The organism is Streptomyces sp. NPDC050528 (genome assembly GCF_044457795.1).
Taxonomy (GTDB): Bacteria; Actinomycetota; Actinomycetes; order Streptomycetales; family Streptomycetaceae; genus Streptomyces.
The window spans coordinates 112,206-225,960 of record NZ_JBITHH010000004.1; the positions used below are offsets into that span (position 1 = coordinate 112,206).

Sequence of the window (113,755 nt, forward strand, 5' to 3'; positions counted from 1 at the left end):
CGACTCGCGGGCGCCGGTGCCGTCGCCGCAGCCGGCGAGCGGAGCGAGCGCGGTGCAGACGGCCAGGGTCACTGCGGCGATACGGGGCTTCACCCGTCCCACTCTTACATCGCGCGTCCCGTGCGAACCAGGGGAGCCGTGCGGTTGTTGCACGTTCGTTGATCGACTCCGGTTCCCGGCATCAACTCGCCGAAGCGGGATATCCGTTGAGGGCGAGGCAACCGGACTCGACCCTTGCCCGCCCCAGTCTTCGGAGGACACATGGCATTGGTCAACGCTAGCTTCGTGGTGCTCGACGCGGTCGAGCCGGAGAAACTCGCCGTGTTCTACACGGAGTTGCTGGACGGCGAGCAGACGGACATCACCCTCGACCAGGTGGAGATCCGGGGCGCCGACGGGACCCGGCTGGCGTTCCGCAGGGACCTCAGCGCCACCCCGCCGAGCTGGCCCCGCTCCGAGAACAACCAGCAGGTCCACCTGGACTTCCTGGTGGAGGACCTGGACGAGGCCGAGCGCCGGATCATCGGCCTCGGCGGACGTCCGCTGGAGACCAAGGACATGCCGGGCCCGCACGAGGAGCGCGTGTACGCGGACCCGGCCGGCCACTCCTTCACGCTCCGCCCGGTGCCGCCCACGGCCGCCGACCAGGGCTGAGCGGGCTCGCTCCCGGCCGGCCAGGTCCCAACTGCCCTACTCCCGGCCGCTCTTGTCCTTCGCCGGCCAGATTCCGGTCGAGCGTTCGATGGCCTTCGCGCCGGTGCGGTCCGCCGCGCTGCGCGCCACCGCGAAGAGGGCGCCCTGGAGCGCGGCGGCGAGCAGGATCTCGGCCCAGCCGCGGTCCCGGTCCAGCGGGTCGGGGGCGTTGTCCTCGTGCCGTACCGCCTTCCACGTGGCGCGGAAGGCACGGCCGGCGAGGGCACCGCTCACCAGGCCCAGGACGAGGCCGACGGGCTGGTAGACGAGGGGGAGTTTCTTCTTCTTGATCTTGGCCACGGGGGTCTCCTTCTGCGGACGAACAGGCGGGTCGGCATGGTCGGCACCCCGACGGTGTCATCGAAACCGGTCCTTCGGTAGAGGGTGTGAGCAGCACCTTCAGGGGCAGTCGGCGTAGATGAGCGACACAGCTGCCGACCATCAGTCCGACCACCCGAAGGATCACGGAACCGACGGCGGGACGGACCGGGAATCCGATGCTGCGACGGACCAGGATTCCGATGGCGCGACGGACCGCAAGACCCGCGTCACCGTCCTCGTCGCCCTCGCCGCCAACCTGGTGATCGCGGCCGCCAAGGCCGTCGGCGGTCTCGTCGCCGGGTCGCCCGCGCTGCTCTCGGAGGCCGCGCACTCGGTGGCCGACAGCCTCAACGAGGTCTTCCTCCTCGCCGCCCTGCGCCGCAGCCGCCGCCCCGCCGACAGCCGGCACCCCTTCGGCTACGGCAAGGAGCGCTTCTTCTGGTCGTTGCTCGCGGCCGTCGGGATCTTCGTGATGGGCGCCTGCTTCTCCGTGTTCCAGGGGGTCGAGGCGCTGCGCAACGGCGCGGAGGAGACGTCCACGGGCTATGTGGTGGGCCTGATCGTGCTCGGCGTCGCGCTGGTCGTGGAGGGCGTCTCCCTGCTGCGGGCCCTGCACCAGGTGCGTGCCCAGGGCGGTGGCATGGACGCGCTGCGCGACCCCGCGCTGCGGACCGTCGTCGCCGAGGACGGCACGGCCGTGGTCGGTGTGACCCTGGCCATCGTCGGCATGGCGCTGCACATGATCACCGGGCAGGTGGTGTGGGAGGCGTCCGCGTCGATCGCGATCGGTGTGCTGCTCGGCTATGTCGCCTACCGGCTGGGCCGCGATGCCCGCGACCAGCTCATCGGCGAGGCCGTGGACCCCGAACTGAGCGACAGGATTCGGGAGTTGCTGGCGGCCGAGCCCGAGATCGACAGCGTGGAAGCGCTGTTCACGATGCGGATGGGGCTCGACTCGACGATGGTCGCCGCCCGGATCGACCTGGTCCCCGGCATGGACAGCGAGCGGGTCGAGGAGGTCTCCGTGCGCATCAAGCGGTCGCTCGGCGAGGCCGTGTCCGAGGCCGGCGAGATCTTCCTGGACATCACCGACCGGCCGATGGAGGAGGCACGGGAAAGCCCCGCCGCGACGGGGGAGCGCGGCGGGGCCTGAGGCTCGGGTGCCCGACGGGCACCGGGTCATGCACCCGGGAACGAGAAATTTTCTCCGGGCCCGGACCGGCCTCCGGGACTCAGCTGCCGTCCGCCGGTTCGAGGACGAACACGGGGATCTGCCGGTCCGTCTTCGTCTGGTACTCGGCGTACGGGGGGTACGCGGCGACCGCCCGCTCCCACCACTCGGCCTTCTCGTCGCCGGTGACCTCGCGGGCCGTGAGGTCCCACTTCCGCGGTCCGTCCTGGAGCTCGACGTGCGGGTCGGCCTGGACGTTGAAGTACCAGACAGGGTGCTTGGGAGCGCCGCCCTGCGAGGCGACCACGGCATAGGTGCCGTCGTGTTCGACCCGCATCAGCGGGGTCTTGCGGAGCTTCCCGCTCTTGGCGCCCACCGTCGTCAGCAGGATCACGGGCAGACCCGTGTCCATCAACGTCGTCCCCTTGGTGCCGCCGGAGCTCTCGTACAGCTCGACCTGGTCGCGTACCCACTGCGCCGGGCTGGGTTCGTACTCACCCTCAAGAGGCATGTCATTCGTCCCATCTCGCGTTCTACGGCTGTCTCGCACCGGAATTCAACACCAGCCGGTGCGTGATTCATCCATACCGCCACGATCTTCGGCCACGCCTCTTCCACCGGGTGACGACCTCGGAGGTAATCGCATCCCGTCGGCCGCTCCGGCACAGTCGACACCCCGCACGACAACCGTCCGGAACCGTCCGGGAGAGGGGCGCCCATGTCCGCGACACCGACCACCCGCACCGTCGTAGAAGACCTGTTGCACCGGATCGCCAACGCCGGGCCCGAGCACATCGCGGAGCTGTACGCCGAGGACGCCGACTGGAGGCTCGACTGGCCCGAGGACGAGCACGGCAGCCCCGCCACTCCGTGGATACGGCACCGCGCCACCCGTGCCGACGCAGCCGACCACTTCCGGCAGCTCGCCGCCCACCATGTGCCGGGCAAGGTGGGCACGGAGATCGAGCGGGTCCTCGTCGACGGCGAGGACGCGGTCGTGTTCGGCGAGATCCGGCTGGCCGCCAGGCCCACCGGGCGGTCGTATCGCGCCAGGTTCGCCCTGCATCTCACCGTCCGGGGCGGGCTGATCGTCCGTCATCACGTGTACGAGGACAGCCTCGCCGTGTACCGGGCCTTCGCAGGGGAGGACGCTGGGATTCCGCTCGCGGGCGGGTCGCGGGCGTGCGATGGCCGCGCGGCGGGGTGAGCCGGGACCATCAGGTTCGGCCAGATTGTAGGTACCACCGATCTGGCCGAACTTCAGGTGGCCTCATAGGTGCCTGGGGCATCTAATGAAGATCGGCAAGACGCACCTCTTCGTCTGCGAGGTCTTCCATGACGGATCTGACGGATCTGACGGAACCGAAGGACCGAACCGAACCCGTAGCCTTCCCCCAGGACCGCACCTGCCCCTACCAGCCGCCCGCCGGTTACGACCCCTTGCGCGCCGCCCGCCCGCTGACCCGCATCACGCTGTACGACGGCCGCACGGCATGGCTGGTCACCGGCCACGCCGCCGCCCGCGCACTGCTCGCCGACCAGCGCCTGTCCACCGACCGCTCCCACCCGGACTTCCCCGTGACCAACGAACGGTTCGCGGCGGTCCGCAGGCGGCGGGTCGCCCTGCTCGGCGAGAACGACCCCAAGCACCGCACCCAGCGGCGGATGATGATCCCCGCCTTCACCGTCAAGCGCGCCACGGCGATGCGGCCCGACATCCAGCGGATCGTCGACGGACTGCTCGACGCGATGATCGCCCAGGGCCCGACCGCCGACCTGGTGTCGGCGTTCGCGCTGCCCGTACCCTCGACCGTGATCTGCGCGCTGCTCGGTGTGCCGTACGCCGACCACGAGTTCTTCGAGGCCCAGTCCCGGCGCCTGCTGCGCGGCCCGAAGCCCGAGGACAGCCAGGACGCGCGCGATCAACTCGACGTGTATCTCGGGGAGTTGATCGACCGCAAGCAGCGGGAACCGGGCGAGGGGCTGCTGGACGACCTGGTCCGGGAGCAGCTGGCCCAAGGGGCGCTGGACCGCGAGGAGTTGATCTCCCTCGCGGTGATCCTCCTCGTCGCGGGCCACGAGACGACCGCCAACATGATCTCCCTGGGCACCTTCACGCTGCTGCGCCACCCCGAGCGACTGGCCGAACTCCGGGCCGATCCAACGCTGTTGCCGGACGTGGTCGAGGAACTCATGCGGTCGCTCTCCATCGTCGACGGGCTGATGCGGCTCGCCGCCGAGGACATCGAGCTGGACGGTACGACCATCCGGGCCGGCGACGGCGTGATCTTCTCGACCGCGGTCATCAACCGGGACGAGGACGTCTACACCGCCCCGGACGCCCTGGACTGGCACCGCCCCACCCGGCACCACGTCTCGTTCGGCTTCGGCATCCACCAGTGCCTCGGCCAGAACCTGGCCCGCGCCGAACTGGAGATCGCCCTGCACAGTCTCTTCGACCGGCTGCCCACCCTGCGCCTGGCCGTCCCCGCGGAGGAGATCCCCTTCAAACCCGGCGACACGATCCAGGGGATGCTGGAACTCCCCGTGACCTGGTAAGAGGCTGCGCTCCATGCACACGGAAATCCACATCGACAAGGACATCTGCATCGGGGCGGGCCAGTGCGCCCTGGCCGCCCCGAGCGTCTTCACCCAGGACGACGACGGCTACAGCACGGTGCTGCCGGGCAAGGAGAACAGCGACGACCCGATGCTCAGGGAGGCGGCCCGGGCCTGCCCGGTGAGCGCGATCACGGTGTCGGACACGGTGGGCTGAGCGGGTCCGTGGTGGGGGCGGCCGGATCGGTCGGCCACCCCCACCACCCGATCCGATCAACCCATCCCCTGCACCCCCACATCGACCTCGCGCCCCCGACCGCCTCGTCGCCGCCCGACCTCAGTCGGCCCGCGCCAGCGCAAGCGCCGCCGCACGCGCCTCCGCCGCCGGTTCCGTGGTCCCGGTGATGCCCGCCGTGACCATGGCGCCCTCGGCCAGCAGGAAGAGCTGCCCGGTGAGTACGTCGGGCAGCCCCGCGTCCGCCACCAGGCCGGCGAGGTACGAGCGGAACGCCCGCTTGTGCGCCCGGACTTGGGCCACCACGCGCTCCGAGGTCGCGCCCAGTTCCCCGTACGAGTTGATCCACGCGCAGCCGCGGAAATCGGCCTCGCCGAACCACTCCTCCAGCCAGTCGAAGACGGCCGGAACGCGGTCCCGCGGATCATCGTGCAGCGCGACGTGCTCGGCGAGGCGTCCGCGCCAGCGCAGGTCACGGCGTTCGAGGTACGCCTCCACCAACTCCTCCTTCGCGGGGAAGAGTTGATAGAGCCGCTTGAGGGAGAGCCCGGAGGCGGAGCGGACGGCGTCCATACCGACGGCCTGGACTCCCCGTCCGTAGAACAGCTTCTCGGCGGCGTCCAGCGCCTGCTCCCGGGCGACCGCGCTGTCCATCGAACCGACCCCTTCTTGACCTGAGAACGTGCGTTCTCTACGTTAGCAGCCATCGGGAGAACGCACGTTCTCCGCATCGCGCCGCTCTGGAGACGACCATGGCCGACCGCCCTCCCCTCCCGCCCTTCACCCGCGAGACCGCCGCCCGGAAGGTCCAGGCCGCCGAGGACGCCTGGAACACCCGCGACCCGCAGCGGGTGGCGCTCGCCTACTCGGAGGACTCCGTCTGGCGCAACCGCGACACCTTCGTCACCGGCCGCGCCGAGATCGTCGCGTTCCTCACCGCGAAGTGGGCCCGCGAACACGAGTACGCGCTGCGCAAGGACCTGTGGGCCTTCGACGGCAACCGCATCGCGGTCCGCTTCCAGTACGAGTGCCGGGACGCCGACGAACAGTGGTGGCGGTCGTACGGCAACGAGCTGTGGGAGTTCGACGAGCACGGGCTGATGACCCGGCGCGAGGCGAGCATCAACGACCTGGCCATCGAGGAGAAGGAACGGCGCGTGTTCGGGACGCGGCCCGAGGAGGAGCGCGGGCGCTCGTTCCCGCTTCAGTAGGCTCCCCGGGTGACCGAACAGGACTCGAAGCCCTTCCTCTACGTCGTCGTCTGCGCCGCCGGGATCGCCGCGGGCGTCAGCAAGTTGATCACCGCCGCGCAGGAGCGGGACTGGGAGGTCGGGGTCATCGCGACCCCGGTCGCGATGGGCGGTTTCTTCGACACGGCCGCCGTCGAGGCGCAGACCGGCCGCCCGATACGTTCGGCGTGGCGCACCCCCAGCGATCCGCGCCCGTTCCCGCCCCCGGACGCCGTGCTCGTCGCGCCCGCCACCTTCAACACGATCAACAAGTGGGCGGCCGGCACGGCGGACACCCTCGCGCTCGGCACCCTGTGCGAGGCGTACGGCCTCGGTGTCCCGATCGCCGTACTCCCTTGCGTGGCCCGGGCGTTGGCCGTTCATCCGGCCTACCGGGCCAGCCTGGTACGGCTCCGCGAGATGGGCGTCCGGTTCGGGGAGCCGTACTCCGGCGAGGTCCAAGAGGGCGGCGGGCGGGCGGAGTTCGGGTGGGAGCGCGCCTTCGACCTGCTCTAGGCGCAGGTCACCGTCGGCCCGGCCAGCATGCCCCCGGTGTAGAGCGTCTGACCCTGCGGCATCCAGTACCCCAGCTTCGAAACCACCGTGGAACAGCGGGACTTGAGCGCGACGTGGACCACCACGGTGTCCGGGTGCCCCGGCTGGAGATCGGTCAGCGCGCAGTCCAGGGCGTGCGGCAGCCGGTCCTTCGACGGGTGCCGGCCGACCAGCGGATTGACGCAACGGGCGTCGGTCGTGGTCAGCTCCGCCCCCGTGCCCTCCTCCGCGATCAGCCCGAACCGCGCGCTGCCGTCACCCTCGTCACTGTCCCGCCGGACCGTGTACGTCAGCGTGGTCACCGAGTCCGGCCGCAGCGTGCTCCGGTCCACCTCGATGCCGTGCGTGACCTTCGGCCTCGGTGCGGTCAGGGCCAGCGTGGCGTGGACGGTACCCGTCAGGTCCACGCCCTCCGGCGCCGAGCGGACGCGCACGGTGGCCGTGAAGTCGTACGTCCCCGGCCCCGGGTACTCGCCCGATCCCGGGAGCTTGCCGGACGCCACCGTCTCGCCGGCGCGCTCGGCGGTCCAGGAGCCCGAGGTGCGGCACGCGTACCGGACGGCCGACCTGAGCTGTCCGCAGGTCGCGGGAGCCGAGACCGCCATGGTCGGGGTGCCGCTGCCCGCACAGAGGCTGACGACGGCATGCTGGCCCTGCGCGCCGCGCAGGGTGCCCGCGGGCGCGCACAGGGTCGACGGCGGCTCGGGCGGGGACGGTGCCGGGTCCGTGCCACCCCACGCGGGCGACACCAGGGCCAGCGGCAGCACGGCCGCCCCCATCAGCAGAGTCCTGAATCTGGTCGAACGTCTCGGCACCGCGTTCCTCCCGTACGGCCACGACCGGCCGGGTGCCGGTCGCCTGCGCCGAGGATGCGGGACCGGGGCCGCCGCCCGGCCGCTCCCACGCCGGGCGGGCGGGGCGGTCACACCAACGCCGGACGGCCCTCAGTGCCCCAGACGGACCCGCAGCTCCGGCGGCAGCAGCTCTCCATGCGCCTCTACGAGGTCGTCGCACAGGTCCCAGATCCGCTCGACCGGCAGGGCCGCCGCCGTCGCGGGGTCGGCCATCGCGGCATGCCGGATGTGGCGCGGGTCGCCGTCCGTGGCCGCGCGGACCACCAGGTCGGTGACGGAGACGTACGCGCTGTTGAGGGCCGCGCACTGCGGGGGCAGCGCGCCGATCCGGGTCGGCTGGACGCCCAACGCGTCGACCAGGCAAGGGACTTCGACCACCGAGTCGGCGGGGAGGTTGTCGATCAGGCCCCGGTTGGGCACGTTGCCGTAGATCGTGCGGGGCGTGCCGGTGACGATGCTGTGGATGATCTGCGGGGCGTACTCCAGCGTGCCCTCGACGGGGAGTGGGATGCCGGAGGCGAGGGCGTCGCGGGTGCGTTCGTAGCTCGCGGTGTTCTCCTCGATGATCTCCAAGTAGGCGCCGACCGGGAGCCGTAGCCGCTCGATCTCGCTGTCGTGGTGGAGATACCACGGCACGTACTCGGCGGAGTGCTCGCTGGTCTCGGTGGGGTAGTGGCCGAGGCGGCGGTACATGTCGACGCGGACCCGGCGCAGGAGTTCGGGGTCCTTCGCGATCGTGTCGTCGAGGAGCGGGTAGAGGTTCTGCCCGGCCTGCTCGAAACGCAGCACCCACGCCTGGTGGTTGACGCCTGCGGCCAGGTACGTGACCTCCTCGAAGGGGACGCCGATCAGCTGGGACAGGTCGTGCATCGTCCAGTACACCGAGTGGCACAGGCCGGTCGCCTTGAGGGCGGGGGCGATGCGGCTCAGGTAGAGGAGGTTCATCGCCATGGGGTTGGTGTAGTTCAACAGGTGGGCGTCCGGGCAGAGTTGGGTCATGTCCTGGGCGAGTGACTTGAGCAGCGGGAAGGTGCGCAGGGCGCGGAAGATGCCGCCGATGCCGAGGGTGTCGGCGATCGTCTGGCGCAGGCCGTAGCGGGCCGGGATATCGAAGTCGGTGCGGGTGGCCTCGTTCATGCCGACCTGGACGATGTTGACGACGAAGTCGGCGTCCGCGAGGGCCGATCGGCGGTCGAGGTGCGCGGTGATCTCCGGTGTGGCGCCGCGTACTTGGGCGATGTGCCGGGCCGCGCCCTCCGCCGTCGCGAGCCGTTCCGGGTCGATGTCGTGCAACGCGATCCGGGCGCGGGCGAGTTCGGGGAACGCGAACAGGTCGGCGAGCAGGCCCTGCGTGAACACCACACTGCCGGCGCCGATGAAGGCCACCTTCACAGCGCTGCCGTCTGTCATCAAAGTCCTTTCGGAGAAGCGGAGTTGGAGGTGTGCGGGTCAGCCTTTGAGTCCGCTCGACGTCAGCGACTGGATGAAGGTCTTCTGCGCCAGCAGGAACGCCACCAGTACCGGCACCACGGTGATGACGTTGCCCGCCATCACCGCCGACCACTTCGTGTGGTGCTGTCCCTGGAAGGTCGTCAGGCCCAACTGGAGCGTGTACTGGGTGTCGTGGTTGATCGCGATCAGCGGCCACGACAGGTCGTTCCAGGTGGACAGGAAGGTGAGGACGGCGACCGTGGCGAGCGCCGGCCGGGCCAGCGGCATGACGATCGAGAACAGCACCCGCAGCCGCGAACACCCGTCGATCCAGGCGGCCTCCTCCATCTCCCTAGGCAGCGCGAGGAAGAACTGCCGGAACAGGAACACCGCGAACGGCGTCACCAGCGACGGCAGGATCAACGCGCCCAGCGTGTCGATCAGCCCGAACCACTTCATCACCAGGAACGTCGGGATCATCGTCAGCTGGAACGGCACGACCATCGTCGCCAGCATCAGCCCCAGCAGCACCCGCGACCCGGCGAACCGCATCCGCGCGAACGCGTACCCGGCGAGCGACCCCAGCAGCAGATTCGACACCACCGCCACCGACGCCAAGATCAGCGAGTTGGCGAACCAGCGCGGGAACATCGCGTTGCCCAGCACATAGCGGTAGCCGCCGAGGTCGATTCCCTTGGGCCACAAGGCGGGTGGGAAGCGGTTGATCTCCGCGTTCGTCATCACCGAGCTGAGCAGCAGCCACACGAACGGCAACGCGAAGCACAACGCCAGCGGCGCCAGCACCAGATGCCACGCACTCACCCGCCGCGCACTCATCGCACACCCCCGTCCGTACGGCCCTGCCGCCGCCGTACGACCCGTAGCGCGCCGCCCGCGACCAGCAGCGCCACCGCGAGGACGTACGCGGACGCGGCGCCGTAGCCCGCGGTGAACATCTGGAAGGCCTGCTGCCAGACGAAGTACACGATCACCGTGGTCGAGCCGAGAGGGCCACCCTTCGTCGTCACGTAGATCAGGTCGAACACCTGGAGCGAGGTGATGAACTGCCACAGCACCAGGAACACCGTCACCGGCGTGAGCGCGGGCAGCGTCACATGGCGCAGTACCTGGGTACGGTTCGCGCCGTCTATCCGGGCCGCCTCGACGAGTTCGGGCGGCACGTCCTGGAGCGCGGCCAGGTAGACGACGACGCAGAAGCCGACCCCGCTCCACAGCGAGATCAGCACCAGCAGATACAGCGCCTGGTCGGGGTCGGCGAGGAACCCCTGTGCGGAGATGCCGAGATGGTGCAGCAGCGCGTTCGCGACGCCGAACTCCGGGTCGAGGATGAACGAGAACAGCACGCCCTGCGCGGTCGCCGACACCACGAACGGGATGAACACCAGCGTGCGGTACAGGCCGATGAGCCGGATCCGGCGGTTGAGGGCCAGCGCCAGCGCCAGTCCGCCGACCAGGCTGAGCGGGACGTACAGCGCCGCGTACAGCAGCGTATTGCTCACCGCCGTACGGAAGTTGGGGTCCTGGGCGAGGGCGCGGTAGTTGTCGAGGCCGACCCAGCGGCCGGGCGTGACCAGGTCGTCGGCGCGGAACGACAGCAGCAGCGACCAGACGACGGGCACGACGCTCAGCCCGAGGATCACCACGACCGACGGACCGATGAACGCCCAGGCGGTGGACCGCTCTTGGCGGGCGCGACGGCGGGCGGCGCGACGCGCGGCCTGAGCGGTGGCCGCTGGTTGCGCGGGAAGGGTGAGGGCGCGGGGCAGTGTGGACATCGGGGTCTCCCGGAAGAGGGAAGTCACCTGGGGATCAGCAGGGCCGCGTCGGCCTTGTCGGCGCACGAACGGAGCGCCTTCTCGGGGGAGTCCCGGCCGAGCAGCACGGAGACGATCGCCTCGCCCAACGCCTGCGAGATCTGCGGATACGCGGCATGGACCGGCCGGACGCGGGCCGAGCGCAGAGCGTCGGTGAAGACGTCGAGACCGACCGTACGGGCACTGTGCTGCCGCCACTCCGGCCGCGCGGCGGTACCCGTGCTCAACGGCAGCCCGCCCGCCGAGATGTCCCAACGGACGTCGTGCACAGGCGAGTTCATCCACTGCACGAACTCCACGGCCGCCCGGGACCGGGCCGAACCGTTGTCGAAGACCGTCCAGGTGTCGGGCCCGGAGATGGTGACCGCGTGCCCGCTGTACGTCGGCAGCGGCACGACCCCGTAGTCGATCTTCGCGGTGATGATGTCGGGCAACTGCCAGGGGCCGGTGGCGACCATGGCCATCCGGCTGTTGAGGAACACCTGGTAGAGCTGCTCGCTGCCGGGCTTGGTGTCGAGGTACGCGCTTTTGTCGTGGCCGAGTTGGGCGAGGGTCCGGAGTGCTCGTACGCCCTGGTCGGCGAAGCCGATGTGCTTGCCGTCCGGAGCGACGACCTCGCCGCCGAGATCCCACAGCATCGGCCACAGCCGCCAGACCGTGTCCTCGTCGCCGACGGCCGGCCAGCCGGTGCCGAAGACGCCCCGGTCGTGGTCGGTCAACCGCCGTGCGGTGTCGGTGAATTGCTCCCAACTCCAGCCGGCCTTCGGGTAGTCGAGCCCGGCCTGCCGGAACAGCTTCTTGTTGTAGACGACGGCCAGCGAGTCGAGCACCGCGGGCGCGGCACGCACCCGTCCGTTGACGGTGACCGCGTCCCGTACCGGCTTCCAGAAGGTCTTCCAGGGTGTCGGCCCGTTGTGCATCGCGGAGGTCAGGTCGACGACGCGCGGGCTGCGCGCCACGCTCGCCAGGTCGGAGCCGAAGATGTAGGCGATGTCCGGGTAGGAGCCGGCGGCCAGCGCGGCGGTCACCTTCTGGAGCATCGCGTCGGCCAACACCCCACCGCCGCCCGGGTCCACGCGGATCGTGGGGTGGGTCCGGTTGAACTCGGCGACCAGCGCCTCCACCGCCTTGCGGCCCGTGTCGACCTGCCCGTGCCACAGCTCCACGGTCACCCGGCCGTCCGCACCGACTCCGTCCGAGGCACCGCCCGCACATCCGCTCGCGGCGCCGATCGCGGCCGCCCCGAGCAGCAGCCCACGGCGTGACATCCCGTTCCTCATCACGGCCTCCTCACCGCACCTTGCGGACGTAGTCGGCGCTGCCGGGCGTCGACACGTCCACGTCCCGGCGCACGATGCTGAGCCGCCCGGCGAAGCCCGAACGGGCCTTGCGCAGACCCGAGTCGGAGTACTCGATGACGATGACCCGGTCGGCGAAGGCCTTCGCGTACTCCCCGCACTCGTCGTACTCCGCGCACTCCTCGGCGATCGCGAAGTCGAGCCCGAGCTTCTTCCTCAGCCCCGCCAACTCCACGGTGTTCTTCTGGGCGATGGCCAGGTGCCGGGCGTGCGCGTGCCGGGAGAGCAGGGCGATGAAGGCGGTGGCGTCGTTCGCGGTCAGCAGGTCGTCGGAGCGGGTGTAGCTGTCGTAGTTGTCCGGCTCAACCGCGTCGAAGCCTTTCGCCGCGCAGCCGTCGATCCACCGGTTCGCCCGCGCCGCCACCCGCTGTCGCTTGGCCGCGGTACGGATGTCGAGCAGCGCCTCGCCCCAGTCCTCGTCGACGACCACCTCGCCGTCCGCGTCCCGCAGCAGCAGGTCGGCGGGCCAGGAGGCGCGCTCGTCCGGCTGGGCCTGGAAGGCGTTGACGTAGCAGATGTTGTAGAGGCCGGGCGCGGGCGACGCCGTACGGTCGCGGCTGACGATCCGGACACCGGCCGGCGGGGGATAGGCGCCGCCGATCTGGTAGTCGAAGTCGGCGTGGAGGGGCGGGAGTTGGAATTTTCCGGGTGCCGGAAGCGAGGCGCTCACCGACGGGGCGGGGCGTTTCGACGGCGTGGCGCTCTTCGACGGAGTGGTGGAGCTTCTCGACGGTGCCGCGTGGGACGGGCTCGCCGAAGGCGCCGGGCGCGACGGCTGGTCCGGTGCCGAGCTGTTCGAGGTTCCGCACGAGGTCAGTACCACGGCGGTCGCGACGGTGCCGCTCAGGACCGCGGCCGTCCCGAGACCTCCGACGCGGGAGACACCCTTGACGGGCATGTCCGCTCCATCAATCGCGGGTACGACCCCGCCTCGGACCGGATGGAGCCGCGGTCCTGGCGACTGTGGCCGGGCTTGGAACCTGTCCGCTACCGGCTGGGCGCACCTCTGCGTACCGCGCCGCACGCGCGGGCACGTCCAGGATCAAAGCGCCCGGCCGTGCCGCCCGTCAAGGGTGCGCACATATCCGCGACTTCGAGTACCCACGAAGTCGTACGCTCCCCAAGGCACCGAACTCGAAGGCAGGAGCAGCAACGATGCAGTACGTGAAGCTCGGTTCGACCGGCCTGGACGTCTCGCGGATCTCCCTTGGCTGCATGACCTACGGCCTCCCGGACCGCGGCACCCACGAGTGGACCCTCGACGAGGACGCGTCACGCCCGCTGATCCGGCAGGCGCTGGAGGCCGGGATCAACTTCCTCGACACGGCGAACGTCTACTCCGACGGCACCAGCGAGGAGATCACCGGCCGGGCGCTGAAGGACTTCGCCCGCCGCGACGAGGTCGTCCTCGCCACGAAGGTGCACGGCAGGACGCGCCCCGGCCCCAACGGCGCCGGACTCTCCCGCAAGGCGATCATGACCGAGATCGACCACAGCCTCGAACGGCTCGGCACCGACTACGTCGACCTCTACCAGATCCACCGCGCCGACCCGCACACCCCCGTCGAGGAGACGATGGAGGCGCTGCACGACCTGGTGAAGGCGGGCAAGGTCCGCTACATCGGGGCGAGTTCGATGTACGCGTGGCAGTTCGCCAAGCACCAGCACGTCGCCGAGCGGCACGGCTGGACCAAGTTCGTCTCCATGCAGAACCACTACAACCTCCTCTACCGCGAGGAGGAGCGCGAGATGCTGCCGCTCTGCGCGGACCAGGGGGTGGGCGTGCTGCCCTGGAGCCCGCTGGCGCGCGGCCGGCTCACCCGGGACTGGGGCACCACCACCGAGCGCAGCAGCACCGACAACTTCGGCAACCGTCTCTACCCGGACGGCGACCGCACCATCGTCGAGGCGGTCACCCGGATCGCCGGCGACCGGGGCGTCCCGCGTGCCCAGGTCGCCCTGGCCTGGCTGCTGCACCAGGGCACGGTGGCCGCGCCGATCGTCGGCGCGGCCAAGCCGCAGCACATCGAGGACGCCGTGGCCGCCGTCGAACTGGAGCTGAGCGACAAGGAGTTGGAGGAGCTGGAGCAGCCCTACACTCCGCACGCGATCAGCGGACACTCCTGACGCAAGTCGACAAGGCCTGCTCCAGGCTCTCTTGGTGCATCTCAACAGAGCTTGTTCGAGGCCTTTTTGACGGTTCGTCAGTGCGGGCCGTGCGGTGCGAATTCCGTGCCGCACGGCCCCGCCCCGGCGCTCTCCGCCAGCGGCACCCGCTCGCCGCTCATCGAGAGCGTGCGGTAGAACCTCCCGATGCGGTCCGTCGAGCGGCCCACGTAGTGCCCGATGAACGAACGGCGGAAGCGGTCCGCGCTGCGATTGGGCTGCGAGCCGTGCACCAGGCTGCCGTTGAAGAACAGGACGTCGCCGGGCGCCATGTCGACCGGCACGGCCGCGAGACCCGGCGGCGGTGGCACGTACTCGCGCGCGAACGACACGCCGGCGTCCGCCTCCTCAGGGCAGAACAGGTCCATGCGATGGGTGCCGGGGACGACCTCCAGGCCGCCGTTGTCGCGGTCGATCTCGTCGCAGGCGATCCACGCGGCCACGCAGGTGCCCGGTTCGGTCCGCAGATAGAAGTTGTCCTGGTGCAGCGCCTGGCCGCGCGCTCCCGGCGGCTTGAAGTAGAACATGCTCTGCGCGGCCAGTACCTCCTCGCCGAACAGGGTCTCCAGGACACTCCGCAGGCGAGCGTCCAGGAGGAAACGCAGGGCGAGTTCGCTGATCTCGTGCGGGTGCATCACCCTCGGGTGGGTGCGCAGGGGATCGTCGGAAACGCGCGGTTCGAAGTGTCCGGGCACCGGTCCGGCCGCGTGCAGTGCCGTGAACTCCGCACAGAGCCGGTCGATTTCGTCGTACCCGAACAATCCGCGCGTGACCGTGAACCCGTCCTCCTCGAACGCGGCGATGTCCGTGGCCGTCATACGGGACCTCCTCGGTGTGATGTCACCACCACAGTGTCAGGAGGCTCGGCGCACGCCTATTGGTTGGTCGTGAACTTCCTCGTCGATGGCGGCGCGGAAGTCGTCAACTCCCGTGACGCCACCGGCTCGTCCGGCAATCGGCCGGGTGGCCGGAACATGACCTGGGAAAACCGGAAGAAGGGCCGCCTCTCGTCCGGCGCGCGGGGTGGGCCGGGTCGACCCCGGCCAATGGTTTGGGGATTTCCCGTGCGGATACGGCGGCAATCCCATAACGGACCCGATTGACGAATCGTCAAATTGCGGGGACCCGACCGCAATGCACAAAACGAAGGCAGACCTTGTTCCGCCTCGCTGACCTGTGCAAAGGTGTGCCTGTCGACGCGCGGGCACATAGATGATTCCCCTCCGCGCGTTCGAGGCCGTTCCCGTACGTACCCCCCTTGCTTCAAAAGAGCTGCCCCAGGCGGACGTTCGGGATGCCATCAATCGGACGGGTGGACTTTGTCGACCTGTCGACGGGGTCGCATACCCGCCGGTATGGACCGAATTCCGCGTTTCACCTGGAGGAATGCAGCCGTGAAGGACCCAGGTCCCTCGAATTCCCCGACTTCCGCTCACCACTTCGAAGTGACCGACGAGCAGCTCAGCGCCGAGCTGAAGAAGTGGACGGGGACGACACCAGCGCTGCAACCGGTCGGCGAACTGCTGGACCGGCACTGGGAAGCGGCCTTCGCCTATGCGGGGCTGTGCACCGACGGACCGCACCACGCCGGAATGCTCACCACGGCCGCTTTCACCCGCCTCTTCGGGGAATCCCTGCGCCAGTCAGGACCCAGCGCGGCCTGGCGCCCGCAGGTGCTGGTCACCGTGCGCCGTATCGCCGCGGAATGGGTCGTCGACCACCGGCAGGAAATGCTCCACCCCGATCTGCGCTGGGCGAGCGGCGACGGCGACCGCGGTGCGGCCCGGATGCTGCCCGTGCCCGAACGGCGCTTGCTCTCCCGGGCGTTCCAGCGGCTGCCCCAGTCGGCCCGCACCCTGCTCTGGCACATCGAGGTCGAGTCCGAACCCTTCTCGATACCCGCCGGGCTGCTGGGCCTGGACGAAGAGGGCGCCGACATCGAACTCGGGCGCGCCCGCGGCCGGTTGCGCGAGGAGTGCCTCCAGGTCCACCGCGAACTCGCCCAGGACGACGAGTGCCAGCGCTACATCCGGCTGCTGGACGTCACCTTCCGGCGCGGCGGCGCGGAGGTCGACCCGGACCTCGCGATGCACCTCAGCGTCTGCAAGCACTGCCGGTACACCGCCGACCAGTTGAACCAGTTCAACGCCGGACTCGGCATCGCGCTCGCCGAGGCGGTCCTCGGCTGGGGCGCACGGGCCTATCTCGAAGTCAGGGCCGGCAGCCGCCCGTTGCCCGCCGAGATGCCGTCCGCCTCGACCGAACTCGCGGTGCACCCCGGCCCGCGGCGCGGCGAACTCAGATCGGCGCACAAGGCGGCCCGGCGCGTCCGTCGCCGCAACCTCGCCGTGGCCGTGCTGACGGTGAGCGGACTCGTCGTCCTCCCGCTCGTCCTGTGGTCCAGCGGTGGCTCCGGCGGCGACAAGACCACCACCGAGAGCCAGGCCGCGGGCGCCGCCGGCACCGGCAAGGAATCCGCCAACCCCTCCTGGGTCGGCAAGAACGACACCACCCAGGGCACGCTCAGCGGCCGGCTGCACAACGTCGAGTCCGGCCTGTGCATCGGCGTCGCCGGCAACAAGCCCCTCAAGGGCACCGAGGCCGAACTACAGACCTGCTCCTCGGCGGCCGGCCAGCAGTGGTCGTACGAGACCGACGGCCAGCTGCGCAGCACCGCCGACCCCGGCCTCTGCCTCGACTCGCACCTCGCCTTCGAGGTACAGCTCGCCCCCTGCACGGGCACGTCCTCGGCGACCGCGAAGAACATCCGCTACGACTTCACGCTCCAGGGCATCCTCGTCCCGCGCTGGAACCAGGACCTGGCCCTGACCCCCGCCTCCACCGACGGCGGCGGCGCGCTCGTCCTGAAGAGCCGGGCGGACGGCTCGGCGCAGCGCTGGGTCTTCGACACGTCGAAGGCCGACCCGCAGATGCAGGTCGTCAACTGGGACACCGACAGCACCAGTTCGCCGGCCCCGACGACGAAGAAGGCCGCCCCGACGCCCTCGAAGACCCCGACGGCCACGCCCACCCCGACGCCGACCGCGTCGACCCCACAGTCCACGCCGACGACCTCGGCCCCGACCATGGACTACTGCGACTACTACCCGTCGTACTGCGAGGGGAACGGTCAGGGCGGCGGTGGCTGGTCCGGTGGCGGCGGTTACGGCGGTGGCGGGTACGGCGGCGGCTACCACGGCGGCCGCTGAACCTCAGTGGTGCGGTGGTGGCGGAGGCGGCAGGGTCGCGATGCCCGGCGCCGCCTCCGGCCACACCAGCAGCACCGGACAGGGCGCGTGATCGACGGCGAACCGTACGGCGGGCCCGAGGCTGTGCGGGCCGAGCCGGGCCCGGTCGCCGTCGCGGGCCAGGATCAGCAGATCGGCGTCCCCGGCGGCCGCCACCACCTCCCGCTCCACCCGCCCGGCCCGCTCCATCCGCGTACAGGGCCGCCCCAGCCGCTCGGCCGCCGCGTCCAGCAGCTCGGCCGCCGACGTACTGCCCAGGTCCTCCAGCCGGGTACCGGGATCCCGCCGCGGACCACCCCGGCCGAGCAGCCCGGCGAACGCCCCGTGCGCGACCTCGGGCACGTCCGGCCCGCTCACATGCAGCAGCACCACCTCGTCCGGCTCCGGCGCATGCGTCCGTACGGCGTCCACGCAGGCGGGCCAGGTGCCCTCGACCAGCCAGGCGATCACACGCATTCGGTCTCCCTCGGTGTCAGAGAACCTGGAGCGACACCCACAGTGCCAGCACCGCCGGGACGAGCGCGGACGGCACGGCGAGCAGCCCCAGCTTCGTGAACTCCTTGAGATCCACGCCGTGTTCGTGCTGATGCACGATCCGCCGCCACAGCAGCGTCGCGAGCGACCCGGCGTAGGTCAGGTTCGGTCCGATGTTCACCCCGAGCAGCACGGCGAGCACGGCCCCGGGTCCGGACTGCGCGGTCAGCGGCAGCAGGACCAGGACCGCCGGCAGGTTGTTGATGAGGTTCGCGAGTACGGCGGCCAGGGCGGCGATCCCGAGCAGGGCCGCGATGCCGGTGCCGCCGGGCAGGAGGTGTCCGAGCGCGTCGGAGAGGCCGTTGTCCACCACGGCCCGCACGACGATCCCGAGCGCCAGCACGAACGCGAGGAAGGACGGTGCGGCCGCCCGCACGATCGTCAGCGGGGTCGCCTGCCGACGTAGGAGCGCCCGGCCGGCGAGGACGAGGGCGCCGGCCAGCGCGGCCCACGCGGGATCGATGCCGATCGCGGAGGTCAGCACGAACCCGGCGAGGGTGCAGGCGACGGTCGCCAGTGCGAACACCGGCAGCTCGGGCTTGTCGCCGGAGGTCGGGGAGGGCGCCGCCGCCGCGAGGTCGCGGGCGAAGAAGCGCCGGAACACCAGGTACTCGGCGCCGATCGCCACCAGCCAGGGCAGCACCATCAGGCCCGCGAAGCGGGTGAAGCTCAGGCCGCTCGCCGCGAAGGCGAGGAGGTTCGTGAGGTTCGAGACCGGCAGGAGCAGGGAGGCGGTGTTCGAGAGGTGCGTGCACGCGTAGACGTGCGGCTTGGGACGTACGCCCATCCGGGACGCCGTCGCGAACACGACCGGCGTCAGGAGCACGATGGTGGCGTCCAGGCTCAGGACCGCTGTGATCAGCGAGGCCAGCGCGAACACCGCCGTCAGCAGCCGGCTCGGACTGCCCTTCGCCCACTCCGCCATCCACGCCCCGCAGGCCCGGAACAGGCCCTCCACATCGCAGAAGTGGGCCAGCACGAGCACCGCCGCGAGGAACCCGACCACCGGCCCGAGCTGCTCGGCCTCCGCCCGCGCGTGGTCGAGCGAGATCGCCCCGGTGGCCACCGCGATCCCGGCGGCCGGGACCGCCATCACCGCCTCCGGCCAGCCGAAGGGACGGACGACGGCCCACACGAGGACGGCGACGAGCAGGACGACGGACAGGGTTTCGGCGAGCGGGGTGTTCAGGGGACGGTCCTCCGGGACGCGGGACGTGGTGCCCGCCCCATGTAACCAGGCCGCGGCGCGCAACCCGTGATCAGGAACCCGTACCCGCGCTCAGCACGGTCAGGCGTACCGAGGACGAATTGCCCGACAGGGGCACCGCGCCGGCCGTCCACTTCACGTGCAGCGCGTCCTGCTCGTCGGGCGGGGTCACCGCCAGCCAGCTCGCGGTCGCCGTCTTCGCGCCGCTGACCTCCGGGTTGGAGAAGGACAGGCCCGCCCAGGCGCTCTGCCCCGGCTTCAGCGTGACCGTGGTGGCGCTGCCGGACTCGCGCTGCGGGTCGTCGCCCAGCTGCGTGCCGGACGCGTTCAGGAACGCGGCGCCGGGATAGCCGCGGACCGTGCAGGTACGGCCCGACGCGTTGGTGAGGACGATCGGGAAGTTCTCCTGCCCGGCGCCCGGGTCGTTCGCGCCGACCTTGGCCTTCAGCTCGGAGGTGTGGCACCGGCTGCTGCTCGCGGTGCCGGTGTTGGTGCTCGTGCCGCCGGAGCCCGAGGACGTGGAGGAATTCGACGAGGTCGAGTTCGAACCGGTCGCGGTGTCGCTGCCGCTCGACGTGGAGGCCGGCGTGCCGGAACCGTCGGCCGAGGCGTCGCCGCCCGCGGGCGCGGCCGTACCCGACTGGGTCTGCGGGCTGCTCGCCGTGCCGCTCCCGTCGTTGCAGGCTGTCGTCAGGCCCAGTACGGCGATCGCGCTCACGAGCAGGGCCGCTCGGCGCAGGGACTGGGACGTGTTCGCCATCTTCAACACTCCTGGTGGTTCACGGCACGCTCTTCGGCGTGCCGACCGCGCCTCATGCGCCGTCACACTGGTCCGATACGGATGGGCGCCGAAAAGTTCGTGAGTCCGCGGGGATCTTTTCCCGGACTTGGGATTCGACAGTGGTCAGGTGACCCGCAGCGAGCGGAGTATGCGCGAGGTCGCGTCACCGCTGTGCTGCCGTATCTGCACGTAGACCTGCGGCTGCGCCGCGCCGCCGACCATGCGGAGCGCGGTCTCCGAGAGGGTGCCCGCGCTGCCCGAGCAGCCGCTCCAGGTGCGGATCGTGCCGCGCCAGGTGGCGCTGGAGTAGGCGTGGCTGCCGTCGTAGTGACAGGCGGAGTGGGCGATGCCGTCCACCTCGGTCGTCACGCTGCCGTGCTCGCTCAGGCCGATGAACACGCCGTTCACGTCCGCCGAGAGGTCGTTCCACTTCGACAGGTCGTCGGCGACGGCCAGCCCCGGCTCCTGCCCGGCCTGCAGACCGAGCGCGTGCGGATTCCAGCCCGAGTCGCGCAGCTGACGGCCCCACGCGGCGGGCACCGCGGCCACGATCCGGCCGGTGCTGTCCTTGACCCGCAGGTCGGAACTCTTGGACGACGACGGCAGGTTCAACACGACGGCGCCCGTGCCGGCCGCCACCACGACGAACAGACCGGCCATCAGTGCGACGCTCCGGTGCCGACTGCGCGGCCTGTGCTGCTTGCGCGTGGGGGCGGCCTCGGCGGCCAGCCGCTCCAGCTCCTCCGCGAACTCCCGCGCCGTCGGCCAGCGCCGCTCGCGGTCCGGTTCCAGCGCGCGGAGCAGGGCCCGCTGGACGTCGGGGGACACGTCCGGCCGCAGCCGGTCCGGCCGTACGACCTGGCCGGGCGCCCCGGGGACGGTGCCGGTGAGCAGCTCGTAGCCGACCGCGCCCAGGCTGTACACGTCGGCGCGCTCGTCGATGCCGTAGCCGGGCTGCGCCTGCTCCGGCGGCTGGTAGCCCGCCGAACCGGCGGCCAGGGTGAGGCCCGACCCCTGCGCCAGGCTCTTGGCCAGGCCCAGGTCGGCGAGCAGCACGCGGTGGCTGCCGTCCGGGGCGCTGCGCAGCAGCACGTTGGTCGGCTTGATGTCGCGGTGGACGATGCCCGCCTTGTGCAGCGCGGCGGCGCCCCGGGCGGCCAGCGCGGTCAGCCGCAGCGCCTCCGGGACGGGCAGCGGACCCGCGGTGAGCAGATCGGCGAGGGTGCCGGCGTCGGCGTACTCCATGACGAAGTACGGCCGTCCGTCGGGCAGCTCACCGATGTCGTAGACCTGCACGACCCTGTTCGAGTCGGCCCTGCGCAGCAGGCGGGCCTCGGAGAGGAAGCGGTCGACGATGTCGAGGCGGTGCGCCCAGTTGTCGGCGAGGACCTTCACGGCCACCGGGGCTTCGAGCACGTCGTCGTGCGCGAGCCAGACCGTGCCGAACGCGCCGGTGCCCAGGCGGCGTTCGAGTCTGTAGCGGCCGATCTGTTCGACGAAGTGCATGCGACTATCATGCCTGCTCGTAGACCGAGGCGGAGGAGTGGATCCAGTGCGGGACACGGTACGGACCGAGGAGCTGGCGCGGCGGGCCGCGGCCGGTGACACGGGTGCCCTGGACGAGCTCCTGCGGTCGATCGGACCCGAGGTCCTGAGGCGGTGCGCGCGCTTCCTGCCGTGCCGCGAGGACGCCGAGGAAGCGGCGCAGGACGTACTGATGCAGGTCGCCCGAAAGATCGGCACGTTCGAGGGCCGCAGCCTCTTCAGCACCTGGCTCTACACGGTCGTCGCCAACGGCTCCCGGCAGAAGTACCGCGAGCTGAAGCGCCGGGCCGCCGAGCAGCCCGCCGAGATCGACGTGTCACAGCACGTCGACCCGCGCACCACGAGCGTGATCGCCGGTTCGAAGATTGACCTCCTGGAGGCGCTGGAGCGCCTGGAGCGGGAGCAGCCGCACCTGGTCGCGCCGCTGGTCTACCGGGACATCTGCAACCTGGAGTACGCCGACATCGCCGAGCGCCTCGGCATCCCGCTCGGCACCCTCAAGTCCCGGCTGCACGAGGCCCGCCGCCAGGTCAGGCCCTGGCTGACCGACCTCTCCTGAGCCGACCGGCCCCTTCAGGTACGGCTCAGATCTCGTCGAAGAGGGACAGCTCCGCCCAGATGGTCTTGCCGTCGGCCGTGTGCCGGCTGCCCCAGCGCTGGGTGAGCTGCGCGACCAGCAGCAGCCCGCGCCCGCCCTCGTCCCAGGTCTTGGCGCGGCGCAGGTGCGGGGCCGTGTGGTTGGTGTCGGAGACCTCGCAGATCAGCGTGGTCGCGTCATGGATCAGCCGGAGCCGGATGGGGTGCGCGCCGTAGCGGATCGCGTTGGTGACCAGCTCGCTCACCACCAGCTCGGCCGTGAAGCCGGCCTCGCTCAGGTTCCACTGGTCGAGCTGCTCGACGACCTGCTTGCGGATCGGCGCGACGAGCGAGGGGTCGGCGGGGATGTCCCAGGTCGCGACCTGCTCGGCGGGCAGCCCCTGGGTACGGGCCAGCAGCAGCGCCACGTCGTCGGCGGCACCCCCCGGCGGGAGCACGGCGTGCAGGATCCGGTCGCAGGTCTCGTCCAGGGAGTCCGAGGGCGCGTACAGGGCGTCGAACAGCAGCCGCTGACTGTCGTCGAGGTCCCGGTCGCGGTTCTCGATCAGCCCGTCGGTGTACAGCGCGAGCACGGTGCCCTCGGGCAGCTCCAACTCGGTTGATTCGAAGGGGAGTCCGCCCAGACCGAGCGGCGGTCCCGCGGGCAGGTCGACGGGCTCGGGCGGGCCGCCCGGCCGGATCATGACCGGCGGCGGATGACCGGCGCGGGCCAGCGTGCAGCGCCGGGACACGGGGTCGTACACCGCGTACAGACAGGTCGCGCCGACCTCGCCCGGGCTGCCCTCGCCACCGGCCTCCGCGGACAGCCGTACGACGAGGTCGTCGAGGTGGGTCAGCAGCTCGTCCGGGGCCAGGTCGATGTCGGCGAGGGTGCGGACGGCCGTGCGCAGCCGGCCCATCGTGGCGGAGGCCTGGATGCCGTGGCCGACGACGTCCCCGACGACCATCGCGACCCGCATCCCGGACAGCGGGATCACGTCGAACCAGTCGCCGCCGACCCCGGCACGCGCCGCCGGCAGATAGCGCGAGGCCGCTTCCAGGGCGGCCGTGCGCGGCAACTTGCGGGGCAGCAGGCTGCGTTGGAGGGCGAGCGCGGTCTCGCGTTCGCGGGAGAAGCGGCGGGCGTTGTCGATGCAGACGGCGGCGCGGGCCGTGACCTCCTCGGCCAGCAGCACGTCGTCGTCGGCGAACGGGTCGAGACGCCGGTACCGGGTGAGGACCGCCACGCCGAGGGTGACCCCGCGAGCCTGGATCGGTACGGCCATCGAGGAGTGGATGCCGTACTCCTCGACACGCCTGGTGCGGGTGCGGTCCCAGGCGAGCCAGAGTTCCAGGTCCCGGCCCGAGGCGACGAGCGTGCGGCCCGCGACCAGCGCGTCGGCCTGCGGGGACTGCTCCGGGTATAGGTTCAGCTGGCCCGGCTTCGCGACGGCCTCGGGGCTGCCCTGCTGCACCGACTGGTGCGCGGCCCGGCGCAGTCGCATCGGCGCGGTGATCGCCGTCGGGGGCTCGCCGCCGTGCTCCTGCGGGTCCACCAGATCGATGCTGACGAAGTCGGCGAGCGCCGGCACACAGACGTCCGCGAGCTCCTGGGCCGTACGGGTGACGTCGAGGGTGGTGCCGATGCGGACGCTCGCCTCGTTGACGAGCTGCAGCCGCTCCCGCGCCAGGTAGTTCTCGGTGAAGTCGTGCGCGGCCAGACACACGCCCCGCACGCGCCCCTCGGCGTCGGTGATCGGCGCCATCCGTGCCAGCCAGGCGTGTGCCGTGTCCTCGCCGCCGGTGCGCATGTAGATCTGGAAGTCCTGGGCGGTGCCGGAGGTGAGCACGCGCAGCATGTACTGCTCCAGCTCCGAACTCTGCGTCTTCCCGCCGATCTCGGTGATCCGCAGCCCCTGGATGCGCTCCTCTGGCAGCCCGATCACGTCGGCCATCGCGTCGTTGACCCGGCTCAGCCGCAGCCGCTCGTCGTAGACCGCGATGGCACACGGCGACTGGGTCAGCGCGGCGGTCGCGAGCGGGTCCTCGGAGGCGCGGGGTCCGCCGCCCTCCAGCGGGGTCACGACGAGCCAGTCGCCCCGGCCGCCGTCCCGGGGCCGCCGGTGGTGGGCCAGCAGCCACACGGGCACCGCGTGGCCGTCGCGGTGGCGCAACGCGACCGTGCCGTCCCAGCGGGCACCCGTGATCGTGGGCAGCGCCTCGGCGCCGTCGGCCAGCAGCCGCACGGCCGGGCGTCCCACCACCTCGTCCGCGGTGTGGCCGAGGAGCCGCCTGGCCCCGTCGTTCCACTCCACCAGAGTGCCCGCGTCGTCGATGACAACCCGCGCGGTCGCGGCATCGTCGAACGGGTAGACCGGTCTCATCGTCGCCACTCCATTGCGCACACTCACAGTGAACAGGCGCGTCACTTGTGTTCCAGCCTAGTGCGTCACAGTCCCGCGCGGACGAGAACCCCCAGGGCCGACGCTCGCGACGGTCAAGGGGGAAAACCGGTCGAAGTCGCCCGCTGGACAGCTGTCTGCCGCCGCACCCTTGACGTCCCGGCGTGGCACCCCGTCAGAATCTGTTCGGTCACGATCAGTTGTGAGTACTTCTGGGCCCTGATGAGGGAGAGCCGCCATGACGGTCACTCGCAGATCGGTTTTGATCGCTTCCACGGCCGCGCCGACGGCCGCTTCACTCCTGTCCGCCCCGGCCGCGCACGCCGCCCCGACGGGCGCGTCCGGCCGCCACACGGTCCCCCTCCGGGACGGCTGGCGCTTCGCGCTGGTCAACCCCGGCGGGATCACCGACCCGACCGGCGCCTACGCCACGGCCGCCGCCCCCGACTACGACGACTCGGCCTGGCGCCAGGTCGCCGTCCCCCACGACTGGAGCATCGAGCAGACCCCCACCACGGCGAACGGCACCACCAGCGGCACCGGGTTCTTCCCCGGCGGCCTCGGCTGGTACCGGATCGCCTTGACCCTGCCGCCGGCCTTCGCGGGCAAGCGGATCTCGGTGGAGTTCGACGGCGTCTACATGGACTCGTACGTCTACTGCAACGGCACCGAGGCCGGCCGCCACCCCTACGGCTACACCGGCTTCGCCTTCGACCTCACCGCCCTGCTGCACACCGACGGCACCACGGAGAACGTCGTCGCGGTGAAGGTGCAGAACCAGCTCCCCAGCAGCCGCTGGTACTCGGGCAGCGGCATCTACCGCGAGGCCCGCCTCGTCGTCACCGAGCCGGTGCACGTCGAACGCTGGGGCACGTACGTCACGACCCCGGACATCACCGCCGAGCGGGCCGTCGTACGGGTGCGGACAGCCGTGGCGAACGAGTCGGGCACCGCGAGCGAGATCGAGGTGAGATCGCGGGTCGTCGACCCCGGCGGCCGGACGGTGGTCCGCGCCGCCTCCACGGTCACGGTCGCCGACCGGAGCACGGAGGACCATGAACTCGCCGTCCCCAAGCCCAAGTTGTGGGGAATCGAGACCCCGGACCACCGCTACACCCTGGAGACGGAACTACGGGTGGCGGGCAGGGCGGTCGACACGTACAGCACCCCCTTCGGCATCCGCGCCTACCGCTTCGACCCGGACGAGGGCTTCTCCCTCAACGGCGCCCACGCCAAGATCAAGGGCGTCGACCTCCACCACGACCAGGGCGCCCTCGGTTCCGCGATCAGCCTCGACGCCGTACGCAGGCAGTTGAGCATCATGAAGTCGATGGGCGTCAACGCCTTCCGCACCTCGCACAACCCGCCCTCGCCCCAAATCGTGCGGGCCTGCGAGGAGTTGGGCATCGTGATGATGGTCGAGGCCTTCGACTGCTGGCACACCGGCAAGACGACCTACGACTACCACCGGTTCTTCGACGACTGGTGCGAGCGGGACGCCACCGAGATGGTCCTCGCCGCCCGCAACTCGCCCGCCGTGGTGCTGTGGTCCATCGGCAACGAGATCCCCGACTCCACCTCCACCGCGGGCCTCGCGATGGCCGACCGCATCATCGGCGCGATCAAGGCGGCGGACGACACCCGGCCTGTCGTCATCGGTTCGAACAAGTACCACAGCGTCCCCGCCAAGGGTTCCGCGGCCGACCTCATGCTCGCCAAGCTCGACGGGCTGGGCCTCAACTACAACACCGCCAAGTCGGTCGACGGCCTGCACGCGGCCTATCCGAACCTGTTCCTCTTCGAGTCCGAGTCCTCCTCGGAGACCTCGACACGCGGCGCCTACCAGGAGCCGGAGCACCTCAACACCGGCGAGAACTACACCCCGGGCCGACGCGACACCTCGTCGTACGACAACAACCTCGCCTCCTGGACGATGAGCGGCGAGTACGGCCACAAGAAGGACCGGGACCGGAGGTGGTTCGCGGGCCAGTTCCTCTGGTCCGGCATCGACTACATCGGGGAGCCGACGCCGTACGACGTCTTCCCGGTCAAGGCGTCCTTCTTCGGCGCGGTCGACACGGCAGGCTTCCCGAAGGACATGTACCACCTCTTCCGCAGCCAGTGGGTCGGCGAGCCCATGGTCCATCTGGTGCCGATGAGCTGGAACCACGAACCGGGCGACACGGTCGAGGTCTGGGCCTACGCCAACGTCGACACCGTCGAGCTGTTCCTCAACGGAAAGTCCCTCGGGACAAGGGAGTTCGACATCAAGACGACCACCGACGGCCGCACCTACCTGGAGACCACCGAGCCCACCGGCGACGACAAGACCTTCACCACCGGCCCCTATCCGGGCAGCTACACCAGCCCGAACGGCAGCGCGGGCAAGCTCCACCTGATGTGGAAAGTCCCGTACGAGCCGGGCGAGTTGAAGGCGGTAGCGAGCAGCGGCGGAAAGATGGTCGCCACGGACGTGCTGCGCACGGCGGGAGCCGCACACGCCGTCCGCCTCACGGCCGACCGCAAGTCCCTTGCCGCCGACGGCCGTTCACTGGTCTTCGTGACCGCGGAGGTCGTCGACGCCCATGGTGTCGTGCTGCCCGACGCCGAGGACCTGATCGCGTTCGAGGTGAGGGGTGGGTCACTGGCCGGGCTCGACAACGGGCGGGAGGAGAGCGCCGAGCGATATCAGGCGAGCACCCGAACCGCCTTCCACGGCAAGGCACTTGCGATCGTGCGGTCCGGTACGGCGGCGGGTTCGCTGAAGGTGACGGCGCGCGTGGCAGGGCTGCGGTCCGGCGCGGTCACGGTACGGACGACACCCGCGCGGGATGCGGCGATCACTCCGGCACCGCACTTCGAGGCGGACTATCCGACCCCGCCCAACTACCCCTACGCCGACGCGAGTTACTCGGGGCGCCCCGACACGCTCCCGGCCGCCATGCTCGACGGTGACAGTGCCACCGGGTGGTCCAACGCGTTCGCGAAGTCGGCCACGGCTCTGCTGCCGGCGTTCAGTGGGGCGCGTGCCGAGGACTGGGTGTCGGTGGACTGGGGGAGGGGGCGGTCCTTCGACCGGGTGGAGGTGTCGTTCACGCTGGACGCGACGCACAGTCTGCCCTCGGCGGTGGCGGTCACGGTGTGGGACGGGCGCGGGTGGGTGCCGGTCGAGGGGGCCGTGGTCGACTGGGCCACCGTGTCGGACGCTCCGACCGTCGTCACCTTCGGTGCCGTGCGTGGATCGCGGGTGCGGCTGACGATGACGAGCAGTCGCCCGGGGACGGCCCAAGGGGCCCTGCGCATCAGCAAGTTGGAGGCGCCGGCCGGATAGGGACCCGTAACCCGTCGACGGTCCGGGCGGGAACGCGTGGGCGGCCCGGACACGAACCAGTCGACGGTCCGGACAGGAATCCGGCCTGTCCGGACCGTTGACGGGATGTCATGTCTCGAACAGCATGGCCTGCGTCCGCACTGAATGGGAGCGCTCCCGCGTCCGTGAGGGGCTCAGACGTGAAACGACGCAGAACCACCTTGCTCGCCGCCACCGCCCTCCTCGCGGCGGCGCTCACCGCCCTCCCGGCCGGCCCGGCCGGGGCCGACGAGGTCGAGCAGGTCAGGAACGGCACCTTCGACACCACCACCGAACCCTGGTGGACGACGAGCAACGTCACCGCGGGCCTGTCCGACGGGCAGCTCTGCGCGGACGTGCCGGGCGGCACGACGAACCGCTGGGACGCGGCCGTCGGCCAGAACGACATCACGCTGGTGAAGGGCGAGTCGTACAAGTTCGCCTTCACGGCGTCCGGTTCGCCCGAAGGGCAGGTGGCGCGGGCGATCGTCGGGCTGTCGGTGGCGCCGTACGACACCTACTACGAGGTCAGTCCCGAGCTGAGCGGGGCGGGCAACTCCTATGTGTACACGTTCACTTCACCCGTCGACACGACACAGGGGCAGGTCGCCTTCCAGCTCGGCGGCGGTACGGACGCCTGGCACTTCTGCATGGACGACGTGTCGCTGTTGGGCGGGGTGCCGCCGGAGGTGTACGAGCCGGACACCGGGCCGCGCGTGCGGGTGAACCAGGTCGCCTATCTGCCCGGTGGACCGAAGAACGCGACGCTGGTGACCGCGTCGACGGGCGTGCTGCCTTGGGAGTTGAAGAGCGCGGCGGGTGCGGTGGTCGCGCACGGGCGGACCGTACCGCGCGGCACCGACGTGGCCTCCGGGCAGAACGTCCAGTCGATCGACTTCGGTTCGTACCGGGGGCGCGGCGAGGGCTTCACGCTGGTGGCGGACGGCGAGGCGAGCCGTCCCTTCGACATCGGTACGCGCGACTACGAACAACTGCGCCTCGACTCGCTGAAGTACTACTACACCCAGCGCAGCGGCATCGCGATACGCGACGACCTGCGCCCCGGCTACGCCCGTCCCGCCGGTCACCTGAACGTCGCCCCCAACCAGGGCGACGCGAACGTCCCCTGCCAACCCGGCCTGTGCGACTACACACTTGACGTGACCGGCGGCTGGTACGACGCGGGGGACCACGGCAAGTACGTCGTCAACGGCGGTATCTCCACCTGGGAGTTGCTGAGCACCTACGAGCGCGCACGCCTGGCCCGCACCGGACAGCCGGCCAAGCTGCGCGACGGGACGCTCGCCATCCCGGAGAGCGGCAACAAGGTGCCGGACGTGCTCGACGAGGCCCGCTGGGAGCTGGAGTTCCTGCTGAAGATGCAGGTACCGGACGGCCGGCCGCTGGCCGGCATGGCGCACGACAAGGTTCACGACGAACAGTGGACGGGGCTGCCCCTGCTGCCGAGCCAGGACCCCCAGAAGCGCGAACTGCACGCACCGACCACCCAGGCGACGCTCAACCTCGCGGCGGCAGCGGCACAGGCGGCGCGCCTGTACCGGCCCTACGACCGGGAGTTCGCGGCGAGGTCACTGGCCGCGGCGAGGAAGGCATGGTCGGCGGCGGTCGCGCACCCCGCCGTGTACCCCGACCCGAACGACGGCATCGGCGGTGGCGCGTACCCCGACGACAACGCGACCGACGAGTTCTACTGGGCGGCCGCGGAGCTGTATCTCACCACGGGAGAACGGCAGTTCGCGGACTACGTCGTCAACTCCCCCCTCAACACGGCCGACATCTTCGGCAGCCTCGGCTTCGACTGGGCGCGCACGGCGGCGCTGGGCCGACTCGACCTCGCGACGGTCCCCAGCCGCCTGCCCGGCCGGGACGCGGTGCGCCGCTCGGTGATCGAGGGCGCGAACACCTACCTGACCACGCTACGGACCCAGCCGTACGGCATGCCGTACGCGCCGCCCGGCAACCTCTACGACTGGGGATCCAACAGCCAGATCCTCAACAACGCGCATGTCATCGCCACCGCCTACGACCTCACCGGTGCCGCGAAATACCGTGATGGCGCGCTCCAGAGCATGGACTACATCCTGGGCCGCAACGCCCTCAACATGTCGTACGTCACCGGCTACGGCGAGGCCAACTCCCACAACGAGCACAGCCGTTGGTACGCCCACGAGCTCGACCCGAACCTCCCCAACCCGCCGAAGGGAACGCTGGCCGGAGGCGCGAACTCCTCCATCCAGGACCCGTACGCACAGAGCAAACTCACGGGCTGTGTAGGGCAGTTCTGCTACATCGACGACATCCAGTCGTGGTCGACCAACGAGACGGCGGTGAACTGGAACGCGGCGTTGGCGTGGATGGCCTCGTTCGCGGCGGATCAGGGCTGACGTTCACGCTCGACCAGTTCCTTCGGTCGCCGGTGCGCGGTGAGTGTGTGGAGTTCGGCCTGGTCGAGCGGGCGGTGCACCTCCACGTACTCGCCGTGCGGCAGGCGCTTGACGATGCCTGTCTCGCGGCCGTGCAACACCAGCTCGGCGTCCCGGAGTTGGAGCCCCAGGCAGACGCGGCGAGTCACGACGAAGGCGAGTGCCGGTACGACGAACACGGCCACCCGTACCGCCCACGTCACCGTGTTGATCGACAGGTGGAGACGGGTCGCCACGATGTCGTTGCCGCCGCCGGCGAGGAGGATCAGGTAGAGGCTGATCCAGGCGACGCCGATGCCGGTGCGGGTGGGGCGGTTGCGGGGGCGGTCCAGGAGATGGTGCTCGCGTTTGTCGCCGGTCCGCCGGGACTCCAGGAACGGGTACACGCCGATGAAGACCAGGAGGAGCGGGAAGACAACGATCGGGATCAGTACGCCCAGCACCAACGTGTGGCCCCACAAGGTGACTTCCCAGCCCGGCATCACGCGGACCAGGCCCTCCGCGAAGCCCAGGTACCAGTCCGGCTGGGCGCCCGTCGAGACCTGGTCGGCGCGGTAAGGGCCGTAGGACCAGACCGGGTTGATGGAGGCCACCGCCGCCAGGACGGTGAGGGCGCCGAAGACCAGGAAGAAGAAGCCGCCCGCCTTCGCGAGGTAGACCGGCATGAACGGGGCGCCCACCACGTTGCGTTCGGTGCGGCCGGGGCCCGCGAACTGGGTGTGCTTGTGGTAGACGACCAGGAGGAGGTGGACCACCACGAGCGCGGCCATGATGCCCGGGATCAGCAGGATGTGGAGGGAGTAGAAGCGGGACACGATGTCGTGACCCGGGTACTCGCCGCCGAAGAGGAACATCGACAAGTACGTCCCGACGATCGGCACCGACAGCAGTGCGCCGTCGACGAACCGCATGCCCGTGCCCGACAGCAGGTCGTCCGGGAGCGAGTAGCCGAAGAGGCCCTCGAACAGGCCGAGGAACAACAGGGTCCAGCCGAACAGCCAGTTGAGCTCGCGCGGCTTGCGGAACGAACCCGTGAAGAAGTGCCGCATCATGTGCGTCAGCATCGCGCCGATGAACACCAGCGCCGCCCAGTGGTGCAACTGCCGGACCAGCAGCCCGCCGCGTACGTCGAAGCTGAGGTGCAGCGTCGAGGCGTAGGCGTCGGACATGCGGATGCCGTTGAGGGGGACGTAACTCCCGTGGTACGTCACCTCGTTCATCGACGGGTGGAAGAACAGGGTGAGGTAGATGCCCGTCAGGATCAGCACCACGAAGCTGTACAGGCAGATCTCGCCCAGCAGGAACGACCAGTGGTCCGGGAACACCTTGCGCAGATACTGCTTGGCGAGGGTGTGGATGCCGAGGCGGCCGTCGAACCAGTCGGCGACGCGTTCGCCCCGCGAGGGGGCGGGAGTGGTGGTCACTGGTCCTCCTCCTCGTCCCTGTGCACGTGCGTGAGCTTCTCGGGGTTGGTGACGATGTAGACCCCGGAGACCTGGTCGCCCTCGGGCGTGAGGTCCATGACCATCACCGCGTACGGGGAGTCGCCGTCGAACAGCACGGCCGCGTCGTCGCCGTTGACGCGGCGGTAGCGCAGCTCCAGGTCCTGCGGGCCGCGGCGGCGGCTCGCGAAGGAGTTGATGAGGCGGACGGCCTTGTCCCGCCCGTGCACCGGGCGCAGTCCGGCCGGTTTGCGGTTGCCGCCGCTGTCGGTCCAGACGGTCACGTCCGGCGCGAGGATCTCCATCAGCGAGGCGATGTCCCCGCCGATCGCGGCCCGCACGAACCGCTCGGTCGCCTCCCGCCGAACCCGGGGATGCGCCTCGTACAGCGGCCGCCGCGCGTGCACATGCGCCCGCGCCCGGTGCGCGAGCTGTCGTACGGCGGCCGGGGTGCGGTCGATGATGTCCGCGATCTCGGTGTGGGCGTAGCCGAACACCTCGTTGAGGACGAAGACCGCGCGCTCCAGCGGGGACAGCGACTCCAGGACGACCAGCATGGCCAGCGACACGGACTCGGCGCGCAGGGCGGGGTCCACGGGATCGTCGTCGGCGGGCTGGTCGACCAACGGCTCCGGGAGCCAGGGGCCTACGTACGTCTCGCGGCGGCGGGTGATCGTGGCGCGGCGCTGGAGCGCGTGGTTGACGGCGATGCGGACGAGATAGGCGCGCTGGTTGGTGATCGTGTCGAGCGGGGAGCGCCGGGCGCGTGACGTCCAGGAGAGCCAGGTCTCCTGGAGGACGTCGTCGGTGTCGGCGACGCTGCCCAGCATGTTGTAGACGAGGCCGAACAGCAGCTCCCGATGGTCCATGAAGACAGTGGTCGCCTCGTCGGTGACAGCGATCCCGGAAATCTCGGACATGTATGCGCCTCCCCAGTGGCGTGCTCACTACTGCGAGGGCCGGCGGGGGTCGGAATGTGACAGCCGAGGGTGTGAATGTGACGTACGTCTCGGGAAACGGGCGCCGTGTCACACCTGTTGGGCGGTCGGCCTCTTGAACGCGAGTCCGGCGTGCGGTCGGACGCGTAGCCGGATGTTCGGCAGTTCGGATGTAAGGAGTCGGCATCGTGTTCAAGAAGTGGCACGGCAATCCCTGGGCGATCCTCATCACGCTCTCGCTCGGGTTCTTCATGACCCTCCTCGACCTGACGATCGTGAACATCGCGATCCCTCAGCTCGGCGAGGACCTCGGCGCGTCCCTGGACGAGATCCTGTGGATCGTCAACGCCTACACGCTGGCGCTGGCCGTCCTGTTGATCACCGGCGGGCGCCTCGGTGATCTGCGCGGCAAACGGAACCTGTTCGCCGCCGGAGTCACCGTCTTCACCCTGGCCAGCCTCGCCTGCGGGCTTGCGCAGGATCCCGCCCAACTCATCGGGTTCCGTGCGGTGCAGGGGTTGGGTGCGGCCCTGCTCATGCCGCAGACCCTGTCGATCATCGCCGAGGTGTTCCCGGCCGACCGGCGTGGTGTCGCGATGGGGATCTGGGGTGCGGTGGCGGGGGTGTCCGGTGCGCTCGGGCCGATCCTCGGCGGGGTGCTGATCACCCATCTGTCCTGGCGCTGGATCTTCTTCGTCAACCTGCCGATCGGGGCGCTGGTGCTCGTGCTCACCATGGCGATCATCCCGGGTGCCGGGCGTACGGTACGGCGCCGCTTCGACACCCTCGGCGTCGGTCTTGCCTCAACTGCCCTGTTCTGCCTGGCGTTTGGGCTGACCGAGGGACAGCGGTACGACTGGAACGCGTGGATCTGGAGCCTGTTCGGCGCGGCCGTCGTGCTCTTCGCCGGGTTCCTGGTCCATGAGCGCGGCCAGCAGAACGGTGAGCCGTTGGTCCCGTTCTCGCTCTTCCGGGACCGGAACTTCAGCCTCATCAACTTCGTCGGCGTCACCGTGTCGTTCGGCGTGGTCGGGATGTTCCTGACGCTGACGATCTATCTGCAGTCCGTGCTCGGGTTCAGTGCGCAGAAGGCGGGGCTTGTGCTGTTGCCGGTGGCGCTCGGGTCGTTCGTCATGGCCGGGCCTGCGGGGGCGCTCGCGGACAAGGTCGGGGGCAAGTTCATTCTGATGGGCGGGCTGTCGGCCTGGGCGGGTGGGCTGGTCTGGGTCGTCGGTGTCGCGGATGTCGGTACGGGGTGGTTGACCATCGCGTTTCCGTTGTTCCTCACGGGGTTGGGGGTCGGCTGTACGTTCGCGCCGATGGCCACGGAGGTCATGCGGAATGTTCCGCCTCGGCTTGCCGGGGCCGCGTCCGGTGTCACCAATGCGCTTCGGCAGGTCGGGTCGGTGTTGGCCGGGGCGGTGATCGGGGCGGTGCTTCAGGCTCAGCTGGCGTCTTCTTTGACCTCGCAGGCGCGGGGTCGGGCTGGTCAACTCCCTTCTGCTTACCGGGAGTCCTTCGTTGCCGGGTTCTCCAAGGCGGAGTCTGGCGTCGGTGCGGGGCCGCGAGGGGGTGCGCCGGGTGGGGTTCCGCGTGGTGTTGCCGAGCGGATGCGGGTGTTGGGTGGGGAGGTGTTCGGGCATGGGTTCGTCCATGCGATGGGGCCCGCCGTCTATGTTGCCGTTGCTGTGCTGTTGGGTGGTGCGGTTGCTTGTCTTGGCGTGCGGCGACACCACGGGCCGTCCGGTAATCCGCATGCCTTGCCCATGTCTGAGCTGGAGTTGGAGGAAGCCGCGGGGTGAGTTGGGGCCGGTCGTTGGCTGCGGGTCGGTGGGGGCTGGTCGCGCAGTTCCCCGCGCCCCTAAGGTGTTGAGCCTCCCCAGGTTTTCAGGCGGCGTCGTGGAACACCAAGCCCAACGCGTGTCGCCTGCCGGAGCGTACGGTGCTCACCCCGTGTCGCATGGGGCCGGACGACCAGCCGCGCTTCGATCGGACCGGTCGGTCGCGAGTTGTGAACACCAGGCCGTGGCCCTGCTGGAGTGGGGTCGCGGTGGCTCGGGACTGGGCGCGAGGGCGTTGTTCGACCATCAGGAACTCGCCGCCCGTGTAGTCGGTGCCGTATTCATCCAGGCCGATCACCACCTGGAGTGGGAAGACCAACTCGCCGAAGACGTCGCGGTGGAGGGCGTTCCAGTCGCCCTCGCCGTAGCGGAGCAGGATCTGGGCCGAACGGTCCTGGCCGGAGGCGTGGCAGAGGGCCAGCCACTCGTCCAGGTCGTCCGGCCAGGGGGCCGGGCGGCCGAGGCGGGCCGCCCAGTCCCGGGCGATCGGCAGCAGGCGTGGGTAGAGCGCGGCGCGCAGGGCGGCGATCGGTGCGGGGAGGTCGTGCGTGAAGTAGCGGTACTCGCCGGAGCCGAAGCGGTGGCGGGCCATGTCCACCGTGGTGCGGAACAGTTCCGGCTTCTCGTACAGCGCGGTCAGGTCGCGGCACTCTGCGGGTGTGAGCAGTTGGGCGGTCGGTGCGCTGCCGTAGAGGTCCAACTCCTCTGCCAGAGCTGACCAGTTGGTGCTGTCCATGATTGCCCCTCCCTCCTTGTTCTCGTCGTTCGTCAGCCGAGCATCGGCTGCAACGCGCCCTCGTGGGTGAGGAGTTGTACCTTGCGTTCGACCCCGCCGGCATAACCGCGCATCGAGCCGTCCGCCCCGATCACTCGATGACACGGGCGCACCAGGAGTAGTGGGTTGGCGCCCAGGGCCGCGCCCAGTGCCCTGATTTCGGCGCGCGGTACGTCCAGGCGCTCGGCGAGGGCGCCGTAGGTCGTCGTGGTGCCGTACGGGATCTCGTCCAGGGCCTGCCAGATCCGCTGCTGGAACTCCGTTCCCTCGACGGCGAGGGGGAGTTCGAAGCGGGTCAGGTGTCCGGCGAAGTACGCGGACAGTTGGCGGGTGGCCTCGGTGAAGGCCTCGTCGTCGCGTTGCCGGTCGGCGGGGACGGTCGGGTGGTCCGGCATGGTCAGGGACGTGAGAGTGGTGCCGGCCGGTGACTTCTCGCCGGTCAGGAGCAGCTTGCCCAGGGGGCTGTCGGTGAGGGTGTAGATGGTGTTCATGGGGATCAGTCTGCTCCGGAACCGCGGCCGGTACCGGCGGGATTCGGACATGGAGGTGAGACCCGTTCGGTACCGTCGGGCGTAGCTCTTGACCTGGTGGTATTTACGGGTAAGTACCCGAGCGGTACCGTGTTCGTATGCCAGCTCTCAACGTGGAGTTCAGCGAGCGCGAGCTTGAGGACCTGCGGCAGATCGCCAAGGAGCGCGGTACCTCGATGAAGGCGCTCGTGCGGGAGGCGGCCGCGGCCGACATAGCTCGGCACCGGGCGCTGCAGGAGGGAGCCGAGGCGTTCCGCCGGTTCTTCGCCACGCACGCCGACGAGTTCGCCGCCGCGTTCCCCGACGACGAACCCGCGGCCAAGGGCGAGGGGCGGGTCGCCTGACGCATGCCCGTCATCCCCGTCATCCATATCGACGTGCCCTGGCTGCTCCAGCGTCATGAGGAAGTCCTGCCGGACCAGCCCACCATCAACGACTTCTCGGCGTTAGTCGCCGCCGTCGCCCGGCATCGCGTCGACCCGCCCCGCCTCGGCGTCGACTCCGACCCGGCCTGGCGGGCCACGGCCCTGCTGCACACCCTCGCCCTGCTCAAGCCCCTGCCCTCGGCCAACGCCCGCTTCGCCTGCGCCACGGCGGTCGCCTACATGTTCGTCAGCGGCGTCGGCATCGACCCGCCCTACGGCGCCCTCGTCGACCTCGCCCGCGATCTCATCTCCGGCAAGACGGATGTCTACGGCGCGGCGGACCGCCTGCGTTCCTGGCAGATCTGACGGGCAAGTCAGTCCCACAGGCGGGTTGTTGTCCAGCGGTCCTCGGCCCTCGGTCCTCGTCGAGGCGGGCGATCTCGTCGCGCTCCAACGGGGTCTCCCGCAAGGGCGCTTCGTCGGCCACGGCCCGGTTGTCGCCCTGGCGGGGCGTCTGGGCCGGACGCGTCTCGCCGCTTGCTGCCCGCAGGGGTCCCCCTGAGGGCGTCGCGCCGGATGCGGCCCGGGAATCCTCCCGCCAGGGTGCCGCGCCCGACGCCGCCCGCGGGTTTCACTCAGGGGCGTCGCGCCGGATGCGGCCCGGGAATCCTCCCGCCAGGGTGCCGCGCCCGACGCCGCCCGCGGGTTTCTCTCAGGAGGCGTCTCGCCGGACGTGTCTCGTCGGTCGGCGTGGTGGGAGGGCTCGCCGCTTGCCGCCGACAGGTTTCCTTCCGGGGGCGTCTCGTCGGACGCGGCCTGTGAATCGTTCCGTCGGGGGATCGTGCTGTTGGCCGCCCGAGGGTTTCACTCAGGAGGCGTCTCGCTGGATGTGTCTCGCCGGTCGTCCCGGCGGGAGGGCTCGCCGTTCGCCGCCCGCAGGTTTCCCTCCGGGGGCGTCTCGTCGGACGCGGCCCGGGAATCCTCCCGCCAGGGTGTCGGGCCGGATGCCGTCAAGCTGCCCAGCAGGCCCAGGAGTTCCGCGCTGCGGCTGCCCGGCTCGGCGTGGAAGACGACCATGCTCAGTGCGTTCGTGCCGGGGATCTCGAACTTGTTCGACCGGAGTTCGAAGTCGCCGACGAGCGGGTGGGTGAGGAGGCTGGTCCGGCCGAGCATGGGCCGTACCTCGTGGCGGCTCCAGAGGAGCCGGAAGCGGTCGCTGCGCACGGACAGCTCGCCCACCAGCTCCACCAGCCGGGGTTCGTCGACGTCGGGGCCGATGTGGCCGCGCAGGGTCGCCACGCCCTCGGCGGTCAACTCCTCCCAGTCGCGCCGGAGTTCGCGCTCGGCGGGGTCGAGGAAGACAGCGCGCAGCAGGTTCACGCCCGGTGTGTAGTTCGGGGACAGCGCCCGGCACAGCGCGTTGGCCGCGAGGCAGTCCGTGAAACGGTTCTGGACGTATGCCGGGTGACCGGACCACGTGTCGAGCAGTTCGCGGACGCTCGTCGGTACCGCCTCGGGGCGCCGGACCCGCCTGCGGGACACGGCCGGCCGCTCGGGCTGTGCGAGGCTCAGGAGATGGGCGGTCGCGGAGGTGTCCAGGCGCAGTACCCGGGCCAGCGCCTCCAGCACCTGCGCGGACGGGTTGCGGTCGCGGCCCTGTTCCAGCCGCAGGTAGTAGTCGGAGCTGATGCCGGCCAGCAGGGCGACCTCTTCCCGGCGCAGCCCCGGCACCCGCCGCAGCCCGCCGCCGCTCAGCCCCACGTCCTCGGGCCGGACCCGCTCCCGGCGGGCCCGCAGAAACTCCCCGAGCGCGTTCTTGCTGTCCACACCCACCACCGTAGATCCGAATCCCCGGAGGTGCGTGTCCCTGTCACTACCAGGAACATCCGGGTACTGCCTGCCGGGCCGGGACAGGCGCACAGTCGGTGGCAGGACCGAACCGTCCACCCCTCCCATGTGAAAGGCGCGACATCATGGCCGACACCGTCTCCGGCGGCACCCTCACCCTCGCCCCGGACCTCACCCTCACCCGCATGGGATACGGCGCCATGCAGCTCGCGGGCCCCCACGTCTTCGGCCCCCCGAAGGACCGCACCGAAGCGGTGGCCGTCCTCCGGGAGGCCGTCGAGCGGGGGATCACGCACATCGACACCAGTGATTTCTACGGACCCGTCGTCGTCAACGAGATCATCAGGGAGGCCCTGCACCCGTACCCGGACGACCTGCACATCGTGACCAAGGTCGGCGCCCGGCGCGGCCTCGACGGCAGTTGGATCGTGTCCCGGCACCCCGAGGACCTCAAGGCACAGGTGTACGACAACCTTCGCAACCTCGGGCTCGACGCGCTCGACGTGGTGAACCTGCGGCTCGGCACCCAGGACGGCGCCGACGAGGAGTCGGTCGGGGAGAAGTTCGGGGCGCTGGCCGAACTGCGGAAGGCCGGGCTGATCCGGCACCTCGGGCTGAGCACGGTCTCCGCCGCCCAGCTGACCGAGGCGCAGGCCATCGCCCCGGTCGTCACCGTGCAGAACCTGTACAACCTGGCCAACCGGCAGGACGACGCCCTCGTCGAGCGGTGCGCCGCGGAGAACATCGCGTTCGCCGCCTACTTCCCGCTCGGCGGCTTCACCCCGCTGCAGTCGCGGACCCTCACCGACGTCGCCGCCCGGCTCGACGCCTCGCCCCAACAGGTCGCGCTGGCTTGGCTGTTGCGACGTTCGGCGACCACTGTCCTGATCCCGGGGACCTCGTCCCGCGCGCATCTGCGGGACAACATCGCCGCCGCGGATCTGGTGCTGCCCGACGACGCGATCGCCGAACTCGACGGCATCGGCCGGCCCGTGGCCCGATGAGCCGTGGCTGGAGGAAGGGAGGGCGGGGGTGGGCCGCCCCCGCCCTCGGGGCCGCCGACCGAGGGCGGGAGGAGCAAGGTCGGCGGCCGTTTGGCGCGGGAGAGCCGCCGTCCAGCGCGTGGCCTCCGAGAAGGGCCGAGACCAGTGGACCGCGGTGAGCCGTGGGCCGGGAGCGTGCGTGACGCACCGGTGTGTGCGCATGGTTCACACGGGGCGCATGGAAAATCGAAAGCCGGTGCAAGTGAACCGAGTTGTCACCGCATCTGACTTTCTTTCAATGATGTGGAAGTTACCCAAGTGCCTTGTTGGGTTGGGTGGGTTGTGCAAGGGTGAAACACCCGCGCGGGGGCTAATGCCCGGGGCTCATTGACCTGTTGATGAACCGAATCCGAGGAATCCACTCCGTGTCCATCCCGCATCCCCCTCGTCCTCCTTACCCGCCGCCGGACGGCGGTGCCCCCGAGGAATCCGACGAGACCCTGGCCGCCCGGCTGCGGGGCCGTCCGGAGGGCGAGGCCGCTCATTCCGTCGCGCTGCTGATGGCGCGGCACTGGCGGCCGGTCCAGGATTACGCGGGCGTCTGTCTCGCCGCCGAGGGTGCCATCCCCGCGATGGCCGCGGCAGCCGCTTTCCACCAGGTGTTCGACCGGCTGACGTTCGGCGAACACGGCGTGGCCCTGCGGCCCCGGCTGCTGCTGACCGTCCGCGACACGATCCGGGAGTGGTCCGCGGAAGAGCGAATAGCCAGTGTTCTTCCGGACCTGGGGAATCCCTCCGGGGGCCGCGCGATGCGGGCCGCGAAGTCGATGACGGCGGAAAATCGCAAGCTCGCCGAGCGGTCTTTCCAGACGCTTCCGCCGTTCGCCCAGTGTCTGCTGTGGCACACCGAGGTCGAGGCCGAGTCGATAACCGTGCCGGCGGCCCTGCTCGGCATGGATACCGACACCGCGTCGGCCGCTCTCCAGCAGGCGCACGAAAAATTCCGGCAAGGCTGTGTACGCGCCCACCGGGAACTCGCGCCGACCCAGGATTGCCGCTTCTACAACCGCCTCCTCGACGTCCCGATTCGGCGCGGCGGCGCACTGCTGCCGGATGTCCAGCAGCATCTCGCCCAGTGCCGCTACTGCCGTTTCGCCGCCGAACAACTCAGCTATTTCGAAGGCGGGCTGGGCGTCCTCCTCGCCGAGGCCGTGCTCGGCTGGGGCGCCCGCCCCTACCTGGAATCACGGCCCGGCCGCGCCGGCCGCGACCCACGGACCAGGACCGCCGTCCGGCACGGCGGCGGGCACACCGGCGGCAGCACGGGGCGGCACCGGATGCTGTCCCGGCTCCCCGCACCCGGCCGCCGTCTCGTGGACGCGGCCCGGTCGGCCCGGTCGGCCCGGTCGTCCCGCTCGTTCTTCGTCGGCGTCGGCCTGATCAGCGCCGGGGTCCTCGCGACGGTGTCCGCCGTCGTCCTGTGGCCGGACCACAGCGGCGGCACCGCCGATCCCGTCGCCTCCAGCACCACCAACAGCGGCTCAGGACACGTCTCGTCATCGGCACCCGGCACCGCCCGGCTCCCCGCCACACCCCAGCGGACGCGGCTGCACAACACCGCCGCCGACCTCTGCCTCGACATCCGCGGCACCGCGAAGGCCGGAGCCAGTACCGTCCTGGCCGCCTGCTCCTCCGTCGAGGCCCAGGAGTGGTCGTACGACACCGACGGGCTGTTGCGCAGTGTGGCGAGCCCGGGGCTGTGCCTGGACTCGCACGCGGACGCCGGTGTCGTCGTCCTCGGCGCCTGCGCCGACGCGAAGACCGAGCGTGCCGACGACGTCCGCTACGACCTCACCGTGCAGGGCGAGTTACTGCCCCGCTGGAACTCGCAACTCGCCCTCACCTCGGCCGGCGAGGACCCGGGCGCCGACATCGTCCTCAAGGTCCGCGACGGCTCCACCGCACAGCGCTGGCTGACCGACGCGGTGACGGCCAGCCCCGGTTCGCTGTCGATCGCCGGCACGGGAGCCCCGTCACCCCGCCCCGCGAAGATCGCGGACCGGCTCAACTGACCACATCCCCCGGCGACTTGCCGGTCAGGTACCCGGCGGCATTCTGTACGGCGGCCAGCGCGATCCGGAGCACCGTCTCCCGGGTCACGCCACCGACGTGCGGCGAGAGCACCACGTTCGGGGCCTTGAGCAACCGCAGGGCGGGGGTGGGCGGTTCGGGGTCGAACACGTCCAGCCCCGCACCCGCGAGGCCGCCCGATTCGAGAGCGTCCGCGAGGGCGTCCTGGTCGATCAGGGCGCCCCGCGCGGTGTTGATCACGAACGCGGTGGGCTTGAGCAGCGCGAGCCGCTCCCCGTTCAGGAGATGCCGGGTCTCGGCGGTGAGCGGCACGTGCAGGGTGACGTAGTCGGAGAGGCGCAGCAACTCGTCGAGCGGGACGTGCCTCGCCCCGCCGAGCCTCGCGGTCGTCTCCTCGGGGACGGGGCGTCGGCCGGCGTGGACGACGGTCATGTCGAACGCGGCTGCCCTGCGGGCGACTTGCTGTCCGATGGCGCCCAGTCCGACGATGCCGAGCGTCTTGCCGGACAGCTCGGTCAGGGAGCGCTGGAGGCGGGGGAGTGCCCAGTCGCCCTCGACGAGTGCGGTGTGCGCGGGGACGAGCTGCTTGGCCAGGGCCAGCATCAGGGCGAAGGTCTGCTCGGCCACGTTCTGCGCCTCGGCGCCGCTGGAACCGATGGTGCAGACGACCACCCCCTGGGCGCGGGCGGCCTCCAGGTCGACGTAGTCGAAGCCGTGACTCGCGCACTGCACCAGCTCCAACTCCGGGGCAGCGGCGAGGTGTTCGGCGGTCACCGGGGAGAGCGCGGTGATGACGACGTGCGCCGCGCGCAGGGCTCGTGGGTCCTCGTCGACGGTCTCGACGACGGTGACGTCCACCCCGTCGGGCAGCAGCGTCGCGAGACCGGCTCCCGCCTTGCGGCCGCCCATGTGGGGCGGGACGACGGCCAGGACGTTCTTCGTGGGGGACATGCGGATCCTTGATGAGGGGGTCAGGAGGAGCGGGCGGCCGACTCCCGCAGGACGCGGGCGAGTTCACGGGGTTGCGAGAACATCGGCCAGTGGCCCGTGTTCATCCGGACCAGCTCCCAGCGCCCGCTCGCGACCAGTTCGTCCGCGGGGGTCGGCAACTCGTGGCCGTCGAGCAGGCACTTGACGTAGGTGGCCGGGAGGTCGGCCAACGGGCGGGCCAGGACCGCCGGTTCGGTGAGCGTGGCACCCGGGTGCGGGGTGCCGTCGGTGACCATGCGGGTGATCTGCTCGTCCGTGAGGTCCTGGCCGGCGAAGTCCTCCGGGTCCGGGGTCGGCCAGACTCCGCCGTTCTCGGCGAGGGACTTCCTGACGTGGTCGCTCGCGAAGCCGTCCAGGGCCGACTCCCCGTCGACCGGCAGGCCCGAATCGACGAACACCACCCGCGTCAGCCGGTCGCCGATCCGCTCCGCGGCCTGGCCGACGGGCACACCTGAGTAACTGTGTCCGACCAGGACGACGTCCCGCAGATCGAGCCGCTCGACCTCGTCGACGATGTCCTGGACATGCGTCTGCTGCCCGGCCGGAACCCCCTGCTTCTCCGCCAACCCGGACAGGGTCAGCGCATGCACCTCGTGCCCGGACGCGCGCAGCTCCGGCACCACCTCGTCCCACGCCCACGCACCGAGCCACGCCCCTGCCACCATCACGAATCGAGTCATGGTCCCAACGTAACCGCCAGGTCTGACAACGACCTTCGGGAGCCGATCAGACCGCCCGCGCCACGGCCCGCACCGGCGCACCGTCGGCCCCCGGCAGCCGGAGCGGGAACAGGAACACCTCCACGTCCGGAACATCCACCAACTGCTCCAGACCCGTGAGGTTCTCGGCGATCACCCCGCCCGCACCGCACAGCACCCGGTGCGCGGGCAGGCCCAAGTCGGCTGTCCCATCGCCGGGTTCGGGCGTCGGGTCGACACTGAGCGCGTCGACCGCGACCGTACGGACCCCGGCCGCGACGAGCGCCTCGGCCGCCTCCGGGGTGAGCCACGGGTGGGCGAGGTAGTGATCGGTGCCCCAGTACGCCGACCAGCCCGTGGCCAGCAGAAAGAGGGACCCCGGCCTCAATTCCCGCAGCGCGGGTGCCAGTAGCGCGGGGGTGATCGGCGCACGGTCCGGCAGCCCCCGTACGTCGGCCACCACCGCGTGTCCGCCGAAGCGTTCCAGGGGGAGCTCGTCGAGGCGGGGCCACGCGTCGTCCACGTGGTAGGGGGCGTCGACATGTGTGCCCGACTGCGAACCCATGTGCAGCCGAAGGACGTTGACGCCGTCCCGGGGTGCGCGCAGGGCGACCGAGACCTCGACGGCCGGGTCACCGGGATAGACAGGCATCCCGGTGACCACGGGCACCGACAGGTCGATCCAGGCCGGCATCAGCCGGCCTCGGCGGCCACGGTAGGCACCTCGATTTCCGCCCCGGGGCCCGTGATCGGCGGCACCGGGACCTCGACGGTACGGGCCAGCCGCGCGCCCTCCGGGCCGTACGCGGCGCGAGGTTCGGGGAACAGCCGGAGCAGGCCCAGGAACAGCACGGCGGCCACGGCGAGGGAGAGCGGGAGGCTGATGTCGACGCCGTTGGCGAGGTCGCCGAGCGGGCCGACGAACTGCCCCGGGATGTTGGTGAACAGCACACCGACGACGGCGGCCACCCACCAGGCGGTCATGCCGCGCCAGTTCCAGCCGTGCGCGAACCAGTAACGCCCGCCGCGCTGACGGCGGTTGAAGACCTGGAGCGCGTCCGGGTCGTACCAGCCGCGCCGGGTGTAGAAGCCCAGCATCATCACGACCATCCACGGAGTCGTACAGGTGATGATCATCGTGGCGAAGGTGGAGATCGACTGTACGAGGTCGAGGCCGAACCGGCCGATGAAGATGAACGCGATGGACAGCACCCCGACCAGGAACGTCGCCTGCACCCGCGACAGCCGGGGGAACACCGACGAGAAGTCGAGCCCGGTGCCGTAGAGCGAGGTCGTGCCCGTCGACATGCCGCCGATCAGGGCCAGCAGACAGACCGGCAGGAAGAACCAGCTCGGTGAGATCGCGAGGAGGCCGCCGACGAAATCGGGGGCGGCCGGGTCGACGTACTTGGGGGCCTTCGTGGCGATGATGCTGGCCGTCGCCAGACCGAAGACGAACGGCAGCAAGGTCGCGATCTGGGAGAGGAACGCGGCGCCGACCACCTTGCGGCGCGGGGTGTTCGCCGGGATGTAACGCGACCAGTCGCCGAGGAACGCGCCGAAGGACACCGGGTTGGAGAGCACTATCAGGGCCGCGCCGATGAACGACGGCCAGAACAGCGACTGGGTCGCCGCGTCCGCCGAGGACGTGAAGACACCGGCGTACGACGGGTCGAAGTCACCGATGTTTCTCCGGGGCGCCACGAGTGTGCGGGGGGAGTTTCCGCAGCTCAGAAGCAGTCAGAACGATCATAGCGCGCGCAACACATGTGGTGCACGGAGGCTCGTTGTTGACGTCAGTTCCATCTGCTTTGGCCGTGTGGAAGTCCTCTCGCTGATCGGGACGCGTGGGTAGCCTCGCTGGGCATGACGAACATAAATGCCCATGGAGACGCCTTTGGGCAGAGCCAGCCGCTCAATGACGAGGTTGCCCCCCTCGATGCGCATGTGAGTGGGGACATCGTCGAGGTCATCACGACCATCGCGACGCCGACCGCTGTCGCGGCGGGCATCAAGTACGGGCTCCAGTCGTGGGATAACCACGTGACTCAGCAGGCGGAGACCCAGCGCGAGCAGATCCGCCAGGACGGGGAGACCGCCCGCGCCGTCATCGCGGCGCAGACCCCGTCGCAGACGGACGAGCCCGCCTGAGCCTCATCAACTCCTGTCTCCTCGCAAGTCGTTCAGCTGATCGATGATGGCCAGCCGTAAGGATCTGGGGTCCCACACGACTCAAATGAGTGATCTGCATCACGGTTTTTTGTATTCGTCACTCCGTGAAGTGCCCCGAAAGTTGATGAAAGTTGCCGGGAAACCGGACAGGGAAAATCCGATGGCCTCCCAGAGCGCTTGCGCGGGTCATCGCTGGTCGATGCCGTATGACCATCGATTCCCCTGTTGAATTCCCGACAGTGAGGGGTGGGAAATCTGATCCGAGGTAGCCATTTTTCCCATGGCGCAACCGTGGGAACTTGACACATGAGGCGACATCTTCGCAGGTCAGAGGCCTGGCTGGTACTCGTTGGGGCCTTGTGTTCGTGGCAGACTGTCGGAGCCATAGGCGGGGCCGATCGTATCGACCTCGCACTTTGGCAACTCTCCTGCGTACGACGAAGGGAAGCGCCCAGCGCTGCTGGCAGGCTTCCGCTGGTGCGCTTCCCGTCATTCGTACGCAGGGGCGGTATCCGTCTGACCATGCCTATTGAAGAAAGAGGACGTGCTCCGTGTCGCACATCGAAGGTACCCCAAGGGGTGGTGATCTGGAGGATCAGGTGCATGAGGACTCAGCACCTGAAGCGGCGGGCAGGAACCGGCGCCCGAACTCCCTTGCGTGGGCGCAGATGGTTCTATGTGCACTCTGCGTTGCAGCCGGGGCTGTCATCGGGCTGGCGGGCCCGGTGGCCTTGGGCGTTGCCGTCGCGACCGCCGGAGTTCTGGGCGGCGGCATCCAGGTGACGGTCCATATCCGCCGCTGAGCCGAACAGCTTCTCAGCAAGGTCGGGGACTGGCACGGTGGCTGACGCTCCGTTTCCAGTCCCCGCCACGCGAGGTGCAGGTCGGGCCGTGACGGCGGCCCTTCCAATGGATGGTCAGCCGGGTGACCCTGGCGGGTCCGATCGGTTGAGCTGGCTCATGAGTTCCCGGTTGGCGGCGCGGGCGGCGGCGAGGTCGTCGTCCCGCTCCTGGAGCTTCAACTCCAGGTCGATCAAGTGCTGTTCGAGCGTGGTGATCCGGGCCTTGAGCTGTTCGTTGTCCTCGGGGCCTCCGACGCCGGACTCGTGCCAGACCTGGTCACCGAGTACTTCACTGAGGCGCTGCTCAAGGCGGCGGACCTGGCTGGCGAGGCGAGCTGCGCGCGCGTCAGCGGTCGCGAGGTCGGCTTTGAGCGATGCGCGGCTGACCGCGGGGCCATGGCCGCCGGGAGTGGCGGTCGGTTCTGCGGCCTGGGCGTGGATTTGGGCTAGGAGGTCGCGGTGGCGATAGAGGAAGGTGCGATCGACGCCCGCTTGCCGGGCGATGGCGGTGACGCTGATGTCCGCGCCCTTCTTCGCGGTGTCGGCGAGGGCGGCCAGGACGCGTCGGCGCCGTCGTCCGGTGTCGGCACGGCGTCCCTCGATCATCGCTTGGACGGTGGGGGCGGGTGCGGTCATGAGGGTCGCTCCGGTCGGAGGTCGGGCAGGGGTTGGCGGATGCGGGGCATACCGAGGAAGTTCTGCCGCATCTGCCGGACGGTGGCAGAGGCTTTCTGGATCTCGGCGCGTTCGGCCTCGGTGAGCGTCTCGATGTCCTCGCTGACGCGCTGGATCAGGCGGCGGATGCGGGTGATCTCCGCGTCGGAGGGTGTGGCCTCGGCGCGGGCCCAGTCGTCCGCCTCGGACATCGACCTCAGCTTCTCGCGCTGCCGCAGTAGGCCGTCGAGGTAGGTGCGCAGGTCGGGGAGGTAGGAGACGTCGGTGGAGAAGTGGTCGCAGCCCACGCAGCGGAAGCGGAGCGGGCAGGCTCCGCCGCCGGCGGCGACGTTGGAGGGTTCGGAGCAGGTGCCGAAGGGGACGACGACCGCGCCGATGGCCCGGCGGGTGCGTTCGGCATCGAGGACGCTGGTGACCGCGCCCCAGATGCGGGTGCCGTGGCGGTCGAACTGCATGTCGGTGACGCGCTCGACGGCCTCGCGCAGCCGTACTTCCTTGACGCGGTAGTAGATCCGGGTGGTCTGGTAGCTGTCGTGGTCCATGAGTTCGGCCAGGACGTCGATGGGGACGCCGGCGTCCGCGTGGCGCTGGGCGAAAGAGTGACGGTAGACGTAAGGGAAGATCTTCTCCTTGTCGAAGACGGTGCCGTCGTCGAGGTGGAAGTCGGGAAGGCTCTCGACCCACTCGCGGTGCATGGCACTGAGGTGGTTGGAGTCGATCGAGCGGTCCCCGCGCAAGTTCAGGCTCTGTGAGGGCAGAAGAACCAGCGCGGACGGCGCGCGGTCGGGAAAACGTTCACGTACTCGTTTCTGCTGCGCGATGATCAGCTCTGCGGTCGGTTCGTGGATGGGGAGCTGACGTCCGATCCGCTGCTCTTTCCAGTTGTTGTAGAGCAGGACGGGCTTGTCCTGGCTGTCGCGGGTGAGGCAGCTGAGGTCCAGGCGACAGATCTCCTCGGGCCTGCGGCCAGTGTCCATCAGCAACTCGACGCTCAGCCGCACTTCGTAGCAGGTCATCGCCTCAAAGGCGTCCAGGTGAGCGCAGAGTTGGCGCATCACTTCGCCGGGCAGATCCTGGCCTTCCTCCGAAGGCTCTGGCGGCCTGGGGACATCGAGGCGCGTGATGACGAAGTCGTCCGGAAGGCCGGCCATCAGCCCTTCGGGACGGGTCAGTCCCATGGCCCGGCACTGCCTGAGGACGTTGCGGGCCATGCGGACGTAGCTGATGCGCGTGAGGGTGGTCATCCGGCCGTTGGCATCGAGGAACGACATCCTGTTCAGGAAGTTCTCGATGTCGGCGCGGGACAACGCGGCCTTGTCCAGGCCACGGTCCGGCCGGGCGTGCAACGTGTCCGAGAGCTTGGCCAGACCGTGGAGGTGCTGCTGGGCATGCGAAGCGACGCTCTTGGAGCGGACCTTGGAGAGGTAGTCGCGGGCCCAGCGTTTGGCGCTCTCACGAAGCCAAGGCTGGTGCACCACGGTGAAGACCAGCGTGCCGCGGTGCCCGAAGGCCACCAGGTCCCATTCGTCCTTGGCGTACTCGCCCTCGGGGGTCTTCGTGGCCCGGATCGCGTAGATGCGGGTCCGGTTCAGCAGGATCAGCGCTTCGCTGTTCGCCGCCGGGTCAGGGACGTCTTCCAGACGCTGGGCGAGCGAGGGACGGATCGTCTTGTCGATCAGCGCGCGGAAGTTGCCGGCCTCGGTGCGGGCACCACGGTGGCAGCGGTGCTGGAGTCCGAACAACAGTTGAGCGACGACGAGATCGGGCAGGCCCCTGAAGCTGATCTCGACACCGAAGCTGCCCGACGGCGCGGTCCGCAACCACCGTGCCTCATCAAAGTCGGGCTGCCGACGCAGCGCGGGCAGCTGCTTGCCGTGAGGGTGACACAGGCGCGTGCCGCTTTCGTTGACGGCCTGGCGGTTGCAGGCCAGCACGGAGCAGTCGCCCAGGCCGGGCAGACCCTTGACGGTCGGGTCGGCGAGGAACTCCTCCAATGTTCCGCCGTGCTTGATCTTCTGCCATCGGTGGGCGCGGCAGACCGGTTCCGTTCCCGAGTTGTTCCACGGACGCTCGCATCCCGAGACCCGGCAGGTCCCGGTGCCGAGGTGCAGATGGCGTGAGATCCGCGGAATCCTGACGAACTCCTCCATGGACATCTCGGAATTGCGGTGACGCCAGGAGCAGGTGCTGCACAACTTCAAGCCCTTCACCGGCGACTGGCAGTTGGGCACCGGACAGCGCCGACCGCCCATGGAGGGATGGCTGGCCGGCGGGGTCAGGACCCGGCGCACGGTGCTCCAGCCCGCCTCGGTCAGGAAGTCCTCGCTGATGAGCGACCAGAGGAAGGCGGCCAACTCGGCATCGGAAGTGCTCGGCCCTGGAGCCGGAGCGGTGAACACGGGGGCGAGCAGGCCGGTCATCGGGCACCGCCGGTGAGCTCGCGGGGCGAGGGCACGGCGTTCACTGCGTCTCTCAGCCGGTCCGGGGCCGGTGTCAGGTAGGGCTCCGAACTGGACAGCCGCGCGTGGTCCAGCAGCGCGGCAATCTCGTCCTGGCCGCCTCCCGCATCGGCGAGGTTGCTGCCGGCCGCGCGCCGCAGCATCCGCGGTGTGACGTTCCGGCTCAGCCCTGCCCGCTTCGACAACCGCCCGAACAACTCAGTGATGCTGTCCGCAGTCATCGGCGCACCGAGCGGCTCGGCGAACAGGTTCACCAGCACGAAGTCACTGTCCGGTCCGTGCGGCAGTGCCATCCGTTCCATCACGTACTGGTCGTAGGCGAGCACGACCAGGTGGTCGACGGGCTTCCACCGGCCCGGCGCCGCAGTCGACTGCCGTTTGGCCCAGGCTCCGTTCGGATTGTCCCGCCGGAGCGTGTGCAGGTGAGAGCCCTTCTTCGGGCAGCCGAGCGCGGTGGAGTCCGGCATGAAGTGCATGTCCTCGCGGCGCAGGCCGGCGGCGCCTCCCGGGCGTAGTCCGGCCCGACCGAGCAGCAGCACGATGAACCGGTCGCGGGCATTGCGGCAGGCCAGGAACAGTTCCACGATCTCGCGGTCGGTGGACCTCTCGCCCTTCTTGCGCGGGACCTGAACCCGGTGCCGCGGGCGCATCCGGTAGCCAGTCAGCTCCTCCCCGCGGGCCTGTTCCGGCAGATCCCAGTTCTCCGCCACCTCATAGAGCTGGGCCATCACCGGCGAGGGCACCACCTTCGCCGTGATGCCGTGCAGCAGGAACTGTCGCACCCCCGTGAGGACGTTCCTGATCCGGGCCGGCTCGCGCGCCGCCTCGGCCCCCGGCCCCGGATACACCAGCCCGTTCCCCGACGGACGCTCGACGCCGGTGATCTGCTTCGATCCGAACTTCAGCCAGACGACGAACAGCCCCAACTCCTCGGCCGCCACCCGCCAGTCCCGGCCCGTCCGTATGCACCACCGCAGATACAGCGCTATGTGCCCCGCGTACGTACGGGTCGTCAACTCGGCCTGATCCCGGCCGAAACGCACGTGCCGAAGAAACGCATCCGCCTCCGGAACCACGGCCAGGTCGTCATCCATCACCGTCCAGTACCGGACACCGGATGGAAGTTGTACAGGAAAGGCCCGCAAGGGTCTCCTCCGATCTCATGTGCAACGTGTCGCAACAACCACGACAGCCCCAGAGATGTTAGAGAAAACCCCAGGTCACACAGTCAGTGCAGCGTCACACCACACCTGCGGAAGCCCGGGAGAACGGCGAAGGCGATCGCGCCGAGCAGGAACAGGACCGTCGCGGACATCACGGCGATCTTGTTGACGAACAGCATGAACCGGAAGCCGTAGACGCACACCGCGAGGACGAGCACGGCGAACAGCGCGTACGCGACGACGTAGGAGAGCGTGGTCTGCTCCAGGCCGAAGAGGCGGTGTGCGCCGCCGACCAGGGCGTCGCCGGAGCTCCACACCGAGATGGAGAAGAACGCGACGGCCGTGAGGAGGGACAGGAAGGAGCCGACGACCCGGCCGTGCACGCCCAGGTGCGCGGAGGAGGCGACCGCGTTGTTCGTGCCGTTGACCGGGCCGAACACCGCCATCGGGCAGAGGATGAGGGCGCCGACGACTACTCCGAGGAGCGTGGCCGCGAGGCCCTGCCAGAAGGAGAGGCCGAACAGGATCGGGAAGGCGCCGAGGACGCAGGTGGAGAAGGTGTTGGCGCCGCCGAACGCGACCCGGAACAGGTCGAGCGGGGTGGCGGTGCGGTCCGCGTCGGGGATGCGCTCGACGCCGTAGGTCTCGACCTCGGTCAGGGACTGGCTCGGCGCGGCGGGGGAGGGGGCGGGCTGCTCGGACGAGGGGGACAAGGGGGCTCCAGCGGGGGACGGCGGTGGAGCGCGTTGTAGCGCGGTGGCGGTGGGGACGGGCGTCACGCGCGCGGGGTGGGCGGAGTGAGCGGATGCCGTCCTCAGGGTGTCTGCCGACGTTATGGCGGGCCGCAACACCCGCACCAGAGGACGGTTCATCCATCTTCCGTGCCGTGGGTGGAGGAATCGTCCACCCTGTAGTTACTCGTTTTCTGCCGGGGCGTCCTCCGGTTCGGCGTCGGGGCCCTGGGCGCGGACCCGTTGGACGTGTTCGAGGGAGTCGCGCAGTTCGCTGAGCCAGTCGTCGGTGTGGCGCTGGACGAGACGGACGCACCAGGCGAGCGCGTCGCTGCGGCTGCGGGCCACGCCGGCGGCGATGAGGGTGTCGAGGACCTGGCGCTCGGGCTGGCGCAGCCGGGTCATCACGGGTGCGGCGATGTGCGTGAACAGGGAGCGTTCCCCGGCGCACTCCACACCCCACGAGACCTTCCTGCGGAACCGGTGCTCGGCCTCGCGCGCGAGGGCGATCCGGGTCTCCCGGGTGCGCTCGCGGAACTCCTGGACGCGGCCCTGGACGGCCGACTCCCTCTCGGCATCCGAGACGCTCTCGGCGAGCTTGGGTGCGGGGATGCGGCCGATGACGGTGACCTCCTCGCGGTCGACCGTGACCTCGACCAACTCCTCGAACAGGTCGTCGGGCAGACGGCCGGTGAACCAGCCGCGAAGCTTCTCCTGCTGCTCTGTCGTAATCATGTAATGACGATTACGCGCAAGCAGAGCGAACGCAAGGGGCTGCGGCGGAGTGCGCCGAGAGCTGAAACGGAATGTTTCGGGACTGTTTCAGGCCGATTGGCGAGCAGGGGTAAACCGGCCATCCGACCTGGTTCGGCGATCAAGAACCGCGCAGTTCCGGGCTCGATGCGATCGGATTCTGTTACTTCACGCCACTGATTCAACACGCAAGGTTACTGAAACCTGTGGGTGGGATGTGAGTTTCCGCGACGGACTCGGCAGAGTGGCGCCCGCCGGTCCGGCACCGACCGAGCGGGACCGGCACCTCCTCGAACCGATCGGTTCGTGATCGGTTCGTATCGAGCGGAAGGATGCACACAATGCGGAACACCGCGCGCTGGGCAGCGACCCTGGGGCTGACGGCCACCGCCGTCTGCGGACCCCTGACCGGGTCCGCCCTCGCCGCCCACGGAGCCGGCCCGGCCGCGCTCTACGCCCCCTCGGCCCTGGTGCTCACCATGGGTCACGGCAATGACGCCGCCTTCGCCACACCGGAACGCGCGGTGACCCTCACCTGCGCGCCCACCGCCTCCGGCACCCACCCGGCCGCCGCCCAGGCCTGCGCCGAACTGCGCGGCATCGGGGGCGACTTCGACGCCCTGACGGCCCGGGACGACGTGCTCTGCAACAAGCTCTACCGCCCCGTCGTCGTCACGGTCGACGGTGTCTGGCAGGGCAGACGCGTCTCCTACGAGCGCGTCTTCTCCAACGAGTGCGTGAAGGACTCCTACGGATACGGAGGCGTCTTCACGTTCTGAGAGACCGGGGTCGCAGGGTCTCCGTGAGCAACAGGGAGGGTCCGTAGCTGGGGAGTGCGTGCCCCTGTCGCGGAGTACCGCGGTCCCGCAACCAGGGGTCGGCCGGGCGGTGTGGGGTCGCCCGTGCCGGCCCCTGTCATCGTTGCGGCTTCTCCGCCTGCGCGGGCAGTACCCGGAGCGGCGGAAAACGGCCGAGCAACCCCGAGGCACGCAACAGCCGGTCGATGCGCGGCCCGTCGGAGACGACCCGCAGTCGCCCGCCGCGCTCCCTGGCCCGCCGCTCGGCCCGGCACAGCACCCGCAGCCCCGAGCAGTCGAAGAACTCGACGGGCCGCAGATCCACCAGCACGTCGGGCTCGTCGACCGAGGTCGCGGCGTCCAGATGTTCCACGACGAAGTCGGCCGTCGCCATGTCGATCTCGCCCGAGACCTCGACCACCGTGAAGGGGCCCCCGGACCGCGTACGGGCACAGGAGTTGGCCGCGGGGCTGTCGCGTTCGTCCGCTTCCGCTGTCATGGCCGCTCCACCTCGGCACGAGGGCGCATTCGGTCTCGGTAGTTACCCCGGAGGAGCCCCGAGCATCCCCGACACGCCGTTCGCAAGATCTGGTTCACTCGACATGGTGAACTTCGGTCAGAAAGGTTGACTTTCTGTCAGTAGGACAGTGAAGAGGGGCCGCCGTCTCCCTGCGGACGGCGGCCCCTCGGTCTGTGCGGCTCAGGTTCGGACGGGACCGATCACATGTGGACGACCGGTGCGGCGTCCGCGTCCTGCTGCGGAACCCCGCGGCGGTAGAGCACCAGCGCGATCACCGCGCCCGCGGCGAAGAAGCCCGCCGACCACCAGAACGCGGTGGTGTAGCTCTCGATCGTCGCCTGCGCCTGGACCAGCTTGCTGCGCGCGTCCTTCCCGGCCAGGTAGTCGGTCGCGGCGCTCGCGGCCAGCGTGTTCAGCAGCGCCGTACCGATCGAACCGCCCACCTGCTGCATGGCGTTGACCGTCGCCGAGGCGACACCCGCGTCCTCGGCGGCCACACCGCCCGTGGCGAGCTGCATCGCCGGCGGCATCACCATGCCGAGACCCGCGCCGATCACGATCAGCTGCGGCAGCACGTGGGTCGCGTAGGACGAGGTGGTCCCGATGCCGGTCAGCCAGGCCATGCCGACCATGGCGATGGCGAAGCCCAGCGGAATGACCACCTTCGGGCCGAGCCGCGGCACGAGCATCGTGGTGCCGAGCTGCGCCATGACCATCAGGGCGCCGATCATCGGCAGGAACGCGACACCGGTCTTGGTGGGGCTGAAGCCCAGGTTCAGCTGCAGGTAGTAGGTGAGGAAGAGGAATACACCGAACATGCCCGCACCGGTGATCAGCACGGCGAGGAACGAGGCGCCCCGGTTGCGGTCGAGCAGGATGCGCAGCGGCAGCAGCGGGTGCGCGGCGCGGTTCTGCCACCAGGCGAAGGCGGCGAGCAGCACCCCGCCCGCGATCAGGAAGCCCCAGGTCTGCGGCGAACTCCAGTCGTGCGTCTCGGCGTTGGAGAAGCCGTAGACGACGGAGAACAGACCACCGGCGACCAGGACCGTGCCCGGCACGTCCAGCTTGGAGCCCGCGGCGTCACGGTGGTTGCTGAGCAGGACCCAGCCGCCCGCGAAGGCGACGAACGCGATGGCGACGTTCACGTAGAGCGTCCAGCGCCAGTCGAAGGCGTCGGTCAGCACGCCGCCGAGCAGCAGGCCCACCGCACCGCCGGCGCCGGCGATGGCGCCGTAGACGCTGAAGGCCCGGGCGCGTTCGCGGGCGTCGGTGAACGTCGTGTTGAGCAGGGAGAGGGCGGCCGGTGCGAGCAGCGCGCCCGCGACGCCCTGGAGGGCGCGTGCGGTGACCAGCATCTCGAAGCTGGTGGCGGCGCCGCCGAGCGCGGAGGCGGCGGCGAATCCGACGACACCGGCGAGGAAGGCGGTCTTCCGGCCGAACAGGTCGGCGATACGGCCGCCGAGCAGCAGCAGGGAGGCGAACGCCAGGGCGTACGCGGTGACGATCCACTGCCGGTTGCCGTCGGAGAAGCCGAGGTCCTTCTGGGCCGACGGCAGGGCGATGTTCACGATGGTGGCGTCGAGGACCACCATCAGCTGCGCGACGGCGACGATCGCGAGGATCCACCACCGCTTGTTGGAGGACGCGGACTGCGCCTCTCCGGCACCCGACCGGGTGTCTTCGGTCAATGTCTTCTGGGACATCGGGAACCACTCCAGGGAAGTCGTTCGGGGTTTACCAAAACGTAAACGAAACGGTTTCGTACACATCGGAGACTAGACCACTTTCTGCGAAACGGCAACGTTTCGCAGAAGACGGGGAGCAGGCATGCACAGTGGCGTGTTCGAGGTCGACGGGGCCGGGCTGTACTACGAGGCACGCGGCACCGGCCCGGCGCTGTTGATGATCAGCGGGGCCGGGGGAGACGCCGGCTACTACGACGGCGTCGCCGAGACCCTTTCCGACGCATTCATGGTGATCTCGTACGACCGACGCGGCAACTCGCGGAGTTCCGGCAGGTCACGGACGCCGATGGACCTCGCCGTGCAGGCGGCCGACGCCCGCGCGCTCGTCGACGGACTGGCAGGCGGGCGGGCGCTGGTCTTCGGCAACAGCGGCGGCGCGATCATTGGCCTCACATTGGCCGCGCTGCACCCGGAGGTGATGGCGGGCCTCATCGCCCATGAACCGCCCGCTGTGAACGTCCTGCCCGACGGCGGCCCCGGCCGCGGCTTCTTCGCCGAACTGGCAGCGCTGTACGAGCAGGGCGGGGCGCCCGCGGCCGGCCGCCGGTTCGCGGAGACGACCCGCGGCGAGGGGATGTACCGCTGGCCGGCCGACCTCTGGAAGCGGTTCCTCGGCAACCAGGACCACCTCTTCGGCACGGAGTGGCCCGGCTTCGCCGCCTTCCGGCCCGACGAGACCGCGCTCAAGTCGGCCCCGTTTCCTGTGGTGTTGGGGGCGGGCGCGGAGGATCGCGGTACGTACTACGCGCGGCCGTCGATCGAGATCGCCCGCCGGATCGGGGTGCCGTGGGTCGAATTCCCCGGCATCCACATGGAGTTCCTGCGCAACCCCGCGCAATTCGCGGCCGCCGTACGGGTGTTGGCGACCCAGATGCACACCCGCGCGGGAGAGGTGCCGGAGCTCTGGCAGGGTGCCGCTCAGTGAGGCGCGAGCAGCTCCGTGATCAACACCCGCCGCAGCCATGCCCGGTAGGCGTCCTGGGTCCAACCCCGGTGCCTGCGCAGGAGTTGGTGCATGTGCGGTGACGCCAGGGCGTAGAGCGTGTCGGCGGCGGTGCCCGCGTCGAGGCCCGGGCGCAGGGCTCCGCGCTCCTCAAGTGCCGTGGCCAGGGCGAGATGCACGCCGTACGTCGCCTCGGCACCGGCGTCCGCCGACGCCCGCATGTCCGGGTCGGCGCCGGCCGCCTCGACGGTCACCATGATCAGATCACCGGCGCGTTCCAGCAGGTCGGTCGTCTGGTCGACGGTACGGCCGATCGCGCGCTCGGGGTCGGGCTCGTCCCGGATCGCCAGGGTCTCGGGGCGCTCCGGGACGGCGACCGGCTCCTCGTCGCCGGCGATCGCGACGCCCAGGGTGTGCCCGAAGAGGGCGGCCTTGGTCGGGAAGGCGTCGTACAGCGTGCGCTCGCCGACACCGGCCAACGCCGCGACCTCCTTCATCCGGGTGCCCGTGTATCCCTTCTCGGTGAAGAGCCCGGTGGCGGCCTCCCGGATGCGGGCGCGGGTCGTCGCCGCCGCCTCGGCGCGCTTGGGTGAGCGGTACGGCCTCTTCTGGTTGACGGGGTCGGGCATGGGGAGGAGTCTAGAGGAAATCGGCGCAGTCTTACTGCGGCGAAATGAGCGAGGAGCGTGAGAGCCATGCCGGAGCTCGCCGGAATCCACCACGTGAAGATGCCCGTCACCGATCTCGACCGCTCACGCGACTGGTACGGCCGCGTCCTCGGTTTCAAGGTCACGTACGAGTTCCAGGACGAGGACGGAGTCGTGCGCGGGGTGGCGGGGGAGGTCCCGGGACTCGGTGACTCGATGCTCTGCCTGCGCGTCAACTCCCAGGCGGCGCAAGGCTGTCAGGGCTTCGACCCGGTCAGCTTCGCGGTCCGGGACCGGGCTGACGTGGAGGCGTGGGCCGCGCATCTCGACACCCTCGGTGTGCCGCACTCGCCGGTGATCGAGGCCTCGATCGGCTGGCTGCTGGTCTTCAACGACCCGGACGGGCTCGATCTGCATCTGTACAGCTGGGCGGCGCACGGGGTGGACCACGAGGGTGTCGCGGGGTACGGCCACCCGGTTTCCTGAACGCCGCGCATGCCTTGACCGGCATATAACCACAGAGGCATATTGGGGTCATGTCCGACGCCTCGCTTTGGACCGCCCTCGCCGATCCCCATCGGCGGGCCATCGTCGGCCTGCTCCTGGAGCGGCCCCGGCCCGTCGGCGAGATCGTGGAGGCCTGCGGCCTGAGCCAGCCCAGCACGTCGAAGCATCTGCGGGTGCTGCGTGACGCGGGCCTGGTCCGCGTACGGCAGGACGCGCAACGCCGTGTCTATGCCCTCGACCCGGCTCCGATCGCCGAGCTCGACACCTGGCTCGCCCCCTACCGCGAGCTGTGGAACCGCAGCCTGGACCGGTTGGGGCAGCGCCTCGACGAGACGTCGGAGGACGACACCGCACACCTCACTCCGAAGGACTGATCCGCCATGTCCGTCGACCTCACCGGCACGTATCTGACCCTGGACGACGGCCGCCCCGCCGTCCGTTTCAGCCGAACCTACGACCAACCCCTCGACCGCGTCTGGCAGTTCGTGACCGACCCCGACGAGCTGGCCCTATGGTTCCCCTCGCGGGCCGAGTTCGATCTGCGCTCCGGTGGGACGGTCACCTTCAGCGGCGACCCCAACATGCCCGAGTCGACCGGCCGGGTCATCGCCGTCGACGCACCCCGGCACCTGTCCTTCGCATGGGGCGACGACGAGCTGCACTTCGACCTGGAGGAGGTCGAGGAGAAGCGCACCCGCTTCACGCTCACCAACGTTCTGAGCGTCGCGGACGCCGCGTCCCGCAACGGCGCCGGCTGGGAGGTCTGCCTGGCAGCGCTGGACGCGAAGGCTCGCGGTGAGGCCGTAGCGGGGCCGCACACCGGGGCCGGTGCGCCCTGGAAGGCGTTCTACGACGGTTACTTGGCGGCCGGGGTGCCCTCCGGCGCGCCCGTGCCGGGCCTGGACTGACCCGTCCCGCCGACCGTCCCGTCACGCCATCTGCCGCCGCACCAGCTCGTGCAACCTGCCGCCCGTGTCCGCCAACAGCTGTGCGGGCGGCCCCTGTTGGGCGACCTTGCCGTCCTCCATGACGATCACGCGATCGGCGTCGAGCACGGTCGAGAGGCGGTGGGCGATGACGATCCGGGTCGCGTTGAGCGCTTTCGTGCTCTCGATCACCGTCCGCTGGGTCTCGTTGTCCAGCGCGCTGGTCGCCTCGTCGAAGAAGAGGATGCGCGGTCGGCGGATCAACGCCTGGGCGATCATGAGGCGTTGACGTTGGCCGCCCGAGACCGCGCCGCTGCCGGAGACGATGGTGTGCAGGCCCATCGGCATCCGCTTGATGTCCTCCGCGAGCCCCGCCATCTCGGCCGCCGCCATCGCCTCCTCCGGCGTGAACGGTTCGGTGCCGCAGATGACGTCCAGGATGGAACCGGTGAACGGCTGCGCGTGCTGGAGCACCACTCCGCACTGCCGCCGTACCGCCGACTGGTCGAGGGCGCCGAGGTCCTGGCCGTCGTAGAGGACGCTGCCGGAGACCGGTTTGTCGAAGCCGATGAGGAGGCGGAGCAGGGTGGACTTGCCGCAGCCGCTGGGGCCGACGATCGCCACGAACTCGCCGGCGCGGATGTTGAAGGACACGTCGTCGAGGACGAGGGGGCCGTCGTCGGCGTAGCGGAAGGAGAGCCGGCGAGCCTCTATCGCGCCGGACAGTTGGCCGGGGCGGGTGCTCGCGGTGCGGACCTCGGGGGCCGCGTCCAGGACCGGCCTGATCTCCTCGAAGAGGGGGAGCGCGGACACCGCCGAGACGAAGGCGCCGGTGAGGCTGGTGACGGAGGTCAGCAGCATCGTCACCGAGGTGTTGAAGGTGAGGAAGGAGGACGCCGACATCGAGCCGCGTGCCGGGCCCGCGAGGAGCATGAACATCAGCAGGGTGCAGACCGGCAGATACACCGCGCCCATCACCGTGGTGAGGTTCTTGATCCGGCCGACCCGCTGTTGAAGCTCGCGGCTGCGCGCGAACTCGGAGGCCCAGGCCGCGTAGGCGTAGTTCTCGGCCGCCGCGACACGGAGTTTCGGCAGGCCGCGCAGGGTCTGGAACGCCTGGTTGTTCAGCTTGTTGTTGAGGACGACCAGCTTGCGCTGCCAGCGCACCTGCCACAGGCCGAGGCCCAGGAACACGGCCGCGATCACGACGAGCATGCCGATCGCCGCGAGCGCCATCGAGGGGCTGTACCAGAACAGCAGGCCCAGGTTCATCGCGCCGACCGTCACCGACTGGGCGACGACCGGTCCAACTCCGGCCAGCAGACGGCGGATCGAGCTGATGCCCATCGCCGCGCTCGCCAGCTCACCCGTCGAGCGTTCGGTGAAGAACTTCGTGGGCAGCCTCAACAGGCGGTCCCAGACCGCCGGTTGGAGCGTCGCCTCTATACGGCCCTCCAGGCGGAGGATCGTGAGGTTCTCCAGCAGCATGAAAGCCGCCGCCACCACACTCGTGATCATCACGGCCACACAGACCTGGACGATCAGGTTCGTCTGGGCCTTCGGCACGAACTCGCCGAGCACCTTGCCCGTCGCGATCGGGACGAGTGCCCCGATGGCGACCGTCACCAGTCCGCTGATGAGGAGGTTCGTGAGGTCGCTGCCGGTGCCCTGCATGCTGAAGCGCAACAGCCTGAACGGACTCAACCGCCGCTCGGGCAGCGGACGGTAGAACATCACCGCACGCGGCTCGAACTCCTCCGCGTTCGCCTTCTCGATCGGCGTCTCGCGGCCGGTCGCCGGGTGTACGGCGACATAGCCGCCGCGCCGCCAGAGCAGTGCGACCGGCGCCCCGGACAACGCCCGATGGCCGACCAGCGGGCCGACGTTGTCCCGCCACCAGCGCCCGTCGAGCCGTACGGCCCGCACCCGGACCCGGGAGGCGAGGGCGATGCGCTCGACCGGATCGAGCCGGTCGCTCTCGCTGCCGCTCTGGGAGGGCTCGGCGAGGGTGATGCCGGCCGCCTCGGCCACCAACTTGCAGGCGGCGTACGACGCGTCGGCATCCGCGGCCGTCGTGCGCCGGGCCGAGGACTTGCCGATCGACGCCAGCAGCGTCCGGTCGGCCTGTGCGCGCACCGCCTCACCGGCCTTGATACCGGCGGCGGTTCGCGTCTCGTGGGTGCGCTCCAGCTGCTCGATCCACTTGTCCAGCGTGGACAGCAGCCGGTACTGCTGGTCGACCATGCCCTGCCAGACACCCGGGTCCATCAGCAGATCGGCGGCGGCCTCCGCGTCGTACATCGAGCCGTACTGCACGCTGCCCGGCGGGACTTGCATCCAGAAGACGTCGTCGTCGGTGGGCGCGGCGGCCCGTTCGGTGGCCATCGGCGCCTGGAAGAGGATGGAGAGGCCGCGGCCGACACCGAGGGCGAGAGCGTATTCGAGCGGGCTCGAAGTCGGGGGCACGTACTGGGGGTTGCCGTACTCGTCGTACGACCACGTCTGGGTGTTCGCGGGCTGGTACAGCTCACGCAGGTTGATGCGGTGCACCACGCAGTCGCGCAACGGGCGGGCCACCAGGGTGTGTTGGGGGCCGGTGACCGGGCCGAGCAACAGCGAGCCCGCCTCCAGTCGGCCGAGGTGGTGCCAGTGGCCCTGCTGTACGGCGTCCACCGCGAAGAGGTCGATGGCGCCCGACGCGACCAGCCACAGCACCTGCGGGCCTTCGAGGTCGAGGCGGTTGGACCCGGCGCAGTCGATCGGCGTGCCCAGGTTTCCCAGCGCGCCGAGGACCAGGTCGCCCTCGTGAACGGACGTCATCTCAGCGCTCCTTGACCAGCGTGGCGTACGCGCCGCCGGCCGCCACCAGGGCGTCGTGCCGCCCGCGTTCCACGATCGTCCCGTGTTCGAGGACGACGATCTCGTCGCTGTCGCGCACGGTGCTGAGCCGGTGCGCGATCACCACACAGGCGCAGCCGCGCTTGCGCAGGTTGTCCATCACGACCAGCTCGGTCTCCGCGTCCAGGGCGCTCGTCACCTCGTCGAGGACCAGGATGCTGGGGCGGCGCACCAACGCCCTTGCGATCTCCAGGCGTTGCCGCTGTCCGCCGGAGAAGTTGCGGCCGTCCTGCTCGACCCGGCTGTGGATGCCGCCGGGCCGCCGCATCACCACGTCGTACAGGGCCGCGTCGCGCAGCGCGTCCTCCACGGCCTCGTCCGGGATCGACGGGTCCCACAGCGCCACGTTGTCGCGGACCGAGCCCTCGAAGAGGAAGACGTCCTGGTCGACGAAGGAGACGGAGGCGGCGAGGGCGCCGCGCGGGATGTCCTCAAGGCGGTGGTTGTCGATGCGGATCACGCCCTCCCAGGGCGTGTAGAGACCCGAAATCAGTCTGGACACCGTGGACTTGCCGCTGCCGGAGCCGCCGACCAGCGCCACCTGCTGACCCGGGCCGACCGTGAGGTCGAAGCCGGTGAGCAGGGGCTTGTCGAGCGGGCTGTAGCCGAAGGTGATGTTCTCCAGCTCGACGTGACCTTGCAGTCGGCGGGTCGAATCGGCGCCGCCCGCACGGGAGTAGAGGGGATCGGCCTGGAAGTTCTCGACGTCCTTGAGGCGGGCCACGTCGGCCGCGAAGTCCTGGATGCGGCCCGCGACGCCGTTGAGCCGGGTGATCGGCGCGGTGAAACGGGTCACCAGCGCCTGGAAGGCGACCAACAGGCCTACGGAGATGTGCCCTTCGACCGCGCGCATACCGCCGATCCACAGGATCAGCGCGCTGTTGAGCGAGGCGAGCGTCGGGGCGACCACGCCCAGCCAGGCGCTCGGCACACCGAGCCGCTGCTGCTCCTCCAGCGTGGTGGCGTGCTGTCCGGCCCACTTGCGGAAGTAGCCGTCCTCACCGCCGGTCGCCTTCATCGTCTCGATCAACTGGAGCCCGGTGTAGGCCGTGTTGGTGAGCCGTGCGCTGTCCGCGCGGAGCTTCGCCGTCCGGGTCGCGCGCAGCCGGACGACGACCCGCATCGCCACCACGTTCAGCAGGGCAACACCTATGCCCACATAGGTGAGTTGGGGGTCGTACGTATAGAGGAGGAACGCGTAGAGCACCACGACCACCGCGTCCACGCCCGCCGCCGAGAGGTCGCGGGCCAGGGTCTCGGCGACGGCGTCGTTCGACTGGAGGCGCTGCACCAGGTCGGCCGGGCTGCGCTGGGAGAAGAACGTCACCGGCAGCCGCAGCAGATGGCGCAGGAAGCGGGCGCTGGAGAGGGTGGAGGAGATGATGCGGCCGTGCAGCAGGTTCGCCTGTTGCAGCCAGGTCAGCGCCAGTGTGAGCAGGACGCACGTGCCCATCGACGCGAACAGGACGCCCAGCAACGACGTCTGACCGCCTATCAGGAACATGTCGATGTAGGTCCGGCTGAGTGCGGGCATCGCCGCACCGACCGCCACCAGCAGCAGGCTCGCCAGGACGGCGGCGGGCATCGTGCCCGCGGTGCCGCGCAGCCGGGCCGGCATCGCGCCGAGGACGCCCGGCTTGCGGCCGCCCTTCTCGAAGCCGTCGCCCGGTTCCATGACGAGGACGACACCGGTGAAGCTGGAGTCGAAGTCCTCCATGGGCACGAACCGGCGACCCTTGCCGGGGTCGTTGATGTACACCCCGCGGCGGCCGAAGCGGCGCCCCATGCCGTCGTAGACGACGTAGTGGTTGAACTCCCAGAACAGGACGGCGGGGGAGCGGACTTCGGCGAGGGCGGCCGTGTCCATCTGCATGCCCTTGGCCGTGAGGCCGTAACTGCGCGCCGCCTTGAGGAGGTTGCTGGCGCGGGAGCCGTCCCGGGAGACGCCGCAGGCGATGCGGAGTTCCTCCAGCGGGACGTGGCGGCCGTAGTGGCCGAGGACCATCGCGAGGGAGGCCGCGCCGCATTCGACGGCCTCCATCTGGAGGACGGTCGGGGTGCGGACCGTCTTCACGCGGCCTTTGGGGACCGGGCGTTTCGGCGGGGCGGACCGGCGGCGTGAACGGGTGTCCTGCGCGGGGCTCACGGCAGCAGCCAATCGAGGGGACGCTGATCGGCCAGCCGGATCGAGGCCGAGGCCATGGTCATGGAGGTGAGGGCGAAGGGGGGTCCGTCCTGGGACGACCACTTGTAACCGCTCTTCGTCCGCGCCGACTTGTCGAGCTTCACCAGCAGGGCCACCGGCCTGCCCTTCTTGGTGAACTGCTCGCCGAGCTGGCTGTCCCCGAGGAACGCGGAGATCTGCTGCGCCGACTGGGCGGACCGGTCCACCGCCTTCACCTGGCCGCGCAGCACGCCGTACGTCTGCGTCGGCACGGAGGAGACGGTCAGGTCGACGGCGGCGTTCGCGGGAATGGAGGCCGCGTTCTCGGCGGGCACGTACACCGTCGCGTACAGCGGGTCGGTGGCGTGCTCGACCCTCTCCACGGCGGCGACGTTCGCGCCGGTCTGGATGATCTGGCCGATGGTGGCGGCGAGCGCGGTGATGCGGCCCGCGGCGACCGTGCGCACGACGGAGTCGCCGTCGCTCGTACGGACCTTCAGGACAGGGGAGTTGGCGGGCAGCCGTTCGCCTTCCTGCGCGAGAACGGCGGTGACCTGGCCGGCCACGGGGCTCTGCAGGATGTAACTGCCCTCCCCGTGCGTGAGGATGGCGGACGCGCCGACGGTCGACGCCACCGAACCGGTCACCGCCCACACGGACGCGGCGGCCACCACGACCACCGTCACGGAGAGCACGAGCCAGCCCTGCGGACGCGCGAAGCGCACCGGAAGATCCAGCTCTTCGGGCGACTGGAGCTTGGCGAGGGCCTGTTGGCGGAACTGCACGGGACTTCCCTCACCTGTGGGAGAGATCTTTTACGGCACCCGAAATCCCGGAGCCGGGAAACGGCTCCGGGACTCGGTCAAACAAGGTGCGATCAGAGACCGGCGACCAGGTTCGTGACCGGGGTCACGTTGAGGCCGGTGACACCCTCGACGGTGCCGACGACGGTGTCGACCAGGCCGGAAACCGGGGCAATGCCGTCGACCAGGCCGGTGACGGTGCCGAGCGCGTTCACGGACAGACCGCCGGAGACGTTGTCGAGCTCGGCGTCGGAGATCTCGACGGTCTCAACCTGGGGGGTGGAGTTCATGGGGGAACTTCCCTTCATATGGATATTCACAAGGGGGGAGCGGCCCCCTCTGGGGACAGACGACGGCCGCGACCGCAGGCGCCGGGCGCCGTTTCCGGAGCCCTCGTGGCTCCTGCGGTGCGATGGATCAAAGCACGGTGCGGGTGGACGCAGCCAATCAAACTCCCGTCCCACCAGGGCACTTGAGCCTCAGGAGTCCCGAACCGTGCAGGCGTGGGCACGAGGTGTCGGCGACTTCTTCACACGCTGCACGGCATCGTTCCGCGCGAGGGCTTGCGGGGCCGAAGCGGAATGGGGCACTCCCCACCAAAGGCGTTTCCGGGGGTGTGTGCATGTGCAGATCCGTCGCGTCCGGTGACTTGGTTGGGTACGCGCTGTGCAGATTCCCTGAAGCGAGGATTCCGTCCGCTGTTCTCGACGGACCGTTGTCGACCGATCGCGTTCCGTGTCGGTTCGGGGAGTGTGCCGGGAGTGGCTCAACCGGTCCGGTGCGCGGGCAGGTTTGAGCGGCACCGATTCGATCAAGACATCCGCCCGCTCGCCACGCGTCGGGCGGACCGGGGCCGGGGCACTGTGCGCACTGGCTCGCAGCCCCTTCGTACCCCCGCCGGGTCAGGGCTTGCACATGGCCGATTCGCGGTTTCGCAAAGGAAGTTGGGAAACGGAATTGAACGGCCCACGTGACACGTGCGTATCAACGGGCATCCAGGCGCCCCCATAAGCCGCCGCCCCGGCGGCACAGACCCCGGTCCCCAGGAGGTCGAGCAGTTTGAGTCACAAGCGAATTCCGAAGCGCAAGGCAGCGATAGCGGTTGGCGGTGTCGCGGCTCTCGGAGCGGCGGCGATCCTGCTCCCGAACGCCAACGCGTCCCAGGACAATTCGGCAGGCGCCGCCACCCCCAAGACCCTCAAGGCGACGGGCGCCTCCGACCTCTCCTCGCAGCTCGCCGGACTGCTGGGTGACGCCTTCGCCGGGTCCTACTACGACAGCGCCACCCAGCAGCTCGTCGTCAACGTGATCTCCGGCAGCAACGACAACGTGGTCGTGCAGGCCGAGAAGGCCGGCGCCAAGGTGCGCAAGGTGCAGAACAGCACCGCCGAACTCACCGCCGCCGCCCAGGTGTTGAAGACCAAGGCCACCGTCCCCGGCACCGCCTGGTCGGTCGACCCGAAGACCAACAAGATCCAGGTCCTCGCCGACAGCACCGTCACCGGCTCCAAGTGGGACACCGTGCTCTCGACGGTCAAGAGCCTCGGCACCGACATGGCCACCGTCAAGAAGACCGGCGGCTCCTTCAAGACGCTGGTCTCCGGCGGCGATGCCATCTTCGCCCAGACCGACCAGGGCGGCGTCCGCTGCTCCCTCGGGTTCAACGTCACCGCGAGCGACGGCACCCCCGCCTTCCTGACCGCCGGACACTGCGGCGTCGCGGCGAAGCAGTGGTCCGACTCGCAGGACGGCCAGCCGATCGCCACGGTCGACCAGGCCACCTTCCCGGTGAGCGACTTCTCCCTCGTGAAGTACGACGACCCGGCGACGCAGACCACGAGCGACGTCAACGTGGGCAACGGCCAGACGGTCCAGATCACCCAGGCCGAGGACGCCACGGTCGGCACCCAGGTCTTCCGGATGGGCTCCACCACCGGTCTGCACGACGGCACGGTCACCGGGCTCGACGCGACGGTCAACTTCCAGAGCGAGACCGACCCCAACGGTGTCGACACCGTCAACGGCCTCATCCAGACGGACGTCTGCGCCGAGGCGGGTGACAGCGGCGGCTCGCTCTTCACCCAGGACGGCGGCGCGGTCGGCCTCACCTCCGGCGGCAGCGGCGACTGCACCGCCGGCGGCGAGACCTTCTTCCAGCCGGTCACCGCCGCGCTCACCGCGACCGGCGCCACCCTCGGCGACGCGGGCGCGGGTGCCGGTGCGGGCGACACCGCCACGGCGGACCCGTCGGCGACCGCGGCCGACCCGTCGGCCACCGACGGCACGGGCGACCAGTCCGGCGCCGTGGACCCGAACGCGACCGACGGCACCGGTGACCAGTCCGGCGCCGTCGACCCGAGCGCGACCGACGCCAGCGGCACCGGCGAGGACCAGAGCGGCACCGGCCAGGACACCGGCACCGGGGCCGACGACGGTTCGTCGCTCACCTCGAACCACTGATCCGACCCCTTCCATCAGGTCGGCGGTGGATCGGTCCGGCCCTCCGGCGGGAGGGCCGGACCGCCCTGCGTTGTACGGCAGTTACACCGGTCCCGGCTCCCGGGCCCGCAGCAGAAGCAGTGCCACGTCGTCGATCCGCTCCTGTGCGGCGGCACTGTGCCGCACCAGTTCGTCGGCGATCTCCTCCAGCGGCAAGTCCCCTGCCGCCGCGAGGCGTTGGCCCAGTTCGGCCAGGGCGTCCTCGATGTCGACGCCGGGTGACTCGATGAGCCCGTCGGTGTAGAGGGCGAGCACGGAACCGGGCGCGAGATCGACCTCCGTCGTCGGATAGACGGCGTCCGCGTCGATGCCCAGCAGCGGACCACCCGCCAGGTCCAGCACCCGCACCCGCCCGTCCGGCCGGCGCAGCAACGGCGGCGGATGCCCGGCCCGCGCCATCACGGCCGTACCGCGCGCGGGATCGAGCCGTAGATACAGACAGCTCGCGAAGAGTTCTGAACCGAGGTCGATCAGCAGCCTGTTGGTGCTGCGCATGACCTCTTCCGGTGCCTGCCCCACGGTCGTGTACGCGCGGACGGCGGTCCGGATCTGCCCCATCAACCCGGCCGCGGTCACGTTGTGGCCCTGTACGTCACCGATCACGGCGGCGAGTCCCTCGGAAGCCACCAGGTCGTAGAAGTCGCCGCCGATCTCCATGCCCTGAGTGGCCGGCAGATAGCGGGCGGCGGCCTCGATGCCCGGCAGCGGCGGCAGTGAGTGCGGGAGCAGCGCCTCCTGCAGGCCGTGGGCCAGCTGGTTCTTCGCGTCGTAGAGCAGGGCGCGCTCCAGCGCCTGGGCGATCAGGCCGCCCAGACTCGTCAGCACGGCCCGCTCGTCGGCGGGGAAGGCATGCGGCTCGCCGTAGGCCAACACACAGGTGCCGACCGGGCGTCCGGACGCGATCAGCGGCAGATACGCCCAGGCCGCGAAGCCGTCCGGGGTCGCGTGCCGGTTCGGATACAGCCGTTCCAGCTCCTGCCGGGAGTCGAAGAACGCGGGCACACCGCTGTTCAGCGCGGCCGTCCCCGGCGTCGACTCGGTCAGCGCCATCCCGTCGAAACGCTCCACGACATGGGGGTCCGGATAGCCGTGGTGCCCCAGCACATGCAGCCGCCCACCCTGCGAACCGAGCACCACCAGCGCCTGACCGCCCACCGCCGGGGCGACCTCGTCCGCGATCAGCTGCACCACGTCGTCCACCCCGACCGCCTCGGTCAGCGCCCCCGCCAGGCTCAGCACCTGCGAGATGGTCACCAGCCGCGACGGCCCCTCGCCCGGCCGCGGTGCCGCCCGGCTCAGCTCCGTCACCGCCCGCGCCCGGCTGATCCGTACGCTCAGCCCGGTCGTGTTCGGGTACAGCCGGAACGACAGCCACTCGCCCGGCGGCCGCAGCGCCACGAACGACGTGACCTGCTGACTGAGCAGCGCGGCCCGGTAACGGTCCTCGTACACCGGGTCGTTGAGCCAGGGCACCGCCGCCCACAACTGCGTGCCCAGCAGCCGGCTCGCCGACATGCCGAGCAGCTCCCCGGCCGCCGCGTTCGCGAAGCCGACCCGCCCGTGCAGATCCAGCGAACACAGCCCGTACGGCAGCCGGGCCACCATCCGCGCCGCCTCGACCGTGCCCAGCGTCCCGGCCACACTCGTCGCGGGACCGGTGGCCAGCAGATCGGGCTCCGCGCGCACCGGACGCCGCTCCTCGACGGCACGCTCCAATCGCAGCGCGAGCCGGTCGCAGGCGGTGATGAGCAGGCCGCGGTCCCGGTCGGAGAGGACCGGCGGATGCGAACCGGGCCAGGTCACGAACACCGAGCCGTAGACCGTCGACTCCGTCGCGATCGGCACGGCGGCCAGGGCGAAGGGGTACGGCAGCACGACCGCGATGCGCGGATAGCGGCGGGCCATGTCCTCCTCGCCGCCGACCCAGATCAGCCGCCGCTCGCGCACCGCCTCGGCGACCGGGATCGGCGCGCTCAGCCCGACCCGCTCCCAGGGCGCCGCGAAGGCGCGGGGCAGCCCGGCCATCACCGCCATCTCCAGCACCGGCTCCTCGGGCGTCAGCAGATACACCGCACCCGAGTGCGCGTGGACGGCGTCCATCATCGAGGCCAGCGCGAGAGACAGCATCGGCCGCCCGACCGGCGCCCCGGCGACCACCGGAGCCTGCCCGTCCGACACGCCGACCACCTCCTCGTACGGCCGCGCGGTCTCAGTGATCAGGCTCCACCCTGGGGGCCCGACGCGCACGGCGAGCGAGTTCGTTCCCCGGTGGGCAAGCGCGCGCTCGTACCCCGAGGCTCCTTTCGTATACCCCCCGAATCGAAGCGCGCGGCAGCGTACGAGCGCCTCGCGTGCGCCCCCGCGCACCCTGTTGGCCGGAACTCCGGGCCCGCGCGCGGTCGCGGTCGCGAACAATGGGGCACCCGTGTAACCACCGTGGAACCGGCGAACGGCTAGCTGAGGGGACGGCAGTGATCCGGCTACTTCTGGTGCACGACGCGTGTCTGGTGAGATCGGTCCTCGCGGAGTGGCTCCGCCGCGAACCCGGCCTCGGGGTCTGGGACACCCCGTGGCGCACGGCACCCGGTCGCGTCCGGTCCGTCCGGCCGGACGTCTGCGCGGCGGACCTCGACTGCGACGAGGCGTACGGAATCCCGCCACTGGGCGAACTCGGCCCGCGTGGGATCGGCCCGACCCCGCCCCGCCTCCTCGTCCTGGCCACCGCGCACCGCCCCGGCCTGCTGAAACGCGCGCTGGAGGAGGGCGCGATCGGCTACGTCGACAAGGCGAGCCCACCGGACCGGCTGGTGTACGCCATCCGGCGCGTCGCGGAGGGGAAACGTTTCGTTGACGATTCCCTGGGCTTCGGATTCCTCAAGGCGGCGGAGATGCCGTTGACGCGTCGCGAGCTGAGCGTGTTAACCCTGGCCGCCGAGGGGGCCTCCGTCGCGGAGATCGCCGGGAGCCTGCACCTGTCCCACGGGACCGTGCGCAACTACATGGCGGCCATCACCCGCAAGACCGGAGCCCGCAACCGCATCGACGCGATCCGTATCTCCCAGGGCGAGGGCTGGCTCTGACGACCAACTGCCGACCAGCTCCCGATAGAGCGGAGAGCGACGGAGCAAATCGCCGTGCGTACCGAGCGCGGTGTCCTGCCCGTCCATGACGAGCACGCGGTGGGCTCGGCGCGCGGAACTGATCCGATGCGCGACGACGACCAGCGCGGCACCGCTCCGCTCCCGCCGGGCGAAGGCGCGCTCGGCGCGTTCCTCCGCTTCCGGGTCGAGGTGGCAGGTGGCTTCGTCGAGGAGGGCGAGGGGGGCGTGGGAGAGGTAGGCCCGGGTGAGGGCGATCAGCTGGCGCTCGCCGGCGGAGAGCGCGGCCGGGTCGACGGGGGAGTCGGGCCCGCCGAGGGTTTCGAGCAGCGGGGCGAGTCCGACGGCTTCGGCCGCGGCGAGCAGCTCCGCTTCGGGTACGGGGTCCGGTCGTAGGTGGCTCAGATTGTCGGCGATGGTCCCACTGAAGACGTACGCCTCCTGGGGGATTAGCACACGCTGGGCGACTGTCTCGGACACCGGCCGCCCGTACATCCGGATCGTGCCGTGTCCGGGTTTCAGGAGTCCGGCGGCGAGAGCGGTGAGCGTGGATTTCCCGATGCCACTTGGGCCTACGACGGCCAGGTGGGCGCCTTGGGGGAGGGCGAGGGTGAGGTCGCGGAGGACGGGGGCGCTGGCTGGGCCGTAGGCGAAGGTTACGGAGGTCAGGGAGAGGGCTGGGGGGTTGGTGTCGGGGGGTGCGGGTTCGCCGGCCGGTTGCGAGGCTGGGTGAGTGACGGTGGTCGGAGTGCCGCCCGTGTCTACGACGGCCAGGCGGGTGCCTCGGGGGAGGGCGGGGTCGTCCGGCGGTGGGGCGGCGAGGTGGAGGACCGTGGGTGGAGATCCGGAGGGAGACGGTGGAGCCAGGCGGCGCAGGACCACCGCCAGGCGGGAGCCGCTGGTGCCCAGGCCGTGGACCAGGTTCTGGAGGGCGGGGAGCAGGGACTGGGTGACGTAGGCGAGGGCGCCGACCAGGGCGCCCGGGGTGACGCCGTGGCCGAGGAGCCAGGGGGCGGTGGCGAGGAGCAGCACGATCGGCAGCTGGCCGCCGATCGCCAGGGCCGCGACCCGCAGGACGCCCCAGCGGGCCAGGGCGCGGGCGGCGCGCAGTTCGGCGTCGACGAGGTGTCCGGTGTCGACGGCGACCCGTTCCCCGGCGCCGGCCGCCGTGATGTCCCGCAGGCCGGGGCAGACGGTGCCCAGCCGGTCGGCGAGTGCCTCGTCGGCGAGGAGGAAGGTCTCCTGTCGGCGGGCCAGCGGACGCAGCGTCGCTGTGAACAGGCACACCCCGGCGACCAGCGGCGGCGCCACGACGAGAAGCAGCAGCGGGTCGAGCGAGAAGAGCCCCGCCAGCGCACCCACCGCGGTGAACACGAACGACCGGGACACCATCACCAGCCCCGCGAAGGTGTCCCGGGCCAGCTCCACCTGCTGGGTCAGGCTGGACAACGCCCCGCCGTCCGCCTTTCGCACCCCGCGTGCGACGACGCGTGCGACCAGCAGATCCCGGAGCGGTTCGACGAGGTCGGCGACACCGCGATAGACCCGCCCGGTCCCGAACGCCCCGACGACGACCCCGACGCCTGCCACCCCGAGCCACGCGAGCCCGACACCACCTCGCCCGACGAGGAACCCGGCGTCCAGTGCGCGGGCGAGTCCATACCCGACGAGGAAGGTCTGCCCGGTTTCCAGCACGGACCAGGCGGCGAGCCGGACCAGCACCGGCCGACGGGCACGCAGGAAGCGGAGGCCGCGGCGGGAGAGGGCTGTGGTGTCGTGGGGCGGGGGTTGCTGTGGCCGACGGTGGAGGAAGCGTGGGCGGCGCCGAGGGGCGTTACGACCATCAACCCGATTGCCCTCGTTCGGCATTGGCCCGCGCCGTCCGCTCGCCTGCTTCGCCCCGCCCGACATCAACCCGCCCCGCCTTCTCCACCCCGAGGCGCTCCACGCAAGCCCCTCCCCGATCCCTCCGCACCCCGTACCTCCTCCACCCCCACGCCGATCTGATCCCCCTCCCCGAACACCCCCGGATACCCCGCCACCCCCCACAACTCCGCATGCGTCCCCACCGCCCGCACCCGCCCCCCGTCCAGCCAAGCCACCAAGTCCGCGCGGGCCGCCGTAGCCGCGCGGTGGGCGATGAGGAGGCGGGTGCCGTTGGAGTCCGGGCCTGTGAGGGAGTTCGTGATCCGGTGTTCGGTGATCGTGTCGAGGCTGGAGAGGGCGTCGTCGAGGATCAGGACGCGGCCCTCGTGGGCGAACGCCCTTGCCAGGCCCAGGCGTTGGGACTCGCCGCCGGAGTGGGGCGCGTCGGCGACGGGGGTGGCGTAGCCGTGGGGGAGGCGGCGGATGAAGGCGTCCGCGTGGGCCAGCCGAGCCGCCTCCCTTACGCGGGCCGAGGACGGCGACCATAGGCCGAACGCGATCGTGTCCTCCATCGTCGTGCCGAGCAGGGCCGGGCGGTCGAAGGCGTAGCCGATCGCGTTGCGCAGCTCGTCGTGGCGCAGGGTGTGGAGCGGGACGCCGTCGAGGAGGACCTCGCCCGCGTCCGGATCGGTCAGGCGGCCAGCGATGGCCGCTAGGAGGGACTTGCCGGCGCCGGAACGGCCGACGACGGCGAGGGTCGTACCGCCGGGGATCACCAGGTCGATGTCGGAGAGGACGGTGCGTTCGCCTTGCCGGGCTGTGACGCCGCGCAGTTCCAAGTGGCCTGGGCCCGGCGGGAGTTGGCGGTGTCCGTGGGCCAGGGCCGGTTCGGCGAGGATCTCGTCCAGGCGCCGGGTCGCTGCCTTCGCGCGGAGCAGGCCCGACAGTTGGCCGACCAGCGCGCCAACGCCCGTTGCCAGCACCGCGTACCGGGACGCGGCCAGCACCTCGCCCACTGTCAGGGCGTGTCTCGTCAGCTGGTAGCCCGCCACGGCTACGACGGCGAGTTGGAGGAGGGGCGCCACGGTGACCGCCTGCGCTGCCGCCCGTCCCTGTACCCGCCACATGCGGTGGCCCGCGCGGGAGAGTTCGGGCAGCGGTCGCAGGATCCGTGCCGTCTCGCGGTCCGCCGTGCCTGCCGCCTGGATCGTGCGGAAGCCGCTCATCGCCTCCGCGAGCGCGGACGCGATCCGGCCCTGGACCTGTTGGTAGCGCGTCACGCACTCCGAGGTGTCACGGGCGAAGGCGCGGAGGAGGAAGGTGAGGACCGGCGCCCCGGCCAGGAACACGGCCGCCAGCCACGGGTCGATCAGCGCCAGCGCGACCACGCCTCCGACCGGTCCCGCCAGCGCTGCGAGCAGCGCGGCCACCGCACCCGGCGCCGTCCCGGCCTGTGCGGCGTTCCCCACCAGCCGGGCCACCAACTCACCATTGCCGAAACGGGAGTTGGCGCGCGGACCGAGAGCCAGTACATGTCCGGTGACGCGTCGGCGCAGCCATGCCGTCGACCCGGCCGTGACCGTGCCGCCGAGCACCGTCCCGCACGCGTCCAGCACGCCGATCAGCAGCACCAGCCCCGCGCACCCCCACACCCAGCGCGCCGCCGGGGCGTGCGCCAACAGGTGGTCCAGGGTCCGGCCCAGCACGGCGGGCAGCAGCAGCGCGGCCGCCGTGGACGCCGTACTGACCGCGCCCAGCGCCGCACAGCGCACACCGGCCGCGCGCACGGCCGACCGCAGCAACGGACCGGTCACCGGGGTGCCTTGGGCATGCGTCGTCATACGGCGGTCCCTCGGGGTGACGTGACGTGGGCCCCGGGCGGCCCCCTCGCACGAGGGGGCCGCCCGGAGCCGTGGGCTCAGCGCGTCGTCAGAGACAGAGCAGAACGCTCGCCGCGCTCACGCAGGAGAGCAGGCTGACGGTGCTCGCGCCGCCGCCGTCGTTGTGCTCGTCGGATTCCATCGTCTGCAGGTCGAGAAGTGCCATGAGAAGTCCTTTCGTTGTGGGGACGGGGTTGGTGGTGTCACGACTCCGTCAGATTGCGGAGCCGCGCTGAGTGGGCCGCCGGAGCGGCGGCAGGAAGGGCAGCCCGGGGGCCGTTTCGGCATCGCCGAAGGCCGCGCCGAGCGCGAGCAGGCACCCTGCTGTTCCGGTGCCCAGGTCCATGGACAGTCGCATCATCTGGTGTCCGGGGAAGGCGAGTTGGCCCTCGTACGCCATCGCGAACCAGCCGAGACCGGTGACCTGTTCGGCGAGCCTGTGGGCGTCGGCGCCCGGCGCGGTCGTACGGGCGAGATGCAGGATCATCCCCGCGCGGCCCTGGAAGAGCCCGGGCTGCGCGTAGAAGCGGGAGGTCGCGGCGGTGAGGATGCCGGCGCGGGCTCGCTCGAACTCGCCGTCCTCGTCCGGGACTTGGGCCAGGAGGTCGTCGAGGACCATGCCCAGGCCCGCGCTCCCGTCGCCGAGGTAGGGGAGTGTCCGCCAGCCCTCGTCGACCTCCAGGCCGCCGCCGCGCTGCACGACACAGCACTCAAGGTCCCGGCGCAGGGCGGCAGTTGCCGCATCGAGCAACCGCCGGTCGCCCGTCGACTCGTACTGCCGCAACAGGAACAGCGCCGGTCCGCTCGCACCCCGCAGCAGCCCGGCGCGTCGCCGGGGCGTGTTTGGGCGCGGCTCCGCGAGGCGTCGTACGAGGATGTCCGCGGCCTCCGCCGCGCGCTCGCGCAGCTCCGACTCGCCTGTGTCGGCGGCCAGTTGGGCCAGGACCAGGCCGAGTCCCGCCAGGCCGCCGTGCAGGTCGGAGGAGAGGTTCTGCCAGCGTTCCGCGAGGATGCCGGCGATCAGGTCGAGGGCCCGTTGGCGGTGGCCGAGCCGGTCCAGGACGTGGGCGACGCCCGCGAGTCCGTCGTACAGGCCGAGCGGGGTGCCGACCGGGGGCGGTGCGGTGCGGTCGAGGAGCCAGCGTTCGCCCTCCTCGTAGCGGTCGGCGCCGGTCGCGTCGAGGGCGTACAGCACACCGGCCGCGCCGTGCGCCAGGCCGAGTCCGCCGCCGTCGGAGAACTGGGCCACGTCACCTGGGAAAAGGCGGTCGTCCCGGTCCGGGGTCGCGGAGGCCAGGATCGCCTTGACCATCGAGTCACGGCTGTAGGGCCAGTCGCCGGGCCGCACGAAGGCCGGAGCCGCCACCGCGCCCTCGCCCCGCGTGATCTCCGCGACCGCCTTGTCCAGGAACTCCCTCGGTACGTCCGGGAATTGGCCCGCGATCACCTCGGCCAGGTGCGCCGCCTTGCCGCGGTCGACCACGAACAGGGTGGTCACCGGCAGGAACAGGGCGAGCCGCAGACAGGCCAGCGCGTACCGGTCGACGTCGATGCCCCGGCGGTCCGGCGGGGCGAAGAAGCCCGGGTGGGCGACGACTTGGCGGCCGTTCTCCTCGGCCGGGGCCGCCGCCTCGAAGTCGATGAGGAACACCGACTCCTCGTCGGGCGCGACGATGACGTTGAAAATGTGCAGGTCGTTGAAGACGATCCCGCGCGCGTGCACCGCGTCCAGCGCCCGCTCGACCGCCGCGTGGATCCTCAGCGCCCACGCCGTGTACGCGGCGACCGCGTCCGGGTCGGGGTCCGGGGTGAGCAGCGGATGCCGTTCCGCGAAGTAGGAGTTGAGGGGGCGCCCCTCGACGAAGTCCATGACCAGGAACCGGTGTTCACCCAGCAGGAACCAGTCCCGCACCTCGGGCACCACCCCGGTCCCGGCGACCCGCTCCAGCGCCAGCTTCTCGCGCTCAAGCCGGGCGATCGCGTCGGCACCGTCCGAGGCGAGCCCCGCGTGCGGCCGCCCCTCCTTGAGGACGACCTTGCGCCCGTCCCGGGTGTCGGTGCCCGCGTACACCCCGCCGCCGTTCGAGAAGTGCAGCGCCTTCTCGATGCGGTACGGCAGCTCGCCCACCGTCGTCGTGTTGCGCGCGGCGAGATGCGGCTCCAGGAACGCCGGCAGGGTCACCCACTCCGGGACCTGAAAGGACGGCGCCCGCCGGTCCGGCACCAGTTCCCCCTCGCCGTCCCGCACCGCCGGCACCAGCGAGCCCCGCTCGTCGACGACGAAGGTGCGCGCGAAAGCGCCGTAGCGGACGTAGAGCGGGCCGTCGTACCAGCGGAGGTCGGTCAGGATGTACGGGCCTTCGAAGCCCTCCAGGAGTTTGCCCAACTCGCTAAGGATCTCGTGGAGTTGGTCCTCGTCGGTCGGGTAGACCGTGACGAACTTGCCGCTGGTGTCGCGGCCCGCGTACTTCGTGTTGCGCAGGTGGAGCAAGTGCGGGCCCGGGACGAACTTGAACGGGATGCGGCGCGGGACGCAGTAGTCCCACACGAGGGCGGCGATCCGGTCCGCGTTCGCCCGGGTGGCCGAGGCGTGGATCTTCCAGCCCTGGGCCGGCCCGGGTAAGGGGCCGCCGTCCTCGTCCAGCGGGGTCAGCGTCAGCCAGTCGCCGATGCGGGCCGAGCTCCAGCCCTCCGGGACCTTGCGGCGCGCCGTGTCGAACAGGGGCGCGGCGGTCTGCGTGCCGGGTGCGGACAGACGGTCCGGTGTCTCGTAGAAGTGCTTGTCGGCGAGCGCGTACACCTCGTACCGCTTGTCCATGGTCGTCCCCCTCCGTGGCCCTGGTCGAATCTCCCAGCCGGGCGACGGACGCGGACAGTCACGCCTGTCACGAGATCCCTGTGCGGTACGCATGCGTAAAGACTTGTTCGGCCTCTTTCGAGCCCGAAGAGGGCCATCCGGTCCCTCATCTCCACGGAACGGTCACAGGGGCTGCGCAGTCGCCCCATAAGCGCTGTAATTGCGGACGTGGTCAGTGAGGGCGCTGAGGGACGCGGAACGCGAACGCTGCGTGCCGAACTTGCCCTCAAAACGCTCACTGTCGATCTCGACCCCCGCGAACGGCTCCGCCGCGTCCTCGAACAGGCCCTCGTCTTCGCCGGCGCGAGCTTCGCCGGGGTGTACACACCCGGTGACGACGCCGATCTCCTGTGCCTGGTCGAGTCGGTCGGGGTGCCGCGCACGCTCTACGGGCTGCGGGACGGGTATCCGGCGTCCGGCGGATCACCGGCCGCCGAGGTACGGCGGTCCGGGCACGCGGTGTGGCTCGGCCCCGCGGAGCTGGCCGCGGGCGGCGACTCGCGGCGGCTGCCCTCGGCGGAGTTCCACCTGGCCGTACTGCCGGTGCACGGTGACGGGGGCGGCGGCTGTCTGCTCGCGGTGAGCGAGCGCCCGGACGGCTTCGGCGCCGACGACCGCGCGTGCCTCGCGCTGATCGCCGAGGCGGTCGCGATCCCGGTACCGGGCGAGTCCGTGGCGGGCGAGGACCTGGCCGCGGGGGCGTTCGACCTGGCCATGGACACCGGGCGGGTCGAGATCGGCGACGAGGTTCTGGCCCTGTTCGGGCTCGGCCCGGACGACTTCGACGGCCGGGTCGAGACCCTCCTCGGGATGACCGTGCCGGAGGACCTGCCCTCGCTGATGTCCGTCGTCGAGGCCGACCACATGGCCATCGGCGACCGCGAACTGGAATTCCGGGTCCTGCAGCCCTCGGGCACGCCGAAGTGGCTGCGCCTGCGCGGCCGGCTCCTGCCCGGTGGCGACGGCCGCCCGGCCCGTCTCGTCGGCACCGTCGGCGACGCCTCCCAGCTGCGCTCCGGCGTCAACGACGTGGCCCGCGTCCAGCGCCTCGCCGCCGCGCTCGCCATGGCCGGCACGGTCCACGACGTCAGCCAGGCCGTGGTCGCCGCCCTGCGCAAACCGCTGCGCGCCGACCGGATCGCGCTCGCCGAACTGGAGGGCGACCGGCTCGTCGTCACCGTCCTCGACCCGCCCGAACCGGAGGCCTGGCCCGAGCTGTGGCGCCTGGAGTGGCGCAGTGAATGGCCCGACGCACCCGTGCGCACCATGCCCACCCTCGCCGCCGCCCTGCGCGAGGGCCGCGCCGCGATCTGGCCCGCGGGCACCGATCTGGAACCCGCCCTCGCCGAGGTCGGACCCGGTGGCCTCGCCGTCCTGCCGCTGTCCGCGGGCGGCCGGGTCTCCGGTGCCTGTCTGATCGGCTGGGACGACCCGCACGTCTTCGGCCCCGACGAACGTGCCTTGCTCACCGCCTCCGCCGGCCTCGCGGGCCAGGCCCTGATGCGCGCCCACGCCTTCGACGCCGAGCACGAACTCGTCGGCATGCTGCAACGCCAGCTGCTGCCGCGCCGCCTGCCCACCCTGCCCGGCGCGGTCGCCGTCGCCCGCTATCTGCCGACCACGGCCGGGCTCGAGGTGGGCGGCGACTGGTACGACGTGATCCCGCTGCCCGACAACCACGTCGCCCTCGTCATCGGCGACGTCCAGGGCCACAACGCGGGCGCCGCCACCCTCATGGGCCAGATGCGCACCGCGCTGCGCGCCTACGCCGTCGAGGGACACCCGCCCGACGTGGTCGTCTCGCACGCCAACCGCCTCCTCATCGACCTGGAGACCGACCTCTTCGCGACCTGCTGCTACGTCGACGTGAACCTGGAGGAAGGTTCCGCCTGGTACGTGCGGGCCGGCCATCTCCCGCCCGTCCTGCGGCACCCGGACGGCAGCACCGAGATCCCGTACGCGGACGGCGGACCGCCGCTCGGCGTGGTCACGCAGGCCGACTTCCCCATGAGCCCGCTGCGGCTCCAGCCCGGCACCGTCGTCGCCCTCACCACCGACGGCCTGGTGGAGTCCAAGGAGGCCGACATCGACGAGGGTCTCGACCGCCTCGCCCACGGCCTCGCCGTCTCCGACCCCGCCCACCTCGGCCTCGTCGCCGACGCCCTGCTGGGCAACGCCCGCCGCGAGGACGACGTAGCCCTGCTCCTCATGCGCTACGACGGCCTGGCCACCCGCCCCCGCCGCGAGAACTGGACGGTGTGGCGCGTCCCCGAGGCGGCCCGGCACGCCCGCCGTTTCACCAAGCGGACCCTGCGCACCTGGGGCGTCACCGAGGAGACCGACACCATCCTGCTCGTCGTCTCCGAGCTGGTCACCAACGCCCTGGTGCACACCGACGGGCCGGTCCGCCTCGACCTCACCCTGGTCAACCGGCGGTTCCGGGTCGCCGTGGCGGACTCCTCGCCGCGCACCCCGGTCAAACCCACCAGCATCGGCTGGGAGGCCACCGGCGGGCGCGGCATCCTTCTCGTCGAGGCCATGTCGGCGGCCTGGGGCACGGTGCCGGTCAGCGGCGGCAAGCAGGTGTGGGCCGAGATCGCGCTCGACCGGTAGGAGGCCGCACGGGTGCCTGTCGGGACGTAGCACGGCAGGTCGGGACGGTCGCGGGGGTCCGTCGTGATGGGGTGCGTGCTTGTGGCACACACCTTCGAAGAACTGGTCGAGAAGCACCGCGCGGCCCAGGCGGCACGCGCCCGGGTCCAGGAGATGCGGGACTCTCTGGGAGCCCCCGCGCACGAATCCTGGACCGAGGCCGAGACCGACATCTACGAGACCGCCTGGCGGGCCTGGCGGGATCTCGCCCGTGACATGCAGGCCGCGGCGGACGAGTACGCGCGGGACGAGGGGCTCGACCGGGCCGAGGTCGAGGCGGACGTAGCACGGGCCGCGGGTGATTTGTCCGGTCCGCCGGCCGGTTAGACACCTGGTAGCCCCCTCATCGTTGGCCGGTCGTAATAAACGAACATAGGGAGGAACGATGCACGTCCAAAGATGACGCTAAGGTGAAGCGATGAAGGCTCTCGTTCTCTCCGGCGGCACTGGATCCCGCCTGAGGCCGATCACACACACATCGGCAAAACAGCTCGTCCCGGTGGCCAACAAGGCCGTCCTTTTCTACGGGCTCGAATCGCTCGCCGACGCGGGAATCACCGAGGTCGGCATCATCGTCGGTGACACCGCGGCGGAGATCGAGGAGGCGGTGGGTGACGGGTCGAAGTTCGGCCTGAAGATCACCTACATCCCGCAGGACCGTCCCCTCGGACTGGCCCACGCCGTACTGATCGCGCGCGAGTACCTCGGCGACGACGACTTCGTGATGTACCTCGGTGACAACTTCATCGTCGGCGGCATCACCGGTCTCGTCGAGGGCTTCCAGGCCAACAAGCCCGACGCGCAGATCCTCCTCACCCATGTGCCCGACCCGCGCTCCTTCGGCGTCGCCGAACTCAGCGAGTCCGGCCAGGTCATCGGCCTGGAGGAGAAGCCGGAGCACCCCAAGAGCGACCTCGCTCTGGTCGGTGTCTACCTCTTCACGCCCGCCATCCACGACGCCGTGCGCGCCATCAAGCCATCGTGGCGCGGCGAGCTGGAGATCACCCACGCCATCCAGCAGCTGATCGACGACGGCGCCGATGTGCGCTCCTCGGTCATCCACGGCTACTGGAAGGACACGGGCAACGTCGTCGACATGCTCGAGGTCAACCGGACCGTCCTGGAGAGCATGGACCGCCGCATCGACGGCGAGGTCGACGACGTGTCCGAGACCATCGGCCGCGTGGTCATCGAGGAGGGCGCGCGCATCGAGCGCTCGCGCATCGTCGGACCCGTCGTCATCGGTTCCGGAACCATCGTGAGCGACTCCTACGTCGGACCGTTCACCTCGGTCGCGGAGAACTGCAAGATCACGGACAGTGAGCTGGAGTTCTCCATAGTGCTTCAGGACTCGTCCATCGCCGGGGTGGGCCGGATCGAGTCCTCGCTCATCGGCAAGCATGTCGAAGTGACCCCCGCTCCGGGGGTACCCAGCGCCCACCGCCTCGTTCTCGGAGACCACAGCAAGGTGCAGATCCGTTCATGAATCTCCTCGTCACCGGCGCCGCCGGCTTCATCGGTTCCACGTACGTCCGCACGCTCCTCGCCTCGGACGCGCCCGACGCGCCCCGCATCACGGTGCTGGACAAGCTCACGTACGCGGGCACGATCGACAACCTGGAAATAGGCCACCCGCGCCTGGAGTTCGTCCAGGGCGACATCTGCGACGCCGAACTGGTCGACAAGCTGATGGCCGAGGCGGACCAGGTCGTCCACTTCGCCGCCGAGTCCCACGTGGACCGCTCGATCAACGGCGCCGCCGACTTCGTCCGCACCAACGTGGTGGGCACCCAGGTCCTGCTGGACGCGGCCCTGCGCTACCGCACCCCGTTCGTGCACATCTCCACCGACGAGGTCTACGGCTCCATCGAGACCGGCTCCTGGCCCGAGACCCACCCGCTGGCGCCCAACTCGCCGTACTCCGCGTCGAAGGCGTCCTCGGACCTGCTCGCCCTGGCCTACCACCGCACCCACGGCCTGGACGTCCGCGTCACCCGCTGCTCGAACAACTACGGGCCGCACCAGTTCCCCGAGAAGGTCATCCCGCTGTTCGTCAGCAACCTCCTCGACGGCAAGAAGGTCCCGCTCTACGGCGAGGGCCTCAACGTCCGCGACTGGCTGCACGTCGAGGACCACTGCCAGGGCATCGAGCTCGTGCGCACCAAGGGCCGGGCCGGCGAGGTCTACAACATCGGCGGCGGCACCGAGCTCAGCAACAAGGAGCTCACCGGCCTGCTGCTCGAAGCCTGCGGCGCGGACTGGGACTCGGTCGAGCGCGTCGAGGACCGCAAGGGCCACGACCTGCGCTACTCCGTCGACTGGTCCAAGATCCACGACGAACTCGGCTACGAGCCGAAGCACGACTTCGCCTCCGGCCTCGCCGACACCGTCGCCTGGTACCGCGACAACCGGGCCTGGTGGGAGCCCCTCAAGGCACGGGTGGAGCGCGGCTGATGAAGTGGCTGGTCACCGGTGCCGGCGGGATGCTCGGCCACGATGTGCTGGACGAACTCGCCGGACGCGGTGAGCAGTTCGTCGGTCTCGACCGCGCCGCCCTGGACATCACCGACCCCGCGTCGGTGGACCGGGCGTTCGCGGAACACCATCCCGACGTGGTGGTGAACTGCGCGGCGTACACCGCCGTCGACGACGCCGAGACCGACGAGGAGCGGGCCCTTCGCATCAACGGCGAGGGGCCCCGGCTCCTGGCTCGCGCCTGCGCCGCCTCGGGCGCGCGGCTGGTGCACGTCTCCACCGACTACGTCTTCGACGGCGAGGCCCGCAGCACGCCGTACCCGGAGAACCACCCCACCGCACCCCGCACCGCCTACGGCCGCACCAAACTCGCGGGCGAGCAGGCCGTGTTGGAGGAACTGCCCGGTGGGAGCGCGGTCGTCCGCACGGCTTGGCTGTACGGAGCCTGTGGGGGTAACTTCGTCCGCACGATGATCGAGCTGGAAGCACGTCGCGACACTCTCGACGTCGTCGACGACCAGCACGGACAACCGACCTGGACCGCCGACGTCGCCGTACGGATCGCCGATCTCGGCGCCCGTATCGGACAGGTCGAAGGCGCGCACGGGGTGTTCCACGCGACCAGCGCCGGCGAGACCAGCTGGCACGGACTCGCCCAGGAGGTGTTCCGGCTCATCGACGCCGACCCGGAGCGCGTCCGCACCACCACGAGCGCGGCCTTCGTCCGTCCCGCGCCCCGCCCCGCCTACAGCGCCCTCGGGCACGAGCGGTGGGCGGAGATCGGTCTGGAACCGCCAAGGGACTGGCGGTCCGCCCTGCACGAAGCACTTCCTCACATCCGCAAGGAGATTTCTTCGTGAAACGTCATGAGTTCCTGCGGGGGCTCCACAAGTCAACCGCGAACCGCAACTACCTGGAGATCGGCGTCAACGACGGCCGCAGCCTGACGCTCTCCCGGGTGCCCAGTGTTGCGATCGATCCCGCGTTCAAGGTGGTCACGGAGATCCGCTGTGACGTCCACCTGGCCAAGGCGACCAGTGACGACTTCTTCGCCCGGGACAACCCGCTGGTGCACCTGCGGGGCGGTCGTCACCCGCTGCGTCAACTGGCCCGCAACCGGAGCCCGTTGGGCTGGTGGCGGACCACCACGCTGGACCTGTCGTTCATCGACGGCATGCACCTGTTCGAGTACGCGCTGCGCGACTTCATCAACGTGGAGAAGCACTCGGACTGGGCCAGCGTCATCGTCTTCGACGACATGCTGCCGCGCAGCATCGACGAGGCCGCCCGGGACCGGCACACCGACGCCTGGACCGGTGACGTCTACAAGCTGGTCGAGATCCTCGCCCGCTACCGTCCCGACCTGGTGACGGTCCTGGTCGACACGCAGCCCACCGGGCAGCTCGTGGTGTTCGGTGCCGACCCGACCAGCACGGTCCTCAAGGACAAGTACGACGAGATCATCGCCGAGTTCGAGGTCCCGGACCCGCAGAAGGTGCCCGAGGCGATCCTGGAGCGCACCACCGCGGTGAAGCCCGAGGCGCTGCTCGGCGCCGGTTTCTGGGGTCCCCTCGCGGCGGCCCGCAACCGCGGGACCAAGCGGTCCCGCGGCTGGGAGCCCCTGCGCCGCGCGGTGGAGCAGCTCAGCGTCAGCCGCTGATCTGCCCACTCCGCAGTCGCTCGTAGTAGGCGGAGCAGTCCGCGTAGGACGGAAGAAGTCCTGACTGCTCCGCCTCTGCCAGTGTCGGCGCCTCCGCGTCCTTCTCCGACAGCACCGGCTCGAAGCCCTCGGGCCAGGCGATGCCGAGCGCCGGATCGAGCGGGTTGATCCCGTGCTCACGGCCGGGGGAGTACCCCGTCGAGCACAGGTACACGACCGTCGCGTCGTCGGTCAGCGCCATGAACGCGTGACCGAGCCCCTCCGCGAGGAACACGGCGTGCTTGGTCTCGTCGTCCAGCCGGACGGCCTCCCACTGACCGAACGTGGGAGAGCCGACGCGGATGTCCACGATCACGTCGAGGACGGCGCCGCGCACACACTTCACGTACTTGGCCTGGCTCGGCGGCACGTCGGAAAAGTGCACTCCGCGCACCACCCCGCGCCGCGACACCGAGCAGTTGGCCTGGGACAGAGCCAGGTCGTATCCCGTGGCCTCGCGGAACTCCTCACCGCGGTACCACTCGTGGAAACTGCCCCGGTCGTCAGGGAAGACCTTGGGTTCCAGGACCCAGGCGCCTTCAATCCCCAGTGATCGCACGTTCTCTTGTCCTCCGACTTGCTCGGGCACTACTGCTTGCTCGGGTACGCCAACTCGCGCTGGGGTACCGCTACTTGCTCAGGGCGCGCTTCAGCTTGCGCGCCACCCGGTAGGCCAGCCCCGGCTTGGGCTTGGCGGCCACCGGCTTCGGCGCCGGCTTGGGCTCGGCGGGCTTCGCGGCCTTCGGCGCCGCCTCCACCCGGATACCGCCGGCGTCACCGGTCAGCCGCACCGGCAGCGCCAGGAAACGCTGCCCGGTCGCGGCCGGGGTCAGGCACACCGACGCGTTCCACGCCGCGTCCTTCAGTTCCGCGGCCGGTACCTCGGCGGCGAGGCGCGCGCCGGAGGACTCGGGGGAGACCACACCGGGCACGTCCAGGGTCGTACCGGACGACTTGTGGGTCAGCCGCAGCAGGACGTCGGTGGCGGCGGGGACGTAGAAGGGGAGCAGGACGCCGACGCGGGCGCCGGTGACCGTGAAGTCGCCGGGCTTGAGGTCGGCGAGGCCGAGGCGCTTGCTCGCCTTGTCGACGTCGAGGGAGAAGTTGCCGTGCGGCTCCGTGTAGTACGGGAGCATGACCTGGCCGGCGACGACACCGGCGTGCCCGGCGTTCTCGCCGTGCTGCGGGACCGGGCCGAGGCGGCACTCCTTGTTCCAGGAGCCGATGACGACACGGACGTAGGTGTCCCAGAGGCCGCCGGCCAGCGGGGAGCCGCCTGCCGCGGTCGCGGGGTCGATGGTCGCCGTGGCGTGCAGGACCAGACGGACGCCGCCGCCGTCGGCGACCGTCTCGTGCGAGATCTGCACGGGCTGGAAGTGCGAGGCGGCGCTGGTGCGTTCGCGGACGACGAGGTCGGCCGTCGCCTTCTTGAAGTTGGCGGTGGCGTCGGCCGTCAGCATGGCCGTCGCCTCGGCGAGGGTCTTCGGCTCCGGGTGCTTGGGAGCCGGAGCGCCCTTGGCCTCGAAGACCGCCGGCTTGCCGTCGATGACGAACTCGGCCTGGTAGTGGACCAGCAGCTTGCCGTCCCGCCACTCGATCTCGCCCGGGGCCGCCGTCGGCTTGAGGGAGGCCTCCCACTCGGCGAGCTCGACGAGGTCGTCGTAGCGGTCGGCGGCGGCGAGGGCGGCGACGACCCGCAGGCGCGGGCCGAGACCGGCCGCGACACCCGGGCCGAAGCGCTCGTTCATGACCCCGCGGATCTCCTTGAGGAGTTCACGGCGGTAGTCGTCCGGGGCCTTGAGCAGCCGGCCGCCGCCGAGGCGCTCCATCATCTCCACGCGCAGCCAGCGGCGGAAGATCTTGTCGCGGGCCGGACCGGGCTCGGTGTACTTCTCGACGACGTCGAGGGCCTCGCGCAGGTTCTTGAAGTAGCCGACGGGGTCGAAGCGCTGGAAGCCGGCGTTCGAGGCGTCGTCGCGCTTGATGTGGTAGTAGCAGACGTAGTCGCTGAGCACGGCGACGTTGTCCGCGGCGAGGTAGGCCTCCGTCACGAAGACGTGGTCCTCCAGGCGCCGACGTCCCTCCGGGAACCGCAGGTTGATGCGGTCCAGGAACGCGCGGCGGAGCATCTTGTGCGGGGTGAGGCTGTCCATCAGCGGCGCGGTCTCGACCGACGCGTGCGGGTAGTTCTTGCGGAACAGCTCCACCGGCACGGCACGGCCCTTGCCGGCCATCTTGCCGACGATGACATCGGCGCCGTTGGCCACGCCGTAGTCGTACATCCGCTCCAGGGCCTCGTCGCCGAGGTAGTCGTCGTTGTCGACGAACATGACGAACTCGCCCTTGGACGCGGCGATACCGACGTTGCGGGGCTTGCCCGACCAGCCCGAGGCCTCCTGGTGGATGACCCGGATGTGGGGGTGCTCGGCGGCGACCTCGTCGAGCCGAGCGGGGGTGCCGTCCGTCGAGCCGTCGTTGACGAAGATCGCCTCGTACTCGTCGTTAGGCAGGGACTGCCTGAGGAGAGAGGAGATGCAATCCTCGATATAAGGCCCTGGGTTGTAGACAGGGACGACGACACTGACTTTGACCGACATCCGGCTTCCAGCCCCCTTGTTTGCGCTGCCCGTTCCTCGATGCGGAACGGCGCGGTGGGCTGATGCTAACCCGGTCTGTCCCGATGCCGCCCATTGGGCTGTTGTTGGGCAACGGTTAACCCGCAGGGGACGGATGTCAGCTCACGTCGTGGGTCTTGGCCAGAAGTTCCAGGATGTCGCCGGAGGTGCCCGTCTCGCCCAGCCGCGGGAAGATCCGCTCGATGCTGTGCGCGTGCGCGACCGCGTCCAGGTCGCTCATCGCGTCCGTGGCCAGGGTCACGTGGTAGCCGTGCTCGTGCGCGGCCCGGGCGGTGGACTCGACGCCGATGCTGGTGGCGATGCCGGTCAGCACGATCTGCGTGACACCGCGGCGGCGCAGCTGTACGTCGAGGTCGGTGCCGTGGAAGGCGCCCCAGTTCCGCTTGGTGATCCGGATGTCGGCGGGGTGCCCGGCCAGGTCGTCGACGATGACGTCCCAGCCCTCGGGACGCGCCCCGCCGCCGGCGCGCCGCTGCTCGGTACGGCCGGGTACGGCGTCCGCGCCGTCGGCGGCGAAGGTGACCCGGACCAGGACCACCGGAAGGTCGGCGGCCCGGAAGGCGTCGGCGAGCTCGACGGTACGGGCGACGACCTCGGGACCGCTGTACGGCTGGGTCGGGGCGCCGACGATGCCGCCCTGGAGGTCGATCACGACGAGGGCGGTACGGGGGTCGAGCGTGGTGAGTGCCATGGGAGAAGGCCTTTCAGGAGATCGGGGGAGTACGGGGGTACGGGGGCTCAGACGGTCTTGGGGGTGAGGGTGCGCAGGGAACGGTCGGGCAGGGTGATCGCCAGGAGCAGCGCCGAACCGACGGCCATGAACAGGGCCAGGTCGTGCAGTCCCGGGGTGTCGGCGCGGTGCGGGAAGAAGGCCGCGGTGGCCGCGGACGCGGCGAGTGCGCCGAGGTACATGAAGGTGCGCAGCAGTCCGGCGGCGGACGCGATGCGCGCGGGCTCGGCCTGCCGGTACAGGGCGTTCTGCGCGGCCAGACCGAGCAGCCCCTGCGGTACGCCCAGCACGGCGCCGACGGCGAGCAGCAGCCAGACCGGACTGCCGGAGTTCACCAGCAGCAGCGAGACACAGCCCACGACCTGGACGGCACCGCCGACGAGCAGCCTGGCGCGGACCGCCTCACGCCGCCCGGTGAGGGAGGAGACCCCGAGGGCGGTGGCCGACAGCGGCAGCAGGACGAGCCCGGCGGTGGAGGCGTGCAGCCCGCGCCCTTCCTCCAGCCACTGCGTATAGCCGTAGAGGAAGGCGTACGAGGTGGTGTAGGCCAGGAACTGGCGGATGTACGTGGTCACCAGGGGGAGGTTGCCGCCGAGGACGCGCAGGTCCACGAAGGGCTCCGGGACGCGGAGTTCGCGTTTCGCGAAGGCGACGGCCGCTACGGCGGAGAGGGCCGGGAGGTACCACTCCGAGAGCTTCGGGGCGGTCAGGAACATCATCAGCGAGACCAGCATGACGGCGAACAGGAGCATGCCGGGCGGGTCGACGTCGCGCCGGGTGTCCGCCGTGTCCTTGCTCGTCCTCGGGAGCCGTAGCGCGCCGAGGACCAGACAGGCCACGGAGAGGGGCACGTTGACGGTGAAGATCGCGCGCCAGCCGCCGACGCCGATCAGGAAACCGCCGAGCGTGGGACCGATCACCGACACCGTCTGCGCGGAGACGGCCAGCGCGGTGAGGACGCCGGCCGGGCTGTCCTGGCCGGTGCGTTCGGCCTCGCTGCGGGTCAGCTGCATCGCGGCCGGATACGCGGCCGAGGTACCGAACCCGAGCAGGACCCGGGCCGCGATCAGCACGCCGAGCGACGGCGCGAGGGCGCCCATGACGCCGGCGATGCCGACCAGGCCCGTACCGATGAGGTAGAGACGCCGGGGCCCGTACATGTCGACGAGCCGCCCGATGACCGGCTGCCCCACGGCCGTGGCGAGATAGAGCGCCGAGACCAGCCAGACCGTCTCCGAGGGCGGGGCCCCGAAGGCGATGCCGATCGGCACGAGGGCCACGGCGATCATCGAGGAGTTGATCGGGTTGAGAACGGAGCCGAGGACCATGGGCGCGATCAGGCGCCGGTCGAAGCCGGTGGGGGCGGACCGCGTGGCCCGTACTACCTGGGTGGGCTTCGCTATCACTGCTCCGACAGCCGTTCCATCAACGCCAGCGCGTCGAGAATCGTCCGCCGCTCCTGCTCGGTGTACCGGTCCTCGAAGGCGCGGGCGAGCCACTCGGAGCGGACCTGCCGGTTGTCCTCGATGCGCTCGCGGCCGGCCTCGGTGAGGGTGACGAGCTGCCTGCGGCCGTCGTCGGGGTCGGGGCTGCGCCGGATGAGCCCGTGCTGGTCGAGGGCGGCGAGGGTGGCGGCCATCGACTGCGGCCTGACCCCCTCGGCGGACGCCAGGGCACTGGCCGTGGCCGCGCCGTGCTTGCCGACCAGGGTGAGCGCCGACTCCTGCGAGGGCGTGAGGTCCTCGTCGGTCGCGACCTCACGGATCCTGCGGCGCAGCCGACTGAGCACGATCCGCAGATCGCGGGCGGAACGCGCCGCCGAGTCGGAGACGCCCGCGGGGGTCTCGATGGGCTGGTGATCCATGCCCTCCACCGTAGAACCGCCAAGGGAAAACTGTCCAGTCCAGACTGCGCAGTTTGAACTGTAGATCGCATACGGCCGCCCGTGCGCTCCTCCAGAACCACGCCCACCCCTGGCTAGGCTGAGACCGTGCGTCTGCTGCTCATGTCCGACACCCACCTCCCCAAGCGCGCCAAGGAACTCCCCGCGCAACTCCTCGCCGAACTCCCGCGCGCCGACGTCGTGTTCCACGCCGGCGACTGGGTCGACACGGCCACTCTCGACCTGCTGGAGACCCGCAGCCGCCGGCTCATCGGCGTCTACGGCAACAACGACGGCCCCGAACTGCGCGCCCGCCTACCGGAGTTGGCCTACGCCGAGCTGGGCGGCCTGCGCTTCGGCGCCGTCCACGAGACGGGCGCCGCCCAGGGCCGCGAGGCGCGCTGCGCGGCCCGTTTCCCCGACCTGGACGTGCTGGTCTTCGGGCACAGCCACATTCCCTGGGATACGACGGCCCCCACCGGCCTGCGCCTGCTGAACCCGGGGTCGCCGACGGACCGCCGACGCCAGCCGCACTGCACATACATGACGGCGACGGTGAACGACGGCAGGCTGACGGATCTTGTGCTGCATCGGTTGCCGCCGAGGATCTGACGTGAGGGTGACCGTCAACTCGCGGTGCAGCCCCACGACTTCATCCTCGGGGCGCCGCTCCCCGATGGATCGCCCCCACCGCCCCCGTCAACGGTGCCCCCGTCCCGCCCCACCGCAGCGCGACGATCTCGGCAGCCACGGACACGGCCACCTCCTCGGGCGTACGGGCCCCGAGGTCAAGACCGACCGGTGAGCGCAGTCGGCCCAACTCGGCCTCGCCCAGGCCGGATTCGAGCAACCGCCGCTTACGGTCGTCATGCGTACGGCGACTGCCCATCGCCCCGATGTACGCGGCCGGCCGGCGCAGCGCCTCCTCCAGCAGGGGTACGTCGAACTTCGGGTCGTGGGTCAGGACGCAGATCACCGTCCGTTCGTCGGTGTCCGTGCCGTGCAGATAACGGTGCGGCCAGTCCACGACCACCTCCACCCCGGGCGGGAACCGCTTCGGCGTCGCGAACACCGGGCGGGCGTCGCACACGGTGACCCGATAACCGAGGAAGTCGCCGATCCGGGCGACCGCCGCCGCGTAGTCGATCGCCCCGAACACCAGCATCCGCGGCGGCGGCGCGAAGGAGTGCAGAAACACGGCGACGGAGTCCTCACGCCGCTCACCGCGCGGGCCGTAGTGCCGCAACCCGGTTGCCCCGAGGGCGAGTTCACCGCGGGCGTCGGCCGTGACCGCTACGTCGAGGCCGGTCGAGCCGAGGGTGCCGAGGGTGCCGGGGATGTCGGAGATTCTGGAGACGCCGGGGGTGCTTGAGGTGTCGAGGGTGTTTGAGGTGTCGGGAGTGCTTGCGGTGCTGGGAGCGTCGGAGGTGCCGGGCGGGGCGGGCGCGCGAGGTGTGCTGGGCGCGCTGGGGGTGCCGGAAGCACTGGGGGTGGCGGAGGTACCAGGAGCGCTGGCGGCACCGGGGGTGTTGCTGGCGCCGGGAGTACCGGGCGTGCCGGGAGTACGGGGAGTGCCAGGCGTACTAGGGGTGCCGGGGGTGCCAGGGGTACCGGAGGTGCCGAGAGCGTCAGAGGCGTCGAGAGCACCAGGGTCACCAGGGGAGCTGGGAGCACCGACGGTGCCAGAGGTGCCAGAGGTGCCAGAGGTGCCAGAGGTGCCAGAGGTGCCAGAGATGTCAGGGGTGTCAGGCGTGCCGGCGGCGCCGAAAGCGCGAGAGGCACCGCGCCCGCCAAGGGCACCGGCCCCGCCACCAGCCCCGCCGAGATCACCACCGCCCCCACCCACCCCCTCCGGCCAAACCGCCAGCGTCGCCCCCCGCCCCACCAGCCCGTCAACCACTGTCGCCACCGTCACCGGCTCACCCGCCGCCACCGACCGAGCCACCGCCCCGAACGCGGGATCGAGCTCGGGCGTGACCGGCCGTACCAGCACGGTGATCTCGCCGCCGCAGGTGAGGCCGACCGCGAAGGCGTCCTCGTCGCTGTAGCCGAAGGTCTCCAGGCGGGCCTCGCCGCTTGCCACGACCTCCCGTGCAAGCTCGAAGACCGCGCCCTCCACGCAGCCGCCGGACACACTGCCCACGACCTCGTCGCCCGGCCCCACCGCCATCGCCGCACCGGGATCACGCGGCGCGCTGCGGCTGACCGCGACCACCGTGGCCAGGCCGAACGGGGCGTGTGCGGCGTACCAGCCGCTCAGCACCGGGAGAAGGTCACGCATGCTCGGCTCCTGTCAGCACCGTCCACCGCCGGACGCCGCAAGCCTCGCATCCGGGCCCTGGCCTGCACCGGAGCGCCACGCGCCCACCTCACCCCACCTCCCCGGCCCGGCATTAATCCGTTGCCCCGGCACCCCCGCCCCTGCTGCACTACCGGAGACGAGCCAACGACGACCGAGGAGCACTGAGATGCGCGCACCCTTCATGTCCGCCCAGGAAGGAACGACCCCCTCACCAAAGGACATGACACCAGGTGCACTTGCTCAACCTCGGGATTCTCGCGCACGTAGACGCCGGTAAGACCAGCCTGACCGAGCGCCTGCTGCACTCGGCCGGTGTGATCGACGAGATCGGCAGCGTCGACGCCGGGAACACCCGCACCGACACCCTCGCGCTGGAGCGCCGGCGCGGTATCACCATCAAGTCGGCCGTCGTCTCCTTCCCGGTCGACGACGTGACCGTCAACCTCATCGACACCCCCGGCCACCCGGACTTCATCGCCGAGGTGGAACGAGTCCTCGGCGTACTCGACGGCGCCGTCCTCGTCATCTCGGCCGTCGAGGGCGTCCAGCCGCAGACCCGCATCCTGATGCGCACACTCCAACGCCTGCGCATCCCCACGCTTCTCTTCGTCAACAAGATCGACCGACGAGGCGCACGCTACGACGACCTCCTGTCGGAGATCGCCGGACGGCTCCGGGCGGCCGTGGTTCCCATGGGCGCGGTCGAGGGACTCGGGGCCCGCGAGGCCCGCTTCCTGCCGGGGCTCGACCCCCGCGCACCCGCCGTCCTCGCCGAACACGACGACGAACTCCTCACCGCGTACGTCGAGAACACCGTCTCCTACGACCTCCTGCGCACAGCCTTCGCCGCCCAGACCCGCCAAGTCCTCGTGCACCCCGTCTACTTCGGCTCCGCCATCACCGGCGCCGGTGTCGACGCGCTGATCACCGGCATCAAGGAACTCCTCCCCGCGGCCGAAGGAGATCCCCAAGGCCCGCTCTCCGGCACGGTGTTCAAGGTCGAGCGCGGACCGGCGGGGGAGAAGGTCGCCTACGCGCGGATGTTCTCCGGCACCCTCCGCACCCGCGACCGCGTCACCTTCGGCGACACGAGCGACACCGGCAAGGAGGGCAAGGTCACCGCGATCAGCGTCTTCGACCAAGGCACCGACGCCGAGCGGGGCGCTGTCCCGGCGGGCCGCATCGGCAAGCTGCGAGGCCTCGGCGAGATCAGGATCGGCGACTCGATCGGCGTACCGCGCAAGGCGGTTGAGCGCTTCTTCGCGCCTCCCACCCTCGAAACCGTCGTCGTCCCCGGCCCGGACGCCGACCCCCGCGCCCTGCACCTCGCGCTCACCCAACTCGCCGAACAGGACCCCCTGATCGGCCTGCGCCACGACGAAGTGCGCCAGGAAACCGCCGTCTCGCTCTACGGCGAGGTCCAGAAGGAGGTCATCCAGGCCACGCTCGCCGACGAGTTCGGGGTGCACGTCTCGTTCCGCGAGACGACCCCGCTGTGCATCGAGCGGCCCAACGGCACTGGCGCGGCGGTCGAGTTCAACAAGAAGGACGCGAACCCCTTCCTCGCCACGGTCGGCCTGCGCGTCGAACCGGGCCCGGTCGGCTCGGGTGTGCGGTTCGGACTGGAGGTCGAGCTGGGCGCGATGCCGTACGCCTTCTTCAAGGCCGTCGAGGACACCGTGCGCGAGACGCTCGGCCAGGGACTGCACGGCTGGCGGGTCACCGACTGTGTGGTCACCATGACGCACTCCGGCTACTCGCCCCGGCAGAGCCATGCCCACCAGGGCTTCGACAAGAGCATGTCGAGCACCGGGGCCGACTTCCGCGGGGTGACCCCGCTCGTTCTCGTCGAGGCGCTGCGGCGGGCGGGGAGTCAGGTGTACGAGCCGATGCACCGGTTCCGTGTCGAGGCGCCGGCCGACACCCTCGCCGCGCTGCTGCCGGTGCTGGCCGCGCTGCGCGCCGTACCGCGGACCACCGAGACGCAGGGGGCGCTGTGCGTGTTGGAGGGGGATGTGCCGGCGGCCCAAGTGCACGGGCTGGAGCGGCAGTTGCCGGGGCTGACGCGTGGGGAGGGCGAGTGGGAGAGCGCCTTCGACCACTACGCACCCGTCGCACACGGCATCGTTCCGGAACGGGCACGCACCGACCACAACCCGCTGAACAGGAAGGAGTATCTGTTGAACATGACACGTCGAGTGGCCTGAAATGTGTCAACAGGGCTTGAGGCGCGCAGACTTACTCGTGAGTCAGAAGTGTTGACAGTGTCCGGAAATCACCGGACTGTAGTGGACATGACGAATATCCGGGCGCGTTTGATCGTTGTCCTGGTTGTCCTCTGCGGATTCCTGTCGGTGCTGGGCGCTGGGCCAGCAACCGCCGCCACCCCAACCGACTCCCTCTGGTTCGACGGTTCAGCGCTGACCGTGCAGAACGGCAGCTTCGTGGACAGCTACGGCCGCCAGGTCGTGCTGCGCGGCTACAACGTCTCCGGTGAGACCAAACTGGCGGAGAACGACGGTCTCCCCTTCGCCTCGGTCGCCGACGCGAAGAAGTCCGCGACCGCGCTGCGCGCCCTCGGAGGCGGCAACTCGGTCCGCTTCCTGCTCTCCTGGGCTTACGCCGAACCCGTCCGAGGCCAGGTCGACACCGCGTACCTGGCCGCCGCCACCGCGCAGATGCAGGCGTTCCTCGACGTCGGCATCCGCGTCTACCCCGACTTCCACCAGGACCTCTACTCCAAGTACCTGTTCAACAGCGGAAGTTGGTACACCGGCGACGGCGCCCCCAAGTGGGCCGTGGCGCTGGGGGGTTACCCGCAGGAGTCCTGCGGCATCTGCCTCTTCTGGGGTCAGAACATCACCCAGAACTCGGCCGTGACCAAGGCGCAGTACGACTTCTGGCACAACAACTACGGCCTCCAGGACTCCTTCCTCGCCACCGCCCAGTCGACCATGACGTACATCCAACAGCACCTGAGCACCGACGAGTTCGCGGGTGTCGTCGGCTTCGACCCGTACAACGAACCCTTCGCCGGCACCTACGACTCCGGCCAGACCAGCCGCACTTGGGAACAGAACGTGCTGTGGCCGTTCTACGTGAAGTTCCGGGCCCGGATGGACGCGGCCGGCTGGACGGCCAAGCCCGCCCTCGTCGAGCCGAACCTCTTCTGGAACTCCAACATCTCAAGTCAGGTGCAGGAGGGGGGACTTCTGGACGCGGGCACGCTCGGCTCGCGGTACGTCTTCAACACCCACTTCTACGACCAGAAGGCGATCTCCGGGATCCTGATGTGGGGCAACGCGGCCGACGGTCAGTACTCGACCGACTTCGGGACGGTTCGTGACCGGGCCGCCGCGGCCGGCACCGCCGCCATCGTCAGCGAGTTCGGGCACCCGCTGTCCGGAACGGTCTCCGGCAAGGCGCCCACCGTACTCAAGGCGATGTACCAGGCCCTCGACTCCCGTCTGCCGGGGGCGAGTTGGTGGTCCAACCCGGCCGGCTCGGGTCCGGTTCTGTCCGGCACCCAATGGCAGTGGGACATCTACAACGGCCGTCACCACGAGCTGATGAACGACAACGCCGACAAGGTGCTCACCTCCGGCGACGCCTGGAACGACGAGGACCTCTCCGCCGTCAACATGACCGACTCCGGAACGGTGACACTCCGTCAGGACGCCCGGCTGCTCGACCGGATCTACCCGAGCGCGACCGCCGGCACCACGGTCGCCTTCACCTACGAGGACCGCTCCCGCGACGGCTCGACGACCCTGACCTGGAACCCGGTCCCCAGCTCGCTCCCGAACGTGTCCTCGCTGGTCGGCTCCGGCCAGTACGGCCTGCTGATGTGGCGCTCCAACAGCTCCACCGCCCCGACCGAACTCCACCTCCCGGCGTCCTTCCCGGCCGCGTCCACCACCGTGGTCTCCGACCTGGGAGCGATCTCTGGCGTCCCGGCGTACACGTCGTCGACCCCGATCGGCTTCGCCAACGAACCGGGCGGCACCGGCAGCCACCGCCTCCTGCTCTCCGCCACCGGCTCCGGAACCCTGCACTACGCCCTGATCACCAACGGCGCGTCGAGCCCCTCCTCGACGCTGCTGAGCGCGGCCAAGTCCGAACTGACCGCCTGGGCGGCGGCGCACAGCTGACAAACGCAACGGCGCCGGTCCCCGAGAGGACCGGTGCCGTTGCCGTTCGCTCAACTCCCGGACGGGCTCGTCCAGTCGGCCTGCACATGGCCCAGCCGTACACGCTGCGGATGGTCGCCCACCGGAACGGAGAGCACCTTCTGCCCGGTGGCGAAGTCGATGGCCGTCACCTGGTCGGCGCCGGCCTCCGAGATGACGCAGTCCTTGCCGTCACCGCTCACGGTCGCCCAGTACGGCGTGGACGCCGTGACGAGCGGGCCCTCCTGGAGGGTGGCCCGGTCCACGACCGTCGCGTAGTTGTCCATCGTCCCGGCGACGCACAGCTTGGTGCCCTCGGGGTTCATCGAGATGCCGTGATGACGCGAGTCGAGCAGCCAGGTGGTGCGGTCGGTGCTGGTCGCGGGATTCGCCGGGAGTGTCTTCACGCGGGTGATCTTGTCGGTGGCGACGTCGTACTCCAGGAAACCGTTGAAGAACGACACCTGGAAGTACAGCTTGGACCAGTCCGGTGTGAAGGCTGCCGGGCGGACCGCGTCCGAGAAGTTCGTGAGGCCGATCGCGTCCAGCCGGTCCCGCATGTCGATGATCTTGACCTGCTTGAACGTGGTGGCGTCGACGACGGTGATGTGCCGGTCGCCCTTGGTCCAGTCCCAGGCCGGATCGTCGAGGGAGGTGGTGACCTCGCCGATCGCCATGTTCCAGATGTACTTGCCGCCGTTGGTGAAGAAGTTCTCGTGCGGCTTGTCGCCGGTGGCGAACTCACCCAGTTCGGCGCCGGTGTTGATGTCCAGCACCTGCACCTTGTTCGCGGTCGAGGCCGAGACCGCGACGCGCGTGCCGTCGGGCGAGACCGCCATGTGGTCGGCGCGGTAACCGGCCACCGGGAAACGCCAGTTGATGGTGTCGGTGGCCAGATTGATCGACACGACGTCGGCGAAGCTGGGGCGGGAGACGACGAGGGACTTGCCGTCCGGCGTGGAGTACATGTCGTCCACGTACTGGTCGTGTCCCTGTCCGACCTCGTTGTGGATGGACGTGTAGTAGATCCACTTGATCGGATCGGCGTTGATCTCCGCCAGCCGTGCCGCCTTGTCGGGGACGATGTTGATCTCCCCGATCTTCGCGAAGTCGCCGGTGGACTTGATGACGTCCGCGGTGCCGTCCCAGTTGTTGCCGACGAAGAGCACCTCGCGCAGGGCGGCGGAGGAGTCGGCTGTGGCGGCCGTGGCGGGAGCGGCTACGGTCAGGACGAGTGCGGCGGCCATGGAGCAAAGGTGCCTGGGTCTGAAGGCAGGCATGACTGCTCTCTTCTGTGAGGTGAGAGGGGTGCCGAGGTGGCGTGAAGAAATCTGAACACGCGCGAATTCAGAATGAACTTACTGAAAAGTAAGGACGGACCCTCTTCTCCGCAAGACTGTGGACACGACAAGATTGGCCGATGGTCGACAAGACAGGGGTGTGACAGTGGCGGGCAGGCTCAAGGCGCCGACCGGTCGTTACGGCGGCAAGTCCGCCGAGCAACGGCAGGCCGAGCGGCGCGGACGCTTCCTGGACGCCGCGCTCCAGCTGTTCGGCGACACCCCCGGCTACCGCGGCACGACCGTGGCTGCCCTCAGTGAGGCCGCCGGCCTGTCGACCCGGCAGTTCTACGAGGAGTTCCGCAGCCTGGAGGACGTCCTGGCCGCGCTCCACCTCCAGGTCAACGACTGGGCCGAGGAAGCCGTGCTCGTGGCGCTGAAATCGGCGGAGGGCCTGCCGCTCGCCGAGCGGTCCACCGCGATCTTCCAGGCGTACGCCGCGAACGTCACCGTCGATCCGCGCCGCATCCGCATCACCTTCGTCGAGATCATCGGCGTCAGCGCCCGGCTGGAGGAACAGCGGCTGGCCCGCCGTGCCCGCTGGATCAACCTCATCTGCGCCGAGGCGAGAGCGGCCGCCCAGCGTGGGGAGGCGGCGCGGCGCGACTACCGCATCGCCGCGGCGGCCTTCATCGGCAGCGTCAACGGCCTCCTCCACGACTGGAGCGCGGGCTGGGTCGACGCCACACTGGACGAGGTCGTCGAGGAACTGGTCCGCCAACTGCTCGGCATCATGCAACCGCCCGGCTGGAAGCGCTAGTTGGAGTCGTCGCCCGCCGCGTGCTCCTCCAGGCGGCGGGCCAGCGCACGGACCAGATCGCGCAGCGCGGCGGGGCGTTCGATGACGAACGGGCGGTCGAGGGCGGCGAGAACGGGCGGGATCCAGTCCAGCCGCTCGGCCCGGATACGGACATGGACCCAGTCGTCGTCCACCGCCCCGGCGGGCGTGGACAGCGTGGCGATCTCGGCCGGGAGATGACGCCGAATGTGCGGCACCTCGCCCCGGATCCGCAACGCCACATCGTGCGTCCACGGCGTACGCGCGAGGCTGTTCAGCACCGTGGCCGCCGGGTCGAAATCGTCCGGTACGGCGAACGAACCCGGCCGGACGCTCATGTCGGTGATCCGGTCCAGCCGGAAGGTGCGCACCTCCCCGTCGGCCGGGTCCGCGCCGGTCAGATACCACCGCCCGGCATGCGCCACGAGACCGTACGGCAGGACGGTACGGTCGCCGGCCCGGCCCTTCCGGTCGGTGTAGCCGATGGCGACCGGCCGCCGATGGAGCGCCGCCTCGGCGAGTTCCAGCAGCACCCCGGTCTCCGGCGCGGTGGCGGGACGGGACCGCGCGGTGAAGTCCGCCGTGTCCAGCAGGGCGTCCAGCCGTCGGCGCAGGGCGGCGGGCAGCACCCGGAGCAGCTTCGCCGTGGCGCTCTCGCCCGCCGCCGTGGACGTCGTGACGAGCCCCGCCCTACGGCCGGCCAGGAGACCCAGCACCACGGCCAGGGCCTCCTCATCCGTGAGCATCAGCGGGGGCATCCGATAGCCCGGAGCGAGCCGGTAGCCGCCGTAGCGGCCACGGACCGAGTCGACCGGCACGCCCAGTTCCAGCAGGTGGCCGACGTAGCGGCGGACCGTGCGTTCGTCGACGCCGAGGCGGGCCGCCAGGTCGGGGACGGTGCGGAGGCCGCCGCCCTGGAGGATCTCCAGCAGGGCGAGCACGCGGGCGGTCGAGGTGGTCACCCCGAAAGTCTGCCTCGGATACCGGGCGGAAGCTGTCCGGTATGGGTCCTAGCGTGAGGGACGCCCCCTCAAGGGGGTTCATCCGGCACCGCATCCGGTCTCGGATTCTCGACCTCTGACAGGACGTCCTCATGAACTTCGTCTCGATCCGCGTCATCACCGACGACGTCGCCCGCCTCGTCGGCTTCTACGAACGGGTCACCGGCGTCACGGCCGCCTGGTCGTCCCCCGACTTCGCCGAACTCGCCACGCCTGCCTGCACGTTGGCGATCGCGAGCACCCGCACCGTGGCCCTGTTCGGCACCGACTCCGCACGTCCCGCCGCCAACCACTCGGTGATCACGGAGTTCCGGGTCGCCGATGTCGACGCCGAGTACGAGCGTCTGGCGCCGCTCGACTGCGAGATCGTCCAGAAGCCGACGACGATGCCCTGGGGCAACCGCTCCCTGCTCTTCCGGGACCCCGACGGCAACCTGATCAACTTCTTCACGCCGGTGACGCCCGAGGCCGTGGCGCGGCAGGAGCGCTGAGCGGACCTATCCGCCGAGCCTGTCGAGCGCGGCCAGCACGGGCGCGAAGCCGTCCTCCGCCCGCACCCGCGCGCCCAGGTCCCGCGCGCGTTCGGCATGACCCGGTTCACGCGTGGCCCGTACGAGTGCGGCGGAGAGGGAGTCGGCGGTCAGGCCTCGCAGCGGTACGGCGCGGGGAGCCACGCCCAGGGCGACCAGGCGGGCGGCCCAGAAGCCCTCGTCGAACTGGATCGGCACCGGCACGGCAGGTACCCCGGCGCGCAGCCCGGCCGCCGTTGTGCCCGCGCCGCAGTGGTGGACCACGGCTGCCATCCTCGGGAACAGCGCCGCGTGCGGGACCTCGCCCACGGTCAGGACGTCGTCGCCGGTCGCTTCGAGGCCGCCCCAGCCGCGCTGGATCACCCCGCGCAGCCCGGCCCGGCGCAGTGCGCGCACGATCTCGGCGCTCAGCCGCTCCGGATCGGGCACGGTGGCGCTGCCGAGCCCGACGAAGACCGGATCCGGGCCGGAGTCGAGGAAGTCCCGTAGTTCCGGCGGGAGTTGGGCGCCGCCGTCGTACGGCCACCAGTAGCCGGTCACCGTCAGTCCGGGCCGCCAGTCGGCGGGGCGGGGCACGATCAGGGGGCTGAAGCCGTGGTGGACGGGCCAGTCGTGCCGGTCGCGGGCCCTGAGCGCGGCGCCGGGACGGGTGCGGGGCAGACCCAGACGGGACCTCAACTCCGGTACGGCGGTGGTGAAGACGTGCTCCACCGCGCGGTTCACCCCGCGCCCGGCGACCCGGTTGCCGACCGCGCCCCAGGAGCCGCCGCCGAGCACCGGTGGCGCGAACTCCCGTGTGGGTGCCAGGGGTTGGAGGTACACGCCCATGCTCGGCAACGACAGCCCCTCGGCGATGGCATGCCCCAGCGGCCCCAACGAGCTGGACAGCAACAGCACTTCGCTCGCCCGGGCCGCCGTCAGCAGATCGTCGGTCATCCGTCCAACCAGGGCCCGCGCCATCGCGACCACGCGCAGCAGCTTGCCCCCGCCCGAGGCGCTGCGGTGCAGTCCGCGCCCCCGTGAGGACTCCAACTCGGCCCGGGGGTCCACCGGAAGAGGGTGGAAGGCGACGCCCGAGCCCGCCACCAGGGGTGCGAAACCCGCGTGGGTGACGAGGGTGACCTCGTGTCCCGCGCGGGCCAGGGCATGCCCGAGTCCGGTGTAGGGGGCGACGTCGCCCCGGGATCCCGCCGTCATGATCGCTACGCGCACGCCGGTCAGTATCCCGTCCGGTGGGCGACGGGTGGGGGATTCCAAGTGCCCCTCGTGTCACAGCCGTTGACTTCGTCCTCTGGCGGCTCTATTTTCAGCGCGCTGTTTCGTTCGATTACTCGATCCTTGTTCGAGATTTCGAAAATATCGGCAAAGGAGCCGCATGTTCCGCACCCCCGTCCTGCGCGTCCTCGCGATGGTCGCGGCAGCAGTCACCCTGCTTCTCTTCACCAGACCCGCCCCCGCGGACCCCCTCCACACGGCCCCGGTCGCCTCGACGACCCGTCAAATAGCCGTGCCCACCGCCCCGATGGGCTGGGCCTCCTGGAACAGCTTCGCCGCGAAGATCGACTACAGCGTCATCAAGGCGCAGGTCGACGCGTTCGTCGCCTCCGGACTCCCGGCGGCCGGCTACAACTACATCAACATCGACGAGGGCTGGTGGCAGGGCACCCGCGACAGCGCGGGCAACATCACCGTCGACACCAGTGAGTGGCCCGGCGGGATGAGCGCCATCGCCGACTACATCCACAGCAAGGGCCTCAAGGCCGGCATCTACACGGACGCCGGCGCGAACGGCTGCGGCTACTACTACCCGACGGGCCGCCCCGCCGCCGCGAACACCGGCAGCGAGGGCCACTACGACCAGGACATGCTCCAATTCTCGCAGTGGGGCTTCGACTTCGTGAAGGTCGACTGGTGCGGCGGCGACGCCGAGGGCCTCGACGCGGCGACGGCGTACAAGGCGATCAGCGCCTCGGTCGCCAAGGCCACCGCCACGACGGGCCGCGCGCTGACCCTCTCGATCTGCAACTGGGGCTACCAGAACACCTGGAACTGGGCCACGGGCCTCGCCCCCATGTGGCGGACCAGCACGGACATCTACTACTACGGCGGCACGGCGTCCCAGGCGAGCGTGCTCTCCAACTTCGACCAGACCCTGCACCCGGCCGCCCAGCACACCGGCTACTACAACGACCCCGACATGCTCACCGTCGGCATGTCCGGCCTCACGGCGGCCCAGAACCGCACCCATATGGCCCTGTGGGCGATCTCCGGCGCCCCGCTGCTCGCCGGCAACGACCTCACCACGATGACCAGTGAGACCGCCGCCATCCTCAAGAACTCGGACGTCGTCGCCGTCGACCAGGACGCGCGCGGACTCCAGGGCGTCAAGGTCGCCGAGGACACCACCGGCCTCCAGGTCTACGGCAGGGTCCTCTCCGGCACCGGCAACCGCGCGGTCGTGCTGCTCAACCGCACCTCGTCCGCCGCGAACATCACCGTCCGCTGGTCCGACCTCGGTCTGACCAGCGCCTCCGCCACGGTCCGCGACCTCTGGGCGCAGTCGAACGTCGGCTCGTACGCCACGAGTTACACCGCCAGCGTCCCGGCGGGCGGCTCGGTGATGCTGAAGGTGAGCGGCGGCACCGAGGCGGCGAGCACGAACTACGCCGCCACCTCCACCGGCAAGTACACCTCGGTCAGCGCGGCGAGCACCGGCCTGGACGTCGTCGACATCCCCTACACCAACACCGGTTCCACCGCCGTCACCGGCACCCTCCAGGTCAACAGCCAGACCGCGACGACGGTCTCCTTCCCGCCGACCGGATCCAGCCAGGGCACGGTCTCGGTCCAGGTCGATCTGTCGAAGGGCTCCGCCAACTCCCTCACCTTCACCGGCAGTTCACTGCCGACCCTGGGAGCGATCAACGTCCAGCCCATCCCCGGCACGAACGGCAATCTGGTCGTCGGCACCGGGTCCGGCCGCTGCGCCGACGTCTACAACAACACCATCACCAACGGCACGCAGGCCGAGATCTGGGACTGCAACGGCGGCCAGAACCAGGCCTGGACGTACACCTCCCGCAAGGAACTCGTGGTCTACGGCAACAAGTGCCTGGACGCCTACAACAGCGGCACCACCAACGGCACCAAGGTCGTCATCTGGGACTGCAACGGCCAGAACAACCAGAAGTGGACCGTCAACTCCAACGGCACCCTGACCAACGTCAACGCGGGCCTCTGCCTGGACGCGTCCGGCGCCGCCACGGCCAACGGCACCCTGCTGATCCTCTACACCTGCGGCACGGCGAACAACCAGAAGTGGACGCTGACGTAGCCGTACCGGCTCCCGCACGGCACATCGTCCCGCCGGTCGTCAGGACCGGCGGGACACGCGTCCCTAGGCGAGCGCGAGGGTGACCAGGCCGGTCGCCGCGAACAGGGCACACGCCAACAGGCAATAGGCGAGCGTGCGTTGTCGAAGTCGTCGGTACGTCTCCTCGTACTCGTCCCGCAGTTGACGGCCCCGCTCGGCCGTGCGCTGCCACGACAGACGGCTGAGCGCCAGGTACTCCACCTCGAACTGCCGCTCCACCTCGGCCCGTTGGGCATCGGTGAGCCAGTCGAGCCGTGCCGTGAAACGGGCGGCGGCGGTACGGCCCTCCGCGTGCGCGGCGGCGATCAGCAGATGGCCCTCGATGTCGTTGAGGAAGGCCCCGGTGTCGACGGGGTGTTCGTCCATGGCGGTCACCGGGGTGTCAACTCCCGTTCCAGGGCCGGGATATCGGCGTGGTGGAGGTCGAACGCCGGGGACTCGCTGCGGATGCGGGGGAGGGAGACGAAGTTGTGCCGAGGTGGCGGACACGAGGTCGCCCACTCCAGTGAACGGCCGTAGCCCCACGGGTCGTCGGCCTCGACCTTCTTGCCGTACTTGGCCGTCTTCCAGACGTTGTAGAAGAACGGCAGCAACGACAGGCCGAGCAGGAACGAGAAGATCGTCGACACCGTGTTGAGCGTCGTGAGGCCCTCCACCGCCAGATAGTCGGGAATCCGGCGCTGCATCCCGTTCACGCCCAGCCAGTGCTGGACCAGGAACGTGCCGTGGAAGCCGATGAACAGCGTCCAGAAGGTGAGCTTTCCCAGGCGCTCGTCGAGCATCTTGCCGGTCATCTTCGGCCACCAGAAATGGAAGCCGGAGAACATCGCGAACACGACCGTGCCGAACACGACGTAGTGGAAGTGGGCGACGACGAAGTACGAGTCGGAGGTCGAGAAGTCGAGCGGCGGGGACGCGAGCATGACGCCGGTCAGGCCGCCGAACACGAACGTGATGAGGAAGCCGGTGGCCCAGAGCATCGGGGTCTCGAAGGACAGGGACCCCTTCCACATGGTGCCGATCCAGTTGAAGAACTTCACGCCGGTCGGTACGGCGATGAGGAAGGTCATGAAGGAGAAGAACGGGAGGAGGACTCCGCCGGTGACGTACATGTGGTGCGCCCAGACCGTCACCGAGAGGCCTGCGATCGAGATGGTCGCGGCGATCAGTCCCATGTAGCCGAACATCGGCTTGCGGGAGAAGACCGGGATGACCTCGGAGATGATGCCGAAAAACGGCAGCGCGATGATGTACACCTCTGGATGCCCGAAGAACCAGAACAAGTGCTGCCACAGCAACGCCCCGCCGTTCGCCGCGTCGAAGACATGCGCCCCGAATTTCCGATCCGCCTCCAGCGCGAAGAGCGCGGCGGCGAGAACCGGGAAGGCCAGCAGGACCAGGACGGCGGTCAGCAGCACGTTCCACACGAAGATCGGCATGCGGAACATCGTCATGCCCGGTGCGCGCATGCAGATGATCGTGGTGATGAAGTTGACCGCGCCGAGGATCGTGCCGAAGCCGGAGAAGGCCAGACCCATGATCCACATGTCGGCGCCGATTCCGGGGGAGCGGACCGCGTCCGAGAGCGGGGAGTAGGCGAACCAGCCGAAGTCCGCCGCGCCTTGGGGAGTCAGGAATCCGCCTACCGCGATCGTCGAGCCGAAGAGATACAGCCAGTAGGCGAACATGTTCAGGCGGGGGAAGGCGACGTCCGGGGCGCCGATCTGCAACGGCATGATCCAGTTGGCGAAGCCCGCGAACAGGGGTGTCGCGAACATCAGCAGCATGATCGTGCCGTGCATCGTGAACGCCTGGTTGAACTGCTCGTTCGACATCAATTGCAGGCCGGGTCTGGCGAGTTCGGCACGCATGAGGAGCGCCATCACGCCGCCGATGCAGAAGAACCCGAACGCCGTGACCAGATACAGCGTGCCGATCGTCTTGTGGTCCGTGGTCGTCAGCCACTTGATGCTCTTGAGGTCTCTCACGCCCCGCCTGTGTCCGCGCCCCGCCCGCACGTCACACTCGAAGGACGCGAGGAGAATCACGAAATCGGGTGTGACGATCGGCCCGGTGCCGGACACGAACGGGACATGAGCAACGACGAGAACTTCGCCGCTGCCTATCGCGAGCACTACTGGGCGGTCAGCCGCTATGTTGCGCGGCGACTGGACGGGCGGAGCGGTGAGGTCGAGGAAGTGGTGGCGGAGGTCTTCACCGTCGCCTGGCGCCGGCGTGCGGATCTGCCGCCGGTGCCGTTGCCCTGGCTGTATGGCGTGGCCCGTAACTGCCTGGCCAACGCGGTGCGGGGGTACGGGCGGCGGCGTCGGCTCGTCGAGCGGTTGGGCAACGACGAGAGTGCGCATGGTCGGCAGGTTGCGGTCGGGCCCGATGTGGAGGCCCCCGGCGGTTGGGTGCATGAGGCGTTGGCGAGGCTGTCGTCCGCCGATCGGGAGGTGCTGCGGTTGACGGCGTGGGAGGAACTGGGGGTGGACGAGGTGGCCGTCGTCCTCGGGTGTGGTTCGCGGGCGGCGGCGATGCGGTTGCATCGGGCTCGGCGGAGGTTGAGAGCGGAGATTGATCGGCTTGCGGTGCTTGGAGGGGCGGGGTGTTGAACGTTCGAAGTGCCGCGATTCGTTGTCGGTTGGCTGCTGCGCCGTCGTGGCTGGTCGCGCAGTTCCCCGCGCCACTGAGGGATGCTGCCACTATCCCCTTGAAGGATCAGTGCCATGGGTGATGAACTCGAACTCCTGCGTAGCGCCAACCCGTTCACCAGTGACGGGTCCCTCTACGGCGACGGGCCGCTTGACCATCACGCGGAGCGCGGGCTCAACCGGCTGGTGAATGAACGGCGTTCACGGCGTCGGCGGATGCTCTGGAGCCTCGCGGCCGTAGCTGCCGTCGGTGCGACCGTGCTCACCCTCGTGCTCGGCGGGCCGACCGGCACTCCTGCCGTGGCGGCTCCACGGGCACTCGTGGTGCAGGCGCACTCCACGCCCGTATCGCTCAAGCAGCTTGCCGCCCTCGCCGTGGCGACCGCCGCCGACGGAACTCCCGCTCTGCGCAAGGGGACCCACGTGCAGACATGGAGCCTCGGCATGTCCGACGACAAGCCACCGGTCACCGTCCCCGAGGAACGCATCGTGCGCTGGAACGCCGACGACAGTCACACGGAACGTGTCGTCGAGGGCGGGCGTGTCCTCAAGGAGACGACGTTTCCGCCGAGTTGGAGCGATGTTCCGCCCGATGCCCGGCCGCCGCACGACGTGGCGGGACTGCGGGCCTATCTCCAGGAGGCGGCGTACAGCAGGACGCCGTTGACCACCCCCGAACTCCTCGGCGTCATCGGGGAGTTGCTGGACCGGTGGACGCTCGGGGCGCGTGAGTCGGCCGCGTTGGCGCGGCTGCTCGCGGGGGCGGACGGGCTGCGGCCGGTGGGGGAGGTCACCGACCGGCTCGGGCGGCACGGGCAGGCGTACGTCTATCAGCAGTCCGCCACCCGGCTGATGCTGATCATGGACCCGGCCACCGGCGCCGTCCTCGGAATGGAGAGCACCTTCACGAAGGACCAGCCCGAGTACGGCGTCAGGGCCGGGGACGTCATGGACTACAGCGCGTGGACCCGCTGATCACACCCCGAGCTGCCGGGCGGCGGCCGTCACCGTCTGCTCCAGGAGCGTGGCGATCGTCATCGGGCCGACACCGCCCGGCACCGGCGTGATCAGCGAGGCGCGCTCGGCGGCCGATTCGAAGTCGACGTCACCGACGTTGCCCGCGTTGTAACCGGCGTCGATCACGACTGCGCCGGGCTTGATGTCCTCGCCGCGGATCAGCCGGGGGCGGCCCACGGCGGCGACCACGATGTCCGCCTCGCGGACCACCGCCGAGAGGTCGCGCGTGCGGGAGTGGCAGTACGTCACCGTCGCGTCGCGGGCCAGGAGCAGCATGCCGGCCGGCTTGCCCAGGATCGCGCTGCGGCCGACTACGACGGCACGCTTGCCGGACGGGTCGACGTCGTACTCGTCGAGCAGCCGCATGATGCCGCCGGGCGTGCAGGACACGAAGCCCGGCAGGCCGAAGCTCATCGTCGCGAACGACGCGAAGGTCACGCCGTCCACGTCCTTCTCCGCCGCGATCGCCTCGAACGCGGCCCGCTCGTCGATGTGTTGGCCCATCGGGTGCTGGAGCAGGATGCCGTGCACGGTCGGGTCGGTGGAGAGCGCGGTGAGCGTGTCGACCAGTTCGGCGGTGGTCGTGGTGGCGGGCAGTTCGACGTGCCGGGACTCGATGCCCGCCTTGCGCGAACGGTTCTGCTTCATCCGGACGTACGTGACCGACGCCGGGTCCGCGCCGACCAGAACCGTCGCCAGACAGGGCGCCGTACCGGTGCGCTGCGTGAGGTCGGCGGCCTTCTTCGCGGTGTCCTCGACGATGCGCCGCGCGAGCGCGGTGCCGTCCATGAGGCGTGCCTGGGACATGATCCACTCCTGAGCTGGTTGACCAATCGCCCAGGCGCACGGCATCGACTCCGCGTGGGCCGCTCCACGGTGGTGCTCCACCTCAGCGCCAGTCACGACCCACGAACAGCCTAACCGACAGTCCTACGACGGCCCCGGCCCGCTCAGCGATGCCGGAAACCCCGCGTCCGACCGGCGGGCGGCGCCGGCAACGAACGGGACCGTGCCGCCCGTAGAACCGATCCCAGCAGCGCGGCGGACGCTCGCACGCCCGCTGCGGAAACCGGTGCTCGGCGTCGGGTCGCAACGGAGCGCGCGGGTGCCGTGGTCGCCGAGAAGGTCCAGGTCAGGCGGGTGTTGATGCGGACCCTCGGCACCAGTCCCGCTATCCGTCCCATGCCTGGATCATGGTCTGCCGGGTGATCTTGCCGTCCTGCAGCAGGAGCATCGACTCGGCGAGGACACGGGCCCCGTCCGGGTACTGACACGACTCGCTGTAGGCGACCCGGTCCCCTTGTACGACGCACTCCTCCAGCTTGTGGGTCATGTCGCGGCTGTAGACGTCGGCGAGCATGGCGCCGATCTCGTCCCGGCCGTGCAGGACCTTGGGGTGGCTGGGCTGGGTCTGGTGGTCGACGACGTGGATCTCGGCGTCGTCCGCGTAGAGCGACAGCAGTGTCGCCGCTGTGTGGTCTTCGATGCCCCGGCGCAGGGCTTCGGTGTCGAAGCCGGGGCGTGCCGCAGTGCCCATGGTGACCTCCTCGGAGGGCCGCGGCCCACACCCGAGTGAGCCGCGACGGGCCTCTCCTACGAGACTCCTCCGTTGTACCGGGGTCGGCAAACGCAGCGGCACGCTCCGCCTCACGGGTGAGCGGCGCCCGGTACCCGTGACCGCGCGGGGACCGGCCGCGTTGCTGAGGGCATGATCTCAACACGACGTATTGCCGCCGCCGTTGGACTCGCCGTCGGGGTCACCGGCCTCGTGGCGCCGATGGCGAACGCCGCCGACGCGCCCGCCTTCAAGGACGGCAAGGTCAGCCCGGTCGCCCTGCTGGACTCGCTCGCGGTGAGTGAAATCCCCGCCGAGCACCAGGCGGAGGTCCCGCGGGTCGCCAGTCAGCTGCAGGGCCTGAACCACCTGAACGACCTCCAGCAGTTGCACCAGGTCACCGACATGGCCGCGCCGGTGACGGGGCTCCTCCCCAGCATCGAGCCGTGAGCCCGCAGTACTGACCCCGCGGAGCACGCAGACCTTGAGGGCCGTCCGGAAACGGACGGCCCTCAGTCGTCCCTCGGGATCAGCCCGCCGTCGCCAGGAACTGTGTCGCCGCCAGCTCCGCGTAGAGCGGATCGGCGTCCACCAGCTCCCGGTGCGTACCCACCGCGCGGACCCGGCCCGCGTCCATGACGACGATCCGGTCGGCCATTGTCACCGTGGACAGCCGGTGCGCGACGACCAGGACCGTGGTCGTACGGGCCACATCGGCGACGGTGTCGCGCAGGGCCGCTTCGTTGACCGCGTCCAGCTGCGAGGTCGCCTCGTCGAGGAGCAGGAGACGGGGGTGGCGGAGCAACGCGCGGGCGATGGCGACGCGTTGACGTTCGCCGCCCGAGAGGCGGGTGCCCCGGTGGCCGACCAGGGTGTCGACGCCCTTCGGCAGCCGGGCGAGCAGGCCGTCGAGGCGGGTCGTGCTCAGGACGCGGGTCACGGCGTCGTCGTCCGCGTCCGGGTTGCCGAGGAGCAGATTGTCGCGCAGGGAACCCGACAGGACCGGGGCGTCCTGCTCCACATAGCCGATGGCGGACCGGAGTTGGGGCAGGTCCCAGTCCGCGAGGTCCCGGCCGTCGAGGGTGATCGCGCCGGACTCGGGGTCGTAGAAACGCTCGATGAGGGAGAACACGGTGGTCTTGCCCGCGCCGGACGGGCCGACGAACGCCGTCATGCCCTGGGCCGGTACCTCGAAGGTCACGCCGTGGTGGACGTACGGGAGGTCGTCGGCGTAGCGGAAGCGGACGTCGTCGAAGGCGAGGGTCGCGGGTTCGGCTCCGGGGGAGGGCAACTGGGCGGGCGAGGACGGGAGTTCGGCGGGGAGCTGGAGCGCCTCCTGGATGCGGGAGAGGGCGGCGGCGCCCGTCTGGTACTGCGTGATCGCGCCGACGACCTGCTGGATCGGCTGCATGAGGTAGAAGACGTAGAGGAGGAACGCGACGAGGGTGCCGACGTCGATCGCGCCCGTCGCCACCCGCGCTCCGCCCACCGCGAGGACGGTGATGAACGCGACCTGCATCGACAGACCGGCCGTATTGCCCGCCGCGGCCGCCCACTTGGCGGCCCGCACGCTCTGCCGCCACGACTCCTCGGCCGCCGCGTGCAGGGTGCGCTCCTCGCGCTCCTCGGCGCCGGATGCCTTCACCGTGCGCAGCGCGCCGAGGATCCGTTCCAGCGAGGCACCCATCACGCCGATCGCGTCCTGGGCCTGTCTGCTGGCCCGGTTGATGCGCGGCACGATCACGCTGAGGACGGTGCCCGCACCCACGATCACGGCCAGGGTGACGCCGAGCAGCACCGGATCGACCAGGCCCATCATCACCACGGTCGCGACGAGGATGAGCCCTTCGGTACCCAGGCCGACCAGCGAGTCCGTGGTGACCTCGCGCAGCAGGGTGGTGTCCGAGGTGATGCGGGCCATCAGGTCGCCGGGCTCGCTGCGGTCCACGGCGCTGATCCGCAGCCGCAGCAGATACGACGACAGCGCGCGCCGCGCGCCGAGCACCACCGACTCGGCGGTGCGCCGCAGGATGTACGAACCCAGCCCGCCCAGCGCCGCGTTGGCGACCACCAGCGCCGACATGGCGAGCAACGCCCCGGTGATCGTCCGGTCGTGCGAGAGGTCGTCGATGAGTCCCCGCGCCACCAGCGGCAGCAGCAGCCCGGTGCCGCCGGTGACCAGCGAGAGCAGCGCGCCCGCCAACAGGGCCCAGCGGTGCGGTCGTACGTAGTCGAGGAGCAGCCGCCAGGCCGGCGGACCGCTCTGCGTCCCTGCGATGCTCACGGCGCTCCTCGGGAGTCGGTCGGAGCACTCAGGCTACGTCGGCCGTCGCGGGTGGTGTCGGGCGATCCTGGGCTGTCGACGGTGCGCCCGGGGCCGCTCGGTCCCGATGGACCGAGGTGATGGTCGGAGGGCGCCTGTGGGACGCCCGAGTGCCCTTACCGATCAGTCACGCGTAGGGTCGGAGGCAGGGACAACGGCGACGAAAGGGTTCAGGACCATGGCGCAGGAAGTACGCGGCGTGATCGCACCGGGCAAGAACGAACCGGTCCGGGTCGAGACGATCGTCGTGCCCGATCCCGGACCCGGCGAGGCCGTGGTGAAGGTGCAGGCCTGCGGGGTCTGTCATACCGACCTGCACTACAAACAGGGCGGCATCAGCGACGACTTCCCCTTCCTGCTCGGCCACGAGGCCGCCGGCGTCGTGGAGTCGGTCGGCGAGGGCGTCACCGATGTCGCTCCCGGCGACTTCGTGATTCTCAACTGGCGTGCAGTGTGCGGGAATTGTCGCGCCTGTCTGCGTGGCCGCCCCTGGTACTGCTTCAACACCCACAACGCCAAGCAGAAGATGACCCTCGCCTCGACCGGCCAGGAACTCTCCCCGGCCCTGGGCATCGGCGCCTTCGCCGACAAGACCCTGGTCGCCGCCGGACAGTGCACCAAGGTCGACCCGTCCGTCTCCCCGGCCGTCGCCGGGCTGTTGGGCTGCGGGGTCATGGCCGGGATCGGCGCGGCCATCAACACCGGCAACGTCGGACGCGGTGACACCGTCGCGGTCATCGGATGCGGTGGCGTCGGCGACGCGGCGATCGCCGGGTCCCGACTCGCGGGAGCGGCACGGATCATCGCCGTGGACATCGACGACCGCAAGCTGGAGAAGGCCCGCTCCATGGGGGCCACGCACACCGTCAACTCCAAGACGAGCGACCCCGTCGAGGCGATCCGCGAACTCACCGGCGGCTTCGGCGCCGACGTCGTCATCGAGGCGGTCGGCCACCCGGAGACGTACAAACAGGCCTTCTACGCCCGGGACTTGGCGGGCACGGTTGTCCTCGTCGGTGTGCCGACACCCGAGATGAAGCTCGAACTCCCCCTGCTGGACGTCTTCGGGCGGGGCGGTTCGCTCAAGTCGTCGTGGTACGGCGACTGCCTGCCCTCGCGCGACTTCCCGATGCTGATCGACCTGCATCAGCAAGGGCGCCTGGACCTGGCCGCGTTCGTCACGGAGACGATCCAACTCGACGAGGTCGAGAAGGCGTTCGAGCGGATGCACGGCGGCGATGTGCTGCGTTCGGTGGTGGAGCTGTGATGGCCGCGCGCATCGAACACCTCGTCACCTCCGGGCAGTTCAGCCTCGACGGCGGCACCTGGGACGTCGACAACAACGTCTGGATCGTCGGCGACGACCACGAGGTCGTCGTCATCGACGCCGCCCATGACGCCGACGCCATCCTCGCGGCGATCGGCGACCGCAGGCTGACCGCGATCATCTGCACCCACGCGCACAACGACCACATCGACGCGGCCCCCGAACTCGCGGACCGCACCGGCGCCACGATCTGGCTGCACCCCGACGACCTGCCGCTGTGGAAGCAGACCCACCCCGACCGCGACCCCGACGCCCATCTCGCCGACGGTCAGGTGATCGAGGCCGCGGGCGCCGACCTGAAGGTCCTGCACACGCCGGGGCACGCGCCCGGCGCGGTGTGCCTGTACGACGCCGGGCTCGGCACGGTCTTCACCGGCGACACCCTCTTCCACGGCGGCCCGGGTGCCACGGGACGGTCGTACTCCCACTTCCCGACGATCATCGACTCCATCCGCGACCGGCTGCTGACGCTCCCGCCCGAGACGAAGGTGCTCACCGGGCACGGCGACTCGACGACGGTCGGGGCGGAGGCCGCACACCTGGAGGAGTGGATCGCGCGGGGTCACTGAGACACCGGCGAATACCCGACAGAAGGTGTCCGGCTTCTCCTGCACGATCGACACGACAGCGAGTCGAACGAGCACGGGAGGCCGGACATGCCGGGTCCACTGGAAGGCAAGGTCGCGCTGGTCGCGGGCGCGACACGCGGAGCGGGGCGCGGGATCGCCGTGGAACTGGGCGCGGCCGGCGCCACCGTCTACGTCACCGGGCGCAGCACCCGCGCGCGGCGCTCCGAGTACGACCGGCCCGAGACGATCGAGGACACCGCCGACCTCGTCACCGCGGCCGGTGGCCGGGGCGTCGCGGTCCCCACGGACCACCTGGACCCCTCGGCCGTACGCGCCCTCGTCGACCGTATCGACGACGAACAGGGCCGCCTCGACCTCCTCGTCAACGACATCTGGGGCGGCGAGCACCTCTTCGCCTGGGACACCCCCGTCTGGGAACACGACCTCGACAAAGGGCTCCGCATTCTCAGGCTCGCGGTCGAGACGCACGCGATCACCAGCCACCACGCGCTGCCCCTGCTGCTGCGCGGGTCCGGCGGCCTGGTCGTCGAGATGACCGACGGGACCGCCGAGTACAACCGCGACACCTACCGCGTCTCCTTCTTCTACGACCTCGCCAAGACGTCCGTCCTGCGCATGGCCTTCGCCCTCGGCCACGAACTCGGTCAACGCGGCGCCACCGCCGTCGCGTTGACCCCGGGCTGGCTGCGCTCCGAGATCATGCTCGACCAGTTCGGCGTACGCGAGGACAACTGGCGCGACGCCCTGGCCCAGGTCCCGCACTTCGCCATCTCGGAGACCCCGCGCTACGTCGGCCGCGCCGTCGCCGCCCTCGCCGCCGACCCTCAAGTGGCCCGCTGGAACGGGCAGTCACTGTCCAGCGGCGGACTCGCCCCGGTGTACGGCTTCACGGACCTGGACGGGAGCCGCCCGGACGCGTGGCGGTACTTGGTGGAGGTGCAGGACGCGGGGAAACCGGCGGACGTGACCGGCTATCGGTGAGGTGCGGGGTCAGATCTGGGTCACCGGCCAGCGCCCCGAGTGGCCCGGCGGGAGCGCCAGATCGTCCCGTACGGCCGCGTAGTAGCCCTCGCGTCTGGCGCGCTGACGCTCCATCAACTCCCGCCAGGCATGCGGGTCGTGGGTCTCCGCGCGCATGAACCGCTCCATCGCCATCACCGCGCCGACCCACGCCCGTGCCTTGTTCACCACCTCCGTGCTCCCCAGCAGGAGCAGCGCCTCACCGGGCGGATCCCGGTCCACGGTCGCCTCGGCCAGCAGCGGTTCCGCCTCGGCCGGGGACAGGGGGTGCGGATGCGGGTCGTTGCCGAAGTGCGAGGCGACCCGGTAGGTCAGGGTCACCGACTTCTTCAGCGACCGGGCGTACTCGGCGTACACCTCCAGCCGCCGCTCCTCCCAACGGGCGTCCCGCTCACGGCGGAACCTCGCCTGATCGCCCCGGACGATCGCGACGTACGAGCCGAGGGCGCCGATCACGACACCGATCAGCGCGGGGAGTTGCTGGATGAAGGCGTTCATGTCCGCACGGTATCTGCCGAGTTGATCGTTCCGGCAGTACGTTCGGGGCCATGACTGACACAACGCGCTTCCAGGGGTACGGAGTTCTCGTCACCGGTGCGGCCCGGGGCATTGGCGCGGCCATCTCCCGGCGGCTCGCGGAGGAGGGGGCGCGGGTGCTGGTGACCGATGTCGATCTGCCCGAGGCGGAGAAGACGGCGGCGGCACTGCGTGAACTCGGGCTGGAGACGGAGGCGTTCGGCTGCGACGTGGGGGACCGGGAGGCGGTGGAGCGGGCCGTCGCCCGGGCCGTCGAGTCGTTCGGGGCGCTCGATGTTCTCGTCAACAGCGCCGCGCACTGTACGCCCGACGTCCCGCTCTTCGAGGACGAGCCCGACGACGAGTGGGCGAGTGACCTCGACATCACGCTGACGGGGACCTTCCGCTGCTGCCGCGCCGCGCTTCCGCACCTGGTCGCTTCGGGACGCGGGGCGATCGTCAACATCGGTTCCGTGAACGGCAGTCAGGACTTCGGCAACCACGCCTACAGCGCCGCCAAGGCCGGACTCACCTCGCTGACCCGCACCCTCGCCGGGCATGCCGGACGGCGCGGCGTGCGGGTCAATCTGGTGATGCCGGGCACGGTGCGGACCTCCGCGTGGGAGGGGCGGGACGACCAACTGGACGCCGTCAGCGGGCTGTTCCCGCTCGGCCGGGTCGGTGAGCCCGAGGACATCGCCGCGGCCGTCGCGTTCCTCGCCTCGCGGGACGCGTCCTGGATCACCGGCACGACCCTCGCCGTCGACGGCGGGCTCACCGCGGTCAACTCCGGGTTCCGGCAGTCCCTTTCAGAGCGCGGGGCCGAGGGGCAGTGAAGCCAGCGCCGCCAGCACCCGGTCCGTATCGGCCTCGGACGTACGCCAGTTGCTGAACGCGGCGCGCAGTGCGGGTGTCCCGTCGTAGACCGTCGGCGTCAGGAACGCCTCGCCGGTGGCGGCGACGGCTTCCGCGACGGCGGCCACTCGCTCGTGCGTGGGGTTCTCGGCGAGCGTGAAGCAGACGACGTTCAGACGGACCGGCGCGGACAGCCGCAGGCCCGGGAGCGCGGCGATGCCCTCGCCGAGCCGGTGGGCGAGGGCCACGTTGCGCTCGACGATCTCGCGGTGCCCGGCGCGGCCGTAGGCCATGAGGGAGAACCAGGCGGGGAGGGCGCGCAGGCGCCGGGAGTTCTCGGGGGCGAGGTGGAGGAAGTCGGGGTCGCCGGTTGGTGCGCCCAGGTACGGGGA

The 113,755-nt window shown here is 70.4% G+C and carries 99 protein-coding genes, 5 pseudogenes and 1 riboswitch (2 of these 105 only partly in view); of the genes and pseudogenes, 45 read left to right on the forward strand and 59 right to left on the reverse strand.

What is annotated here, in order from left to right:
• A protein-coding gene (locus tag ACIBK4_RS15405; protein WP_398995160.1) for an FG-GAP-like repeat-containing protein crosses the window boundary here: on the reverse strand, positions 1-93 show its 5' end (the start). It extends 1,350 nt beyond the left edge of the window; 93 of the gene's 1,443 nt are visible here — the first part of the coding sequence; the start codon lies at positions 91-93; its stop codon lies beyond the left edge, outside the window.
• A gap of 168 nt (positions 94-261) precedes the next feature.
• Here ACIBK4_RS15405 and ACIBK4_RS15410 point away from each other — a divergent pair, with 168 nt between their 5' ends.
• A complete protein-coding gene (locus ACIBK4_RS15410; RefSeq protein ID WP_398995161.1) occupies positions 262-654 on the forward strand; it encodes a VOC family protein in 393 nt (130 codons plus the stop codon).
• Positions 655-690: 36 nt separating this feature from the next.
• Here the strand turns inward: ACIBK4_RS15410 and ACIBK4_RS15415 are convergent, their stop codons facing one another.
• The gene (locus ACIBK4_RS15415; RefSeq protein WP_366435315.1) at positions 691-993 is read right to left on the reverse strand and encodes a DUF4235 domain-containing protein; all 303 of its coding nucleotides are present in this window, start codon (positions 991-993) and stop codon (positions 691-693) included.
• 118 nt (positions 994-1,111) lie between these two features.
• Between ACIBK4_RS15415 and ACIBK4_RS15420 the strand changes: the two genes are divergently transcribed.
• Positions 1,112-2,167, forward strand: a complete 1,056-nt coding sequence (locus ACIBK4_RS15420; protein WP_398995162.1) for a cation diffusion facilitator family transporter — start codon at positions 1,112-1,114, stop codon at positions 2,165-2,167.
• 79 nt (positions 2,168-2,246) lie between these two features.
• On the opposite strand, the gene ACIBK4_RS15425 is transcribed toward ACIBK4_RS15420, so the two are convergent.
• Entirely contained in the window at positions 2,247-2,696 is a 450-nt protein-coding gene (locus ACIBK4_RS15425; protein ID WP_398995163.1) for a nitroreductase family deazaflavin-dependent oxidoreductase, read from the reverse strand.
• Positions 2,697-2,903: 207 nt separating this feature from the next.
• Between ACIBK4_RS15425 and ACIBK4_RS15430 the strand changes: the two genes are divergently transcribed.
• The 3 genes from ACIBK4_RS15430 (at position 2,904) to ACIBK4_RS15440 (ending at position 4,961) form a co-directional block, all read left to right on the forward strand.
• A complete protein-coding gene (locus ACIBK4_RS15430; protein ID WP_398995164.1) occupies positions 2,904-3,392 on the forward strand; it encodes a nuclear transport factor 2 family protein in 489 nt (162 codons plus the stop codon).
• Positions 3,393-3,520: 128 nt separating this feature from the next.
• Positions 3,521-4,744: a cytochrome P450 gene (locus ACIBK4_RS15435; protein ID WP_398995165.1), complete on the forward strand. Its 1,224-nt coding sequence runs from the start codon at positions 3,521-3,523 to the stop codon at positions 4,742-4,744.
• Positions 4,745-4,757: 13 nt separating this feature from the next.
• Positions 4,758-4,961 (forward strand): ferredoxin, encoded by a 204-nt coding sequence (locus ACIBK4_RS15440; protein ID WP_366435319.1) that lies wholly within the window; start codon positions 4,758-4,760, stop codon positions 4,959-4,961.
• A 120-nt stretch (positions 4,962-5,081) separates the two neighbouring features.
• Here ACIBK4_RS15440 and ACIBK4_RS15445 read toward each other — a convergent pair whose 3' ends face one another.
• On the reverse strand, positions 5,082-5,633 hold the full coding sequence (locus tag ACIBK4_RS15445; RefSeq protein WP_398995166.1) for a TetR/AcrR family transcriptional regulator: 552 nt from the start codon (positions 5,631-5,633) through the stop codon (positions 5,082-5,084).
• Between the two features lie 98 nt (positions 5,634-5,731).
• On the opposite strand from ACIBK4_RS15445, the gene ACIBK4_RS15450 reads away from it, so the two are divergent.
• Positions 5,732-6,190 (forward strand): nuclear transport factor 2 family protein, encoded by a 459-nt coding sequence (locus tag ACIBK4_RS15450; protein WP_398995167.1) that lies wholly within the window; start codon positions 5,732-5,734, stop codon positions 6,188-6,190.
• A 9-nt stretch (positions 6,191-6,199) separates the two neighbouring features.
• Positions 6,200-6,724: a flavoprotein gene (locus ACIBK4_RS15455; RefSeq protein ID WP_398995168.1), complete on the forward strand. Its 525-nt coding sequence runs from the start codon at positions 6,200-6,202 to the stop codon at positions 6,722-6,724.
• Here the strand turns inward: ACIBK4_RS15455 and ACIBK4_RS15460 are convergent.
• The 6 genes from ACIBK4_RS15460 to ACIBK4_RS15485 all read right to left on the reverse strand — a co-directional run bounded on the left by ACIBK4_RS15460 (position 6,721) and on the right by ACIBK4_RS15485 (position 13,139).
• A complete protein-coding gene (locus ACIBK4_RS15460; protein ID WP_398995169.1) occupies positions 6,721-7,542 on the reverse strand; it encodes a hypothetical protein in 822 nt (273 codons plus the stop codon). The genes ACIBK4_RS15455 and ACIBK4_RS15460 overlap by 4 nt on opposite strands.
• A gap of 165 nt (positions 7,543-7,707) precedes the next feature.
• Positions 7,708-9,027 carry an alpha-glucosidase/alpha-galactosidase gene (locus tag ACIBK4_RS15465; RefSeq protein WP_398995170.1) on the reverse strand — a complete coding sequence of 440 codons (1,320 nt, stop codon included), beginning with the start codon at positions 9,025-9,027 and terminating at the stop codon, positions 7,708-7,710.
• Positions 9,028-9,066: 39 nt separating this feature from the next.
• A complete protein-coding gene (locus tag ACIBK4_RS15470; protein WP_398995171.1) occupies positions 9,067-9,885 on the reverse strand; it encodes a carbohydrate ABC transporter permease in 819 nt (272 codons plus the stop codon).
• Complete coding sequence (locus ACIBK4_RS15475; protein WP_398995172.1) at positions 9,882-10,844, reverse strand: carbohydrate ABC transporter permease; 963 nt, start codon at positions 10,842-10,844, stop codon at positions 9,882-9,884. Before ACIBK4_RS15475 ends, ACIBK4_RS15470 begins: the two co-directional genes overlap by 4 nt.
• A 23-nt stretch (positions 10,845-10,867) precedes the next feature.
• On the reverse strand, positions 10,868-12,163 hold the full coding sequence (locus tag ACIBK4_RS15480; protein ID WP_398995173.1) for an ABC transporter substrate-binding protein: 1,296 nt from the start codon (positions 12,161-12,163) through the stop codon (positions 10,868-10,870).
• Positions 12,164-12,173: 10 nt separating this feature from the next.
• On the reverse strand, positions 12,174-13,139 hold the full coding sequence (locus ACIBK4_RS15485) for an endo alpha-1,4 polygalactosaminidase (RefSeq protein ID WP_398995174.1): 966 nt from the start codon (positions 13,137-13,139) through the stop codon (positions 12,174-12,176).
• A 257-nt stretch (positions 13,140-13,396) separates the two neighbouring features.
• Here ACIBK4_RS15485 and ACIBK4_RS15490 point away from each other — a divergent pair, with 257 nt between their 5' ends.
• Positions 13,397-14,368, forward strand: coding sequence for an aldo/keto reductase (locus ACIBK4_RS15490; RefSeq protein ID WP_398995175.1), 972 nt, complete (start codon positions 13,397-13,399; stop codon positions 14,366-14,368).
• Positions 14,369-14,445: 77 nt separating this feature from the next.
• Here ACIBK4_RS15490 and ACIBK4_RS15495 read toward each other — a convergent pair whose 3' ends face one another.
• Positions 14,446-15,225: a phytanoyl-CoA dioxygenase family protein gene (locus tag ACIBK4_RS15495; protein WP_398995176.1), complete on the reverse strand. Its 780-nt coding sequence runs from the start codon at positions 15,223-15,225 to the stop codon at positions 14,446-14,448.
• A gap of 576 nt (positions 15,226-15,801) precedes the next feature.
• Here ACIBK4_RS15495 and ACIBK4_RS15500 point away from each other — a divergent pair.
• The gene (locus ACIBK4_RS15500) at positions 15,802-17,616 is read left to right on the forward strand and encodes a ricin-type beta-trefoil lectin domain protein (protein ID WP_398995177.1); all 1,815 of its coding nucleotides are present in this window, start codon (positions 15,802-15,804) and stop codon (positions 17,614-17,616) included.
• A 3-nt stretch (positions 17,617-17,619) separates the two neighbouring features.
• Here the strand turns inward: ACIBK4_RS15500 and ACIBK4_RS15505 are convergent, their stop codons facing one another.
• The 4 genes from ACIBK4_RS15505 to ACIBK4_RS15520 form a co-directional block, all read right to left on the reverse strand.
• Entirely contained in the window at positions 17,620-18,111 is a 492-nt protein-coding gene (locus tag ACIBK4_RS15505; RefSeq protein ID WP_398995178.1) for a universal stress protein, read from the reverse strand.
• Between the two features lie 16 nt (positions 18,112-18,127).
• Entirely contained in the window at positions 18,128-19,441 is a 1,314-nt protein-coding gene (locus tag ACIBK4_RS15510; RefSeq protein WP_398995180.1) for an arsenic transporter, read from the reverse strand.
• A gap of 7 nt (positions 19,442-19,448) precedes the next feature.
• The gene (locus tag ACIBK4_RS15515) at positions 19,449-20,156 is read right to left on the reverse strand and encodes a DUF4232 domain-containing protein (RefSeq protein ID WP_398995181.1); all 708 of its coding nucleotides are present in this window, start codon (positions 20,154-20,156) and stop codon (positions 19,449-19,451) included.
• A gap of 144 nt (positions 20,157-20,300) precedes the next feature.
• Entirely contained in the window at positions 20,301-21,683 is a 1,383-nt protein-coding gene (locus ACIBK4_RS15520) for a serine/threonine-protein kinase (protein WP_398995182.1), read from the reverse strand.
• 46 nt (positions 21,684-21,729) lie between these two features.
• On the opposite strand from ACIBK4_RS15520, the gene ACIBK4_RS15525 reads away from it, so the two are divergent.
• Positions 21,730-22,281 (forward strand): RNA polymerase sigma factor, encoded by a 552-nt coding sequence (locus ACIBK4_RS15525; RefSeq protein ID WP_398995183.1) that lies wholly within the window; start codon positions 21,730-21,732, stop codon positions 22,279-22,281.
• Positions 22,282-22,306: 25 nt separating this feature from the next.
• Here the strand turns inward: ACIBK4_RS15525 and ACIBK4_RS15530 are convergent, their stop codons facing one another.
• On the reverse strand, positions 22,307-24,682 hold the full coding sequence (locus ACIBK4_RS15530; RefSeq protein ID WP_398995184.1) for a SpoIIE family protein phosphatase: 2,376 nt from the start codon (positions 24,680-24,682) through the stop codon (positions 22,307-22,309).
• Between the two features lie 256 nt (positions 24,683-24,938).
• Between ACIBK4_RS15530 and ACIBK4_RS15535 the strand changes: the two genes are divergently transcribed.
• Together ACIBK4_RS15535 and ACIBK4_RS15540 are read left to right on the forward strand one after the other, a co-directional pair.
• Positions 24,939-28,031: a glycoside hydrolase family 2 TIM barrel-domain containing protein gene (locus ACIBK4_RS15535; protein WP_398995185.1), complete on the forward strand. Its 3,093-nt coding sequence runs from the start codon at positions 24,939-24,941 to the stop codon at positions 28,029-28,031.
• 179 nt (positions 28,032-28,210) lie between these two features.
• Positions 28,211-30,454, forward strand: a complete 2,244-nt coding sequence (locus ACIBK4_RS15540) for a glycoside hydrolase family 9 protein (RefSeq protein WP_398995186.1) — start codon at positions 28,211-28,213, stop codon at positions 30,452-30,454.
• On the opposite strand, the gene ACIBK4_RS15545 is transcribed toward ACIBK4_RS15540, so the two are convergent.
• Complete coding sequence (locus tag ACIBK4_RS15545; protein ID WP_398995187.1) at positions 30,445-31,917, reverse strand: cytochrome bc complex cytochrome b subunit; 1,473 nt, start codon at positions 31,915-31,917, stop codon at positions 30,445-30,447. The two genes, ACIBK4_RS15540 and ACIBK4_RS15545, sit on opposite strands and share 10 nt — an antisense overlap.
• Positions 31,914-32,855 (reverse strand): RNA polymerase sigma factor SigJ, encoded by a 942-nt coding sequence (gene sigJ, locus ACIBK4_RS15550; protein WP_398995188.1) that lies wholly within the window; start codon positions 32,853-32,855, stop codon positions 31,914-31,916. The genes ACIBK4_RS15545 and sigJ overlap by 4 nt, the downstream gene beginning before the upstream one ends.
• A 206-nt stretch (positions 32,856-33,061) precedes the next feature.
• Here sigJ and ACIBK4_RS15555 point away from each other — a divergent pair, with 206 nt between their 5' ends.
• On the forward strand, positions 33,062-34,675 hold the full coding sequence (locus ACIBK4_RS15555) for a DHA2 family efflux MFS transporter permease subunit (RefSeq protein WP_398995189.1): 1,614 nt from the start codon (positions 33,062-33,064) through the stop codon (positions 34,673-34,675).
• Between the two features lie 85 nt (positions 34,676-34,760).
• Here ACIBK4_RS15555 and ACIBK4_RS15560 read toward each other — a convergent pair whose 3' ends face one another.
• Positions 34,761-35,450 carry a 2OG-Fe(II) oxygenase gene (locus ACIBK4_RS15560; RefSeq protein WP_398995191.1) on the reverse strand — a complete coding sequence of 230 codons (690 nt, stop codon included), beginning with the start codon at positions 35,448-35,450 and terminating at the stop codon, positions 34,761-34,763.
• 32 nt (positions 35,451-35,482) lie between these two features.
• Positions 35,483-35,980 (reverse strand): methylated-DNA--[protein]-cysteine S-methyltransferase, encoded by a 498-nt coding sequence (locus ACIBK4_RS15565; protein WP_398995192.1) that lies wholly within the window; start codon positions 35,978-35,980, stop codon positions 35,483-35,485.
• 137 nt (positions 35,981-36,117) lie between these two features.
• Here ACIBK4_RS15565 and ACIBK4_RS15570 point away from each other — a divergent pair, with 137 nt between their 5' ends.
• Both ACIBK4_RS15570 and ACIBK4_RS15575 read left to right on the forward strand, forming a co-directional pair.
• Complete coding sequence (locus ACIBK4_RS15570; RefSeq protein WP_033278861.1) at positions 36,118-36,363, forward strand: hypothetical protein; 246 nt, start codon at positions 36,118-36,120, stop codon at positions 36,361-36,363.
• Positions 36,364-36,366: 3 nt separating this feature from the next.
• Positions 36,367-36,750 (forward strand): toxin Doc, encoded by a 384-nt coding sequence (locus tag ACIBK4_RS15575; RefSeq protein WP_398995193.1) that lies wholly within the window; start codon positions 36,367-36,369, stop codon positions 36,748-36,750.
• A 498-nt stretch (positions 36,751-37,248) separates the two neighbouring features.
• Here ACIBK4_RS15575 and ACIBK4_RS15580 read toward each other — a convergent pair whose 3' ends face one another.
• On the reverse strand, positions 37,249-38,211 hold the full coding sequence (locus ACIBK4_RS15580) for a helix-turn-helix domain-containing protein (protein WP_398995194.1): 963 nt from the start codon (positions 38,209-38,211) through the stop codon (positions 37,249-37,251).
• A 146-nt stretch (positions 38,212-38,357) separates the two neighbouring features.
• Here ACIBK4_RS15580 and ACIBK4_RS15585 point away from each other — a divergent pair, with 146 nt between their 5' ends.
• Positions 38,358-39,236: an oxidoreductase gene (locus ACIBK4_RS15585; RefSeq protein ID WP_398995195.1), complete on the forward strand. Its 879-nt coding sequence runs from the start codon at positions 38,358-38,360 to the stop codon at positions 39,234-39,236.
• A gap of 404 nt (positions 39,237-39,640) precedes the next feature.
• Complete coding sequence (locus ACIBK4_RS15590) at positions 39,641-41,287, forward strand: RICIN domain-containing protein (RefSeq protein ID WP_398995196.1); 1,647 nt, start codon at positions 39,641-39,643, stop codon at positions 41,285-41,287.
• Here ACIBK4_RS15590 and ACIBK4_RS15595 read toward each other — a convergent pair.
• From ACIBK4_RS15595 to ACIBK4_RS15610, 4 genes and pseudogenes are all read right to left on the reverse strand, one after another.
• The gene (locus tag ACIBK4_RS15595) at positions 41,280-42,257 is read right to left on the reverse strand and encodes a 2-hydroxyacid dehydrogenase (RefSeq protein WP_398995197.1); all 978 of its coding nucleotides are present in this window, start codon (positions 42,255-42,257) and stop codon (positions 41,280-41,282) included. The two genes, ACIBK4_RS15590 and ACIBK4_RS15595, sit on opposite strands and share 8 nt — an antisense overlap.
• A 20-nt stretch (positions 42,258-42,277) precedes the next feature.
• Positions 42,278-42,976 carry an alpha/beta fold hydrolase gene (locus ACIBK4_RS15600; RefSeq protein WP_398995198.1) on the reverse strand — a complete coding sequence of 233 codons (699 nt, stop codon included), beginning with the start codon at positions 42,974-42,976 and terminating at the stop codon, positions 42,278-42,280.
• 46 nt (positions 42,977-43,022) lie between these two features.
• On the reverse strand, positions 43,023-43,688 hold the full coding sequence (locus ACIBK4_RS15605) for a cyclase family protein (RefSeq protein ID WP_398995199.1): 666 nt from the start codon (positions 43,686-43,688) through the stop codon (positions 43,023-43,025).
• A pseudogene (locus tag ACIBK4_RS15610) lies at positions 43,688-44,677 on the reverse strand (purine-cytosine permease family protein); the annotation flags it as partial. The gene ACIBK4_RS15605 and the pseudogene ACIBK4_RS15610, both read right to left, overlap by 1 nt.
• A gap of 183 nt (positions 44,678-44,860) precedes the next feature.
• Between ACIBK4_RS15610 and ACIBK4_RS15615 the strand changes: the two are divergent.
• Both ACIBK4_RS15615 and ACIBK4_RS15620 read left to right on the forward strand, forming a co-directional pair.
• A complete protein-coding gene (locus ACIBK4_RS15615) occupies positions 44,861-45,145 on the forward strand; it encodes a hypothetical protein (RefSeq protein WP_398995200.1) in 285 nt (94 codons plus the stop codon).
• Positions 45,146-45,717: 572 nt separating this feature from the next.
• Positions 45,718-45,969: a hypothetical protein gene (locus ACIBK4_RS15620; protein ID WP_398995201.1), complete on the forward strand. Its 252-nt coding sequence runs from the start codon at positions 45,718-45,720 to the stop codon at positions 45,967-45,969.
• A 114-nt stretch (positions 45,970-46,083) separates the two neighbouring features.
• Here ACIBK4_RS15620 and ACIBK4_RS15625 read toward each other — a convergent pair whose 3' ends face one another.
• The 5 genes and pseudogenes from ACIBK4_RS15625 to ACIBK4_RS15645 form a co-directional block, all read right to left on the reverse strand.
• A complete protein-coding gene (locus ACIBK4_RS15625) occupies positions 46,084-46,644 on the reverse strand; it encodes a DUF6262 family protein (protein ID WP_398995202.1) in 561 nt (186 codons plus the stop codon).
• On the reverse strand, positions 46,641-49,103 hold the full coding sequence (locus ACIBK4_RS15630) for a tyrosine-type recombinase/integrase (protein ID WP_398995203.1): 2,463 nt from the start codon (positions 49,101-49,103) through the stop codon (positions 46,641-46,643). The genes ACIBK4_RS15625 and ACIBK4_RS15630 overlap by 4 nt, the downstream gene beginning before the upstream one ends.
• Positions 49,100-50,083 (reverse strand): tyrosine-type recombinase/integrase, encoded by a 984-nt coding sequence (locus ACIBK4_RS15635; protein ID WP_398995204.1) that lies wholly within the window; start codon positions 50,081-50,083, stop codon positions 49,100-49,102. Before ACIBK4_RS15635 ends, ACIBK4_RS15630 begins: the two co-directional genes overlap by 4 nt.
• Positions 50,084-50,412: 329 nt before the next feature.
• Positions 50,413-51,018 (reverse strand): annotated as a pseudogene (locus tag ACIBK4_RS15640) (cytosine permease); the annotation flags it as partial.
• Positions 51,019-51,219: 201 nt separating this feature from the next.
• The gene (locus tag ACIBK4_RS15645; protein WP_398995205.1) at positions 51,220-51,771 is read right to left on the reverse strand and encodes a hypothetical protein; all 552 of its coding nucleotides are present in this window, start codon (positions 51,769-51,771) and stop codon (positions 51,220-51,222) included.
• A 359-nt stretch (positions 51,772-52,130) separates the two neighbouring features.
• Between ACIBK4_RS15645 and ACIBK4_RS15650 the strand changes: the two genes are divergently transcribed.
• Positions 52,131-52,568: a protease inhibitor gene (locus tag ACIBK4_RS15650; RefSeq protein ID WP_398995206.1), complete on the forward strand. Its 438-nt coding sequence runs from the start codon at positions 52,131-52,133 to the stop codon at positions 52,566-52,568.
• 136 nt (positions 52,569-52,704) lie between these two features.
• On the opposite strand, the gene ACIBK4_RS15655 is transcribed toward ACIBK4_RS15650, so the two are convergent.
• Both ACIBK4_RS15655 and ACIBK4_RS15660 read right to left on the reverse strand, forming a co-directional pair.
• Entirely contained in the window at positions 52,705-53,085 is a 381-nt protein-coding gene (locus ACIBK4_RS15655; RefSeq protein WP_398995207.1) for an STAS domain-containing protein, read from the reverse strand.
• 221 nt (positions 53,086-53,306) lie between these two features.
• Positions 53,307-54,809, reverse strand: coding sequence for an MFS transporter (locus ACIBK4_RS15660; protein ID WP_398995208.1), 1,503 nt, complete (start codon positions 54,807-54,809; stop codon positions 53,307-53,309).
• A gap of 124 nt (positions 54,810-54,933) precedes the next feature.
• Here ACIBK4_RS15660 and ACIBK4_RS15665 point away from each other — a divergent pair, with 124 nt between their 5' ends.
• Entirely contained in the window at positions 54,934-55,776 is an 843-nt protein-coding gene (locus ACIBK4_RS15665; RefSeq protein ID WP_398995209.1) for an alpha/beta fold hydrolase, read from the forward strand.
• Here the strand turns inward: ACIBK4_RS15665 and ACIBK4_RS15670 are convergent.
• On the reverse strand, positions 55,770-56,423 hold the full coding sequence (locus ACIBK4_RS15670; RefSeq protein WP_398995210.1) for a TetR/AcrR family transcriptional regulator: 654 nt from the start codon (positions 56,421-56,423) through the stop codon (positions 55,770-55,772). The genes ACIBK4_RS15665 and ACIBK4_RS15670 overlap by 7 nt on opposite strands.
• Before the next feature lie 66 nt (positions 56,424-56,489).
• On the opposite strand from ACIBK4_RS15670, the gene ACIBK4_RS15675 reads away from it, so the two are divergent.
• The 3 genes from ACIBK4_RS15675 to ACIBK4_RS15685 are packed head-to-tail and all read left to right on the forward strand — an operon-like array spanning position 56,490 to position 57,856.
• Positions 56,490-56,927: a VOC family protein gene (locus tag ACIBK4_RS15675; RefSeq protein ID WP_398995211.1), complete on the forward strand. Its 438-nt coding sequence runs from the start codon at positions 56,490-56,492 to the stop codon at positions 56,925-56,927.
• A gap of 50 nt (positions 56,928-56,977) precedes the next feature.
• On the forward strand, positions 56,978-57,322 hold the full coding sequence (locus ACIBK4_RS15680) for an ArsR/SmtB family transcription factor (protein ID WP_398995212.1): 345 nt from the start codon (positions 56,978-56,980) through the stop codon (positions 57,320-57,322).
• A gap of 6 nt (positions 57,323-57,328) precedes the next feature.
• On the forward strand, positions 57,329-57,856 hold the full coding sequence (locus ACIBK4_RS15685) for an SRPBCC family protein (RefSeq protein ID WP_398995213.1): 528 nt from the start codon (positions 57,329-57,331) through the stop codon (positions 57,854-57,856).
• Between the two features lie 21 nt (positions 57,857-57,877).
• On the opposite strand, the gene ACIBK4_RS15690 is transcribed toward ACIBK4_RS15685, so the two are convergent.
• The 4 genes from ACIBK4_RS15690 to ACIBK4_RS15705 all read right to left on the reverse strand — a co-directional run bounded on the left by ACIBK4_RS15690 (position 57,878) and on the right by ACIBK4_RS15705 (position 64,029).
• The gene (locus ACIBK4_RS15690) at positions 57,878-60,694 is read right to left on the reverse strand and encodes an NHLP bacteriocin export ABC transporter permease/ATPase subunit (protein ID WP_398995214.1); all 2,817 of its coding nucleotides are present in this window, start codon (positions 60,692-60,694) and stop codon (positions 57,878-57,880) included.
• 1 nt (position 60,695) lies between these two features.
• Positions 60,696-62,918, reverse strand: coding sequence for an NHLP family bacteriocin export ABC transporter peptidase/permease/ATPase subunit (locus ACIBK4_RS15695; RefSeq protein WP_398995215.1), 2,223 nt, complete (start codon positions 62,916-62,918; stop codon positions 60,696-60,698).
• Positions 62,915-63,721: an HlyD family efflux transporter periplasmic adaptor subunit gene (locus ACIBK4_RS15700; RefSeq protein ID WP_398995216.1), complete on the reverse strand. Its 807-nt coding sequence runs from the start codon at positions 63,719-63,721 to the stop codon at positions 62,915-62,917. Before ACIBK4_RS15700 ends, ACIBK4_RS15695 begins: the two co-directional genes overlap by 4 nt.
• 92 nt (positions 63,722-63,813) lie before the next feature.
• Positions 63,814-64,029 (reverse strand): hypothetical protein, encoded by a 216-nt coding sequence (locus ACIBK4_RS15705; RefSeq protein ID WP_033278842.1) that lies wholly within the window; start codon positions 64,027-64,029, stop codon positions 63,814-63,816.
• Between the two features lie 769 nt (positions 64,030-64,798).
• Between ACIBK4_RS15705 and ACIBK4_RS15710 the strand changes: the two genes are divergently transcribed.
• Entirely contained in the window at positions 64,799-66,199 is a 1,401-nt protein-coding gene (locus ACIBK4_RS15710; protein ID WP_398995217.1) for a S1 family peptidase, read from the forward strand.
• Positions 66,200-66,280: 81 nt separating this feature from the next.
• Here the strand turns inward: ACIBK4_RS15710 and ACIBK4_RS15715 are convergent, their stop codons facing one another.
• On the reverse strand, positions 66,281-68,425 hold the full coding sequence (locus tag ACIBK4_RS15715; protein ID WP_398995774.1) for a SpoIIE family protein phosphatase: 2,145 nt from the start codon (positions 68,423-68,425) through the stop codon (positions 66,281-66,283).
• Positions 68,426-68,652: 227 nt separating this feature from the next.
• On the opposite strand from ACIBK4_RS15715, the pseudogene ACIBK4_RS15720 reads away from it, so the two are divergent.
• Positions 68,653-69,234: pseudogene (locus ACIBK4_RS15720) on the forward strand (LuxR C-terminal-related transcriptional regulator); the annotation flags it as partial.
• Here the strand turns inward: ACIBK4_RS15720 and ACIBK4_RS15725 are convergent.
• The 4 genes from ACIBK4_RS15725 to lanKC all read right to left on the reverse strand — a co-directional run bounded on the left by ACIBK4_RS15725 (position 69,157) and on the right by lanKC (position 75,900).
• Positions 69,157-71,055, reverse strand: coding sequence for an ATP-binding cassette domain-containing protein (locus tag ACIBK4_RS15725; protein WP_398995775.1), 1,899 nt, complete (start codon positions 71,053-71,055; stop codon positions 69,157-69,159). The pseudogene ACIBK4_RS15720 and the gene ACIBK4_RS15725 overlap by 78 nt on opposite strands.
• Before the next feature lie 191 nt (positions 71,056-71,246).
• Positions 71,247-73,043, reverse strand: a complete 1,797-nt coding sequence (locus tag ACIBK4_RS15730; RefSeq protein WP_398995218.1) for an ABC transporter ATP-binding protein — start codon at positions 73,041-73,043, stop codon at positions 71,247-71,249.
• A gap of 88 nt (positions 73,044-73,131) precedes the next feature.
• A complete protein-coding gene (locus tag ACIBK4_RS15735) occupies positions 73,132-73,248 on the reverse strand; it encodes a SapB/AmfS family lanthipeptide (RefSeq protein WP_033278838.1) in 117 nt (38 codons plus the stop codon).
• Positions 73,249-73,296: 48 nt separating this feature from the next.
• Positions 73,297-75,900, reverse strand: a complete 2,604-nt coding sequence (gene lanKC, locus ACIBK4_RS15740; RefSeq protein WP_398995219.1) for a class III lanthionine synthetase LanKC — start codon at positions 75,898-75,900, stop codon at positions 73,297-73,299.
• 207 nt (positions 75,901-76,107) lie between these two features.
• On the opposite strand from lanKC, the gene ACIBK4_RS15745 reads away from it, so the two are divergent.
• From ACIBK4_RS15745 to ACIBK4_RS15770, 6 genes are all read left to right on the forward strand, one after another.
• Complete coding sequence (locus tag ACIBK4_RS15745) at positions 76,108-78,552, forward strand: SpoIIE family protein phosphatase (RefSeq protein WP_398995220.1); 2,445 nt, start codon at positions 76,108-76,110, stop codon at positions 78,550-78,552.
• An 81-nt stretch (positions 78,553-78,633) separates the two neighbouring features.
• Complete coding sequence (locus ACIBK4_RS15750) at positions 78,634-78,918, forward strand: hypothetical protein (protein ID WP_398995221.1); 285 nt, start codon at positions 78,634-78,636, stop codon at positions 78,916-78,918.
• 91 nt (positions 78,919-79,009) lie between these two features.
• A complete protein-coding gene (locus tag ACIBK4_RS15755) occupies positions 79,010-80,077 on the forward strand; it encodes a glucose-1-phosphate thymidylyltransferase (RefSeq protein WP_398995222.1) in 1,068 nt (355 codons plus the stop codon).
• A complete protein-coding gene (rfbB, locus tag ACIBK4_RS15760) occupies positions 80,074-81,045 on the forward strand; it encodes a dTDP-glucose 4,6-dehydratase (protein WP_398995223.1) in 972 nt (323 codons plus the stop codon). Before ACIBK4_RS15755 ends, rfbB begins: the two co-directional genes overlap by 4 nt.
• Complete coding sequence (rfbD, locus tag ACIBK4_RS15765) at positions 81,045-81,926, forward strand: dTDP-4-dehydrorhamnose reductase (RefSeq protein ID WP_398995225.1); 882 nt, start codon at positions 81,045-81,047, stop codon at positions 81,924-81,926. Before rfbB ends, rfbD begins: the two co-directional genes overlap by 1 nt.
• A complete protein-coding gene (locus ACIBK4_RS15770; RefSeq protein WP_398995227.1) occupies positions 81,923-82,726 on the forward strand; it encodes a class I SAM-dependent methyltransferase in 804 nt (267 codons plus the stop codon). The genes rfbD and ACIBK4_RS15770 overlap by 4 nt, the downstream gene beginning before the upstream one ends.
• Here ACIBK4_RS15770 and rfbC read toward each other — a convergent pair.
• From rfbC to ACIBK4_RS15795, 5 genes are all read right to left on the reverse strand, one after another.
• Complete coding sequence (rfbC, locus tag ACIBK4_RS15775) at positions 82,716-83,324, reverse strand: dTDP-4-dehydrorhamnose 3,5-epimerase (RefSeq protein WP_398995229.1); 609 nt, start codon at positions 83,322-83,324, stop codon at positions 82,716-82,718. The genes ACIBK4_RS15770 and rfbC overlap by 11 nt on opposite strands.
• 70 nt (positions 83,325-83,394) lie before the next feature.
• Positions 83,395-85,362 carry a glycosyltransferase family 2 protein gene (locus tag ACIBK4_RS15780; protein WP_398995231.1) on the reverse strand — a complete coding sequence of 656 codons (1,968 nt, stop codon included), beginning with the start codon at positions 85,360-85,362 and terminating at the stop codon, positions 83,395-83,397.
• Between the two features lie 136 nt (positions 85,363-85,498).
• Positions 85,499-86,092, reverse strand: a complete 594-nt coding sequence (locus ACIBK4_RS15785; RefSeq protein WP_398995233.1) for a hydrolase — start codon at positions 86,090-86,092, stop codon at positions 85,499-85,501.
• A gap of 47 nt (positions 86,093-86,139) precedes the next feature.
• Positions 86,140-87,537: an MFS transporter gene (locus ACIBK4_RS15790; RefSeq protein ID WP_398995235.1), complete on the reverse strand. Its 1,398-nt coding sequence runs from the start codon at positions 87,535-87,537 to the stop codon at positions 86,140-86,142.
• A complete protein-coding gene (locus ACIBK4_RS15795; RefSeq protein ID WP_398995237.1) occupies positions 87,534-87,995 on the reverse strand; it encodes a MarR family winged helix-turn-helix transcriptional regulator in 462 nt (153 codons plus the stop codon). The genes ACIBK4_RS15790 and ACIBK4_RS15795 overlap by 4 nt, the downstream gene beginning before the upstream one ends.
• Before the next feature lie 126 nt (positions 87,996-88,121).
• On the opposite strand from ACIBK4_RS15795, the gene ACIBK4_RS15800 reads away from it, so the two are divergent.
• Positions 88,122-88,625, forward strand: a complete 504-nt coding sequence (locus tag ACIBK4_RS15800) for a metallophosphoesterase family protein (protein ID WP_398995238.1) — start codon at positions 88,122-88,124, stop codon at positions 88,623-88,625.
• A 40-nt stretch (positions 88,626-88,665) separates the two neighbouring features.
• Here ACIBK4_RS15800 and ACIBK4_RS15805 read toward each other — a convergent pair.
• Positions 88,666-89,340: pseudogene (locus ACIBK4_RS15805) on the reverse strand (XdhC family protein); the annotation flags it as partial.
• Between the two features lie 732 nt (positions 89,341-90,072).
• A pseudogene (locus tag ACIBK4_RS15810) lies at positions 90,073-90,294 on the reverse strand (XdhC family protein); the annotation flags it as partial.
• 251 nt (positions 90,295-90,545) lie between these two features.
• On the opposite strand from ACIBK4_RS15810, the gene ACIBK4_RS15815 reads away from it, so the two are divergent.
• Complete coding sequence (locus tag ACIBK4_RS15815) at positions 90,546-92,522, forward strand: GTP-binding protein (protein WP_398995240.1); 1,977 nt, start codon at positions 90,546-90,548, stop codon at positions 92,520-92,522.
• A gap of 87 nt (positions 92,523-92,609) precedes the next feature.
• The gene (locus ACIBK4_RS15820; RefSeq protein WP_398995242.1) at positions 92,610-94,466 is read left to right on the forward strand and encodes an endoglycosylceramidase; all 1,857 of its coding nucleotides are present in this window, start codon (positions 92,610-92,612) and stop codon (positions 94,464-94,466) included.
• 50 nt (positions 94,467-94,516) lie between these two features.
• On the opposite strand, the gene ACIBK4_RS15825 is transcribed toward ACIBK4_RS15820, so the two are convergent.
• Positions 94,517-95,764 carry a YncE family protein gene (locus ACIBK4_RS15825; RefSeq protein WP_262056804.1) on the reverse strand — a complete coding sequence of 416 codons (1,248 nt, stop codon included), beginning with the start codon at positions 95,762-95,764 and terminating at the stop codon, positions 94,517-94,519.
• Positions 95,765-95,930: 166 nt separating this feature from the next.
• Here ACIBK4_RS15825 and ACIBK4_RS15830 point away from each other — a divergent pair, with 166 nt between their 5' ends.
• Complete coding sequence (locus ACIBK4_RS15830; RefSeq protein ID WP_398995244.1) at positions 95,931-96,584, forward strand: TetR/AcrR family transcriptional regulator; 654 nt, start codon at positions 95,931-95,933, stop codon at positions 96,582-96,584.
• Here ACIBK4_RS15830 and ACIBK4_RS15835 read toward each other — a convergent pair.
• A complete protein-coding gene (locus ACIBK4_RS15835) occupies positions 96,581-97,564 on the reverse strand; it encodes a helix-turn-helix transcriptional regulator (RefSeq protein ID WP_398995245.1) in 984 nt (327 codons plus the stop codon). The two genes, ACIBK4_RS15830 and ACIBK4_RS15835, sit on opposite strands and share 4 nt — an antisense overlap.
• Positions 97,565-97,695: 131 nt before the next feature.
• On the opposite strand from ACIBK4_RS15835, the gene ACIBK4_RS15840 reads away from it, so the two are divergent.
• On the forward strand, positions 97,696-98,094 hold the full coding sequence (locus tag ACIBK4_RS15840) for a VOC family protein (protein WP_398995246.1): 399 nt from the start codon (positions 97,696-97,698) through the stop codon (positions 98,092-98,094).
• A gap of 6 nt (positions 98,095-98,100) precedes the next feature.
• Here ACIBK4_RS15840 and ACIBK4_RS15845 read toward each other — a convergent pair whose 3' ends face one another.
• Positions 98,101-99,330, reverse strand: coding sequence for a glycosyltransferase (locus ACIBK4_RS15845; protein ID WP_398995776.1), 1,230 nt, complete (start codon positions 99,328-99,330; stop codon positions 98,101-98,103).
• 178 nt (positions 99,331-99,508) lie between these two features.
• Here ACIBK4_RS15845 and ACIBK4_RS15850 point away from each other — a divergent pair, with 178 nt between their 5' ends.
• Complete coding sequence (locus tag ACIBK4_RS15850) at positions 99,509-101,467, forward strand: RICIN domain-containing protein (RefSeq protein WP_398995247.1); 1,959 nt, start codon at positions 99,509-99,511, stop codon at positions 101,465-101,467.
• Between the two features lie 63 nt (positions 101,468-101,530).
• Here ACIBK4_RS15850 and ACIBK4_RS15855 read toward each other — a convergent pair whose 3' ends face one another.
• Complete coding sequence (locus ACIBK4_RS15855) at positions 101,531-101,872, reverse strand: hypothetical protein (RefSeq protein WP_398995777.1); 342 nt, start codon at positions 101,870-101,872, stop codon at positions 101,531-101,533.
• A gap of 5 nt (positions 101,873-101,877) precedes the next feature.
• Positions 101,878-103,494 carry a cytochrome c oxidase subunit I gene (ctaD, locus tag ACIBK4_RS15860; RefSeq protein ID WP_398995249.1) on the reverse strand — a complete coding sequence of 539 codons (1,617 nt, stop codon included), beginning with the start codon at positions 103,492-103,494 and terminating at the stop codon, positions 101,878-101,880.
• A 105-nt stretch (positions 103,495-103,599) separates the two neighbouring features.
• Between ctaD and ACIBK4_RS15865 the strand changes: the two genes are divergently transcribed.
• Together ACIBK4_RS15865 and ACIBK4_RS15870 are read left to right on the forward strand one after the other, a co-directional pair.
• Positions 103,600-104,121 carry an RNA polymerase sigma factor gene (locus tag ACIBK4_RS15865; protein ID WP_398995251.1) on the forward strand — a complete coding sequence of 174 codons (522 nt, stop codon included), beginning with the start codon at positions 103,600-103,602 and terminating at the stop codon, positions 104,119-104,121.
• Positions 104,122-104,235: 114 nt separating this feature from the next.
• Entirely contained in the window at positions 104,236-105,135 is a 900-nt protein-coding gene (locus ACIBK4_RS15870) for a CU044_5270 family protein (protein WP_398995253.1), read from the forward strand.
• Here the strand turns inward: ACIBK4_RS15870 and ACIBK4_RS15875 are convergent, their stop codons facing one another.
• The gene (locus ACIBK4_RS15875) at positions 105,136-105,984 is read right to left on the reverse strand and encodes a bifunctional 5,10-methylenetetrahydrofolate dehydrogenase/5,10-methenyltetrahydrofolate cyclohydrolase (RefSeq protein WP_398995254.1); all 849 of its coding nucleotides are present in this window, start codon (positions 105,982-105,984) and stop codon (positions 105,136-105,138) included.
• A 21-nt stretch (positions 105,985-106,005) separates the two neighbouring features.
• Positions 106,006-106,090: riboswitch (ZMP/ZTP riboswitch) on the reverse strand.
• A 258-nt stretch (positions 106,091-106,348) separates the two neighbouring features.
• Positions 106,349-106,714, reverse strand: coding sequence for a nuclear transport factor 2 family protein (locus tag ACIBK4_RS15880; protein ID WP_398995256.1), 366 nt, complete (start codon positions 106,712-106,714; stop codon positions 106,349-106,351).
• A 171-nt stretch (positions 106,715-106,885) separates the two neighbouring features.
• Between ACIBK4_RS15880 and ACIBK4_RS15885 the strand changes: the two genes are divergently transcribed.
• On the forward strand, positions 106,886-107,182 hold the full coding sequence (locus tag ACIBK4_RS15885; RefSeq protein WP_398995257.1) for a hypothetical protein: 297 nt from the start codon (positions 106,886-106,888) through the stop codon (positions 107,180-107,182).
• A 79-nt stretch (positions 107,183-107,261) separates the two neighbouring features.
• Here the strand turns inward: ACIBK4_RS15885 and ACIBK4_RS15890 are convergent, their stop codons facing one another.
• A complete protein-coding gene (locus ACIBK4_RS15890; RefSeq protein WP_398995258.1) occupies positions 107,262-109,016 on the reverse strand; it encodes an ABC transporter ATP-binding protein in 1,755 nt (584 codons plus the stop codon).
• 217 nt (positions 109,017-109,233) lie between these two features.
• Between ACIBK4_RS15890 and ACIBK4_RS15895 the strand changes: the two genes are divergently transcribed.
• The 3 genes from ACIBK4_RS15895 (at position 109,234) to ACIBK4_RS15905 (ending at position 111,953) form a co-directional block, all read left to right on the forward strand.
• Complete coding sequence (locus tag ACIBK4_RS15895) at positions 109,234-110,322, forward strand: S-(hydroxymethyl)mycothiol dehydrogenase (RefSeq protein ID WP_398995259.1); 1,089 nt, start codon at positions 109,234-109,236, stop codon at positions 110,320-110,322.
• Complete coding sequence (locus ACIBK4_RS15900) at positions 110,322-110,951, forward strand: MBL fold metallo-hydrolase (protein WP_398995260.1); 630 nt, start codon at positions 110,322-110,324, stop codon at positions 110,949-110,951. The genes ACIBK4_RS15895 and ACIBK4_RS15900 overlap by 1 nt, the downstream gene beginning before the upstream one ends.
• Before the next feature lie 87 nt (positions 110,952-111,038).
• A complete protein-coding gene (locus ACIBK4_RS15905) occupies positions 111,039-111,953 on the forward strand; it encodes an SDR family oxidoreductase (protein WP_398995261.1) in 915 nt (304 codons plus the stop codon).
• Positions 111,954-111,962: 9 nt separating this feature from the next.
• On the opposite strand, the gene ACIBK4_RS15910 is transcribed toward ACIBK4_RS15905, so the two are convergent.
• Positions 111,963-112,490: a hypothetical protein gene (locus tag ACIBK4_RS15910; RefSeq protein WP_398995263.1), complete on the reverse strand. Its 528-nt coding sequence runs from the start codon at positions 112,488-112,490 to the stop codon at positions 111,963-111,965.
• 50 nt (positions 112,491-112,540) lie between these two features.
• Between ACIBK4_RS15910 and ACIBK4_RS15915 the strand changes: the two genes are divergently transcribed.
• Complete coding sequence (locus ACIBK4_RS15915; protein WP_398995265.1) at positions 112,541-113,344, forward strand: SDR family NAD(P)-dependent oxidoreductase; 804 nt, start codon at positions 112,541-112,543, stop codon at positions 113,342-113,344.
• On the opposite strand, the gene ACIBK4_RS15920 is transcribed toward ACIBK4_RS15915, so the two are convergent.
• Positions 113,318-113,755, reverse strand: the end of a protein-coding gene (locus ACIBK4_RS15920) for a pyridoxal phosphate-dependent decarboxylase family protein (RefSeq protein WP_398995266.1). It continues 963 nt past the right edge of the window; 438 of the gene's 1,401 nt are visible here — the last part of the coding sequence; its start codon lies beyond the right edge, outside the window; its stop codon occupies positions 113,318-113,320. The two genes, ACIBK4_RS15915 and ACIBK4_RS15920, sit on opposite strands and share 27 nt — an antisense overlap.

Bases quoted from the DNA above. Each gene is read 5' to 3' on its own strand.
- ACIBK4_RS15410 (WP_398995161.1), top strand. From the start codon at position 262: ATGGCATTGGTCAACGCTAGCTTCGTGGTGCTCGACGCGGTCGAGCCG.
- ACIBK4_RS15420 (WP_398995162.1), top strand. From the start codon at position 1,112: ATGAGCGACACAGCTGCCGACCATCAGTCCGACCACCCGAAGGATCAC.
- ACIBK4_RS15425 (WP_398995163.1), bottom strand. From the start codon at position 2,696: ATGCCTCTTGAGGGTGAGTACGAACCCAGCCCGGCGCAGTGGGTACGC.
- ACIBK4_RS15430 (WP_398995164.1), top strand. From the start codon at position 2,904: ATGTCCGCGACACCGACCACCCGCACCGTCGTAGAAGACCTGTTGCAC.
- ACIBK4_RS15435 (WP_398995165.1), top strand. From the start codon at position 3,521: ATGACGGATCTGACGGATCTGACGGAACCGAAGGACCGAACCGAACCC.
- ACIBK4_RS15440 (WP_366435319.1), top strand. From the start codon at position 4,758: ATGCACACGGAAATCCACATCGACAAGGACATCTGCATCGGGGCGGGC.
- ACIBK4_RS15445 (WP_398995166.1), bottom strand. From the start codon at position 5,633: ATGGACAGCGCGGTCGCCCGGGAGCAGGCGCTGGACGCCGCCGAGAAG.
- ACIBK4_RS15450 (WP_398995167.1), top strand. From the start codon at position 5,732: ATGGCCGACCGCCCTCCCCTCCCGCCCTTCACCCGCGAGACCGCCGCC.
- ACIBK4_RS15460 (WP_398995169.1), bottom strand. From the start codon at position 7,542: ATGGGGGCGGCCGTGCTGCCGCTGGCCCTGGTGTCGCCCGCGTGGGGT.
- ACIBK4_RS15465 (WP_398995170.1), bottom strand. From the start codon at position 9,027: ATGACAGACGGCAGCGCTGTGAAGGTGGCCTTCATCGGCGCCGGCAGT.
- ACIBK4_RS15470 (WP_398995171.1), bottom strand. From the start codon at position 9,885: ATGAGTGCGCGGCGGGTGAGTGCGTGGCATCTGGTGCTGGCGCCGCTG.
- ACIBK4_RS15475 (WP_398995172.1), bottom strand. From the start codon at position 10,844: ATGTCCACACTGCCCCGCGCCCTCACCCTTCCCGCGCAACCAGCGGCC.
- ACIBK4_RS15480 (WP_398995173.1), bottom strand. From the start codon at position 12,163: ATGAGGAACGGGATGTCACGCCGTGGGCTGCTGCTCGGGGCGGCCGCG.
- ACIBK4_RS15485 (WP_398995174.1), bottom strand. From the start codon at position 13,139: ATGCCCGTCAAGGGTGTCTCCCGCGTCGGAGGTCTCGGGACGGCCGCG.
- ACIBK4_RS15490 (WP_398995175.1), top strand. From the start codon at position 13,397: ATGCAGTACGTGAAGCTCGGTTCGACCGGCCTGGACGTCTCGCGGATC.
- ACIBK4_RS15495 (WP_398995176.1), bottom strand. From the start codon at position 15,225: ATGACGGCCACGGACATCGCCGCGTTCGAGGAGGACGGGTTCACGGTC.
- ACIBK4_RS15505 (WP_398995178.1), bottom strand. From the start codon at position 18,111: ATGCGTGTGATCGCCTGGCTGGTCGAGGGCACCTGGCCCGCCTGCGTG.
- ACIBK4_RS15515 (WP_398995181.1), bottom strand. From the start codon at position 20,156: ATGGCGAACACGTCCCAGTCCCTGCGCCGAGCGGCCCTGCTCGTGAGC.
- ACIBK4_RS15520 (WP_398995182.1), bottom strand. From the start codon at position 21,683: ATGCACTTCGTCGAACAGATCGGCCGCTACAGACTCGAACGCCGCCTG.
- ACIBK4_RS15530 (WP_398995184.1), bottom strand. From the start codon at position 24,682: ATGAGACCGGTCTACCCGTTCGACGATGCCGCGACCGCGCGGGTTGTC.
- ACIBK4_RS15535 (WP_398995185.1), top strand. From the start codon at position 24,939: ATGACGGTCACTCGCAGATCGGTTTTGATCGCTTCCACGGCCGCGCCG.
- sigJ (WP_398995188.1), bottom strand. From the start codon at position 32,855: ATGTCCGAGATTTCCGGGATCGCTGTCACCGACGAGGCGACCACTGTC.
- ACIBK4_RS15560 (WP_398995191.1), bottom strand. From the start codon at position 35,450: ATGGACAGCACCAACTGGTCAGCTCTGGCAGAGGAGTTGGACCTCTAC.
- ACIBK4_RS15565 (WP_398995192.1), bottom strand. From the start codon at position 35,980: ATGAACACCATCTACACCCTCACCGACAGCCCCCTGGGCAAGCTGCTC.
- ACIBK4_RS15570 (WP_033278861.1), top strand. From the start codon at position 36,118: ATGCCAGCTCTCAACGTGGAGTTCAGCGAGCGCGAGCTTGAGGACCTG.
- ACIBK4_RS15575 (WP_398995193.1), top strand. From the start codon at position 36,367: ATGCCCGTCATCCCCGTCATCCATATCGACGTGCCCTGGCTGCTCCAG.
- ACIBK4_RS15585 (WP_398995195.1), top strand. From the start codon at position 38,358: ATGGCCGACACCGTCTCCGGCGGCACCCTCACCCTCGCCCCGGACCTC.
- ACIBK4_RS15595 (WP_398995197.1), bottom strand. From the start codon at position 42,257: ATGTCCCCCACGAAGAACGTCCTGGCCGTCGTCCCGCCCCACATGGGC.
- ACIBK4_RS15600 (WP_398995198.1), bottom strand. From the start codon at position 42,976: ATGACTCGATTCGTGATGGTGGCAGGGGCGTGGCTCGGTGCGTGGGCG.
- ACIBK4_RS15605 (WP_398995199.1), bottom strand. From the start codon at position 43,688: ATGCCGGCCTGGATCGACCTGTCGGTGCCCGTGGTCACCGGGATGCCT.
- ACIBK4_RS15615 (WP_398995200.1), top strand. From the start codon at position 44,861: ATGACGAACATAAATGCCCATGGAGACGCCTTTGGGCAGAGCCAGCCG.
- ACIBK4_RS15625 (WP_398995202.1), bottom strand. From the start codon at position 46,644: ATGACCGCACCCGCCCCCACCGTCCAAGCGATGATCGAGGGACGCCGT.
- ACIBK4_RS15630 (WP_398995203.1), bottom strand. From the start codon at position 49,103: ATGACCGGCCTGCTCGCCCCCGTGTTCACCGCTCCGGCTCCAGGGCCG.
- ACIBK4_RS15645 (WP_398995205.1), bottom strand. From the start codon at position 51,771: ATGATTACGACAGAGCAGCAGGAGAAGCTTCGCGGCTGGTTCACCGGC.
- ACIBK4_RS15650 (WP_398995206.1), top strand. From the start codon at position 52,131: ATGCGGAACACCGCGCGCTGGGCAGCGACCCTGGGGCTGACGGCCACC.
- ACIBK4_RS15655 (WP_398995207.1), bottom strand. From the start codon at position 53,085: ATGACAGCGGAAGCGGACGAACGCGACAGCCCCGCGGCCAACTCCTGT.
- ACIBK4_RS15660 (WP_398995208.1), bottom strand. From the start codon at position 54,809: ATGTCCCAGAAGACATTGACCGAAGACACCCGGTCGGGTGCCGGAGAG.
- ACIBK4_RS15665 (WP_398995209.1), top strand. From the start codon at position 54,934: ATGCACAGTGGCGTGTTCGAGGTCGACGGGGCCGGGCTGTACTACGAG.
- ACIBK4_RS15670 (WP_398995210.1), bottom strand. From the start codon at position 56,423: ATGCCCGACCCCGTCAACCAGAAGAGGCCGTACCGCTCACCCAAGCGC.
- ACIBK4_RS15675 (WP_398995211.1), top strand. From the start codon at position 56,490: ATGCCGGAGCTCGCCGGAATCCACCACGTGAAGATGCCCGTCACCGAT.
- ACIBK4_RS15680 (WP_398995212.1), top strand. From the start codon at position 56,978: ATGTCCGACGCCTCGCTTTGGACCGCCCTCGCCGATCCCCATCGGCGG.
- ACIBK4_RS15685 (WP_398995213.1), top strand. From the start codon at position 57,329: ATGTCCGTCGACCTCACCGGCACGTATCTGACCCTGGACGACGGCCGC.
- ACIBK4_RS15690 (WP_398995214.1), bottom strand. From the start codon at position 60,694: ATGACGTCCGTTCACGAGGGCGACCTGGTCCTCGGCGCGCTGGGAAAC.
- ACIBK4_RS15705 (WP_033278842.1), bottom strand. From the start codon at position 64,029: ATGAACTCCACCCCCCAGGTTGAGACCGTCGAGATCTCCGACGCCGAG.
- ACIBK4_RS15730 (WP_398995218.1), bottom strand. From the start codon at position 73,043: ATGACGACGCATGCCCAAGGCACCCCGGTGACCGGTCCGTTGCTGCGG.
- ACIBK4_RS15735 (WP_033278838.1), bottom strand. From the start codon at position 73,248: ATGGCACTTCTCGACCTGCAGACGATGGAATCCGACGAGCACAACGAC.
- lanKC (WP_398995219.1), bottom strand. From the start codon at position 75,900: ATGGACAAGCGGTACGAGGTGTACGCGCTCGCCGACAAGCACTTCTAC.
- ACIBK4_RS15755 (WP_398995222.1), top strand. From the start codon at position 79,010: ATGAAGGCTCTCGTTCTCTCCGGCGGCACTGGATCCCGCCTGAGGCCG.
- rfbB (WP_398995223.1), top strand. From the start codon at position 80,074: ATGAATCTCCTCGTCACCGGCGCCGCCGGCTTCATCGGTTCCACGTAC.
- rfbD (WP_398995225.1), top strand. From the start codon at position 81,045: ATGAAGTGGCTGGTCACCGGTGCCGGCGGGATGCTCGGCCACGATGTG.
- ACIBK4_RS15780 (WP_398995231.1), bottom strand. From the start codon at position 85,362: ATGTCGGTCAAAGTCAGTGTCGTCGTCCCTGTCTACAACCCAGGGCCT.
- ACIBK4_RS15785 (WP_398995233.1), bottom strand. From the start codon at position 86,092: ATGGCACTCACCACGCTCGACCCCCGTACCGCCCTCGTCGTGATCGAC.
- ACIBK4_RS15795 (WP_398995237.1), bottom strand. From the start codon at position 87,995: ATGGATCACCAGCCCATCGAGACCCCCGCGGGCGTCTCCGACTCGGCG.
- ACIBK4_RS15820 (WP_398995242.1), top strand. From the start codon at position 92,610: ATGACGAATATCCGGGCGCGTTTGATCGTTGTCCTGGTTGTCCTCTGC.
- ACIBK4_RS15825 (WP_262056804.1), bottom strand. From the start codon at position 95,764: ATGCCTGCCTTCAGACCCAGGCACCTTTGCTCCATGGCCGCCGCACTC.
- ACIBK4_RS15840 (WP_398995246.1), top strand. From the start codon at position 97,696: ATGAACTTCGTCTCGATCCGCGTCATCACCGACGACGTCGCCCGCCTC.
- ACIBK4_RS15845 (WP_398995776.1), bottom strand. From the start codon at position 99,330: ATGACGGCGGGATCCCGGGGCGACGTCGCCCCCTACACCGGACTCGGG.
- ACIBK4_RS15850 (WP_398995247.1), top strand. From the start codon at position 99,509: ATGTTCCGCACCCCCGTCCTGCGCGTCCTCGCGATGGTCGCGGCAGCA.
- ACIBK4_RS15855 (WP_398995777.1), bottom strand. From the start codon at position 101,872: ATGGACGAACACCCCGTCGACACCGGGGCCTTCCTCAACGACATCGAG.
- ACIBK4_RS15865 (WP_398995251.1), top strand. From the start codon at position 103,600: ATGAGCAACGACGAGAACTTCGCCGCTGCCTATCGCGAGCACTACTGG.
- ACIBK4_RS15870 (WP_398995253.1), top strand. From the start codon at position 104,236: ATGGGTGATGAACTCGAACTCCTGCGTAGCGCCAACCCGTTCACCAGT.
- ACIBK4_RS15875 (WP_398995254.1), bottom strand. From the start codon at position 105,984: ATGTCCCAGGCACGCCTCATGGACGGCACCGCGCTCGCGCGGCGCATC.
- ACIBK4_RS15880 (WP_398995256.1), bottom strand. From the start codon at position 106,714: ATGGGCACTGCGGCACGCCCCGGCTTCGACACCGAAGCCCTGCGCCGG.
- ACIBK4_RS15885 (WP_398995257.1), top strand. From the start codon at position 106,886: ATGATCTCAACACGACGTATTGCCGCCGCCGTTGGACTCGCCGTCGGG.
- ACIBK4_RS15895 (WP_398995259.1), top strand. From the start codon at position 109,234: ATGGCGCAGGAAGTACGCGGCGTGATCGCACCGGGCAAGAACGAACCG.
- ACIBK4_RS15900 (WP_398995260.1), top strand. From the start codon at position 110,322: ATGGCCGCGCGCATCGAACACCTCGTCACCTCCGGGCAGTTCAGCCTC.
- ACIBK4_RS15905 (WP_398995261.1), top strand. From the start codon at position 111,039: ATGCCGGGTCCACTGGAAGGCAAGGTCGCGCTGGTCGCGGGCGCGACA.
- ACIBK4_RS15910 (WP_398995263.1), bottom strand. From the start codon at position 112,490: ATGAACGCCTTCATCCAGCAACTCCCCGCGCTGATCGGTGTCGTGATC.
- ACIBK4_RS15915 (WP_398995265.1), top strand. From the start codon at position 112,541: ATGACTGACACAACGCGCTTCCAGGGGTACGGAGTTCTCGTCACCGGT.